General features: G+C 63.0%; 107 protein-coding genes and 1 riboswitch (2 of these 108 cut by a window edge). Of the genes, 55 read left to right on the top strand and 52 right to left on the bottom strand.

From position 1 onward, the window contains the following. The 3 genes from M0D65_RS29800 to M0D65_RS29790 form a co-directional block, all read right to left on the bottom strand. On the bottom strand, positions 1-651 hold the 5' portion of the coding sequence (locus M0D65_RS29800) for an SDR family NAD(P)-dependent oxidoreductase (protein ID WP_266255723.1). It extends 180 nt beyond the left edge of the window; the window shows 651 of its 831 coding nt (coding positions 1-651); it begins with the start codon at positions 649-651; its stop codon lies beyond the left edge, outside the window. Positions 652-664: 13 nt separating this feature from the next. Further along, positions 665-1,432: an SDR family oxidoreductase gene (locus M0D65_RS29795; protein ID WP_266255722.1), complete on the bottom strand. Its 768-nt coding sequence runs from the start codon at positions 1,430-1,432 to the stop codon at positions 665-667. Between the two features lie 67 nt (positions 1,433-1,499). Next, the gene (locus M0D65_RS29790; protein WP_266255721.1) at positions 1,500-2,186 is read right to left on the bottom strand and encodes a histidine phosphatase family protein; all 687 of its coding nucleotides are present in this window, start codon (positions 2,184-2,186) and stop codon (positions 1,500-1,502) included. Between the two features lie 79 nt (positions 2,187-2,265). On the opposite strand from M0D65_RS29790, the gene M0D65_RS29785 reads away from it, so the two are divergent. Then, positions 2,266-3,165, top strand: coding sequence for a LysR family transcriptional regulator (locus M0D65_RS29785; RefSeq protein ID WP_091011095.1), 900 nt, complete (start codon positions 2,266-2,268; stop codon positions 3,163-3,165). 18 nt (positions 3,166-3,183) lie between these two features. On the opposite strand, the gene M0D65_RS29780 is transcribed toward M0D65_RS29785, so the two are convergent. Together M0D65_RS29780 and M0D65_RS29775 are read right to left on the bottom strand one after the other, a co-directional pair. Next, positions 3,184-3,897, bottom strand: a complete 714-nt coding sequence (locus tag M0D65_RS29780; protein WP_266255719.1) for a DUF899 family protein — start codon at positions 3,895-3,897, stop codon at positions 3,184-3,186. A 48-nt stretch (positions 3,898-3,945) separates the two neighbouring features. Beyond that, positions 3,946-4,605 carry a glutathione S-transferase family protein gene (locus M0D65_RS29775; protein ID WP_266255717.1) on the bottom strand — a complete coding sequence of 220 codons (660 nt, stop codon included), beginning with the start codon at positions 4,603-4,605 and terminating at the stop codon, positions 3,946-3,948. A gap of 293 nt (positions 4,606-4,898) precedes the next feature. On the opposite strand from M0D65_RS29775, the gene M0D65_RS29770 reads away from it, so the two are divergent. The 8 genes from M0D65_RS29770 (at position 4,899) to xylB (ending at position 13,243) form a co-directional block, all read left to right on the top strand. Beyond that, complete coding sequence (locus M0D65_RS29770; protein ID WP_266255716.1) at positions 4,899-5,351, top strand: zinc-finger-containing protein; 453 nt, start codon at positions 4,899-4,901, stop codon at positions 5,349-5,351. Between the two features lie 198 nt (positions 5,352-5,549). Further along, positions 5,550-6,824: a sugar ABC transporter substrate-binding protein gene (locus tag M0D65_RS29765; protein WP_091011091.1), complete on the top strand. Its 1,275-nt coding sequence runs from the start codon at positions 5,550-5,552 to the stop codon at positions 6,822-6,824. Positions 6,825-6,881: 57 nt separating this feature from the next. Further along, the gene (locus M0D65_RS29760) at positions 6,882-7,760 is read left to right on the top strand and encodes a carbohydrate ABC transporter permease (protein WP_266255715.1); all 879 of its coding nucleotides are present in this window, start codon (positions 6,882-6,884) and stop codon (positions 7,758-7,760) included. After that, positions 7,748-8,560 (top strand): carbohydrate ABC transporter permease, encoded by an 813-nt coding sequence (locus M0D65_RS29755; RefSeq protein ID WP_266255714.1) that lies wholly within the window; start codon positions 7,748-7,750, stop codon positions 8,558-8,560. The genes M0D65_RS29760 and M0D65_RS29755 overlap by 13 nt, the downstream gene beginning before the upstream one ends. A 10-nt stretch (positions 8,561-8,570) precedes the next feature. Next, positions 8,571-9,605 carry an NAD(P)-dependent alcohol dehydrogenase gene (locus M0D65_RS29750; protein WP_266255713.1) on the top strand — a complete coding sequence of 345 codons (1,035 nt, stop codon included), beginning with the start codon at positions 8,571-8,573 and terminating at the stop codon, positions 9,603-9,605. Between the two features lie 2 nt (positions 9,606-9,607). Then, entirely contained in the window at positions 9,608-10,786 is a 1,179-nt protein-coding gene (locus tag M0D65_RS29745; RefSeq protein ID WP_266255711.1) for an ABC transporter ATP-binding protein, read from the top strand. 62 nt (positions 10,787-10,848) lie between these two features. Continuing rightward, positions 10,849-11,727 (top strand): AraC family transcriptional regulator, encoded by an 879-nt coding sequence (locus tag M0D65_RS29740; protein WP_091011086.1) that lies wholly within the window; start codon positions 10,849-10,851, stop codon positions 11,725-11,727. 49 nt (positions 11,728-11,776) lie between these two features. Then, positions 11,777-13,243, top strand: coding sequence for a xylulokinase (gene xylB / locus M0D65_RS29735; RefSeq protein WP_266255710.1), 1,467 nt, complete (start codon positions 11,777-11,779; stop codon positions 13,241-13,243). A 69-nt stretch (positions 13,244-13,312) separates the two neighbouring features. Here xylB and serC read toward each other — a convergent pair whose 3' ends face one another. Next, positions 13,313-14,434, bottom strand: coding sequence for a 3-phosphoserine/phosphohydroxythreonine transaminase (gene serC, locus M0D65_RS29730; RefSeq protein WP_266255708.1), 1,122 nt, complete (start codon positions 14,432-14,434; stop codon positions 13,313-13,315). Between the two features lie 236 nt (positions 14,435-14,670). Here serC and M0D65_RS29725 point away from each other — a divergent pair, with 236 nt between their 5' ends. Next, the gene (locus M0D65_RS29725) at positions 14,671-16,056 is read left to right on the top strand and encodes a tetratricopeptide repeat protein (RefSeq protein ID WP_266255706.1); all 1,386 of its coding nucleotides are present in this window, start codon (positions 14,671-14,673) and stop codon (positions 16,054-16,056) included. A 21-nt stretch (positions 16,057-16,077) separates the two neighbouring features. On the opposite strand, the gene M0D65_RS29720 is transcribed toward M0D65_RS29725, so the two are convergent. Continuing rightward, positions 16,078-16,755, bottom strand: coding sequence for a FadR/GntR family transcriptional regulator (locus M0D65_RS29720; protein WP_091011082.1), 678 nt, complete (start codon positions 16,753-16,755; stop codon positions 16,078-16,080). A 204-nt stretch (positions 16,756-16,959) separates the two neighbouring features. Between M0D65_RS29720 and dgoD the strand changes: the two genes are divergently transcribed. The 5 genes from dgoD to M0D65_RS29695 all read left to right on the top strand — a co-directional run bounded on the left by dgoD (position 16,960) and on the right by M0D65_RS29695 (position 21,878). Next, positions 16,960-18,108 carry a galactonate dehydratase gene (gene dgoD, locus M0D65_RS29715; RefSeq protein WP_091011081.1) on the top strand — a complete coding sequence of 383 codons (1,149 nt, stop codon included), beginning with the start codon at positions 16,960-16,962 and terminating at the stop codon, positions 18,106-18,108. Further along, positions 18,102-19,418 (top strand): MFS transporter, encoded by a 1,317-nt coding sequence (locus tag M0D65_RS29710; protein WP_266255704.1) that lies wholly within the window; start codon positions 18,102-18,104, stop codon positions 19,416-19,418. Before dgoD ends, M0D65_RS29710 begins: the two co-directional genes overlap by 7 nt. 222 nt (positions 19,419-19,640) lie before the next feature. Next, entirely contained in the window at positions 19,641-19,943 is a 303-nt protein-coding gene (locus M0D65_RS29705) for a hypothetical protein (protein ID WP_091011079.1), read from the top strand. Between the two features lie 49 nt (positions 19,944-19,992). Further along, positions 19,993-20,208 carry a YodC family protein gene (locus M0D65_RS29700; protein WP_266255703.1) on the top strand — a complete coding sequence of 72 codons (216 nt, stop codon included), beginning with the start codon at positions 19,993-19,995 and terminating at the stop codon, positions 20,206-20,208. A 401-nt stretch (positions 20,209-20,609) separates the two neighbouring features. Then, on the top strand, positions 20,610-21,878 hold the full coding sequence (locus M0D65_RS29695) for a CAP domain-containing protein (protein ID WP_266255701.1): 1,269 nt from the start codon (positions 20,610-20,612) through the stop codon (positions 21,876-21,878). A 145-nt stretch (positions 21,879-22,023) separates the two neighbouring features. On the opposite strand, the gene M0D65_RS29690 is transcribed toward M0D65_RS29695, so the two are convergent. Together M0D65_RS29690 and copC are read right to left on the bottom strand one after the other, a co-directional pair. Continuing rightward, positions 22,024-22,953, bottom strand: coding sequence for a CopD family protein (locus tag M0D65_RS29690; RefSeq protein WP_266255700.1), 930 nt, complete (start codon positions 22,951-22,953; stop codon positions 22,024-22,026). Then, the gene (copC, locus tag M0D65_RS29685; protein WP_266255699.1) at positions 22,950-23,330 is read right to left on the bottom strand and encodes a copper homeostasis periplasmic binding protein CopC; all 381 of its coding nucleotides are present in this window, start codon (positions 23,328-23,330) and stop codon (positions 22,950-22,952) included. The genes M0D65_RS29690 and copC overlap by 4 nt, the downstream gene beginning before the upstream one ends. 428 nt (positions 23,331-23,758) lie before the next feature. On the opposite strand from copC, the gene M0D65_RS29680 reads away from it, so the two are divergent. The 4 genes from M0D65_RS29680 (at position 23,759) to M0D65_RS29665 (ending at position 28,329) form a co-directional block, all read left to right on the top strand. Then, positions 23,759-24,490, top strand: a complete 732-nt coding sequence (locus M0D65_RS29680; RefSeq protein ID WP_266255739.1) for a cytochrome c — start codon at positions 23,759-23,761, stop codon at positions 24,488-24,490. A gap of 21 nt (positions 24,491-24,511) precedes the next feature. Next, positions 24,512-25,810, top strand: a complete 1,299-nt coding sequence (locus tag M0D65_RS29675; protein WP_091011073.1) for a cytochrome c — start codon at positions 24,512-24,514, stop codon at positions 25,808-25,810. Positions 25,811-25,942: 132 nt separating this feature from the next. After that, entirely contained in the window at positions 25,943-26,563 is a 621-nt protein-coding gene (locus M0D65_RS29670) for a hemolysin III family protein (RefSeq protein WP_266255698.1), read from the top strand. 197 nt (positions 26,564-26,760) lie between these two features. Continuing rightward, entirely contained in the window at positions 26,761-28,329 is a 1,569-nt protein-coding gene (locus M0D65_RS29665) for a DEAD/DEAH box helicase (RefSeq protein ID WP_266255697.1), read from the top strand. Positions 28,330-28,401: 72 nt separating this feature from the next. Here M0D65_RS29665 and M0D65_RS29660 read toward each other — a convergent pair whose 3' ends face one another. The 4 genes from M0D65_RS29660 to M0D65_RS29645 form a co-directional block, all read right to left on the bottom strand. Then, positions 28,402-28,941 carry a hypothetical protein gene (locus M0D65_RS29660; protein WP_266255696.1) on the bottom strand — a complete coding sequence of 180 codons (540 nt, stop codon included), beginning with the start codon at positions 28,939-28,941 and terminating at the stop codon, positions 28,402-28,404. Positions 28,942-29,055: 114 nt separating this feature from the next. Then, the gene (locus M0D65_RS29655) at positions 29,056-29,859 is read right to left on the bottom strand and encodes a ferritin-like domain-containing protein (protein ID WP_091011069.1); all 804 of its coding nucleotides are present in this window, start codon (positions 29,857-29,859) and stop codon (positions 29,056-29,058) included. Positions 29,860-30,203: 344 nt separating this feature from the next. Next, positions 30,204-31,571, bottom strand: a complete 1,368-nt coding sequence (locus tag M0D65_RS29650) for an MFS transporter (protein ID WP_266255695.1) — start codon at positions 31,569-31,571, stop codon at positions 30,204-30,206. Positions 31,572-31,746: 175 nt separating this feature from the next. After that, positions 31,747-33,384: a gamma-glutamyltransferase family protein gene (locus tag M0D65_RS29645; protein ID WP_266255694.1), complete on the bottom strand. Its 1,638-nt coding sequence runs from the start codon at positions 33,382-33,384 to the stop codon at positions 31,747-31,749. A 297-nt stretch (positions 33,385-33,681) separates the two neighbouring features. Here M0D65_RS29645 and M0D65_RS29640 point away from each other — a divergent pair, with 297 nt between their 5' ends. Continuing rightward, entirely contained in the window at positions 33,682-34,461 is a 780-nt protein-coding gene (locus tag M0D65_RS29640; RefSeq protein ID WP_266255693.1) for a DeoR/GlpR family DNA-binding transcription regulator, read from the top strand. 284 nt (positions 34,462-34,745) lie between these two features. Continuing rightward, positions 34,746-34,943 (top strand): hypothetical protein, encoded by a 198-nt coding sequence (locus M0D65_RS29635; protein ID WP_091011065.1) that lies wholly within the window; start codon positions 34,746-34,748, stop codon positions 34,941-34,943. Positions 34,944-35,138: 195 nt separating this feature from the next. On the opposite strand, the gene M0D65_RS29630 is transcribed toward M0D65_RS29635, so the two are convergent. Next, positions 35,139-35,513 (bottom strand): hypothetical protein, encoded by a 375-nt coding sequence (locus tag M0D65_RS29630; protein ID WP_266255692.1) that lies wholly within the window; start codon positions 35,511-35,513, stop codon positions 35,139-35,141. 187 nt (positions 35,514-35,700) lie between these two features. On the opposite strand from M0D65_RS29630, the gene glpD reads away from it, so the two are divergent. The 4 genes from glpD to M0D65_RS29610 all read left to right on the top strand — a co-directional run bounded on the left by glpD (position 35,701) and on the right by M0D65_RS29610 (position 40,623). Next, the gene (gene glpD / locus M0D65_RS29625) at positions 35,701-37,233 is read left to right on the top strand and encodes a glycerol-3-phosphate dehydrogenase (protein WP_266255691.1); all 1,533 of its coding nucleotides are present in this window, start codon (positions 35,701-35,703) and stop codon (positions 37,231-37,233) included. A gap of 155 nt (positions 37,234-37,388) precedes the next feature. Continuing rightward, complete coding sequence (glpK, locus tag M0D65_RS29620; RefSeq protein ID WP_091011061.1) at positions 37,389-38,888, top strand: glycerol kinase GlpK; 1,500 nt, start codon at positions 37,389-37,391, stop codon at positions 38,886-38,888. A 71-nt stretch (positions 38,889-38,959) separates the two neighbouring features. After that, complete coding sequence (locus tag M0D65_RS29615) at positions 38,960-39,814, top strand: MIP/aquaporin family protein (protein WP_091011060.1); 855 nt, start codon at positions 38,960-38,962, stop codon at positions 39,812-39,814. Positions 39,815-39,936: 122 nt separating this feature from the next. After that, positions 39,937-40,623, top strand: coding sequence for an HAD family hydrolase (locus M0D65_RS29610; protein WP_266255689.1), 687 nt, complete (start codon positions 39,937-39,939; stop codon positions 40,621-40,623). An 87-nt stretch (positions 40,624-40,710) separates the two neighbouring features. Here M0D65_RS29610 and ribB read toward each other — a convergent pair whose 3' ends face one another. The 4 genes from ribB to M0D65_RS29590 form a co-directional block, all read right to left on the bottom strand. Next, positions 40,711-41,460: a 3,4-dihydroxy-2-butanone-4-phosphate synthase gene (ribB, locus tag M0D65_RS29605; protein WP_266255688.1), complete on the bottom strand. Its 750-nt coding sequence runs from the start codon at positions 41,458-41,460 to the stop codon at positions 40,711-40,713. Between the two features lie 156 nt (positions 41,461-41,616). Continuing rightward, positions 41,617-41,815, bottom strand: a riboswitch (FMN riboswitch). Positions 41,816-41,939: 124 nt separating this feature from the next. Beyond that, on the bottom strand, positions 41,940-42,677 hold the full coding sequence (locus M0D65_RS29600) for a helix-turn-helix domain-containing protein (RefSeq protein WP_096718144.1): 738 nt from the start codon (positions 42,675-42,677) through the stop codon (positions 41,940-41,942). Positions 42,678-42,876: 199 nt separating this feature from the next. Then, a complete protein-coding gene (locus M0D65_RS29595) occupies positions 42,877-44,040 on the bottom strand; it encodes an MFS transporter (protein WP_266255687.1) in 1,164 nt (387 codons plus the stop codon). Between the two features lie 16 nt (positions 44,041-44,056). Next, positions 44,057-44,443 carry a VOC family protein gene (locus M0D65_RS29590; RefSeq protein WP_266255686.1) on the bottom strand — a complete coding sequence of 129 codons (387 nt, stop codon included), beginning with the start codon at positions 44,441-44,443 and terminating at the stop codon, positions 44,057-44,059. A gap of 114 nt (positions 44,444-44,557) precedes the next feature. Here M0D65_RS29590 and M0D65_RS29585 point away from each other — a divergent pair, with 114 nt between their 5' ends. The 12 genes from M0D65_RS29585 (at position 44,558) to M0D65_RS29530 (ending at position 57,725) form a co-directional block, all read left to right on the top strand. After that, a complete protein-coding gene (locus tag M0D65_RS29585) occupies positions 44,558-45,505 on the top strand; it encodes a LysR family transcriptional regulator (RefSeq protein ID WP_091011054.1) in 948 nt (315 codons plus the stop codon). A gap of 151 nt (positions 45,506-45,656) precedes the next feature. Next, positions 45,657-47,030, top strand: coding sequence for a tRNA (N6-isopentenyl adenosine(37)-C2)-methylthiotransferase MiaB (gene miaB / locus M0D65_RS29580; protein ID WP_266255685.1), 1,374 nt, complete (start codon positions 45,657-45,659; stop codon positions 47,028-47,030). Positions 47,031-47,066: 36 nt separating this feature from the next. Then, on the top strand, positions 47,067-48,149 hold the full coding sequence (locus M0D65_RS29575; protein ID WP_266255684.1) for a PhoH family protein: 1,083 nt from the start codon (positions 47,067-47,069) through the stop codon (positions 48,147-48,149). Positions 48,150-48,163: 14 nt separating this feature from the next. Next, complete coding sequence (gene ybeY, locus M0D65_RS29570) at positions 48,164-48,628, top strand: rRNA maturation RNase YbeY (RefSeq protein WP_266255683.1); 465 nt, start codon at positions 48,164-48,166, stop codon at positions 48,626-48,628. 89 nt (positions 48,629-48,717) lie between these two features. Beyond that, a complete protein-coding gene (locus tag M0D65_RS29565) occupies positions 48,718-49,311 on the top strand; it encodes a gamma-glutamylcyclotransferase (RefSeq protein WP_091011618.1) in 594 nt (197 codons plus the stop codon). 180 nt (positions 49,312-49,491) lie between these two features. Further along, entirely contained in the window at positions 49,492-50,385 is an 894-nt protein-coding gene (locus M0D65_RS29560; protein ID WP_091011617.1) for an HlyC/CorC family transporter, read from the top strand. Positions 50,386-50,427: 42 nt separating this feature from the next. Continuing rightward, on the top strand, positions 50,428-52,191 hold the full coding sequence (gene lnt / locus M0D65_RS29555) for an apolipoprotein N-acyltransferase (RefSeq protein ID WP_266255682.1): 1,764 nt from the start codon (positions 50,428-50,430) through the stop codon (positions 52,189-52,191). A 140-nt stretch (positions 52,192-52,331) separates the two neighbouring features. Beyond that, positions 52,332-53,339 carry a glycine--tRNA ligase subunit alpha gene (glyQ, locus tag M0D65_RS29550; RefSeq protein ID WP_091011049.1) on the top strand — a complete coding sequence of 336 codons (1,008 nt, stop codon included), beginning with the start codon at positions 52,332-52,334 and terminating at the stop codon, positions 53,337-53,339. Positions 53,340-53,354: 15 nt separating this feature from the next. Continuing rightward, positions 53,355-55,460, top strand: coding sequence for a glycine--tRNA ligase subunit beta (gene glyS / locus M0D65_RS29545; protein WP_266255681.1), 2,106 nt, complete (start codon positions 53,355-53,357; stop codon positions 55,458-55,460). A 9-nt stretch (positions 55,461-55,469) separates the two neighbouring features. After that, positions 55,470-56,030: a D-glycero-beta-D-manno-heptose 1,7-bisphosphate 7-phosphatase gene (gmhB, locus tag M0D65_RS29540; protein WP_091011047.1), complete on the top strand. Its 561-nt coding sequence runs from the start codon at positions 55,470-55,472 to the stop codon at positions 56,028-56,030. A 40-nt stretch (positions 56,031-56,070) separates the two neighbouring features. After that, positions 56,071-56,829 (top strand): 1-acyl-sn-glycerol-3-phosphate acyltransferase, encoded by a 759-nt coding sequence (locus tag M0D65_RS29535; RefSeq protein WP_091011046.1) that lies wholly within the window; start codon positions 56,071-56,073, stop codon positions 56,827-56,829. 44 nt (positions 56,830-56,873) lie between these two features. After that, the gene (locus M0D65_RS29530; protein ID WP_266255680.1) at positions 56,874-57,725 is read left to right on the top strand and encodes a M48 family metallopeptidase; all 852 of its coding nucleotides are present in this window, start codon (positions 56,874-56,876) and stop codon (positions 57,723-57,725) included. Between the two features lie 72 nt (positions 57,726-57,797). Here the strand turns inward: M0D65_RS29530 and M0D65_RS29525 are convergent, their stop codons facing one another. After that, positions 57,798-58,214: a hypothetical protein gene (locus M0D65_RS29525; protein WP_266255679.1), complete on the bottom strand. Its 417-nt coding sequence runs from the start codon at positions 58,212-58,214 to the stop codon at positions 57,798-57,800. Continuing rightward, positions 58,211-58,600 (bottom strand): lactoylglutathione lyase, encoded by a 390-nt coding sequence (gloA, locus tag M0D65_RS29520; protein ID WP_091011043.1) that lies wholly within the window; start codon positions 58,598-58,600, stop codon positions 58,211-58,213. Before gloA ends, M0D65_RS29525 begins: the two co-directional genes overlap by 4 nt. Before the next feature lie 337 nt (positions 58,601-58,937). Here gloA and M0D65_RS29515 point away from each other — a divergent pair, with 337 nt between their 5' ends. Continuing rightward, the gene (locus tag M0D65_RS29515) at positions 58,938-59,885 is read left to right on the top strand and encodes a DMT family transporter (RefSeq protein WP_266255678.1); all 948 of its coding nucleotides are present in this window, start codon (positions 58,938-58,940) and stop codon (positions 59,883-59,885) included. 3 nt (positions 59,886-59,888) lie between these two features. On the opposite strand, the gene rsmA is transcribed toward M0D65_RS29515, so the two are convergent. From rsmA to M0D65_RS29495, 4 genes are all read right to left on the bottom strand, one after another. Beyond that, positions 59,889-60,713 carry a 16S rRNA (adenine(1518)-N(6)/adenine(1519)-N(6))-dimethyltransferase RsmA gene (gene rsmA, locus M0D65_RS29510; RefSeq protein WP_266255677.1) on the bottom strand — a complete coding sequence of 275 codons (825 nt, stop codon included), beginning with the start codon at positions 60,711-60,713 and terminating at the stop codon, positions 59,889-59,891. Between the two features lie 29 nt (positions 60,714-60,742). Next, a complete protein-coding gene (pdxA, locus tag M0D65_RS29505; RefSeq protein WP_266255676.1) occupies positions 60,743-61,744 on the bottom strand; it encodes a 4-hydroxythreonine-4-phosphate dehydrogenase PdxA in 1,002 nt (333 codons plus the stop codon). 13 nt (positions 61,745-61,757) lie between these two features. Continuing rightward, positions 61,758-63,137 carry a peptidylprolyl isomerase gene (locus M0D65_RS29500; protein ID WP_266255675.1) on the bottom strand — a complete coding sequence of 460 codons (1,380 nt, stop codon included), beginning with the start codon at positions 63,135-63,137 and terminating at the stop codon, positions 61,758-61,760. A 67-nt stretch (positions 63,138-63,204) separates the two neighbouring features. Then, on the bottom strand, positions 63,205-65,586 hold the full coding sequence (locus M0D65_RS29495) for an LPS-assembly protein LptD (RefSeq protein WP_266255674.1): 2,382 nt from the start codon (positions 65,584-65,586) through the stop codon (positions 63,205-63,207). A gap of 220 nt (positions 65,587-65,806) precedes the next feature. Between M0D65_RS29495 and M0D65_RS29490 the strand changes: the two genes are divergently transcribed. Both M0D65_RS29490 and murU read left to right on the top strand, forming a co-directional pair. Further along, complete coding sequence (locus M0D65_RS29490) at positions 65,807-66,862, top strand: aminoglycoside phosphotransferase family protein (RefSeq protein ID WP_266255673.1); 1,056 nt, start codon at positions 65,807-65,809, stop codon at positions 66,860-66,862. A 15-nt stretch (positions 66,863-66,877) separates the two neighbouring features. Next, positions 66,878-67,597 carry an N-acetylmuramate alpha-1-phosphate uridylyltransferase MurU gene (murU, locus tag M0D65_RS29485; RefSeq protein WP_266255672.1) on the top strand — a complete coding sequence of 240 codons (720 nt, stop codon included), beginning with the start codon at positions 66,878-66,880 and terminating at the stop codon, positions 67,595-67,597. A 49-nt stretch (positions 67,598-67,646) separates the two neighbouring features. Here the strand turns inward: murU and M0D65_RS29480 are convergent, their stop codons facing one another. Next, positions 67,647-69,539: an ABC transporter ATP-binding protein/permease gene (locus M0D65_RS29480; RefSeq protein WP_266255671.1), complete on the bottom strand. Its 1,893-nt coding sequence runs from the start codon at positions 69,537-69,539 to the stop codon at positions 67,647-67,649. Positions 69,540-69,817: 278 nt separating this feature from the next. Between M0D65_RS29480 and M0D65_RS29475 the strand changes: the two genes are divergently transcribed. Continuing rightward, positions 69,818-70,222: an acyl-CoA thioesterase gene (locus M0D65_RS29475; RefSeq protein ID WP_091011034.1), complete on the top strand. Its 405-nt coding sequence runs from the start codon at positions 69,818-69,820 to the stop codon at positions 70,220-70,222. 25 nt (positions 70,223-70,247) lie between these two features. Here M0D65_RS29475 and M0D65_RS29470 read toward each other — a convergent pair whose 3' ends face one another. Continuing rightward, positions 70,248-70,727 carry a nitrate reductase associated protein gene (locus M0D65_RS29470; RefSeq protein ID WP_266255670.1) on the bottom strand — a complete coding sequence of 160 codons (480 nt, stop codon included), beginning with the start codon at positions 70,725-70,727 and terminating at the stop codon, positions 70,248-70,250. 160 nt (positions 70,728-70,887) lie between these two features. Here M0D65_RS29470 and fdhD point away from each other — a divergent pair, with 160 nt between their 5' ends. Beyond that, a complete protein-coding gene (gene fdhD / locus M0D65_RS29465; RefSeq protein ID WP_266255669.1) occupies positions 70,888-71,709 on the top strand; it encodes a formate dehydrogenase accessory sulfurtransferase FdhD in 822 nt (273 codons plus the stop codon). 48 nt (positions 71,710-71,757) lie between these two features. Here fdhD and M0D65_RS29460 read toward each other — a convergent pair whose 3' ends face one another. The 18 genes from M0D65_RS29460 to M0D65_RS29375 all read right to left on the bottom strand — a co-directional run bounded on the left by M0D65_RS29460 (position 71,758) and on the right by M0D65_RS29375 (position 94,960). Next, positions 71,758-72,549, bottom strand: a complete 792-nt coding sequence (locus M0D65_RS29460; protein WP_266255667.1) for an enoyl-CoA hydratase — start codon at positions 72,547-72,549, stop codon at positions 71,758-71,760. A gap of 774 nt (positions 72,550-73,323) precedes the next feature. After that, the gene (locus M0D65_RS29455; protein ID WP_266255666.1) at positions 73,324-74,526 is read right to left on the bottom strand and encodes an acetyl-CoA C-acyltransferase; all 1,203 of its coding nucleotides are present in this window, start codon (positions 74,524-74,526) and stop codon (positions 73,324-73,326) included. An 89-nt stretch (positions 74,527-74,615) separates the two neighbouring features. Further along, positions 74,616-77,051, bottom strand: a complete 2,436-nt coding sequence (locus M0D65_RS29450) for a 3-hydroxyacyl-CoA dehydrogenase/enoyl-CoA hydratase family protein (RefSeq protein ID WP_266255665.1) — start codon at positions 77,049-77,051, stop codon at positions 74,616-74,618. Between the two features lie 207 nt (positions 77,052-77,258). Next, positions 77,259-79,046 carry an acyl-CoA dehydrogenase C-terminal domain-containing protein gene (locus M0D65_RS29445; protein ID WP_266255664.1) on the bottom strand — a complete coding sequence of 596 codons (1,788 nt, stop codon included), beginning with the start codon at positions 79,044-79,046 and terminating at the stop codon, positions 77,259-77,261. Positions 79,047-79,149: 103 nt separating this feature from the next. Further along, entirely contained in the window at positions 79,150-79,749 is a 600-nt protein-coding gene (locus M0D65_RS29440) for a TetR/AcrR family transcriptional regulator (protein ID WP_091011027.1), read from the bottom strand. A gap of 207 nt (positions 79,750-79,956) precedes the next feature. Further along, complete coding sequence (gene clsB / locus M0D65_RS29435; RefSeq protein WP_266255663.1) at positions 79,957-81,228, bottom strand: cardiolipin synthase ClsB; 1,272 nt, start codon at positions 81,226-81,228, stop codon at positions 79,957-79,959. Further along, a complete protein-coding gene (gene nudB / locus M0D65_RS29430; RefSeq protein WP_266255737.1) occupies positions 81,225-81,713 on the bottom strand; it encodes a dihydroneopterin triphosphate diphosphatase in 489 nt (162 codons plus the stop codon). The genes clsB and nudB overlap by 4 nt, the downstream gene beginning before the upstream one ends. Positions 81,714-81,873: 160 nt before the next feature. Further along, positions 81,874-83,676 (bottom strand): aspartate--tRNA ligase, encoded by a 1,803-nt coding sequence (aspS, locus tag M0D65_RS29425; protein WP_091011024.1) that lies wholly within the window; start codon positions 83,674-83,676, stop codon positions 81,874-81,876. A gap of 63 nt (positions 83,677-83,739) precedes the next feature. Further along, complete coding sequence (locus M0D65_RS29420) at positions 83,740-84,399, bottom strand: DUF502 domain-containing protein (protein ID WP_091011023.1); 660 nt, start codon at positions 84,397-84,399, stop codon at positions 83,740-83,742. A gap of 69 nt (positions 84,400-84,468) precedes the next feature. Next, a complete protein-coding gene (locus tag M0D65_RS29415; RefSeq protein WP_266255662.1) occupies positions 84,469-84,870 on the bottom strand; it encodes an FmdB family zinc ribbon protein in 402 nt (133 codons plus the stop codon). 154 nt (positions 84,871-85,024) lie between these two features. After that, positions 85,025-85,666 (bottom strand): methyltransferase domain-containing protein, encoded by a 642-nt coding sequence (locus M0D65_RS29410; protein WP_266255661.1) that lies wholly within the window; start codon positions 85,664-85,666, stop codon positions 85,025-85,027. A 30-nt stretch (positions 85,667-85,696) separates the two neighbouring features. Continuing rightward, positions 85,697-87,274 carry a ubiquinone biosynthesis regulatory protein kinase UbiB gene (ubiB, locus tag M0D65_RS29405; RefSeq protein ID WP_266255660.1) on the bottom strand — a complete coding sequence of 526 codons (1,578 nt, stop codon included), beginning with the start codon at positions 87,272-87,274 and terminating at the stop codon, positions 85,697-85,699. A gap of 14 nt (positions 87,275-87,288) precedes the next feature. Beyond that, the gene (locus tag M0D65_RS29400; RefSeq protein ID WP_266255659.1) at positions 87,289-87,933 is read right to left on the bottom strand and encodes an SCP2 domain-containing protein; all 645 of its coding nucleotides are present in this window, start codon (positions 87,931-87,933) and stop codon (positions 87,289-87,291) included. Between the two features lie 122 nt (positions 87,934-88,055). After that, entirely contained in the window at positions 88,056-89,045 is a 990-nt protein-coding gene (locus M0D65_RS29395; protein WP_266255658.1) for a Tim44 domain-containing protein, read from the bottom strand. A gap of 35 nt (positions 89,046-89,080) precedes the next feature. Beyond that, positions 89,081-89,812, bottom strand: coding sequence for a bifunctional demethylmenaquinone methyltransferase/2-methoxy-6-polyprenyl-1,4-benzoquinol methylase UbiE (gene ubiE / locus M0D65_RS29390; protein ID WP_091011017.1), 732 nt, complete (start codon positions 89,810-89,812; stop codon positions 89,081-89,083). A gap of 68 nt (positions 89,813-89,880) precedes the next feature. Continuing rightward, positions 89,881-90,294 (bottom strand): gamma-butyrobetaine hydroxylase-like domain-containing protein, encoded by a 414-nt coding sequence (locus M0D65_RS29385; protein WP_091011016.1) that lies wholly within the window; start codon positions 90,292-90,294, stop codon positions 89,881-89,883. Between the two features lie 97 nt (positions 90,295-90,391). Beyond that, the gene (locus tag M0D65_RS29380) at positions 90,392-90,820 is read right to left on the bottom strand and encodes an HIT family protein (protein WP_091011015.1); all 429 of its coding nucleotides are present in this window, start codon (positions 90,818-90,820) and stop codon (positions 90,392-90,394) included. 33 nt (positions 90,821-90,853) lie between these two features. Further along, complete coding sequence (locus M0D65_RS29375; RefSeq protein WP_266255657.1) at positions 90,854-94,960, bottom strand: DUF3683 domain-containing protein; 4,107 nt, start codon at positions 94,958-94,960, stop codon at positions 90,854-90,856. Positions 94,961-95,435: 475 nt separating this feature from the next. Between M0D65_RS29375 and ilvA the strand changes: the two genes are divergently transcribed. From ilvA to queF, 3 genes are read left to right on the top strand one after another with little or no spacing between them, the layout of a single operon-like run. Next, positions 95,436-97,037: a threonine ammonia-lyase, biosynthetic gene (ilvA, locus tag M0D65_RS29370; protein WP_266255735.1), complete on the top strand. Its 1,602-nt coding sequence runs from the start codon at positions 95,436-95,438 to the stop codon at positions 97,035-97,037. A gap of 18 nt (positions 97,038-97,055) precedes the next feature. Continuing rightward, a complete protein-coding gene (locus tag M0D65_RS29365) occupies positions 97,056-97,964 on the top strand; it encodes a 5'-nucleotidase (RefSeq protein WP_266255656.1) in 909 nt (302 codons plus the stop codon). Then, the gene (gene queF / locus M0D65_RS29360) at positions 97,961-98,791 is read left to right on the top strand and encodes an NADPH-dependent 7-cyano-7-deazaguanine reductase QueF (RefSeq protein ID WP_266255655.1); all 831 of its coding nucleotides are present in this window, start codon (positions 97,961-97,963) and stop codon (positions 98,789-98,791) included. Before M0D65_RS29365 ends, queF begins: the two co-directional genes overlap by 4 nt. Before the next feature lie 21 nt (positions 98,792-98,812). On the opposite strand, the gene mtgA is transcribed toward queF, so the two are convergent. From mtgA to mpl, 5 genes are all read right to left on the bottom strand, one after another. After that, positions 98,813-99,538, bottom strand: coding sequence for a monofunctional biosynthetic peptidoglycan transglycosylase (mtgA, locus tag M0D65_RS29355; protein WP_091011010.1), 726 nt, complete (start codon positions 99,536-99,538; stop codon positions 98,813-98,815). A gap of 49 nt (positions 99,539-99,587) precedes the next feature. After that, positions 99,588-100,469, bottom strand: a complete 882-nt coding sequence (aroE, locus tag M0D65_RS29350; RefSeq protein ID WP_266255654.1) for a shikimate dehydrogenase — start codon at positions 100,467-100,469, stop codon at positions 99,588-99,590. Continuing rightward, a complete protein-coding gene (locus tag M0D65_RS29345; RefSeq protein WP_266255653.1) occupies positions 100,466-102,589 on the bottom strand; it encodes a ribonuclease catalytic domain-containing protein in 2,124 nt (707 codons plus the stop codon). Before M0D65_RS29345 ends, aroE begins: the two co-directional genes overlap by 4 nt. A gap of 131 nt (positions 102,590-102,720) precedes the next feature. Next, positions 102,721-103,323: a YqiA/YcfP family alpha/beta fold hydrolase gene (locus M0D65_RS29340; RefSeq protein WP_266255652.1), complete on the bottom strand. Its 603-nt coding sequence runs from the start codon at positions 103,321-103,323 to the stop codon at positions 102,721-102,723. Then, the gene (gene mpl, locus M0D65_RS29335; protein ID WP_266255651.1) at positions 103,320-104,729 is read right to left on the bottom strand and encodes a UDP-N-acetylmuramate:L-alanyl-gamma-D-glutamyl-meso-diaminopimelate ligase; all 1,410 of its coding nucleotides are present in this window, start codon (positions 104,727-104,729) and stop codon (positions 103,320-103,322) included. The genes M0D65_RS29340 and mpl overlap by 4 nt, the downstream gene beginning before the upstream one ends. Before the next feature lie 215 nt (positions 104,730-104,944). On the opposite strand from mpl, the gene M0D65_RS29330 reads away from it, so the two are divergent. The 10 genes from M0D65_RS29330 to M0D65_RS29285 all read left to right on the top strand — a co-directional run bounded on the left by M0D65_RS29330 (position 104,945) and on the right by M0D65_RS29285 (position 113,171). Continuing rightward, positions 104,945-105,598 (top strand): UDP-N-acetylmuramate--alanine ligase, encoded by a 654-nt coding sequence (locus M0D65_RS29330; protein WP_266255649.1) that lies wholly within the window; start codon positions 104,945-104,947, stop codon positions 105,596-105,598. 10 nt (positions 105,599-105,608) lie between these two features. Then, the gene (locus M0D65_RS29325) at positions 105,609-106,160 is read left to right on the top strand and encodes a TlpA disulfide reductase family protein (RefSeq protein ID WP_266255648.1); all 552 of its coding nucleotides are present in this window, start codon (positions 105,609-105,611) and stop codon (positions 106,158-106,160) included. A gap of 194 nt (positions 106,161-106,354) precedes the next feature. Continuing rightward, entirely contained in the window at positions 106,355-106,810 is a 456-nt protein-coding gene (aroQ, locus tag M0D65_RS29320) for a type II 3-dehydroquinate dehydratase (protein ID WP_091011003.1), read from the top strand. Positions 106,811-106,881: 71 nt separating this feature from the next. Continuing rightward, a complete protein-coding gene (gene accB / locus M0D65_RS29315; RefSeq protein WP_091011002.1) occupies positions 106,882-107,355 on the top strand; it encodes an acetyl-CoA carboxylase biotin carboxyl carrier protein in 474 nt (157 codons plus the stop codon). A 131-nt stretch (positions 107,356-107,486) separates the two neighbouring features. After that, the gene (gene accC, locus M0D65_RS29310) at positions 107,487-108,854 is read left to right on the top strand and encodes an acetyl-CoA carboxylase biotin carboxylase subunit (protein WP_091011001.1); all 1,368 of its coding nucleotides are present in this window, start codon (positions 107,487-107,489) and stop codon (positions 108,852-108,854) included. Positions 108,855-108,856: 2 nt separating this feature from the next. Further along, on the top strand, positions 108,857-109,759 hold the full coding sequence (gene prmA / locus M0D65_RS29305) for a 50S ribosomal protein L11 methyltransferase (protein WP_266255646.1): 903 nt from the start codon (positions 108,857-108,859) through the stop codon (positions 109,757-109,759). A gap of 50 nt (positions 109,760-109,809) precedes the next feature. Beyond that, positions 109,810-111,024 (top strand): zinc-ribbon and DUF3426 domain-containing protein, encoded by a 1,215-nt coding sequence (locus tag M0D65_RS29300; RefSeq protein ID WP_266255644.1) that lies wholly within the window; start codon positions 109,810-109,812, stop codon positions 111,022-111,024. A gap of 90 nt (positions 111,025-111,114) precedes the next feature. Beyond that, on the top strand, positions 111,115-111,615 hold the full coding sequence (gene tpx, locus M0D65_RS29295; protein ID WP_091010998.1) for a thiol peroxidase: 501 nt from the start codon (positions 111,115-111,117) through the stop codon (positions 111,613-111,615). 91 nt (positions 111,616-111,706) lie between these two features. Further along, positions 111,707-112,645, top strand: a complete 939-nt coding sequence (locus tag M0D65_RS29290; protein WP_091010997.1) for a carbohydrate kinase family protein — start codon at positions 111,707-111,709, stop codon at positions 112,643-112,645. Between the two features lie 49 nt (positions 112,646-112,694). After that, positions 112,695-113,171: a glycine zipper 2TM domain-containing protein gene (locus M0D65_RS29285; protein WP_091010996.1), complete on the top strand. Its 477-nt coding sequence runs from the start codon at positions 112,695-112,697 to the stop codon at positions 113,169-113,171. A 224-nt stretch (positions 113,172-113,395) separates the two neighbouring features. Here the strand turns inward: M0D65_RS29285 and M0D65_RS29280 are convergent, their stop codons facing one another. The 3 genes from M0D65_RS29280 to M0D65_RS29270 all read right to left on the bottom strand — a co-directional run. After that, a complete protein-coding gene (locus M0D65_RS29280) occupies positions 113,396-113,941 on the bottom strand; it encodes a histone H1-like DNA-binding protein (RefSeq protein ID WP_091010995.1) in 546 nt (181 codons plus the stop codon). A gap of 30 nt (positions 113,942-113,971) precedes the next feature. Further along, entirely contained in the window at positions 113,972-114,286 is a 315-nt protein-coding gene (locus tag M0D65_RS29275) for a hypothetical protein (RefSeq protein WP_091010994.1), read from the bottom strand. Positions 114,287-114,383: 97 nt separating this feature from the next. Next, positions 114,384-115,343 carry the 3' portion of a ribonucleotide-diphosphate reductase subunit beta gene (locus M0D65_RS29270; protein ID WP_266255642.1) on the bottom strand. The gene runs 276 nt beyond the window's last position, so the window shows 960 of its 1,236 coding nt (coding positions 277-1,236); its start codon lies off the right edge, out of view; the stop codon is at positions 114,384-114,386.

Raw genomic sequence — 115,343 nt, 5'->3', positions numbered from 1 at the left:
TTCCGCGTACGGTGCGGCACCCGGGTTGCGTTCGCCGAATTCGGCGGGCCGGCGCTCTTCCGCATCGGCGATACCGGTGTTCACGAATGCCGGGCAAAGCACCGACATGCCGACGTGCGGAGCATGCGTTTGCAACTCGTGATACAGACATTCGGAGATCGCGACGACACCGTACTTGCTCGCGCAGTAGACGCCCGACCCTTCATACGCACCGAGCCCCGCCGCCGAAGCCGTATTGACCACGTGACACGGTTCGCCCGCCGCCAGCATGCCCGGCACGAAGCTGCGGATGCCGTGCGCAACACCCATCAGATTGATACCGAGCACCCATTGCCAGTCGTCGAGCGTGGTGCTCCACAACGGGCCGGTCGTACCGACGCCCGCGTTGTTGAACAGCAGATGCACGGCGCCGAAACGCGCGATAGACGCTTGCGCGAGTGCATCGACGGATTCCTGTTTCGACACATCGCAACGCACTTCGAGTGCCTGTGCGCCATCGGGCAACAGCGAGTGCGTGTGCTTCAAGCCGGCTTCGTCGATATCGGCGAGTACGACCCGCATGCCTTCGGCCGCACAGAGAATCGCCAGTTCGCGGCCAAAACCGCTCGCCGCACCTGTGACAACCGCCACCTTGTTCTTGAGATCTTCCATGGATCGCTGAGCCTCAGGTTGCGAGAAAACCGCCGTCGACGTTGATGCACGAGCCGGTCGTAAAGGCGGAGGCATCCGACGCGAGGTACAGCACGGTGCCGGCCATTTCATCGGGTGCGGCGATCCGGCCAAGCGGGATGCGCTTGAGCGCTTCATCGCGCGCCTGCGGATCGTCGACCAGCGCGGCCGCAAAGCGCGTTGCAGTCGGACCAGGCAGCAGCGCGTTGACGCGCACGCCTTGCGCACCGCATTCGGCAGCGAACGTTTTCGTCATCGAGATCACCGCAGCCTTGGTGATCGAATAAATACCGATCATCGGAACCGGCACGACGCCCGCGATCGACGCAACGTTGATGATGCTGCCGCGCCCCTGTTTTGCCATCCGTTTGGCCGCACGCGCACACATGATGAAATAGCCGCGGATGTTCACGTCGACGGTCTTGTTGAATGCGTCGATGGTGGTGTCGACCGTGGGACCGAAGTACGGATTGGCCGCTGCGTTATTGACGAGGATATCGAGTGCGAGGCCACGGCTGTCGAGAAACTCGAACAGCCCTTCAATCTGCTCGAGATCGCCGATATGACAGGCGTACACATCGGCCTTGCCGCCGGCAGCGCGAATGCGCTCGGCGACTGCTTCGCATGCTTGCGCCTTGCGGCTGCTCAAAATCACGTGAGCGCCATGCGCCGCGAGCGTGATGGCGATCTGCTCGCCGATGCCGCGGCTTGCACCGGTGACCAGCGCGACGCGGCCGGTCAGATCGAACAACGTGTTGTCCATTGTCGTGTTCCTGGAATGGTTCGAATGTTTTGGTCGAGCGCCCGCACATTGCCGTGCGTGGAAGCGCCTAGCGGTAAGTGAGCAACGCCAGATCGCGCGCCCAGTCAACATGGGCTGTGCAGTTCAGCGAATCGAGGCTGCGGCGGCCGCGCGTGAATCGCACACGCGTCACACTGGTGTTCGCGAGCGACCAGTTCAGCCGGCCCATCGCTTCGTCGGTCAGATTCATCAGGTGCTGGCAGATCGTCGCGATCACGCCACCCGAGGTGAACAGCACGATCGATTTCGCGGGCTGCGTGTCGTCGGTGATCGAGGCGAAGCCATCGAGGCAACGTTCGCGAAAGTGCCGCCACGACTCGATGTAATCGGCGTCGTGCTCACCGCTCGTCCAGCGCGTCACTGCGCTGAGGAATGTGCGTTGCAATGCGGCGGGCGTGGTGTCGATATCGGACGCACCGATGGCGCGCTGGTACACCGTCAACACATCCTCGTGATCGAACTCGTCGAAGCGCTCATCCACCGTACTCGCGACAACGACATCGCTAGCGGGCTCGAGCAACTCCCGCGCCCAGCCTTCGACGGTCTCGCGATGACGGCGCATCGAGCCGCTCACCACGCGGTCCACCGGTAGCGCGCAGGCACTGAACCAGCGGCCGAGCGTGCCGGCCTGCGCGAAGCCGAGCGTCGACAACCGGTCGTAATCGTCGCTGCCAAACGACGCCTGCCCATGCCTGATGAGTAAAAGCTGTGCCATGTACCGCCTCCTATCGACAGACTAAGGAGGCAGGTAGAATGCGTCAAATGAATAGATTGAATCCACTTCAAACCATTTCATGCATATATCCAAAACCGACCTGAATCTCTTCGTGGTCCTCGAAAGCATCTATGCGCAGGGCGGCATCACGCGCGCGGCGGATCAGTTGAATTTGAGCCAGTCGGCGGTCAGTCACGCGCTGAACCGGTTGCGCGAGCTGCTCGGCGACCCGCTGTTCGAACGGCACGGTCACGCGATGGTGCCGACGCCATTCACCCGCTCGATCATCGGGCGCGTGCGCGACGCACTGCACACGCTCGAACTCACGCTGCACGAAACCGATCGCTTCGATGTCGAGTCGACGGTGCGGCGTTTTTCTCTTGGGGTGCGCGATGTGCTCGAAGCGGTCGTGTTGCCGCCGGTGATGAAACAGATCGTCGCTGCGAGCCCGTCGCTCGACGTCGCCACCGCGCAGCACGATCGTCGGACGCTGGAGGCCGATCTGCTGGCCGGCACCTTCGATGCCGCGATCGATGCGCTGTTGCCGGTGCCGCAGACGGTGCGCACCGCCCACCTCGCCTCCGACGGTCTCGTCGTACTAAGCCGGCGCGGTCATCCGCAGGTAGGCCGGCGTCTGACGCTCGACACCTATGTCGGCGCCCAGCATGTGCTTGTCACGAGCCGACGCCGCGGGCTCGGCATGGAGGACATGGAACTGGTAAAGCTCGGCTTGCAGCGGCAGGTGCGGCTGCGCTGCATGCATTACTTCGCGGCCTGCCGCGTGGTGAGCGAGACCGACCTGCTGCTGACGATGCCGGGACGCTACGCGCAGCTGCTCAACGAACTGTTCGACAACGTGATGCATCCGTGCCCGCTCGATGGCGCATCCGCCGATGCCTATCTCTACTGGCACGCGAACGCGGATGCGGACCCGGCTAATGCCTGGTTCCGGCAGAAGATTGTCGATGCGTTTGTGTAGTACGCGAGCGTATACGCTTCAATCCGGATACTCGAGCCGCGGATACCAGTCAGTCCCGCGACCCTCCGGCGTCATATCGAAGATGGTCCAGATCGGCATCGGATCGGGCGCACCGCGCGGATCCTGACCGGGGTCTGCCGTGTCGGAACCCATCTCTCCACTCCAGAAGTGGCGCACCGTACCATCGCGGCGCGTGAACACGTTGAGCGCCGGATCGTCGCCGCCCTCGCTGTTAAGCCCGTAATAATCGCGGCTGTACTGGCCGTCGATATCGCAATACAGCTTGAGGTCGCGCCAGCCGCGCTCTTTCTTGAACGCCACAAGACGCTCGATCGGTGAACGCGCCACCACCGCAAGCGCCACCCGTTGCCCGATGTCGCGGGCTTCGCCGTTCCATGCGCCGAGCAACGACGTACACATCGGACACGGGCGCTCGCGTTGCGGACCGAACATATAGCTGTAGACGACCAGCGTCTCTTTGTCGCCGAACAGGCCAGCGAGATCGAGCAAGCCGCCTGTCTCGCCCTGGAACCGATAGTTGCCGGTCACCTGCCCGCCTGGCGGAAGCGCGCGACGCTGCGCCGCAACCCGTTCGATGTGCCGGCGCAATTCGATCTCTTCAGCGAGCAGCGCATTGCGCGCGCGACGATAGTCCGCGCTTTCGTTCGGGAACGTTACACCGTTGCGCTTCACCAGTTCGACAGCGGGGACGAGGGGCGAGTCGTGCGTCATGTCAGTCTCCTGTGAGTGAACGAATTCGTTGCGAAGCTGAATGCCGGATCAATCGCGATCGGGTGCGCCGAGCGGAAACAGCGGGCGGTACGGACGCGCTTCATCGACCGCACGCACCACCGAAGGCCGCGCCAGCAACCGCTGCCGGTAAGCAATCACGTTGCGCAACGACGGGTCGATGCGATGCGTCCAGTCGGCATAGAACAGGAACGGCGCGGCGCCACAATCGGCGAGGCTGAAGCGCTCACCGGCTGCCCATTCGCGTTCGGCCATCTGCTTGTCGAGCCATGCATACGCCGTTTCGAGCATCGCGCGCGCGTCGGTGACGCCACGAGGATCACGCTCGGTCTCCGGTCTCAGGGAGTCGAACACGACTTTCTGCTGCGGCGTCGAGATGTAGTTGTCGAAGAAGCGGTCCATGCTGCGCACTTCGAGTGCGGCACGGGGATCGGCGGGCAACAGCGGCGCCGGTCCCGGATGGTAAAGGCCCAGGTACTCGATGATGGTCGTCGCCTCGGTCACGACGCGGCCATCGTCCACGAGGAGCGGAAAACGCCTCATGGGCCACAACTTTGCAAATTCTTCGAACAGTTGCGGGTTCTCGTGCGAGAGCTGCCGCCATTCGAACGGCGTGCCGTTTTCGTAAAGCGCGATCAAAACCTTCTGGCAGTACGAGGAAAACGGGTGTGCGTAGAGTTTCAAGGCCATCGTCGTCACCTTCGGTGGAAAAGTCGCGTTTACCTGACGACGAACGGGACGGACACGAATCGACAGTGCCACGGGAATTTTTTTAGCTCTTTTAGCGATCGTCGCGTGGCAACGTCAGCCTGCCTTGCAGAGTCGCAGGCACAGCATGGCGAACGGAAAGCTAATCGAAAGATTTTTTCTCAGCGCCAGGCTACGCCGCGTCGAACGACATAAGCGATATGAAGTGCGCCAGCCCCCACCCCCGGTTTTGCTATATTGCCCCCTTACCTCACCACCTTTCTACCCCAGCCACCATGCGCGTCGGCCGCCCCGTCCCCTCGCTGCCGCAACCCATCTGCGACTACTGCGGCGCGAAAGCCCGCTTCGTCAGTTCAGGTGAAGACGGCTATCCCTACCGCGACGATCACGGTCCGCTATGGACCTGCACGCCGTGCGAGGCGTGGATCGGCATCTTCCCGCGCAGCACGCGGCGCGTGCCGCTCGGCCGCCTCGCCAACGCCGAGCTGCGCGACTGGAAGGCGCGGCTGCATGCCGCGCTCGAACCGATGGTGCAAGCCAAGGTCCGCCGCGACGGCAGCAACGTCTTCGAAGCGCGCGCCAAGGGCTATCGGTGGCTCGCGGGCGAAATGAAAATCGACGAAGACCAGTGCACCATCCATCATCTCGACGCCGATCAATGCAAGGCCGCGATCGACATCATCGAGCGCTTCGAGCAGAGTCGCCGCGGCGATAACAACGCGTCATAGACCGACCGGCCCCGCCTGCGGCCGCCTTCAAAACCCACCGACACAATTTGTGCAACGCAGCGGCAAGCTGCGCAAAAAGTACCACTGCGAAGATTCTTTTGAAGTGGTGAACAGTGTTTCCTGAGCACTACAGTGCAGTCGACCGATGCCATCCAACACGCATCGGCCGGACAGCGAAAAACAAATCAGGAGACAACTGTGAACACGATTCGATCTTTGGCGGCCTGTGCTGTGATCGGCGCGACCGTACCCGCCGCGGCGCTCGCGCAAACCTGCAACGTGCCGGTGCTCAGAGTGCTGGCGCAGAAAAGTCTGGGCCTGTCGGTGATGGAGAAGTCGCTGCCCGATTACGAGAAACGTAGCGGTACGAAGGTCGAAATCAATTACTTCGGCGAAAACGACCGGCGTGCGAAGTCGCGGCTCGATGCATCGACGGGTGCCGGTTCGTATCAGATCTACTACGTCGACGAAGCGAATCTCGCCGAATTTGCATCGGCGGGCTGGGTCGTGCCGCTGCTCAAGTACTACCCGAAGGACTACGACTACAACGACTTCCTGCCGGGCCGCCGCGCGGTCGCGAACTACAAGGGCGTGGCCTATTTCGCGCCGCTGATCGGCGGCGGCGACTTCCTGTTCTATCGGCGCGATCTGCTCGAAAAGGCACATCTGCCGGTGCCGAAGACACTCGACGAACTCGTCGCCGACATCAAGAAACTGAACGCGCCGCCCAACATGTACGGCTGGGTCGCGCGCGGCCAGCGCGGCTCGGGCATGAATGTCTGGCGCTGGGCGCCGTTCATGCTCGCCGAAGGCGGCACGTGGACCGACAAGAACCAGCAACCGGCGTTCGATTCGCCGGCCGCGGTCAAGGCCACGCAGCTCTATAGCGAGCTGTTCAAGTACGCGCCGCCGGGCGCCGCGACTTACGACTGGAGCAACGCGCTCGAAGCGTTCCGCTCAGGCAAGGTCGCCTTCATGATCGAGTCGACGCCGTTCGCTGACTGGATGGAAGACCCGACCAAATCGAGCGTCGCCGACAAGGTCGGTTACGTGCGGCCGCCGGCGCCGTTGCCGTCCGCCGCATACGGCCATGGCCTTGCGATTTCATCGGTCGGGGCGAAGGACGAATGCACGCGCCAGGCCGCGGGTAAGTTCATCGCATGGGCAACCAGCAAGGACCAGGAGCAGGCCCGTCTGCGCGACAACGTGTTCAGCGACTACAACCGCACGAGCACGATTCAGAGCGATTACTTCCAGAAACATGTGAAACCGCAAATTCTGAGCGGCCTGAACGACACGAACCCCGTCACCAAAGTGACGATCTGGGCAAGCCCGCAGTGGCCCGATATCGGCGACAACCTCGGTATCGCGCTCGAAGAGATCTTCACGGGCACACAACCCGACGTGCAAAGCACGCTGACCGACGCGGTTCAGTACGCGAAGGATGCGATGGAACACGGCGCGAAGAAGTAGCACGCGTGATCTTGCAAGCAATCGCAGGCCGCTCGCGCGGCGCTGTTGGAGACATCGATGTTCAATCGCGGTAAAACGAGTCTGCCCTGGGTGTTTCTCGGGCCGCCGCTCGCCATCATGGCGCTGCTCGGCCTGATCCCGACTATCGCAGCCATCAACCTCGCGCTGAAAAACCGCGTACTGCGCTATCCCGACAGCGAATACGTCTGGCTGCGCAACTTCGCGCGGTTGATGTCGGATCGCCGCTTTCTGAATGCGATCCAGGTATCGGCGGTCTGGGAAATCGTCACCGTGCTCGGCGCGGTCGCGGTCGGTGTGCTGCTCGCCATCTATCTGTTCGAACGGATTCACGGGCGCATGCGCAACGTCATCGCGCTGCTGCTGATCATGCCGGTGCTGCTGCCGCGCGTATCCGCGGCGTTCATCTGGAAGTTCATGTACTCGCCGCTGACCGGCATCCTGAGCTGGGCGCTCGGCGCGGTCGGTATCGAGAACACCGCGTTCCTGTCGAACCCGCATGCCGCACTGTATGCGATCGCGCTGGTCGACATCTGGCAGTGGGGCCTCTTCTTCGCAGTGGTCGTCCTGAAGCTGCTCGAAACGCTGCCGCCCGAACCGCTCGAAGCCGCGCGCCTCGACTACGCATCGACGTGGCAGGTGTACGCGTACATCGCGCTGCCGATGCTCAAGGTGCCGATCATGAGCCTCGTCTTCATCAAGATGGTCGAGTCGCTGCGCTCGTTCGACCTGATCTACGTGATGACCAAAGGCGGCCCCGGCATCGCCACCGAGACGCTCGACATGTATGCGTATTCGCAGGGCATCGGCCTGTCCGGCAAGGTCTCGTACGCGTCGAGCATGGCCGTGCTGATGATGATCGCCACCACAGCCATCTTTACGCTGATCTGGAAGCGGGTGAACAAATGGGAAGACTGATCTCGCGCAGCGTGACGGTGGCGGTCGGCGGCACGATTGCAATCGTCGCGGTGTTTCCGATTTTCTGGGCGCTGCTCAACTCGCTGAAGAATCTGCTCGATATCGTCACGCCGACGCCGCGCTTCTTTTTCACCCCGACACTCGACAACTACCGCCAGGTTCTGTCGAGTCCCGAGGTACTGATCGGCCTCGGCAACAGCATTGCGATCGTCGGTAGCTCGGTGCTGATCGGTGCGCTGCTCGGTGTACCGGCCGCCTACGTGATCGCCCGCTTTCACATACCGGGCAAGCGCGACATCCAGTTCTTCCTGCTGTCGCTGCGTTTCCTGCCGCCCGTGGCAGTCGCGATTCCGTTGATCGCGATCTGGGTCGACCTCGGTCTGTACGACACGAAGCTGTCGATGATCGTCACGTATCTGCTCGTCACGCTATCGACTATCACGTGGCTGTCGATCCCGGTGTTCCAGCGTCTGCCGCGCGAAGTCGAAGAAGCGGCGACGCTCGACGGTTACGGTCCGTACGCGGTGTTCTGGCGCATTGCACTGCCGATCTGCTCGAACACGCTGATGGGTGGCATCGTCTTCAGCTTCGTGCTGGTCTGGAACGAACTGATGATTGCGCTCGCCCTCACTTCATCCCGCAGCGCGACGCTGCCCGTCGTCGCCTCCGCATTCACGTCGCTCGGACAGGAAGTACCGTGGGGTGTGATCAATGCGTCGACGGTGCTGCTCGCGCTGCCCCCACTGATTTTCGTCGGCATTCTGAGCCGGCTGTTGAACTCGATGCTCAAAGGCAAGTAAGGAGACGGTAGTGAAAGCTCTGGTACTCGAAGAGGCACGCAAACTGGCGCTGCGCGACATCGACATTCCGCTCGAAGTCGGTCCGCGCGACGTGAAGATCAAGATTCATACGGTCGGCGTGTGCGGTAGCGACGTGCATTACTACACGCATGGACGCATCGGCCCATTCAAGGTGGACAGCCCGATGGTGCTCGGGCATGAAGCTTCGGGCACGGTGGTCGAGATCGGCGACGAAGTTACGCACCTGCATGTCGGCGACCGTGTGTGCATGGAGCCCGGTGTTCCGCAGTTCGATTCGCCGGCTACGATGCGCGGCCTCTACAACCTCGATCCCGCCGTGCGCTTCTGGGCGACGCCGCCCGTTCACGGTTGCCTCACGCCGTACGTCGTGCATCCGGCAGCGTTCACGTTCAGGCTGCCGGACAACGTGTCGTTCGCGGAAGGCGCGATCGTCGAACCGCTGTCGATCGGCTTGCAGGCCGCGAAAAAAGCCGCGATGAAGCCAGGCGATGTGGCAGTGGTGATCGGCGCGGGCACGATCGGCGCGATGACTGCGCTAGCCGCGCTCGCGGGCGGCGCATCGCGCGTGATTCTCGCCGACGTGATCAAGGAGAAGCTTGCGCTGTTTGCGAACCACGCTGCAGTCACGACGGTCGACGTGCGCGCACACTCGCTGCTCGACGCAGTGCGCGCAGCGACCGGCGACTGGGGCGCGGACGTCGTCTTCGAAGCGAGTGGCAACGCAAAGGTCTACGACACCCTGATCGATCTGCTATGTCCCGGTGGCTGCGCAGTACTGGTCGGCATGCCGGTCGACCCGGTCCCGCTCGACGTGGTTGCACTGCAAGCGAAGGAAGCACGCATCGAATCGGTGTTCCGCTACGCGAACATCTTTCCGCGCGCGCTCGCCCTGATCAGCTCGGGGATGATCGACGTGAAGCCGTTCATCTCGCGCAAGTTCGCGTTCGCCGACGGCTTGCGCGCATTCGAAGAGGCGGCGGCGGGACATCCGCACGACGTCAAGATTCAGATCGAGATGGACTGACCATGGCACAGATCGTTTGCAAGGGACTCACGAAGCGCTATGACGGCGGACCGCCGGTGCTGCATCCGCTCGACCTGCAGATTCGCGACGGCGAGTTCGTCGTACTGCTCGGCCCGTCGGGCTGCGGCAAGTCGACGATGCTGCGGATGATCGCCGGCCTCGAGGACATCACCGGTGGCGAGCTGTCGATCGGCAACGCGGTCGTCAACGCGCTGCCCGCACGCGAGCGCAACGTCGCGATGGTGTTCCAGAACTACGCGCTCTATCCGCACATGACGGTGTACGACAACATTGCGTTCGGCCTGCGCCGGTTGAAAGTGCCCGCGCCCGAAATCGACCGGCGCGTGCGCGAGGTCGCGGCGGTGCTGAGCCTCGATGCGATGCTCGAACGCAAACCGCGCGCGATGTCGGGCGGACAGCAGCAGCGCGCGGCGATCGCACGCGCAATGATCAAGACGCCCGCGGTGTTCCTGTTCGACGAACCGCTGTCGAATCTCGATGCCAAGCTGCGCGCGCAACTGCGCGGCGACATCAAGCGGCTGCATCAGCGGCTCAAGACGACGACGGTCTACGTCACGCACGATCAGCTCGAAGCGATGACACTCGCCGACCGCGTGATCCTGATGCGCGGCGGCCATATCGAACAGGCCGGTACGCCGTCCGATCTGTATCACTACCCGCATACGGTCTTCGCGGCGGGATTCATCGGCACGCCGGCGATGAATTTCATCGACGCCACCGTGAGCATCGAAAATAGCGTGCCGTATGCGCGCTGTCATGACCGCAGTTGGCCGCTCGCGGCACCGCGATTCGCCGGTTTGCAGGCGGGGCAGGCGGTCAAGCTGGCGATCCGGCCGAACTATCTGAAGATCGCCGAGGGCCATGCGCCGTGGCCGCTGCGGATCGACGGCCGGATCGAACTGGTCGAACTGCTCGGCGCCGAAGCGCTCGTCAGCTTCGATTTCGCGGGTGAAAAGCTGGCCGCGCTGGTCCCTGCGAATGCGGTGCCGACGCTCGGCGACATGGTAACGTTCCACTTCGAAGACAGAGAACTGCATGTTTTCGACGGGCAAACCGGGCGCAACGTCACGCTGCCGGCTATATCGCCGGGCACGCAGCAAGCGCCGGTGCATACACCGGACACGCCCGCAACACCGCAGCGGGCGCAGCCCGCGGCCTGAGTTGCAAGCGAGGTGCAAGCAAGGCGCAGGCGGTCGTAGCAGCGCAGTGGAGGAACGACGCAATGAATCCCGATCTAGAAGTCGTACATACGCGGCGCGACGAAACCTTTCGCGCCTGGGTGCACGGCTATCCCCACGACGTCGCCAAGTGGCACTTCCACCCCGAGTACGAAATTCACTTAATCAGTGCTTCGACCGGCAAATTTTTCGTCGGCGACCATATCGGGCAGTTTGCGCCCGGCAACCTCGTCGTCACCGGACCGAACCTGCCGCATAACTGGATCAGCGAGATCGGGCCGGGCGAATGCGTGCCGTCGCGCGATATCGTGCTGCAGTTTTCGCGCGAAGCCGTGCAGCAGATGGTGGCGGCCTTCACGGAACTACAGCCGGTGGTCGGCATGATCGACGATGCTTCGCGCGGCCTGCAGTTTCCCGATCACGTTGGCCTCGCACTCGTTCCGCTGATGATGGAACTCGCCGACGCGCACGGTTGCCACCGCGTCGAGTTGCTGATGTCGCTGTTCGACCGGCTGTCGTCCTGCTCCGATCGGCGTGTGCTCGCCGGGCCTGCGTATCACATCGATGCACAACGTTACATGTCGTCGACGATCAATCAGGTACTCTCCTACATCCAGCAGAACTTGCCGGGCACGCTGCGCGAAACCGATGTTGCGGATCTGGTCGGTATGAGCGTCAGTACGTTTACGCGTTTTTTCCGCCGCCAGACCGGTTCGACCTTTGTGCAGTACCTGAACCGGCTGCGTCTGAACGAAGCATGCGAACTGCTGATGTGTTCGACGCTGAGCGTGACCGATATCTGCTACCGGGTCGGCTTCAACAACCTGTCGAATTTCAACCGGCAGTTTCGCGCGATGAAAGGCATGCCGCCGTCGCAGTTTCGCGCGCTGCATCAACTGAACGAACACATGATCGCTGCCTGATGCGCAATTGCGCCGGGCCCCTCTCTTACTATTATTTCGGCGCCTCTCCATGACCTTTCTTGGAATCGACCTCGGCACTTCTGAGGTTAAAGCGGTCCTGACCGACGACGGCTCCGCGCCGCTGGCAACCGCCAATGCTCCGCTCATCGTCGACCATCCGCATCCGCACTGGTCCGAACAAAGCCCGCAAGCGTGGTGGCACGCAACGCTCGATGCCATCGCCGCGATCCGCGCGGCGCACCCCACCGGCTTCGCGGCGCTGCGCGGCATCGGGCTGTCGGGACAGATGCACGGTGCGACGCTGCTGGACCGCAGTGGCCAGGTGCTGCGCCCCGCGATCCTCTGGAACGACACGCGCGCATTCGCCGAGTGCGTCGAACTCGAGGCGCTGGTGCCCGAATCGCGGACCATCACCGGCAATCTCGCGATGCCCGGCTTCACCGCGCCGAAACTGTTATGGCTCGCGAAATACGAAGCATCGGTGTTTCGCGCCATACATAAAGTGCTGCTGCCGAAGGATTACGTCGCGTGGCGGTTGACGGGCGAGTTCACGTCGGACATGTCGGATGCATCGGGCACGCTGTGGGTCGATGTCGCGAAGCGCGACTGGTCGGACCGGATGCTGAGCGCCACCGGTCTGTCGCGCGAGCAGATGCCGAATCTCGTCGAAGGCAGTGCGCCGGCTGCGCAGTTGCGCGATGGGTTGCGTCGGGAATGGGGTATCGAAGGTCCGGTCACGCTGTGCGGTGGCGCGGGCGATAACGCAGCCAGTGCGATCGGCATGGGTGTCGTGGGCGCGGGCGGCGCGTTTTTGTCGTTGGGCACGTCGGGCGTGCTGTTCTCTGGTACCGACCGCTTCGCGCCGAATCCGGAACAGGGCGTGCATGCGTTCTGCCATGCGCTGCCTGAACGCTGGCATCAGATGAGCGTGATTCTCTCAGCGGCCGCGAGTCTCGGCTGGCTCTCGCAGGTCGCGCATACCGCTGTCTCCACATTGCCGGAACTGGCCGCACAGGTCGATCCGGCCAGCGCCCCGATCTTCCTGCCGTATCTGAACGGCGAGCGCACACCGCACAACGACGCTAACGCACGCGGCATGTTCTGGGGACTCTCGGCCAGCCATACCACCGCCGATCTTGCGTACAGCGTGATGGAAGGCGTCGCGTTCGCGATGGCCGATGGCTATGCCGCGCTGCAGGGTGCGGGCACGACGCTCGAACAGGCCTCGTTTATCGGCGGCGGCTCGCGTAGCCGCTTCTGGGCACAACTGTGCGCGACCGCGATGGGTGTGACGATGCGCCGGCATGCGAGCAGCGATATCGGTGCGGCGCTCGGCGCGGCGCGGCTTGCGCGGCTTGCGGTCACGCAGGATACGGTGGCCGAGGTTTGCACCGCGCCGCCGGTCATCGAGTCGTGCGAACCGGACCGCGCGTCGGAGCCGTTGCTCGCGCAACGTCTTGCTCGTTATCGCAGGTTGTATGTGGCGCTGAAGCCGGAGTTTGCTGCGGCTGGGTAGCGGGTGGGGTGCCCGGCGCCGCATGGGCAGGGCAGCGCGATGCTCGACTGATTCAGCTCGCGATGCTCGTTATGCGTCGGCCAGAGAAAACTCGCGCGTTTCGGCGTAACGCTTGCTGAAGATCTTCATGAACGACGCGAGCACGCTAGCCTCGTGCTCGGTCAACGCGTTGTATAACGACGCACGCACGCCGCCAATCGACCGATGTCCTTCCAGTCCATGCAGCCCCGCCTCACGCGCCTCCTGCAGAAACTGCGCGGTCAGTTCGGGCGTCTGGCATTTGAACGCAACGTTCATCAGCGAGCGCGATTCGCGCTCGGCATGCGCGCTATAAAACCCGGGTTCGGCATCGAGCACGTCATAGAGCAGACTCGCTTTGCGCCGGTTCACTGCATCGAGACCTTCGAGGTCACCGAACGTTTCGCGCATCCAGCGCGTCACCAGCAAGACGATGTAAATGGAGAAGACGGGCGGCGTGTTATAGATCGACCGCGCAGCGATGTGGGTCCGGTAATCGAGAATATTCGCGAGACCCGTTTGCGCCCGTTCGATCAGATCGTCGCGCAGAATCGCGATCGTGACGCCGGCCGGGCCGAGGTTTTTCTGTGCATGTGCATAGATCATCACGTAGCGAGAGATGTCGACGGGTCGCGACATGAAGTCGGAGGACATATCGCAGAACACGGGAATGTCGCCGGCGAACAGCCCGTCGGTTGCCTGTAGTCCTTCCACCGTTTCGTTCGAAACGTAATGCAGGTAGCTCGTACGCGGATCGATATCGAGTTCCGCCGCTTTCGGCATCCGGCGAAAGCCGCTCGATTCGCCATCCCACACGACGCGCATGCCCGACCCAACGCCGGAATCCGACATGCTCTTGCGGCTCCAGTATCCCGACGAGACATACGAAGGCGGACACTCGCCCATGCCGCCGAAGTTCATCGCCAGCATCGCGAACTGCAACGTGCTGCCGCCTTGCAGAAAGAGCACGTGATAGTTCTGCGGAACCTTGAGCAGGTGGCGAATGTTCGCTTCGGCTTCGTCCATGACCTCGCGAAACCAGTCGGAGCGGTGACTGATTCCAAGCACCGAAAGACCGACCTCGGGTACCTCCAGGATGGCCTGCTGCGCTTGCATCAGGACTGGTAGAGGGAGCGCGCCCGGTCCGCCGGAGAAGTTGTACTGAAGGTTCATGTGTTCCTCGCCTGAGAGATTCGCGGTATCGCGCACCACCACACCACCGATAACGAAGCATGAATCAAACGGCGTTTGGCACAGCGCCCGATGCGAAGAAGGGTTATCACACGCGAAGGCACACGAATGATGCGGGCGAGCGGGATTCGGGACGCTCTTTCGCATTCTCGCCAGTGTTCAAGACGTGCCATCGATACCCTGTGGTGATTCCCTTCGACTTCCGGATCGGCCCACTCATGTCCATCGACGCTCTCGTCTTACAGGCGGCCAGGCACTCCCACGCGGGGCAGCTCGATCTCGTAGAACCGCTGTTGCTGCAGATACTCGCCGTCGAGCCGCAGCATCAGATAGCGTGCCTCGAACTCGCGCGAGTGATGATACTGAGCGCTCGCTACGATGAAGCCGTCGCTGTGCTCGATCCGCTGGCGGACCACGCGCATAGCGGTGCCGAAGTGCATCGACGGCTCGCACTGGCGCATTCGTTTGCGGATAGAAAAAGTGCTGCGCTCATCCACTACCGGCGTGCCCTTGAACTTGAACCCGACAACGGACAGGTCCTGCACAGCATCGCCAATCTCGAGCAGGCGCTGGGACTCGCCGACGAAGCCGCGATGACCTATCGCCGCGCAGTCGAAGTGAAACCATTGTGGGCAATGCCCGCTGCCGTGTCGCCGCCGGAATTCCGCGTCTTGTGGATGTTTTCGCCGGGCGCTGGCAACACGCCGCCGGATTATTTCGTGAGTCAGGCGCGCTTCGAAAGCAGCATCCTTACCGTGCTCGACGACTTCGAGTACGACATCGATCTGCTGCGCAGCCATGCGGACGTGGTCGTCAATCTGGTTTCCGATGTCGATCAGAGTCGCGCGATTCTGGGCACGGTGGAAGCGCTCGCGGAACGTATCGGCAGGCCGGTACTCAATCATCCGCGACTCATCGCCGGGACGGATCGGGCGTCGATTTCGACGCGTCTTGCGGGAACGCCCGGCTGTGTCGTTCCGCGTACACGCACGTTTTCGAACGTCGATCTGCTGCAGATGCCGAACAAAAACGAAACGTCGGAACTACAGTTCCCGCTGCTGGTGCGACGCGCCGGCACGCACGGCGGCGAAGACTTCGAGAAAGTCGGCGATAGCACTGAGCTCAATGAGTTCGTGAATCGCATTGGCGAGTCGGATTACTACATCACGCCATTCGTCGATTACCGTTCTGAAGACGGGTATTTTCGCAAGTACCGGTTCATCTTCGTGGGCGACGAAATTCTCCCGTATCACCTCGCGATCGATGACAAGTGGAAGATCCATCATGTGACGACATCGATGGCGGACATTCAATGGATGCAGGACGAGGAACGGGCGTTCCTCGACGACCCGTGGCGTGTCTTCGCAACTCCCCAGCAAGCCGCATTGCGCGAGATCCGGAATACCATCGGCCTCGATTACTTCGGCATCGACTGCGCGTTGACGCCTGCAGGCGAGGTCGTCGTGTTCGAGGTCAACGCGACGATGCTGGTGCACGGCAAGAACGACGGCTTTCCCTACAAGAGCGAAGCGGTTAACCGGATCAGGCAGCAATTCCATTCATTGCTTGAGCGCACTGCGCACGAGGCGCTAAGTACCCTGTAGCGCCTCGTAGCACCACGCACCTCATCCTTCGATCCGCTCGCGCGTCACACCGAGCAGCGCCGCCATCGCCTGACGCGCAAGCGCTGCATCGCGGTCGCGAATCGCATCGAACACCGCCGTGTGTTCGGCCAGCGACGCATTGAACACCCCCGCGCGTTTCGCATTCAAACGCAGTTGCGCTTCGAGCGTACGCTCGATCAGCGTACCGAGCGGCACCAGCAGCTCGTTGCTACACGCGGCCAGCACGCTCAGGTGAAACTGCAGATCGGCGCGCACCCATTCATCGACGTTGCGCGCTTCGACCATCTCCGTATGAGCCGCTTCGAGTTCGGCAAACGTTTCGTCGTCATGCGACGCCGCCGCCAGCGATGCCGCATACGGCTCGATCATTTCACGCATCTCCTGCAGCTTGAGCGCGAACGCCACCGGCGGCGCCACCCGCGAGTACCAGTCGAGCAGATCCGCATCGAGCAGATTCCACGCGGTGCGCGGCCGCACACGCGTACCGATGCGCGGGCGCGATTCGATCAGCCCTTTCGACGTCAACGTCCGCAGCGCCTCGCGCAGCACCGTGCGGCTCACGCCGAACGCATCCATCAGCTCCGCTTCGCGCGGCAGGATCGATTCGGGCGCGTAGTCGCCACGCAGGATGGCGGTTGCGAGTTCATGCGCGACGCGGCCGTGCAGATCGTGCTGAATGGCTGTTCTCCTGTTGAATGAAGTGGGTTGCTTTGCGCTTGTATCGAGCCACGTCCCAAATAATACCGAATAGTACTATTAATAGTATTAAACGTCGATTTTGTGTAGTATTTCACTCCTCAGGGGTTCGCGAGCCCGCCCGAACGGCACCCGCATTCGCGCCCCACGCCCAACATTGCAGCTGCGCGACAAGGAGACGCCGCCATGAAAATCACCCGAATCGAGACCTTTATCGTTCCCCCGCGCTGGTGCTTCGTGAAGGTCGAAACCGACGCAGGCATCGTCGGCTGGGGCGAGCCGGTCGTGGAAGGCCGCGCGCATACGGTCGCAGCCGCGGTCGATGAACTCTCCGACTATCTGATCGGCAAAGACCCGCTGCTGATCGAAGATCACTGGCAAGTGATGTACCGCGCGGGCTTCTATCGCGGCGGCCCGATCTCGATGAGCGCGATTGCCGGGGTCGACCAGGCACTGTGGGATATCAAGGGCAAGCATCACGGCGTGCCGGTGCATGCACTGCTTGGCGGCCAGGTGCGCGATCGCATCAAGGTGTATTCGTGGATTGGCGGCGACCGTCCCAGCGATGTCGCGAATAACGCGCGCGCCGTAGTCGAGCGCGGCTTCAAGGCGATCAAGATGAACGGCTCGGAAGAGCTGCAGATCATCGATACCTTCGACAAGGTGCAAGGCGTCATCAACAACGTCGCCGCGGTGCGCGAAGCGGTCGGACCGAACGTCGGCATCGGCGTGGACTTCCATGGCCGCGTGCATAAGCCGATGGCCAAGGTGCTCGCGAAGGAACTCGATCCGTACAAGCTCATGTTCATCGAAGAACCGGTGCTGTCGGAGAACGTCGAGGCGCTGCGCGACATCGTCAACCAGACCAGCACACCGATCGCCCTCGGCGAGCGTCTGTATTCGCGCTGGGATTTCAAGCACATTCTCGCGGGCGGCTACGTCGACATCATCCAGCCGGATGCGTCGCATGCGGGCGGTATCACGGAGTGCCGCAAGATCGCATCGATGGCCGAAGCGTACGACGTCGCGCTCGCGCTGCACTGCCCGCTCGGTCCGATCGCACTCGCCACCTGTCTGCAGATCGACGCGGTCAGCTACAACGCGTTCATCCAGGAGCAGAGCCTCGGCATCCACTACAACCAGGGCAACGATCTGCTCGACTACATCCGCAACCCGGAAGTCTTCAAGTATGAAGACGGCTTCGTGTCGATTCCGCAAGGCCCAGGCCTCGGCATCGATGTGAACGAAGAGAAGGTGCGCGAGATGGCGAAGGTGGGCCATCGCTGGCGTAATCCGGTGTGGCGCCACGCGGACGGTAGCGTCGCGGAATGGTAAGCCAGCAGGTTGGTGAGGCGGAAAACGCGACGCCGCGCGCGACCGGTAAACGGCATCGCCTGCTCGCGATGCTGTTCGTCACCGTCGTCATCACCTATCTGGACCGCAGCAACCTGTCGATTGCGGCGACGGCGATCGGTCGTCAGCTCGCGCTGACTCCTGCGCAACTCGGGCTCGTGTTCTCCGCGTTCGGCTGGTCGTATGCGCTGCTGCAGATTCCCGGCGGCATGCTCGTCGATCGCACGCGTCCGCGGCTGATGATGGCGGCGATCGTCGGGCTGTGGTCGCTGGCGACGATCCTGCAGGGTTTCGCGGGCGCGTTCATCGCGCTGCTGTCGCTACGTGTGCTGCTCGGTGTGCTCGAGGCCCCCGCCTACCCGACGCTGAATCGCGTCGTCACCACCTGGTTTCCCGACAGCGAGCGTGCCCGCGCCATCGCGATCTACACGTCGGGGCAATATGTCGGCCTCGCGTTTCTCACACCGCTTCTGGTGCTGACGCAGGAACGCTTCGGCTGGCACGGCGTATTCGTGCTGACCGGCTTGGTGGGTGTGGTGTGGGCCTTCGTCTGGTATGCGCTATATCGCGATCCGTCCGACGCGCAGGGTATCAACCAGCAGGAACTCGATACGATCCGCGCGGGCGGCGGGCTCGTCGAACTCGGCGATGCGCATAACGCAAACGCCGCGCGCCGCCGCTATACGGCAAGCGACTGGCGCGCCGTGCTCGGCAACCGCAAGCTGTGGGGTGTGTACATCGGCCAGATCGCGGTGACGTCGACGCTGTGGTTCTTCCTAACGTGGTTCCCGACCTACCTCGTCAAATACCGCCACATGGACTTCCTGAAAGCCGGGTTCATGGCGGCCGTGCCGTTTCTCGCCGCGTTCGTCGGCATTCTCGTGTCGGGGTTGCTGTCTGACTGGATGATCCGGCGCGGCGCGTCGGCGACTGTCGCGCGCAAGGTGCCGATTGTCGGCGGGTTGTTGCTGTCGACGGCGATTGTCGGGGCCAACTATGTCGAGACGCCGTCGATGGTCATCGTCTTCATGGCGATCGCGTTCTTCGGCAGCGGCTTCGCATCGATCACGTGGGTGCTCGTTTCATCGATGGCGAAGAAGGAACTGCTCGGCCTCACCGGCGGCATGTTCAACCTGATGGGCAACCTGTCGTCGATCTGCGTGCCGATCGTGATCGGGCTGCTCGTGAAGGGCGACGACTTCGCGCCCGCTCTGGTGTTCATGAGCGCGGTCGGCGTGATCGGTGCGCTGTCGTATCTGTTTGTCGTCGGACGGATCGAGCGGATCGAATAGACCGCTGCTGACGTTACGGCACATCGCGCGGGCGGCCCGGCAGTTACGTAACATCGAGGGCCGGAACCGCTTCCGCTGCCGCTTCTTACTCCCTCCCTCATCCCACCTCTGTTCCGCAAAGCCTTGTCAAACAAGGCTTTGCTGCGTTCCGCCCAGCCACCCGCGCCAACCTGGCCCGCTCTTTGCTCGATAGGAATAAAACAGCAATTCGAGAGGCAGGCAATGGGCGAGTTTCTTCCCGACTATCTGATCCGCGAACAGGCGGCGGTCGGCACGCTAGTGGTATTCGCGATCCTGCGCGTGATCGCCGCCATGGTCGCGTACGAACGCGGCTGGCGCATCGCGACCGTCGATAAGTGTTTCATTGCGGCTGTCGCGCTCTACTGCGTGCCGCAACTGTTCGATCTGCTCACGCATCTGTACACCGCGCGCGTTGCCTCGGCTGAACTGGAAGGCAAGATTGCGGGCGGCGCGATTGCGTTGTTCTGTGCGCCGATCGTGGGTCACAAGCTTGGTTATGAATAGATTGCCCACGGTTTTCTCCGGGACTTCCGATAACGAACGTTCACGTGCCATGACATACGCCACAACGACCATCGCATACCGGCCCGGCGATGTGCTGACGCTGAAATCAGGCGGGCGTCCGATGACCGCCACCTGGGTAGGACCGGTCCTGTTCGCGTCGGGCACCTGGCTCATTTGCCAGTGGTTCGGTGACGACGGCGAACTGCATCAGGAGATGTTTCCGGGAGAAACGCTGGAACGGGTGCACGACGCGCTCGTAGCATGACGAGCAGTATGGGACAGCCGGCTCCCCGCCGGGTGACCGTGTGTTTGCGCCGTACAGTCACGCTGTGCGGCGCATTTTTGTCGGCGCTGCAACATCGACTGCTGCCCGCACCATCTTCGCCTTGAACGCCGATCTCAAGCGTTAAGGCCGCCACCAGACTCAGCGCCTCGCGGCGAAGCGTGTGACAAAAATTCAGATTCTCATGCTTTTCACACGGCATACTGCGGCGCCCAGTTGACAGGCTCTGCCTCGATCTGCCGGGCTACGGATGCTTCCTGATCAGGATCACGGCGTCCCGCATCGAAATTCACACATACATTGCCCGTCGTGCTGGCCATCCATGCTGTGGGCGGTTAGCACGAACAGGTCATGCGCCGGGGCAACTCATTGAATGGTGGTTTATGAAAGAAGCTAAATGGGCAGTGACCGGGCTGTGCCTGGTACTCGCTTTGTCTGCATGTGGCGGAAACGGCAGCGACTCATCCCAAACAACAGTAGGCGGTCCGCCCGACAAGAGCGCGGTTTCACCGACGCCGCCCGGTGGGCCGGCTTCCTCCGCGGCGAACAACGCACCTTCGGTAGCGGCAGACGCCACCCCGGTGGCTTCATCGGACGCCGATCCGTCGGCCGCTTCGAATGTGCCGCCCGGCACATCGGGACCCGCGCCAGGTATCGCATCTGAAACCGGCCTCGACACGGCGCCCCAGCAAACCGCAGCAGACGGAACGCAGTGCTACACGCTAAAAGACGCTACCCCTCCCGCCAGCAGCACAACCGCCAACGTCACACTGTTCCCTGCGCGCGGTGCCGCGCAAGTCGTCGATTACCGGGTGTTGGGTGATCCGAAGTCGGCGGGGTTTTGCTACGCGAATTACCGGCGCGCGCTGGTCGGGCTTCCCGCTCTACAGCCTCAAGCCAGACTGGCCGAGGCCGCGCAAAACCACACGGATTACATGCTGCTGCGTCGCACGACCGGACACGACGAGACGCCAGGCCCGGGCTTCACGGGCGCCACGCCGGATGACCGTATCCAGAAGCTCTACCCGACCAACTTCACGGGCGAAGTACTGACGTATTTGAATCAATGGACGTCACGTCTCAACGCATCGCTCAGACTGCCGTCGAACGACACGCTGGTCGCCGAACTGATCGACGCACCGTTTCATCGGATAGGGCTATTTGGGAGCTTCAGGTCGGGAGGAACGGGATACGCTCAAGACATCACGCAGCCGGTCCAGGGCGGTACGAGCGGGGATTTCTACCAGACGATCAATCTGGCGGATGCCCTCGAAATCGGCAGCGATTCGCAACTCCTGGCGTATCCGTACGACGGTCAGGCCGATGTGCCGACGAGCTGGATCAATAACGAGCACCCGAATCCTGCTCCCGGGCATGCGGGTGAGACGTTGGGCTATCCAGTTTCGGTCCAGTCATTCAGCCATGTTCTCCGGCTTGCCGTGACCTCCTTCACGCTGACCGATGCGTCGGGTAAGGACGTGCCGTGCCTGAAGGTCGACAGTAGCAGCGCGGGCTTCGGTAATGATTTGCAGGGCAGCGCGATCTGCACGCCATTCAAACCGCTAGTTGCCAGAACGACGTACGTGGTGAGCCTGAAGGGCACACTGGGTACGAGGCCGGTGAACCTCACGTGGCGCTTTACGACACGGTGACCGGTATGCCGTCCGGCCCGCAGCGCCGGGGCCGGCGGTAGAGATTTGCGGGGCGGGTTTCTGGCCTGGAGCATTCTTCCAGATTCACGTCCTGCCCCGCGGCGCTGTCACGTGTTGCGTGTCGCGTGACCGGTCGGTCAGCCAGTCAACCGGCCAGCGCCGCAAACCCCGGCACGCTATGCGACAGCGCCGCAGCCGCGACAAACACACCGATCATCGCCAGCGCCTCGAAGTACAGCAGATTGACCACTGTGTGCGCATCGACGGTCGATGCGGTACGGCGCAACCGCGGCAGCGCCGAGAAGCGGCTGAACGCGGCGAACAGCAGTGCCAGCGCGACGAGTGCAAGCTTGAGCAGCAACACGTGACCCCAGGTGCTGGTCCAGATCACATCAAGCGAGCCGCCTGAGCCGCGCGCAGTATTGAACGCGCCGGTTGCGAGCACGAACACGAACGCCACCAGCGAGACACCCGATAACTGCACCCCGGTGCGAATCAGCACGCCGCGCGCCGTCGACGCACCAAGCGCCGGCAACACCGAGAGACCGGCCGCGATCACGAGGCCGCCCCATACGCCGGTCGCGAGAATGTGCAGCGTATGCACGCCGATCGCTGCGGAGACAACGCCCGCATCGGCCGCGTGTCCAAGCGATGCCTTGCCCGCCGCCACCACAATCACCACGAGCCACAGCAACGCGTTGCGCAGCGTACCGTGGTCCGCCAATGCCGTGAGTAGCAACAGCACAGCACCCGCGAACGCGACACCCCACGCATGCCCGACATGCGTCTGCACGAGCACCGTGGGTATCACACCGAACGCGGCCGGCAACGCACTACCGCTCATCGACGCAGCCTCGTACCACAGCCAGCCGAGGTCGGCGAGCAGCAACACGATCGTCGCGGCCCGCATCGAGCGTTGCGCGCGCAACCATGCGGGTCGCCCCGGTGCGACCGCAGTACGCGCGTCTTTCTCGAGCCACGCACCGAGCAGCGCGGAGCCGAGCGCAAAAGCAAACGCGACATTCATGAGCGCGGCCATGGCGACCTGCCCGATCCACAGTCCGTCCGGCCTCATTTGACGATGAACCCATAGTCGCCCTGGGTGCGGTGACCGTCGGTCGCGACCGCATTCCAGTGCACGCTGTAGCGCCCCGGCGCGAGCGACGGCGTCAACGCGACGTGCATGGCCTTGCGGTCATCGGCATCGACCGCGGATGCACCCGCACTGACCGGCTTGCCCGCCGCATCGCTCACGACGATCTTGCTGAAAGCCGGTTCGAGCGGCTCGCTAAAGTGCATCGTCACCTGGGTGGGCGCGGCGACTTCCGCGTCGGGCGCGGGGTCGCGCGCAGTCGGCAACGCGTGAGCGAAAGCAGTGGACGCTACGGCAAACGCCGCAACGCCGGTTGCCAGCGCTCGCAGGAACGGGCGGAACGAATCGGAGGTAGTCATTGGGAACAAACGAAGAAACGCATTGAAAGAGAAAACGAAGAATCGCGTAAGCGATCTGGAAACACCAGACCCGCGGAAATATGGCGAGCAACGCGGTTACCGGAACGCACCCGAGGAGCGCCCGCGCCGCGGAACCGGCAGTGTACGCTTCGATGGCGCCGCTGCGCGCCGGTTCAATCGATCTGCCAGCGGGTCTCGGCGTATCCAGGCCATGCCTGCACGAAAACGCTCGACGGCCGGCCCCACAAGCGCAATCGACCGCTCCAGCCACGCTGCGTCAAACCGCCGCATAGACGTTTGCGGCCCGATCCATGTCGGATCGCGCAAATAGTCACCATCACCCATCGATGATAGAATGCTGCGTCGCCGCAGCGCCGGCTACTTTTTCTCACCGAGCCGTTCGAAGTTCGGTCAGGTCCCCGCTCATGATGGAGTTACGCGTGTCTTCAAGACGCATTTTCCGCCCATTGCTCGCCCTTCTGCTGATCGGCTGCGCAGGCGTCTATAGCGCTGCGAATGCGCAGACCCAACCCAAGGCTCCGGACACGATGGAAGCGCGCGTGCAAGCCTGCGCCGCGTGTCACGGCGTGCATGGGCAAGGGACTGACAACGATTACTTCCCGCGGCTTGCGGGCAAACCGGCCGACTATCTGTACAACCAGCTCGTGAACTTCCGCGAAGCTCGCCGCCGGTATCCGCCCATGAATTACCTCGTCACGTATCTCTCGGACGACTACCTGCACGAAATCGCGACGTACTTCTCGCAGCAACGCCCGCCGTATCCGGCACCGGCCACGCCGAGCGTATCGACCTCGACGCTCGCGCGAGGCCGGGAAATCGTGCTGAACGGCGATGCGTCGAAGCAGATTCCCGCTTGCGCGGCCTGCCACGGCAAGGTGCTGACTGGTATGCAGCCGGCCATCCCCGGTCTCGTGGGCCTGCATGCCGACTACATCAGCGCGCAGCTCGGCTCGTGGCGCTCGGGTACGCGTCATGCCGTCGAACCCGATTGCATGCACACCATTGCCACGCGTCTGACCGACGATGACGTGAATGCCGTCGCCGCCTGGCTGTCCTCGCAGCATGCTCCGCAAAACCCCGTGCCGGCTCCGGCTGGCTCGATGAAGACTCCGCTTGCCTGCGGCAGCGAACCGCAATAAGGCACCGGGAGAGATAACCAAATGAAACGCAAGTCCCTGTTCGCTCTTTCGGCTGTCGTCGTTGTTGCAGCCGCCGCGCTCGTCCCGGTCCTGTGGTCGGGCGGCGATCACCTGCATAACGGCACGGCCGTTGCAGCCACGCCCGCCGACCAGGCCGCGCTGATCAAGCAGGGCGAGTACCTCGCCCGCGCCGGCGACTGTATCGCGTGCCACACGGTACGCGGCGGCAAGGAATTCGCCGGCGGCCTGCCGATGGCAACGCCGTTCGGCACGATGTACACGCCGAACATCACGCCCGACGATCAATTCGGTATCGGCAAGTGGAGCCAGGACGACTTCTACCGCGCGCTGCATACGGGCCGGTCGAAGGACGGCAGCCTGCTGTATCCGGGCTTCCCGTTCACGAGCTACACGAAGGTCACGCGCGCCGATTCGGACGCGATCTACGCGTACCTGCGCTCGGTTTCGCCGGTGTCGCTGCCGAGCCGTCCGCATGAACTGCGCTTCCCGTTCAACAACCGCAACCTGCTGATCGGCTGGCGCACGCTGTTCTTCCGCGAAGGCGAGTACAAGGCGGATCCGACCAAGTCGGTCGAGTGGAATCGCGGTGCGTATCTGATCGAAGGTCTCGGCCACTGCAGCATGTGCCACACGTCGATCAACATGATGGGCGGTCCGGTCAGCTCGGCGGCGTTTGCCGGCGGTCTGATTCCGCTGCAGAACTGGTACGCGCCGTCGCTGACGTCGAACAAGGAAGCCGGCCTCGGCGACTGGGACATCAAGGACATCTCCGACCTGCTGAAGACCGGTGTGTCGCAGCGTGGCGCGGTGTTCGGCCCGATGGCGGAAGTCGTGCACAACAGCTTGCAGTATCTGTCGGACGACGATATCAAGGCGATGTCGACGTACCTGAAGACGATTCCGCAGAAGGACGAAGCGCCGGAATCGCTGCAGCTGCAAACGTCGCCGCAGCTCGCCAGCCAGCTCGCGGAACAGGGCAAGAAGATCTACCTCGACAACTGCGCGAAGTGTCACGCAGCGAACGGTCTTGGTATGCCCCCGCACTTCCCGCCGCTCGCGAATAATCCGTCCATTCAGATGCCGTCGGCGGTCAACCCGATCCGCATGGTGCTCAACGGCGGTTATCCGCCCAGCACGTTCGGCAATCCGAAGCCGTACGGCATGCCGCCGTTCGCGCAGTCGCTGTCGAACCAGGAAGTCGCCGCTGTCGTGACGTACATTCGCCAGACGTGGGGCAACCACGGCACGGCCGTGTCGCCGCAACAGGTCAGCGATCTGCGTTCGGCGCCGCTCGACTGATAGCGCCCGATCGCATCGGGGCGCGGCCTGCGAGCATCGCGGCCGCGCCCTTCGTTTTTTGCAGGACCATAGGATGAAACGTGCGCAAGACGGCATGACGATGCGCACAGCAAACCAGTAGAGGAGCTACGCGTGCACGTTGGTGAGCGGTTCAACAGTATTACCCACCTCGTCGGCGCGGTGCTGTCGGTGGCGGGACTGGCGACGCTCGTCACGATGGGCGCGCTGCAGGGCGACGCATATAAGGTCGTCAGCTTCAGTGTGTACGGTGCGATGCTGCTCACGCTGTACGCGATCTCGACGCTCTATCACAGCGTTCGCAGTCCGCGGGTCAAAGCGGTATTGCAGAAGTGCGATCATTCGGCGATCTACCTGCTGATCGCCGGCAGCTACACGCCGTTCACGCTCGTCACCTTGCGCGGACCGTGGGGCTGGTCGCTTTTCGGCGTAAGCTGGGGGCTCGCCGTTCTCGGCATCGTGCAGGAACTCACGCTCGGGCGCCGCACCCGTAGCGTCTCGATGGTGCTGTATGTATTGATGGGATGGCTCGCGCTCGTAGCCGTCCGCCCGCTGGTCGAAGCATTACCGGCCGCAGGCACCGCATGGCTCGTCGCCGGCGGTCTTATCTATAGCGCCGGCATTTACTTCTTCATCAACGACGAGCGCATCCGGCATGGGCATGGCATCTGGCACCTGTTCGTGCTGGCCGGCAGCCTGTGTCAATTCGTCACCGTCGCGCGCTATGTCGCGTGATGCCTATCGCGGCGAATGCAACTTAACGCCAGTCGACGTGTCTGCATAGCGCGTCGATGCATCCGGCACGCACACCGCGCGCCGCCCGTTTTCCCTGCGACCGGCCAGCAAGCCGAAGCCCGCGCGCATCTCGAGTCGAGACGCGCCAACCGGCAACATTTGCGCCTGTCGCTCCAATTGCATTGCAAAGAGTATTTATGTCATTTGATTCCCTCGGTTTGTCCGAACCCCTCGTCCGTGCCGTGCACGAACTGGGCTACACGTCCCCTACTCCGATTCAGTTGCAGGCGATCCCCGCAGTCCTGAACGGCGGCGATCTGCTGGCCGGCGCGCAGACCGGCACCGGCAAGACCGCCGGCTTCACGCTGCCCATCCTGCAACGCCTGACCGGCATGCCGCCGCACGCCTCGGGCAAGCGCGTCGTGCGCGCCCTGATCCTCACGCCGACGCGTGAACTCGCCGCCCAGGTCGAGGAAAGTGTGCGCGCGTACGGCAAATATCTGAAGCTGAAGTCGACCGTGATGTTCGGCGGCGTCGGCATCAATCCGCAGATCGATGCGCTGCGCCGCGGCGTCGACATCGTCGTCGCGACGCCCGGGCGTCTGCTCGATCACATGCAGCAGAAGACCATCGATCTGTCGCATATCGAGATCCTCGTGCTCGACGAAGCCGACCGGATGCTCGATATGGGCTTCATCCACGACATCAAGCGCGTGCTCGCGAAGCTGCCGCCGAAGCGGCAGAACCTGCTGTTCTCCGCAACGTTCTCCGATGAAATCAAGACGCTCGCCGACAACCTGCTCGATTCGCCGGCGCTGATCGAAGTCGCGCGTCGCAATACGACAGCCGAACTCGTCGCGCAGAAGATTCACCCGGTCGATCGCGATCGTAAGCGCGAGATGCTCACGCATCTGATCCGTCAGTACAACTGGTTCCAGGTGCTCGTGTTCACGCGTACCAAGCACGGTGCGAACCGTCTTGCCGAACAGCTCGGTAAGGACGGCATCAGCGCGCTCGCAATTCACGGCAACAAGAGTCAGTCCGCACGCACACGGGCGCTCGCCGAGTTCAAGGACGGCACGCTGCAGGTGCTGGTCGCCACCGACATCGCGGCACGCGGTATCGATATCGACCAGTTGCCGCACGTGGTCAACTTCGACCTGCCGAACGTGCCCGAAGACTACGTGCACCGTATCGGTCGTACCGGCCGTGCGGGTGCGACGGGCGAAGCGGTCTCGCTCGTGTGCGTCGACGAGTTGCAACTGCTGAAGGACATCGAGAAGCTGATCAAGCGTGCGGTGCCGCAGGAAGTGATTCCGGGCTTCGAACCGGATCCGACCGCGAAGCCCGAACCGATCCTGCGTCGCAGCCAGGGTGCTGGCGGCGGAGGCGGACGTCAGCCGCGTCAGAGCCAGGGTGCGCCGAAGCGTGAAGGTGGATCGGGATCGGCCAAGCCAGCGCCGCGTTCGGGTCAACGGCCGGCTGCCGGTGGCGCACAGCAAGCCAAGCCAAAGGCGCAAGGCGGTGGTGCGAAGCCCGCTCATGCCGCGAAGGCAGGGACGACGCAAGGCCAGCCTCGCAAGGATGCACCGCGTAGTCAGGACAAGCCGCGCGCGGCCTCGCACGACACAGGCGGTGCTGCACAGCATGCGCCGCGCAAACCGTCGAACAATGCGGGGGCTCTGCTCAGTGGTAATCGTCCGCGTGGTACTGGCAACACTAACCCCGGCGGTGTGCCGCGCAACGGCGGGCAACGCGGCCGGTAATAGCACGTTGAAGGCGTTCTGAAGCAGGTTGTGTCGCTTGCTGTTGTGTGACCGCGGTGCTGCTAGCAGCAGCTAGCCACCGCGCGTTGCGGCATCGGCGGCACGCTTCAGATCATCGATCTGTTGCTCCCAACGCGCGAGCACCGCAGCGCTATCCGCGCCCAGTTCAAACGAAATCCCACCTGTGAGCCTCGCGTAACCCACGCGCTGCGCTTCGCCCGTCTCGATCGATCCGATGAAGTATGCGAGCTTCGCATCGGTCGCCGCGAGCGGCGCCATGCGAAGCTGCACCTGACAAAACGCCTCGTCGAATACAAACGTTAACGCCGCGCGACCACGCTGCGCGATTACGCGCGCGGCCCGCGATTGTGGCCAGAGCGCGATGCTGAGTCGTTGCGCATCGGGTGCATATAGCTCGCCCGGTCCGAGCAACGAAGTGCGAATCGAACCGCTTGCATCGACAGTCACGAGCGACGCAGTGAAACCCATCTTCGCGGCCAGCGACGTGCCATCGAACAACTCGCGCAATGGTTGCGGCCATGCATCGAAGGTCTGCTGTTCGAGCATGCGTTCGCGGTTAGAGGACGCGGAGGAAGCGGAAGAATCGGACATCGACAGTTCCTTGGCGACGGTCTGCAACGAGAATGGCCCGCTAACGCGGGCCATGTAAGCAGCAGGTATCGATTGCGCACGGCACCTTAAGCGCCGCACGAAATACCCCGTAAATCAGCGGAAAAACACGTGCTGCGTGATCTTAGCCAGCGGATAGTGAACACCAGGCTGAATCTTCGCGGGCAGATCGAGCGGCTTGAGCAGCATCTTCACGCACATGTCGGCCGACAGATTACGCCGCACCAGCGCATTGACGCGCGCCGCCTTCTCGCGGTTATAAGCCGAATCGTGCACGCGCTCCGGATAGCGAATCGCGAACACGTGACGCAGCGCAATCTCCGAGTCCTCGTTCTTGATTTCCATCACGCGACGCATCAATGCACCGAGCACGGCAAGCCGCCCATTGCCTTCGATCTTGTTGTACTTCTTGAAATATTTGAAAAAGTGTTTGTAGTGACGGACTTCGTCGGTGCGGATGTTGTCGGTGATCTCTTTGAGCACTGGCTCATCCGAGCACTCGCCGATCGCACGATACAACGTCGCCGTGCCGGTCTCCACCACACAGCGTGCGACCAGTTCGAGCGCACGCGTCTTTTCGAAATCTTCCACGGAACAGGTCTTCGAATACTCTTCGAAGAAACTGCGGAACGCCGTATCCCAGTCGAATTCCGGCCACACGTAGGCAATGTAAGTTTTCAGCGCCCGGCCGTGTTGCAGCTCTTCGGGTTCCCACTCGTTGTTGAGCCACGCCGAAACTTCCGGGTCGCCGTTAAAAAATGTACTGAGGTTGGCCGTGTAGAGGTCGGAGCCGCTTTCGATGAAGGACGATGCGCACAGCAGCAGCAGCAGGTCTTCGTTGGCGACCGCGCGCTGACGGTCGATGCGGGTCAGGTCGATATCCTCAATACGCCATGGCATTACATGGTTGGGTGTTTGCATTCTCTGGTGCTCCCAAAACTGTATTGACTCGCGGAGCTTGCTCAAACGCCTCGTTTCGCCCGGCGGCCCACCGTGTCAAATACAGCGCTTTGAAATTGGTAACCCGTTTCTATCTTGCATCTTAGCTGGTGTTACGCAAATGTGCAGATATGCCAGCACAGACCGTGCCGGCTTTCGGCAGTTCCTTCCATAGACGATCGAATTCTTTCGAATCAAAACGACAGGAGTCCGGCGCATAAAAAAACAGGCGGCCCGATGTCGGGCCGCCCGTGGATTCTACCGGCAATCGCGCTGCGAATGTCCGGTACGTAAGGTCTGGCGAGTTACCGATAGCGCCGCATGCGCCACCCGACAATCACGAGCGACACCCCCGACAGCACCGCAGCGGCAAGCACGTAGTAGCTCGGCGCGAGCTTGTCGCCGGTCAAATGGATGAAAGTCTCTACTATTGTCGGTGCGAAGCCGCCGAAGATCGTGACACCGATGCTGTAGCCGATCGACAGCCCGGTCGAGCGCACGCGGGTCGGAAAAATCTCAGCGAGCAGCGCTGGCATCGGTCCTGAGTAAGCGGCCTTGAAGATGCCGGCCATCGCTTGCAGCAACAATAGCCAGCCAATGGTCGGGTGACGTTGCAGCAGCGCGAACATCGGATAGATCAGCGTGCCCATCAGGACCGATGTCGTCAGCATGATCCTGATCCGGCCAATGCGGTCCGACAGCGCGCCCATTACCGGCGAGAGCAGAAACTGCAAGCCGCCGTTCAACACCACGACGCCGAACGAAGCCGCGGCCGCCATATGCAGCTGCTTGACCGCGTACATCGGCATGTAGAGCTGCAGCACGTACACGCCGACCGTCGACTGGGCAACGATGCCGATCGCAAGAATCAGGTTCGCCCACTGGTTGCCGAACGAAACCGGATTTTTTTCGGTGGCGTTCGGCGGGTTCAGCGCGAGCGACGCTGCGGCCCGCTCGCGCTGTGCCGCGACGAACTCGGGCGTCTCGTCCAGATGCGCGCGAATGTAATACCCCACCGGCCCGATCAGCAGACCGAAGATGAACGGGATGCGCCAGCCCCAGCTGGTCAGCGATTCAGGCGACATCCATACCGTCAGCAGCGAGCCGAATGCGGCCGCCGTAATCGCCGCGAGACCCTGGCTCGCGAATTGCCAGCTCGCGTAATAGCCTCGACGGGCCGGGCTATGCTCGACCATGAACGCCGTCGCACTGCCGAATTCGCCGCCCACCGCAAAGCCTTGCACGAGTCGCGCGAACAGCACGAGAAGCGGTGCCGCGATGCCGATCGATGCATACGACGGCATGACCGCCATCGCGAACGTGCCGACCATCATCAATGCAATCGCGAGCGTGAGCGCCGCCTTACGACCCTTTCGATCGCCGTAGATACCGAGTACCACCGCGCCGAGCGGACGCATCAGGAACGAGATGCCGAAGGTGGCGATGGCGAGCAGAGTGGAGAGCCACTCGTCGTGCAACGGGAAAAACTGCTTCGCAATGATCGCGGCGAAATAGCCGTAAACGAGGAAATCGAACCATTCGAGCGCATTACCGACCGACGACGAAAACACAATGCGCCGCACCGTGGCACGCGATAACGGCGCAGATAGATGCGGCGAGGGAGGAGCGGAAGATACGGCGGGCGTCGCGGATTGCGGCGTCGAAGGGATCATCGGGAGGTCTCCTGCCCGCTCCTGGGTGAGCGGGTCTGCTTATCCGGTGTGGCTATTCCGGCGAACGATGCAAATCGTATATCTGGTTTTCGGGCGGGATCGAACCGTCGCGCGGCGCGCCCCGGGGGAACGGGGACGCACCGTGGCGAAAACCGGCCTAATGGTTCATACCGTTTCAGAAGCCGGCAGCCAGTCCGTCGCGGCGGCTATCGCTGGCGGCCACATAGCCGCGTTCCGGCTCGTTGCGGTCGAGCTTCCAGATGTACTGGCCGGAGCCGAAGTCCATATAGGGATCGTCGACCGACTTGATCGTGTGGCCGAGGCCTTCGAGCGCCTTCGCCGTATCCGCATCGAGCGTAGACTCGACGTCGATCGTGAAGTCGCGGTTGACCTTCCAGCGCGGCGCATCGCAGGCCGCCTGCGGTTGCTGGCCGTAATCGAGCATCCGCACGATCGACTGCAGATGGCCCTGCGGCTGCATGTCGCCGCCCATCACGCCGAAACTCATCACCGCCTCCTGGCGGCCGTCGACCTGCTGCGTCAGGAACGCCGGAATGATCGTGTGGAACGGCCGCTTGCCGCCTTCGACGACATTCGGCGACTTCGGATCCATCGAGAAACCGCAGCCGCGGTTCTGCAGCGCAATGCCCGTGTCGGGCACGACGACGCCCGAGCCGAAGCCCATGTAGTTCGACTGGATGAAGCTCACCATCATGCCGTTCTCGTCGGCGGCGGACATGTAGATCGTCCCGCCGGCCTGCGGCATGCCGAAGTCGAAATGCGTCGCGCGTTTCGGATCGATGAGCTTCGCGCGCGACTTCAGGTAGGCGTCATCGAGCATCTGTTCGGGCGTCACATCCATCGAGCGCGGGTCGGCCACATACTGGTAGACATCGGCAAACGCGAGCTTCATCGCTTCGATCTGCAGATGCTGCGACTCGATCCCGTCGAGAGCCAGTGAGTTCACATCGAACTGCTCGAGGATGCCGAGCGCAATCAGCGCCGCGATGCCCTGCCCGTTCGGCGGAATTTCATGAACGGTATAACCACGATAATCCTTGCCGATCGGTTCAACCCAGTCGGCGCGATAGCCGCGCAAGTCGCCGGCCGTCATCGCACCGCCGCCTTCGCGCGAAAACGCGGCGATACGCTCGGCGATCTCGCCTTCGTAGTACGCACGCGGACCCTGTTCGGCGAGCAGACGCAGCGTCTTCGCATGGCCGGGCAAGCGCACCAGTTCGCTGACTTCCGGTGCGCGACCGCGCGGCATGAAGGTCTGCGCGAAACCGGGTTGATCCTTCAGATCGGGGATCGCCGCTGCCCATTTGTAAGCAACGATGCTCGCCACCGCATGACCGCGCTCGGCGATTTCGATGGCCGGCTCCATCAGATCGGCAAACGGCAGCGAGCCGAATTTCTCGTGCAGCGCTTCCCAGCCCGCGATCACGCCCGGCACCGTGACGGTGTCCCAGCCGCGCTTCGGCTGCTTCGCGAGGCCGTTTTCCTCGCCGTATTTACGCTTGAAGTAATCGACGTTCCACGCCGCCGGCGACACACCCGATGCATTCAGCCCATGCAGCTTCTTGCCGTCCCACACGAGCGCAAACGCATCGCCGCCCAGGCCGCACGACACCGGCTCAACAACCGTGATCGCCGCCGCAGCGGCAATCGCTGCGTCGACCGCGTTGCCGCCCTTCCAGAGCATCCGTAACCCGGCCTGGGCCGCGAGCGGGTGCGAAGTCGAAACGATATTGCGCGCGAATACGGGCAGACGCGGCGTCGGATACGGGTTTTGCCAGTTGAAGCGGGTCATGTCGAAGGCTCTCGGAAAACGCGGACCGGCGATATCGCACGCCGGGACCGCCAAAGGAATGCAGAAGCGGAGAACGGAAGATTGCAGCGCGAACCGCCGCTAAAAACAAATTCATTTATCAAATGAATAAATGCGCTGGGCATCTGAGTAAGTCGCGCGCGAGGCGACGGATGTCGCGCAGCCGGGCAGACAACCCACGGGAAGGTTTTACAATACGCTCACTTTGCGCTCAAACTTCGCGCTCACTTCGCCCAACCCTCGCTCGCGTGCGTGGCACGCGCGGCACACCAGAACGCCATGACCCGAGACCCTCGCCTGACCCTCAACGCGCGCCAACAGGAACTGCTCGAGTGGGTGCAACGCGACGGCTTCGTCACCGTGGAGGATCTCGCGGCCCATTTCGACGTGACGCCGCAGACGATCCGGCGCGACGTGAACTGGCTCGCGGATATGAACCTGCTGCGCCGCTATCACGGCGGCGCCAGTCTGCCGACCAGTTCGGAGAACGTCTCGTACACCGCGCGCCAGCGGATGTTCCACGAAGAGAAGCGGCGCATCGCCGCGTTAGTGGCGACTCACATTCCCGATCAGGCGTCGCTGTTCATCAATCTCGGCACCACGACCGAAGAGGTCGCGCGCGCGTTGAACCGTCATCGCGGGCTGAGAGTGATCACTAACAACCTGAACGTCGCGAGCATGATGAGCGGCTATCCGGATTGCGAAGTGCTGGTGACGGGCGGGATCGTGCGGCCGTGGGACAAGGGGATCGTCGGCGAGCTGGCGATCGACTTTATCCGCCAGTTCAAGGTCGATTTCGCGATCATCGGCACGTCGAGCATCGAACCCGACGGCACGCTGCGTGACTTCGACACGCGCGAAGTGCGCGTCGCCGAGGCGATCATCGAGCACGCACGCACCGCGTTTCTCGCCGCCGATCACTCGAAGTTCGGCCGCCCGGCACTCGTCCGGCAGGGCCATCTGAACCAGATCGACGCGCTGTTCACCGACGCCCCACCGCCCGCCGAGATGGACGAAACGCTCGCAAGCGCCGGCATCCAGGTCTACGTCGCCGCGTAAGCTTCGCTGTGCAGCCATGTTGCAGCGCACGCAAAACTTCGAGTGAAATCAAGGATTTGGCTGCTCAGCCCGACCGCCGCTCCATATGACAGTTGTCAAATGGAAAATTTTACGGGGCGGGTTTGGCGTTCTCTATTGGGTTGACTAAACTCCAGTTCCCCGACGCATGTCCGCCCGCTGCGTCGGCGGCATACGCTGCCCTCGCGCATGCATCGCCCCGCGGTTCGCGCCAGCCCCAGGCTGGCTGTTCTGGTGATACGGGTGCAGTTCACACGGAGAAAACGATGCTGAGTCCGCATGAATTCGCCACACTGTTGCTAGTGAAAGACGCTCCGAATCAGGTCGAGATGGAGCGGGATGAACTGGATGCCCTGCTCGAACGACAACTCGTTCAGCTCGAAAAGCTCGCATCCGGTCTGCGCCAATGGAGTCTCACCGAAACCGGCGATACCGCGCTCCGGGCGATCAAACGGCTGTCCTGATTCCCCTCCGGCGCGTGTCCATTCAGCGCCGGCACCCGGCTCCTCCGGCCGTGTCGGGATGACGTGGCGCGCCCAGTTCGCTGCAGGACGACCGAACCGGCCCGCTCTGCAAGATCAAACACGCAGTCAAAGGGACAACGAATTCGTTGTCCCTTTGTTCATTCTGCTTGTGCGGGTAACCTCCGCGATACGCGTTCAGCCCGCGCGCAAGGTCGGATCGACGGCCGCCCGCCAGCTCAACGCCTTCACCCGCTGATCGAGCAGGAACGCGACCCACTGGTTGCGCGCCTGCGGGTCGCTGCTTGCGCCAAGCGTGGCGTAGTGCTGCGCCAGCGTAGTCTGAAAGCCGCAGAAGCCATCCTTCGATAACCCGCCATGACGGCTCGCCACATAAGCGTCGAACACCGTCGAATACACGCCCTGCGCGTCGCTACCGTAGTCCACGCTCTGGGTGCCGCACATCTGCTGAAGCGCCGCGAACGAAGGCGCGCCCCATGTCCCGCCGAGCTGCGGCGTCCCCACACATCCCGCGACCAGCGCCGCGGCGCCGATCATCCAGATTCCACGCATGATTCACCTCAAGAAAGCTGCTGCCGAGAGTATCGTCCGCGGCAACCGGTTGCGCCAGTCACCAGGCTTCCCCGATTCTCCAGATGAACTTTACTTTTTCGAATTTGTTCATTAAAGTTCGAAAACGAACACTATCGGTTCGATAGTTTTTCCTTCATGTTTCCTTCATGGACTGGGAGCACAGCCGGTGACGCAAGGTTCTAGATACGACCTGCTCGTCGTGGGCGGCGGAATCAACGGTGCGGGCATTGCCCGCGACGCCGCCGGACGCGGTTTGTCGGTGCTGCTCTGCGAGCAGCACGACCTCGCGGCACACACCTCGTCGTGCAGCACCAAGCTGATTCACGGCGGCCTGCGCTACCTGGAGTATCGCGAGTTCGGGCTCGTGCGCAAGGCGCTGCAGGAGCGCGAAACGCTGCTGCGCGCCGCGCCGCACATCATGTGGCCGCTGCGCTTCGTCATGCCCCACATGCCCGATCTGCGCCCCGCCTGGCTGATCCGCGCGGGTCTCTTTCTCTACGATCACCTTGCCCGCCGCGAACTGCTGCCCGGCTCCCGCGGCATCGACATGCGGCGCCACCCGGCAGGCGCCCCGCTTGTCGAATCGATCAAGCGCGGCTTTGTCTATTCCGACGGCTGGGTCGATGACGCCCGCCTCGTCGTGCTGAATGCGCTCGATGCGCAGGAGCACGGCGCAACCATCCTCACCCGCACGAAGCTGATCGGCGCGGTGCGCGCCGGCGGCGAATGGCACGCGCAACTCCAGCAGGAAGACGGCAGCGTGCTCGACGTGCGCGCCGGTGCGATCGCCAACGCTGCGGGCCCGTGGGTCGGCGAGCTGCTGCATGGCCCGCTGGGACGCGGCGCACATCACAGTGTACGGCTCGTGAAAGGCAGCCATATCGTCGTACCCAAACTGTTCGACCACGATCACGCGTATATCTTCCAGAACCCGGACAAGCGCATCATCTTCGCGATTCCGTACGAACACGACTTCACGCTGATCGGCACCACCGACATCGAATACCACGGCGACCCCGCCGAAGTCTCGATCACACCGGACGAAATCCAGTACCTGTGCGATTCGATCAACCGTTACTTCCGTCGGCAGATCGCGCCGCGCGACGTGAGCTGGACTTATTCCGGCGTGCGCCCGCTGCTCGAAGACGAGAACGCGGACAACCCGTCGGCGGTGACGCGCGACTACCGGCTCGAACTCGACGCACCGTCCGGCGAAGCACCGCTGCTGTCGGTGTTCGGCGGCAAGATCACAACCTTCCGCAAGCTCGCCGAAGAAGCCGTCGACGAACTCGCCCGCGCGTTGCAGAAGAACGCCCCCGCGTGGACCGCCGCCCGCGCGCCGCTGCCTGGCGGCGATATCGCCGGAGCCAATTTCAAGCGCTTTCTCGCCCAGTTTCAGCAGCAGTACTCGTGGCTGCCGGCCGCGCTCGCGCACCGCTATGCGCGCGCCTACGGCACACGCGCATCGAAGGTGATCGGCAACGCACGTTCGCTCGACGATCTTGGCCGGGCATTCACACCGGGCCTGTACGAATCCGAGCTGCGTTATCTACGCGACATCGAATGGGCACGCAGCTCAAAAGACGTGCTGTGGCGCCGTTCGAAGCTCGGTCTGCACGTCGAAGCGGGCACGCTCGAGCGTGTGGCCGGTGAAATCGACGCGTGGTTCGCACGCGAACCGGCCGGCCAGCACGCATAACGACATCCGCGACGCGCTGCGCGGCTAACGCCGCGTGATCGCCGCGTCTGCGCAATCCGTAACAAGCATCACGGCAGTTGCATCACTAGAACAACAAGCCGTTCCGAGCGCCGGACACCCTCCGGCTCATCATGAAAACGCATGGAGAAGAGACAATGCAGGATCAATACATCCTCGCGCTAGACCAGGGCACTACGAGTTCACGCGCAATGCTGTTCGACCGGCAAGGCAACATCGTGTCGGTCGCCCAGAAGGAATTCCAGCAGATCTATCCGCGTCCGGGCTGGGTCGAGCACGACCCGCAGGAAATCTGGTCGACCCAGGCAGGCGTCGCCGCTGAAGCAGTCACGCGCGCCGGGTTGAACGGCACCTCGATCGCCGCAATCGGCATCACGAACCAGCGCGAAACGACCATCGTCTGGGATCGCGAAACCGGACAACCGATCTACAACGCGATCGTCTGGCAGGACCGCCGTACCGCAGACTTTTGCGACCAGTTGAAAGCGAAAGGACTCGAAGAGAAGGTACGCGCCAAAACCGGCCTGCCGATCGACTCGTATTTCTCCGGGACCAAGATTCGCTGGATTCTCGACAACGTCGAAGGCGCTCGCGAAAAAGCGAAGCAAGGCAAGCTCGCGTTCGGCACGGTGGATACCTGGCTTGTGTGGAACTTCACGAAGCAGGGGCTCCACGTCACCGACGTCACCAACGCGTCGCGCACGATGCTGTTCAACATTCACACGCTGAAGTGGGACGAAGAACTGCTCGAAGCGCTCGACATCCCGCGCAGCATGCTGCCCGAAGTGCGTCCGTCGTCGGAGGTTTACGGGCAGACGGTGACCACGGTGTTTGCATCGAAGATTCCGCTGGCGGGTATCGCCGGCGATCAGCATGCGGCGCTGTTCGGCCAGATGTGCACGCAGTCGGGCATGGTGAAGAACACCTACGGCACCGGCTGCTTCCTCGTCATGAACACCGGCGACAAACCGATCGAATCGAAGAACAACCTGGTCACGACCATCGCGTGGCAGATCGGCGACCAGATCAACTACGCGCTCGAAGGCAGCATTTTTATCGCCGGTGCGGTGGTGCAGTGGCTGCGCGACGGGCTCGGGATCATCAAGAGCGCAGCGGATATCGAAAAGCTGGCAGGCAGCGTCGCGCATTCGGACGGCGTCTACCTGGTGCCGGCGTTCGCGGGCCTCGGTGCACCGCACTGGAACGCCCGTGCACGCGGCACGCTATTCGGCGTGACACGCGGAACGGACTCGGCGCATATCGCGCGCGCGGCGCTCGATTCGATCGCCTATCAGTCGCTCGATGTGCTGAAAGCCATGGAAGCCGATTCGGGCATCCGCATCGCGGAACTGCGCGTAGACGGCGGCGCGTGTGCCAATAACCTGCTGATGCAGTTCCAGGCCGACGTGCTCGGCGTCGATGTCGTGCGTCCGCAGATCAGCGAAACCACCGCGCTCGGCGCCGCCTATCTGGCCGGTCTCGCCGTGGGTTACTGGAAAGATGTGAACGAACTGAAGGATCAGTGGAAGCTCGATCATCGCTTCAAGGCATCGCTCGCTGCGGACGATGTGAAGCGCCACGTGCACGGCTGGCAGCGCGCGGTGAACGCTGCAAAAGCGTGGGCCGACGCTGATTGACGCTGACGCGCAGGGCGTTCGCGCCCTCGTCTGCCGATCAGATTCGTTCATCCAATTCAGGAGCATTTTCGATGTCAACCATCACTCAACAATTAGCGAGGCGTCAGTTCATAGGAGAACTGATCTCCGAGGCCATTGCGGTCCTGATCATCATCGCTTTCGGCGATTCGGTCGCGTGCATGTACGTGCTTTACGATCCGAGTCCCTATGTGAACGCCTATTGGGGCGTCTGTATGGCATGGGGGCTGGCGGTGACGATTGCGATCTACGTCACAGGCTCGATTTCAGGTACGCATGCGAATCCCGCGGTCACACTGGCACTGGCGCTGTTCCGCGGCTTCTCATGGCGCAAGGTGTTGCCGTACTGGGTCGCGCAGGTGATCGGCGGTGTGCTGGGCGCAGTCCTCGTCTACACGCTGTATGCGCCGGTAATCGACCACTTCAACACGCTGCATCATCTGACGCGCGCGGACGGCGGCGCAGCCGGCGTGTTCTTCACGCACCCGGGCCTCGCCATCACACCGATGCACGCGTTCTCCGACGAAGTGATCCTGACTGCGCTACTGCTGTTCGGCATCTTTGCGATCACCGAGCAGTTCAACGAAATGGCGCCCAAGGCGAATGTAGGCGCGTTGATGATCGGTTTTCTCGTGGCAACACTCGGTGCGTCGATGGGATATCTCGAAGCGTGGGCGATGAACCCCGCTCGCGATTTCGGACCGCGTCTGTTCGCTTACTTTGCCGGTTGGGGTTCGTCCGCGCTGCCGTCGCCCGATAACTTCTGGTGGATTCCGATCGTTGCGCCGTTGATCGGCGGTGTGATTGGCGGCGGGGCGTATCAGTTGCTGATTCACCCGTTCCTGCCGGCGCGTGTGCGGGCGCTTCAGGGTGAGAAGACGATCGAGGCGCGTGCGGAGCAGATTTAGCTCGGGTTAGCCGAGGCAGATAGAGCGACACGTCAGGCGGCACGGAACGACGGCACGCGTAAAGCACGTATCATGACGCTTTTACGCGTGGCGGATGTTCCGCCCGCCTCTTCTTTTGCCGCATGATCGACCATCTCATCTGTGACTGCGACGGCGTGCTCGTCGACAGCGAAATCATTGCCGACCGCGTGATGTTCGACACGCTGACCGCGCTCTTTCCCACGCTCGATTTCAAGCCGGTCGTCAAGACGGCCTTCGGCCAGCAGACCTCGCGCTTTCTCGCGGGCGTCGAAGCATCGTTGAATATCAAACTGCCTGCCGATTTCCTCGAAACCGTCGAGCGCAACACCGAAGTCGAACTCGCCAGGTCGCTCAGTCCGATCAACGGTGTGCGCGAGGCACTGCACCGGATAACGCTGCCGGCTGCCGTCGTATCGAACAGTCACCTCGCACGCGTAACCGCATCCGTGCGACGGGCGGGGCTCAGCGATGTGTTTGCGGAACGCATCTTCAGCGCCGAACAGGTCGCGCGACCGAAGCCCTACCCCGACGTCTATCTGTTCGCTGCGCAACAGCTCGGCGTTGCTCCCGATCGCTGCGTGGTCGTCGAGGACAGCATCGCCGGCTTGAATGCGGCGAGCGCGGCGGGAATGAAAACGATTGCGTTCGTCGGTGCGAGTCATATTCCGTCGGGATACGCCGACGTGCTGCGCAAGATCGGCATCACGCGCATCATCGAGCGTATGGACGAGTTGCCCCCGCTCGTCGAAGCGGGCGTGCGCGGCGAGTTCGGCAACGCGCAGTCTTAAGCGCGTTCCGTTCGATAAGCGCGAGAAAGCCCGATGGCACGATAGTGCTACCGGGCTTTCGTTTTGCTACCTGAGCGCAGTTTCCGCTCAGGCGCAGTCTTCGCAATACTCGCGTGCGGCCGCCAGCGCCGTGCGGAATTCAACCAGCTCGGCGATCGTCAGGATCGGCAGATTGTGTTTTGCCGCGAAGCGTTCGACCTCGGCGCCGCGCGTCATCGTGCCGTCCTCGTTCATCAGTTCGCATAGCACGCCGGCCGGTTGCAGACCCGCGAGGATCGCGAGATCGACGGTGCCTTCGGTATGGCCGCGCCGCGCCAGCACGCCGCCCGGCATTGCACGCAACGGAAACACGTGCCCCGGTCGAACGATGTCGGCGGGTTGCGCGTGCTCGGCGATCGCCACGCGTATCGTCGTCACGCGATCGACAGCCGATACGCCGGTCGTCACACCATCGCGTGCTTCGATCGATACCGTGAATGCCGTGCCGTGACGACTCTCGTTGTTGATCGACATCGGCGGCAATTCGAGCGCGCGGATTTTCTCGTCGGGCAGACACAGGCATACGATGCCGCTGCATTCGCGGATCAGCAGTGCCATGGTTTCGACGCTCAGACGCTCGGCAGACACGATCAGATCGGCTTCGTTCTCGCGATCGTGATCGTCCTGCAGCACGACCGCGCGACCGTCGCGCATCGCCTGCAATGCGGCGGCGATACGTGGGGGTACGGGTTCTAAAGCGAGTTGAGGAAGATCGGCGAACGCATCGGGGGCGAACGTCGTGGGTGCTGGAAAAGCAGCAATGGAAGAAACACCGGAAACAGCAGTAGTAAGAGACATGTGAAACGCTCCTCGCGAGAGTTGGGCGAAAAACGTTTCAGGGCATTGCAAACAGACAGAACGCATTCCGCAGGCCGCACCGCGAACGGCACGACCGCAAACCGCCACTCGCCGCCAAACCAGGCCGACGGCGCAACGGAACGCACATGACTATCTGCACATCTTCTTCCATCCGGACTATGACCGTCGGCTCTGGCATCGCACCAGATCTGCTGACCCCGTTTTGTCTAACGATGCCGTGAGGCTACGCAAGACAGAACAACACGGGCGCTCGCGGGCTCGTCGGCTCGCGCAGTGATGACTGCGCTGCCGGCATACCGCCGGTGGGGAATTTCACCCCGCCCTGAAGACGCACTGATTGCCGGACCGAATGTCCGGCCGGCAAAGGATACAACAGCCGCGCACGCCATGCTGCGCGGCAGGGACAAATTAGAGGGTTGAATCTGCGTGCATTTACTGATCACGCCGATTCGCAAATATCACCGGCCCGCTTCGGCCACACGTTCCGCCGCATGCCGCAGCGTTTCGGGCGGCACGTCCCAGCGCGGCGGCGTTTCCGCATTAAGCGTCACGCGAAACGCGCGTGCTTCGGTGTCGCCGGGATTGCGCAGGCTGTACGGCTGGTCCGCATCGAAGACGATTGCGTCGCCAGTGGCGAGCAACTGTCGCTGCTCGTGCACGCTCACTTCGAGCGTGCCTTCGCTGACTACGAGGTTGACCGTCGTACCTGGCGCGCGGCGCGTGCCGGGTTCCGTGTGCAGCGGTGCAATACGCAATTCGTGAAACTCGGCGGCAGCGGGCTCTGCATCGGGATAGAGCGAACGTGCCGAATAGCGGCCATCCGCACTGACGACACGAGCCGCGCGATCGGCGGGAAGATGTTCGAAACCGTTCAGCGCGTGACGGCGCAGGAACGCGGACACCGACACCTTCAATGCAGCTGCGACCTTGCACAGCACCTTGATCGACGGCACGCTGCGCGCCGATTCGATCTGCGCGAGCATCGCGCGTGAGACGCCGGATGCACGCGCCAGCGCATCGAGCGACAGTTGCCGCTCTGCGCGCAAGCGCGCGAGATTCACACCGACCAGATGCTCGAGCGTATCGAACGATTCGTTGCTGCGCGAACCGTCATGAACGAAATGCGTACCCTGATGAGCGGACAGGGCTGCGGCCTCAGCCGCGGGATCGCGAACCAGCGCAAGCGGGGAATGCATGATTGCCTCCAGGAGCGCCGCCGGAAGGCGGACGAGCGTTAGTGGAGGCTAGACTAGCATCGCGTTTCGCCGCGCCCAACGAAGTTATCTTCACACTGTTATCAGCATCGCGGAGGACGATTCTGCGAATGCTTGTGCGGATTTCTTATAAGGCGGGCGCTGGATGGAAACATCATGCCGGCGGCATAAAGCGTCACAGTTACGCCTGCTGCACCACCGCCGAAGGCGCATCCATCCGCGTCGCAATCCACGTCAGCAGCAATGCGGCAACAGTCACCGCAGCCGCGACCCACGGCAGCATGTCGAGCCCGTAGCCATGACCGATCGCGAGACCGCCGAGCCACGCACCGCCCGCATTGCCGACATTGAACGCGCCGATATTCAACGTCGACGCAAGATTCGGTGCCGCCGTCGCCTTCTCGACGACGCGCATCTGTAACGGCGGCACGGTCGCAAACGCCGCAATACCCCAGATAAACACGGTCACCGCAGCCGCAACCTGCGAATGGCTGGTGTGTGCAAAGACCACCATCACGACAGCGAGCACGACCAGGATGCCCATCAGCGAAGGCATCAATGCGCGGTCCGCGAGCTTGCCGCCAAGCGTATTGCCGATCGTCAGGCCGATACCGAACAGCACGAGAATCAGCGTCACGCCGTGCGGCGAGAAACCGCTCACCTGTTCGAGGATCGGCGCGATGTAGGTGAACACGACGAACACACCACCGAACCCGAGCACCGTCATCAGCAGCGCGATCCAGACCTGCGGATCCTTCAGCACGCGCACTTCGTGACCGAGACCGGCCGGCCCCGTGTCATGCCGGTTCGGCACGAGCGCCGCCACGCCGGCGAGCGAAATCACGCCGAGCAGCGACACGATCCAGAACGCCATGCGCCAGCCGAACAGTTGACCGATAAACGTACCAAACGGCACACCAAGCACGTTCGCGAGCGTGAGCCCGGTAAACATCAGCGCTATCGCACTGGCGCGTTTTTCCTGCGGTACGAGCGACGCGGCAACCACCGCGCCGATGCCGAAGAACGAGCCGTGCGCAAACGACGTAACGACGCGCGCGATCATCAGCACCGTATAACCGGACGCCACTGCGCACAGCACGTTGCCGACGATAAACACGCCCATCAACAGCTGTAACGCGAGCTTGCGCGGCATCTTGCTAGTGATCGCGGCGAGCAGCGGCGCACCGACTGCGACGCCGAGCGCATAGCCGCTCACGAGCAAACCGGCCGACGGCAGCGAAACAGCAAGATCGTGCGCAACCTCGGGCAACAGACCCATGATCACGAACTCGGTGGTACCGATAGCGAACGCACTGATGGCGAGCGCAAGGAGCGGGATAGGCATCGAAACTCTCCAGATTTCAGAAGCGCGCGTGCTGTAGCGCCGTCACGAATTCGACAACGACGCCCGGCGCCAGCGCAACGAACAATTGCAATTCACCGGCGAGCGGGACCTCGGCGAGCTGGTAATCGACCGCCGCATCGGTAAGCCGCGCAAGCAGCGCGTCCCACTCGGCGGCGGTATCGAGTCGAAACGCGACATGGTCGATACGCGGCGTCGCACGAGCGGTCGAACCGGGCACCGTCGCCGCGACCAGATGGATCGCTGGACGGCCATCCGCATACAACCAGTCGCCGTCGATACCGAACGGCGGCCGCGCGCCGCGCACGAGCCCGGCCACGTCGACGAAAAACCGCCGCGCGCCTTCGAGATCGGGAGTAACGATCGTTGCGTGATCGAGATGCATGAGACGACACCGCTCCGGCAAAAAGCCATTCAGAAGTGCGGATTGTCCGCGTTGCGCGTCAATTTGATAATTGGCGTAGCATTTGAATCATTTTCAAATTATTTGGAATAATTGATGGACAATCTCGGCGATATCCGCCTGTTCGTCGAGGCCGCGCAGCTGGGCGGCCTGTCCGCGGCGGGCCGCAAGCTCGGTCTCACGCCGGCGGCCGCCAGCGCGCGGCTCGCCAAGCTGGAAGCGCAACTGAAAGCGCGGCTCTTCGAGCGCACGACGCGCCAGTTGCGCCTCACCGACGAAGGTCGTCTGTATCTGAGCTGCTGCCAGCAGGCACTGCAGGCGCTAGACGATGCCGAGGCCGCGTTGCAGGCCGGCCAGAACGTCGTGCGCGGCAAGGTGCGGATCTCGGCAACTTCCGATTTCGGCCGCAACCTGCTGATGCACTGGCTCGACGAGTTCAACGAGCTTTACCCCGAGGTGACGTTCGCGCTCACGCTGTCGGATTCGCTTTCGAACCTCGTGCAGGAAGACATCGATCTCGCGATCCGCTTCGGCGTGCCGCGCGACAGCTCGCTGGTGGCGCGCCCGCTCGCGCCGAACCCGCGGGTGCTGTGCGCATCGCCGGAATACGTCGCGCGGCATGGCGAACCGAAGGACCCGCTCGATCTCGCGCGTTTTGACTGCATCGTGCTCGTCACCGCCTCGGGGCCCGTCAACGAATGGCGCTTCACACGCGGCGACGAAGTCCAGCACTACACCGTGCCGCTCGACACCTCGCGCGAAACCAACGACGGCGCCATCGCCCGCGAATGGGCGCTGCGCGGCTACGGCATCGTGATCAAGTCGATGTGGGATGTCGAAGCCGACCTGCGCGCCGACGGGCTGCGCGTGCTGCTGCCCGAATGGCACTACCCGGACGCGCCGCTGCATGCGCTTTATCACCGCAACCGCTTCATGGCGCCGCGGGTGCGGGTGCTGCTCGACTTCCTGAGCGAGCGTTTCGCGCAGGTCACGACCGAACTGGAAGCACTGCTAGGGGTGCCCGCATCGAAGCCGGCACGATGAAAGCGCCGTTTTGAGCGGCTATAATGCGGGATTCCGTTGCGAACACCACTGCGTCGTCCCGCTGGCCGGGGCCGCGCACGTTTTTCGCCCTCTTTTCACCTGTTTTACTTGAAGACGCCCCCAGGTTAACCACTGCGAACGGCGAATCTCAATGACCAAGAAAGTTTATGTAAAGACCTTTGGCTGCCAGATGAACGAGTACGACTCCGACAAGATGGTCGACGTACTCGGCGCAGCCGAAGGGCTCATCAAGACAGACTCCCCGGAAGACGCGGACGTCATTCTCTTCAATACCTGCTCGGTGCGCGAAAAGGCCCAGGAGAAAGTTTTCTCCGATCTCGGCCGCGTGCGTGAGTTGAAGGAAGCGAATCCGAACCTGATCATCGGTGTGGGCGGTTGTGTCGCGAGCCAGGAAGGCGCGGCGATCGTTGCGCGTGCACCGTACGTAGACCTCGTGTTCGGCCCGCAAACGCTGCACCGTCTGCCGCAGATGATCGACCAGCGCCGCGCAAGCGGCCGTCCGCAAGTCGACATCTCGTTCCCGGAAATCGAAAAGTTCGACCATCTGCCGCCGGCGCGCGTCGATGGTCCGAGCGCGTTCGTCTCGATCATGGAAGGCTGCAGCAAGTACTGCAGCTACTGCGTCGTGCCGTACACGCGCGGCGAAGAAGTCTCGCGTCCGCTCGACGACGTGCTCACCGAAATTGCCGGGCTTGCCGATCAGGGCGTGCGCGAAGTTACGTTGCTCGGCCAGAACGTGAATGCTTATCGCGGCGCGTTGACGCAAAACTCACCCGACATCGCCGACTTCGCGACGCTGGTCGAATACGTCGCCGATATCCCCGGTATCGAGCGCATCCGCTATACGACGTCGCATCCGAAGGAATTCACGCAGCGGCTGATCGATACCTACGCGAAAGTGCCGAAGCTCGTGAATCACCTGCATCTGCCGGTGCAGCACGGCTCCGACCGTATCCTGATGGCGATGAAGCGCGGCTACACGGTGCTCGAATACAAATCGGTGATTCGCCGGCTGCGTGCGATCCGCCCGGACCTTTCGCTGTCTACCGACATGATCGTCGGCTTCCCCGGCGAGACCGAAGAAGATTTCGACAAGATGATGGCGCTGATTCACGAGATGAGCTACGACACGAGCTTCTCGTTTATCTACAGCCCGCGGCCCGGTACGCCGGCCGCCAATCTGCACGACGACACACCGCGCGAAGTGAAGCTCAAACGGCTGCAACATTTGCAGGCGACAATCGAAGAGAACGTCGTGCGCATCAGCCAGGCGATGGTCGGCAGGGTCGAGCGGATTCTGGTCGAAGGACCGTCGCGCAAAGATCCGACCGAACTCGCCGGCCGCACCGAGAACAATCGCGTCGTGAACTTCCCCGCGCCGCTCGCCTCGCATGCGCGGCTGATCGGCCAGATGGTCGATGTGAAGATCAACCTCGCGTATCCGCACTCGCTGCGCGGCGAACTCGTGCTGTTGCACGACGCCGTACCGGCTAGCACTCACTAGGCACCCCTTAAGCGCGCACAGGAGCGACTCACCGCCTTGAAGACCTCTCAGCAGCATCTGGAATTCACCGCACCGCGCGACGACAACGCGCGGCTCGCCAATCTCTGCGGACCACTCGACGAGAACCTGCGGCAGATCGAGCAGGCGCTCGATGTGACGATCCAGCGTCGCGGCCACCGCATGACTATCCGCGGTCGCGGTGCGAAAGTCGCGCTGACGGCGCTCGAAGATTTCTACAGCAATGCGCACAAGCCGCTGTCCATCGACGACATCCAGCTCGCGCTGGTTGAAGCACGTCATCCCGCGAGCCGTGCGCCGGCGCATCGCCAGGGGCCCGCGCACAACGGTACCGATGCCGACGCACGCTTTCCCGGCGACCCCGATCATCCGTTCGACGAAGCACCGCGCAGCGGCGACGACGAGGATGGCGAGGATCTCGGTCCGAAGCTCTATACGCGGCGCGCCGACCTGCGCGGCCGCACACCGGTGCAGCGCGAATATCTGAAGCAGATCGTGTCGCACGATGTGACCTTCGGCATCGGGCCGGCGGGCACGGGCAAGACCTATCTCGCAGTGGCGTGCGCAGTCGATGCGCTCGAACGCGACCAGGTCAAGCGCATCGTGCTGACGCGCCCGGCCGTCGAAGCCGGCGAGCGGCTCGGCTTCCTGCCTGGCGACCTTGCACAGAAGGTCGATCCGTATCTGCGGCCGCTTTACGACGCGCTGTACGACCTGCTCGGTTTCGACAAGACCGCGAAGATGTTCGAGCGCCAGATGATCGAGATCGCGCCACTCGCGTACATGCGCGGCCGCACGCTGAACCATGCGTTCATCATCCTCGACGAAGCGCAGAACACGACGCCGGAACAAATGAAGATGTTCCTCACGCGGATCGGCTTCGGCTCGAAGGCGGTCGTGACCGGCGACACGACCCAGGTCGATCTGCCGCGCGGCCACAAGAGCGGGTTGATCGAAGCGCAGCAGGTGCTGTCGGAAGTGCGCGGCATTGCGATCACGCGCTTCACGAGTGCGGACGTGGTCCGGCATCCGCTCGTCGCGCGCATCGTCGAAGCGTACGACGCGCATTCGAAGAAAGACGACACCGGCAACGCGCGCTGAGGACGCCGAGGACCATGAGCCGCGTTCCGAAACTGACGCTGAACCTGCAGTTCCCCGCCGCGAAAGCGTGGCCGGAGCACAAGCAGTTGCTGCCGCGCGCGACCGTCGCGGGATGGCTGAAGCCTGCGCTGTTCGCGGACGCGGAACTGACGGTGCGCTTCGTCGATGCCGAAGAGGGCCGCACGCTGAACCGCACTTACCGCGGCAAGGATTACGCGACCAATGTGCTGACGTTTGCGTATGCGGAATCCGAGGACGATCCGGTTACCGGCGATCTGATCCTGTGCTGCCCGGTGGTCGAAAAAGAAGCCGCCGAGCAGAACAAGCCGCTCGCCGCGCACTACGCGCATCTGCTGGTGCATGGCGCGCTGCATGCGCAGGGCTACGATCACGAGATCGCGGAAGAAGCCGAAGAAATGGAAGCAATCGAAACCGAAATCCTCGCGGAACTGGGCTTTCCAGATCCTTACCGGCCGTGAACGCCCGCAACCCCGCTCCTGCCGCTTCCTCCAACGGTAGCGTCAACAACGAAAGCAGCACCGCGCTGCCGAGCCCCGGCTATCCGCCGATGCTCGGTGAATCGCGGCTGCTGACGGAAAGCGAACTGCGCGCGTCGCTGGACGCCACGCTGGCCAGCTGGGATCGCACGAGCGACCTGTGGCTGTTCGGCTATGGCTCGCTGATCTGGAATCCTGGCCTGCCCACCGTTGAATCGATGCGCTCGCGCGTGCACGGCTACCATCGCGGGCTGTACCTGTGGTCGCGGGTGAATCGCGGCACGCCGGAGCAACCTGGGCTCGTACTCGCACTCGATCGCGGCGGCTCGTGCAGCGGCATCGCGTTCCGGCTCGCCGCGGAAGGCGCGATGCCGCATCTCGAAGCGCTGTGGCGCCGCGAAATGGCGATGGGCTCGTACCGGCCCGCGTGGCTGCCGTGCGTACTCGCCGACGGCCGACGCATCGCCGCGCTCGCGTTCGTGATGCGCCGCGATGTAGTGACCTACACCGGCAAGCTGCCCGACGAGGTTGTGAAAACGGTGTTCGGTTGCGCAAACGGCCGCTATGGCACGACGCTCGACTACGTGAGCCGGACCGTCGCCGCGCTGCGCGAAAGCGGTATGCCGGATCGCGCACTCGAAGCGCTGCTCGCGCGCTGCCGTTAATGTGTCGCGCAGTGGCCGCGATTTTTCCCGAACACGCGTTTTTCGTTTCGATCGGTTAGGATGGCCCTAGCCCGCCTCGCACAGTGGTCCGCCAGTGTCCCCGAGACACGGTCGCGCCATGTGCGTGGTGTATCCTAAGTGCTCTGCAACAGCGCGCCCAGTCTGGCCGGGCGCATCACCATGAACGACACCTATCCCAGTCGACGCTCTACAGGCAAACCCCAGGAAAAGCGCTCGCTACTCGAGCGACTGACCGACTTCATCTCGCCCGAACCCGATTCTCGCGGCGAACTCCTCGAAATCCTCCAGGATGCGCATGAGCGCAATCTTATCGACGCGGACTCGCTGTCGATGATCGAGGGTGTCTTCCAGGTCTCCGAACTCTGCGCACGCGACATCATGATTCCGCGCGCGCAAATGGATGCGATCAATATCGCCGAGACCCCCGACGAATTCATGCCGTACGTGCTCGACAAGGCGCACTCGCGCTACCCGGTCTACGAAGGCAATCGCGACAACGTGATCGGCGTGCTGCTCGCCAAAGACCTGCTGCGTTACTACGCCGAAGAAGAATTCGACGTGCGCGGCATGTTGCGCCCGGCGGTGTTCATCCCCGAGTCGAAGCGCCTGAACGTGCTGCTGCACGACTTCCGCGTGAACCGCAATCACATCGCGATCGTCGTCGACGAGTACGGCGGCGTTGCCGGGCTCATTACGATCGAGGACGTGCTCGAGCAGATCGTCGGCGACATCGAGGACGAATACGACTTCGACGAGGAAAGCGGCAACATCATCGCGTCGCCGGACGGCCGGTTCCGCGTGCGTGCGCTCACCGAGATCGAACAGTTCAACGAGGCATTCGGTACGCACTATTCCGACGATGAAGTCGACACGATCGGCGGACTCGTCACGCATCATTTCGGCCGCGTGCCGCATCGGGGCGAGAAGGTTCGCCTCGACGACCTGATCTTCGAGATCCTGCGCGGCGATGCGCGTCAGATACACATGCTGCTCGTGCGTCGCGATCCGATGGCCGGTCAGCGCGAGCGCGACGCGCAGCACGTCCAGACCTGAGCCCGCCGTTCTCCCTTCACCTTTCCCGCCGACCGCGTAACGATGGCCGACCCGATCTCCTCCCGACTGCAGCCCGGCGTAACGCCTGCCGCAGCCACTGTTCCGGTCGGCAACGGCCGCACGCTGCCCCGCTCGCACTATCTGCTGGCCTTCTTCGCCGGCGCGGCGAACACGCTGTCGTTCGCGCCGACGCCGCACGGCGGCTGGCTCGAAATCGTGCTGTTCGTGTTCTTCTTCGCGTGGCTCACGCGGACGACCGGCTGGAAGAGCGCTGCGCTCACGGGCGGTGCATTCGGCTTCGGCAATTTCGTCACGGGCGTGTGGTGGCTGTACGTGAGCATGCACGTGTACGGCGGCATGTCGGCGGTGCTCGCGGGCGCCGCGGTTGCGCTGTTCTCGCTGTACCTCGCGTTGTATCCGGCGCTGGCTGCCGGTATCTGGTCGTTCTGCGCGGGGCACGCGCGCAACGGCGCACTCGCCTCACCCGACGACCGGCCGTTCGCGCCGACGTGGCATGGCGCATTTGCGTTCGCGAGCGCGTGGGCGATCGGGGAATGGCTGCGTGGCACGATCTTCACGGGTTTTCCGTGGCTCGCGAGCGGTTATCCGCAGGTCGATGGACCGCTTGCTGGATTTGCGCCGGTGGTGGGGGTGTATGGCGTCGGCTGGGTACTTGCGCTGATTGCCGCTTTGATCGTGCAAGCGTGGGTGCGAGCGCGTGAGCCGCGCGGTAGCGGCAGTAGCGGTAACAACAGCAACACCGGCAGCTCACGCACCGCGCGTATCGCCACGCCGGCAATCGTTGCGCTCGCACTGATCGCAGCGGGACCGCTGCTGCATCTCGTCGCGTGGACCACGCCGACGAATGCGCCGCTGAACGTGCGGCTCCTGCAAGGCAATGTGCCGCAGGACATGAAATTCGACGAAGCCGGTGTAGTCGGTGCGATCCGCGAGTTTCAGCGGATGATCACCGCGAAGCCCGCCGACCTCGTCGTCACGCCGGAAACCGCGATCCCCGTGCTCGTCCAGGATGTGCCCGAGGACTTCGGCGTCGCGGTGCGCAATTTCGCGGATTCGACTGACACGTCGATCGTGTTCGGCGCGATCGGCGGCAAGGTGACGCCGGACCGCCGGATCGTCGACTACACGAACAGCCTGTTCGGTATGACGCCGGGAACGCGTGACCTCTATCGCTACGACAAGCATCACCTGGTACCATTCGGCGAGTTCGTGCCCTGGGGCTTCCGCTGGTTCGTCCAGATGATGAACATCCCGCTCGGCGATTTCGATCGCGGGGCGCCGGTGCAAAAGCCGTTCATAGTCCACAACGAGGCCATCGCCGTCGATATCTGCTACGAGGATCTGTTCGGCGAGGAAATCGCGCGCACGGTGCGCGAGAACGCCACGCCGGTAAGCGTACTGATCAATTCGACGAATCTCGGCTGGTTCGGCAACACGATCGCACTCGACCAGCATCTGCAGATTGCGCGGATGCGTTCGCTGGAAACCGGCCGGCCGATGCTGCGCGCCACCAACACCGGCACCACCGCTGCCATCGATGCACACGGCAACGTGACCGGACGGTTGCGGCCGTTCACGATCGGCGCGCTCGACACGACCGTACAAGGCATGACCGGCAATACGCCCTACGTGACGAGCGGCAACAACACGGTGCTCGCCGTTTCGCTGATCCTGCTCGCATTCGGCTTCGCCTTTGGACCAGGGCGGCCGGGGCGCCGCGGCAACGCTCCCAAGAGCGAAAAAACCGCGACATCCACCGCCCCCGACGACAGCCGCAACACCTGAGCTCCGCAGAAAGTCTCAACGCACCGTCAATCCGGTAAAATTCAACGTTTTAGCACCTGGGCCGCGCCACCGGCCGGTTGCCGCCGGCTCGCGCCGCGCAGCAATCGCGCCGTGGGCGCGGTCTGCCTGAAAGGCACTTCATGCTCACGTTTCAGCAAATCATCCTGACGCTGCAATCCTACTGGGACAAGCAGGGCTGCGCGCTGCTCCAGCCAATCGACATGGAAGTCGGCGCGGGCACGTCCCACGTTCATACGTTCCTGCGAGCAATCGGCCCGGAACCGTGGCGAGCCGCCTATGTGCAGCCCTCGCGTCGTCCGAAGGACGGCCGCTATGGCGAGAACCCGAATCGTCTGCAGCACTACTACCAGTACCAGGCCGTGCTCAAGCCGGCGCCGGAAAACATTCTCGACCTGTATCTCGGCTCGCTGGAAGCACTCGGCCTCGACCTGCAGCAGAACGACGTGCGCTTCGTCGAGGACGACTGGGAAAATCCGACGCTCGGCGCATGGGGTCTCGGCTGGGAAGTGTGGCTGAACGGCATGGAAGTGACGCAGTTCACGTACTTCCAGCAAGTGGGCGGGCTCGACTGCAAACCGGTGCTCGGCGAAATCACGTACGGGCTCGAGCGTCTCGCGATGTATCTGCAGAAGGTCGACAACATCTATGACCTGACGTGGACCGAGTGGGAAGAGCAAGGCCCGAACGGCCCCGAGCTGCGCCGCCTCACTTACCGCGATGTGTATCACCAGAACGAAGTCGAGCAGTCCACGTACAACTTCGAGCACGCGAACGTCGATCTGCTGTTCACGTTCTTCAACAGCTACGAAGCGGAAGCGAAGCGCATGATCGAGGCGCAGATCGCGCTGCCGGCGTATGAACTCGTGCTGAAGGCCGGCCATACGTTCAACCTGCTCGATGCGCGCGGTGCGATTTCCGTGACCGAGCGCGCCGCGTATATCGGCCGCATCCGCGCGCTGTCGCGGCTCGTCGCGCAAGCGTATTACGACTCGCGCGAAAAGCTCGGCTTCCCGATGCTCGGCAATCCGGTGCACGCCGTACCCGGCCTCACCACCGACGAACAGGACGCCGCGATGCCCGCCTGGGCGCCGCCGCTCAAAGTCGAACGCAAGATCGATCCGGACTGACGAGACCTCGAAGAAATGACTCAAGCCCACCAAGCCACCCTGCTCGTCGAACTGCTCACGGAAGAACTGCCGCCGAAGGCGCTCGCGCGCCTCGGCGATGCATTCGCCGAAGGCATTGCGCAGCGCCTCGCGGCGCGCGACCTGATCGAAGGCGAGCCGTCGTTCGAACGCTATGCGACGCCGCGCCGGCTCGCCGTGATGATCCGCAACGTGCGCGCCGTCGCGCCTGAAAAGCACGTGCGCGAAAAAGTGCTGCCGGTATCGGTTGCGCTCGACGCCGAAGGCAAGCCCACCGCGCCGCTCGCGAAGAAGCTCGCCGCACTCGGTTTTCCAGATTTCTCGGTGAGCGATCTCGAACGTGCCTCGGACGGTAAGGCCGATGCGTTCTTCCTGCGCTACGCCGCACCCGGCGCGACGCTAGCCGAAGGTCTGCAGGCCGCGCTCGACGATCTGCTGGCGCCGTCGAAGCTGCCGATCCCGAAGGTCATGACGTATCAGCGCCCGGACGGCACCAACATCCAGTTCGTGCGCCCCGTGCAACGGCTCACCGTCCTGCACGGCGAGCGCATCGTGCCGGTCAGCGCATTCGGCATCGATGCCGACGACACGACGCTCGGCCATCGCTTCCTGTCCGAAGGCTTCATCGCCATCCAGCATGCCGATAGCTACGCACAGACGCTGCGCGAAAAAGGCCATGTGGTCGCGAGCTTCGTCGAGCGCAAGGAAACGATCCGCACGCAGTTGCTCGCGCAGGCCGACGGCGATCAGGTCGTGATGCCCGAGGCGCTGCTCGATGAAGTGACGTCGCTGGTCGAATGGCCGGCCGTGTATGCGTGCACGTTCGAAGAAGAATATCTGCAGGTACCGCAGGAATGTCTGATTCTCACGATGCAGACGAACCAGAAGTACTTCGCGCTCACCGATGCAGCAAGCAAGCTGCGTCCGCGCTTCCTGATCGTGTCGAACATCGAGACGAAGACGCCTGGCGAGATCATCGAAGGCAATGAGCGGGTCGTGCGTCCGCGTCTTGCCGATGCGAAATTCTTCTTCGAACAGGACAAGAAGAAGCCGCTCGCCGAGCGCGTGCCGCAACTCGCCAACGTCGTCTATCACAACAAGCTTGGCTCGACGCTGCAGCGGGTTGAGCGCGTCGAGGCGCTGGCCGGTGAGATCGCTGCGCTGGCAGGCGCCGACGTGACACTGGCAAAGCGCGCCGCATACCTCGCAAAGGCGGACCTGATCACCGACATGGTCGGCGAGTTCCCCGAGCTGCAAGGCACGATGGGTACGTACTACGCACGCCACGACGGCGAGCCCGAAGAAGTCGCACTGGCCTGCTCGGAACACTATCAGCCGCGTTTTTCCGGCGATGCGCTGCCGGCCACGGCGACGGGCACGGTCGTCGCGCTCGCGGACAAACTCGAAACGCTGGTCGGCATCTGGGGTATCGGCCTGCAACCAACCGGTGAAAAAGATCCGTTCGCGCTGCGCCGTCACGCGCTTGGTGTGCTGCGTATCCTCGTCGAGAAACAGTTGCCGGTCGACCTCGTCGAACTGCTGCGTGCCGCACATGCGCAGTTCGCCGCGGTGCCGAACGTCGCCGATGCGACGACCGCGATCTATGAGTTCTGTCTCGATCGTCTGCGTGGCCTGCTGCGCGAACGCGGCTTCGCAGCCGCCGAAATCGATGCGGTGCTAGCGCTGAATCCGACCCGTTTCGACGACCTCGTCGCGCGCCTCGAGGCCGTACGCGAGTTTGCGTTGCTTGCGGAATCTGGCTCGCTGGCCGCCGCGAACAAGCGCATCTCGAACATCTTGAAGAAGTCCGACGCGTCGACCTCGGGTGGCGTGCAAACCGCATTGCTCACCGAAACCGCCGAAAAAGCGCTGTACGCCCAGCTCGAACAGGTTGCACCGCGCGTGCAGTCGCAGCTTGCACAACGCGACTACACCGGCGCGCTATCCGCGCTGGCCGCGTTGCGCGAACCGGTCGATACGTTCTTCAACGACGTGATGGTTAACGCAGAAGACCCGGCGTTGCGCGCAAATCGTCTGGCCCTGCTCGGCGCGCTGCATCAGCAGATGAACTGCGTCGCCGACATTTCGCGGCTTGCCGCCTGAGCGGGCACCATGGGGACTTCCACCAGAAAACTCGTGGTACTCGACCGGGACGGTGTGATCAACGTCGACTCGGATGCGTTCATCAAGTCGCCCGATGAATGGATCGCGCTGCCCGGTGCATTCGAAGCGATCGCCCGGCTCAATCAGGCCGGCTATCGCGTCGCCGTGGCGACGAACCAGTCGGGTATCGGCCGGGGTCTGTTCGACATGAACGCGCTCAACGCGATGCACGTGAAGATGCACCGGGCGGCCGCAGCCGTCGGCGGACGCATCGACGCCGTGTTCTTCTGCCCGCATACGGCGCAGGACCACTGCGAGTGCCGCAAGCCGAAGCCCGGCATGCTGAAGATGGCTGTCGAACGTTTCGATGTCGACGCAACGCAAACGCCGGTGGTCGGCGATGCGCTGCGCGACCTGCAAGCCGGCGCCGCACTCGGCATGAAGCTGCATCTGGTGCTGACGGGCAAGGGTCGCAAGACACTCGCCGCGGGCGGCCTGCCCGACGGCACGACCGTACACGAAGACCTGCGCGCATTCGCGCTCGACTTTCTCTCCGAAGAACACGAGTGAGCGGCACGCCGCACGTCACTCCTACTGACCGATCACGCCGATGCGCTTTCTCCGTTCACTGCTGCTGCTGGTCTACCTGATCGTCTACACGCCGCCGTACGCGATCTCCTGCTTCATCGCGTTTCCGTTCCTGCGCGCCGACAGGCGCTACTGGATGGTGACGGGCTGGTGCAGATCGACGGTGTTCGTCGCGCGCTGGCTGGTCGGCATCCGTTACCGCATTGAGGGCTTCGAGAATTTGCCCGCCGGGCCCGCCGTGCTGCTGTCGAAGCACCAGTCCGCCTGGGAGACGCTTGCGTTCCCCGCCCTGATGCCGCGTCCGCTCTGCTACGTGTTCAAGCGCGAACTGCTGTATGTGCCGTTCTTCGGCTGGACGCTCGGCATGCTGAAGATGGTCCACATCGATCGCAAGGAAGGCAAGAATGCTTTCGATTCGGTGACGCGACAAGGCAAGGCGCGCATGGAAGAAGGCGCATGGGTCATCATGTTTCCCGAAGGCACGCGCACGCCGACCGGCAAGCAGGGCAAGTACAAGACCGGCGGCGCGCGCTTCGCGATCGCGACCGGCGCACCGGTTGTGCCGATCGCCCACAACGCGGGACGTGTGTGGCCCCGCAACTCGTTTTTAAAATATCCGGGTATAGTCACGGTGTCGATCGGCAAGCCGATGGACACAACGGGGCTCACGCCCGACGAAGTGAACACGCGCGTCGAAACGTGGATCGAAGCTGAAATGCGCCGCATCGATCCCGAAGCGTACCGCGCTGCGGACAGCACGCCCGCCGCCGCCCAAATCTGACGCGCCCACGCCTGACGGGCGTTTTTTGCGCGAAACCGGATCCGATGCAGAAGTCCTCACCACCGCAGCCCGCTGCGGCGCTCGATAGCCGGCAACTCGATCTGCCGCTCTTCAACGAGCCCGGCATCGCGCCGCCGTCCGCGCCACAGAAGCCCACGGTGCTACGCGCACCGGACGGCACGAAACTGCGCAGCCTGACACTCGGTGCGCAGACGCTCCACTACCTGCTCAAACGTTCGGCACGTCGCTCGATCGGTTTTGCTATCGACGGTACGGGTCTCACGATCACCGCGCCGCGCTGGGTGACGATCGCCGATATCGAAACGGCAATTGCCGAAAAGCAGCGGTGGATTTTCGCGAAGCTCACTGAATGGCAGACGCGTGTCGAACAGCGCGCGTTGCCGCGCATCGACTGGAAAGAGGGTGCTGAATTGCCCTACCTTGGGCAGCCGGTGCGCGTCGCACTCGGTGCGCCGAATCTCGCGTTCGATGCGCCGTCCGCGACGCTGGGTTTGCCGTTGTCGCCGCATGCCGAGCAGCAGCAGATCAAGGACCGTGTGCAGGGCTGGTTGCAGGGCGAAGCGAAGCGCATCTTCGGTGAACGACTCGACGTGTACGCGCAGAAACTCGGCGTCGACTATCGCGCGTATGCGTTGTCGTCGGCGGCGACGCGCTGGGGTAGCTGTTCGAGCGACGGCAAGATTCGCCTGAACTGGCGGCTCATTCACTTTCCGCTATCGATCATCGACTACGTCGTCGCGCACGAACTCGCGCATCTGCGCGAGATGAATCACAGTCCGCGTTTCTGGCAGACCGTCGAATCGATTTTTCCGGAGTTCCGCGAAGCGCGGCAGACGTTGAAGCATCATCCGCCGGAGTTGCTGCCGACGCTCTAGCATCGCGTTGCGTTGCGGTTGCGGCGCATGTGCCTCGCAGCGGTGCCTTTACATCGCTATGCCGTTACGTCGTTATGCCGCCGTCGTGAATGTTTCGTGCAGACGGCGCCAGCGCACGTGGCGCTGTGCATCTACCTCGAATACCGCTGTGGAGCGGCGCACATTGCTGCCGACGCTGCTCGTCTGATGTTCGGTGTAACCGAGCACCGCGCCAGTCGGCCAGGATGCGATGACGGCGATATCGTCGATGGCGATCGTGCAACCGGGCCGCGCACCGTGCGCGCCGCCGAACAACTGCGCGAGACCAGCACGATCAAGCGCCGCGCCTGCGGTTGTTACCAGCGTGAAATCGGCGGCGAAGTGCGCCATGATTTCGTCGAGCGCATCGGCGCTGATCGTGCCGTCGAACCACGCGGCGATCTGCACATGGATCGATTGAAGCTCTTCGATGCAGGGTGCCGCGTCGGCATACGTTTCAGCCGCTGTCATTGCGTCTTCTTCTGGATGAACTCGATCTTGTAGCCGTCCGGATCCGTAACGAACGCGATCACGGTCGTGCCGAGCTTCATCGGTCCCGCTTCGCGTACCACCGTGCCGCCCTGCGCCTTGATGCGGTCGCACGCCGCGTACGCGTCTTCGACCTCGACCGCGAGATGCCCGAAGCCGCTACCCAGATCGTAGGACTCCGTGTCCCAGTTGTGCGTGAGTTCGAGCACCGTACCGTCGCGCTCGTCCGTATAGCCGACAAAAGCGAGCGTGAACTTGCCTTCCGGGTAATCCTGACGGCGCAGCAGCTTCATGCCGAGCAACTCGGTGTAGAACTTGATCGAACGGTCGAGGTTGCCGACCCGGAGCATGGTGTGTAGCAGGCGCATGATGTACTCCCTGTTGCTGGATATCGAGGACGTAAATGTACCCGGAAACGCGGGTCGTTGCTCACGGGCGAGCTGTTCCGCCGAGGCAGCTTTCGTGCTTCGCGACGCAGCTGGCGGCAGTTCGTAAAGCAGTGGATGCACACGTACGCGACGAGGTCATCGCAGCGCCCAGCGGTCCGGTTTGATATCGTACGAGGAAGCTGGGGCACAACGGAGACAAACGCGTACAGGACCCGGCTCGACGTACCCGGCACCCGGCTCGTGCTACCGGCCGTCACTCCCTGCGCGCGGCTTCCCATCCGATGACCTGTCCTTCCCTTCCCCCGGCGATAACACGATGAGCACCGCAACGATATCCACACGCCGCGCGCCCGACAGCTTCGCCGTGATCCTGATGGTCGTGCTGTGCGCGATCTGGGGTCTGCAGCAAGTGGCGATCAAGAGTACGAATACCGCGCTCGCGCCGTTATTCCAGGCTGGTCTGCGCTCGGCGATCGCAACGCTGCTCGTGTGGGGCTGGGCACGCGCCCGTGGCACGCCGCTTTTTCGCGCGGACGGCACGCTCGGCGCAGGGCTGCTCGCGGGCCTGCTGTTCGCCGCCGAGTTCGTTTGCATCTTCCTCGGTCTCACGCTGACAAGCGCGTCACGCATGGCCGTATTTCTCTACACCGCGCCCTGCTTCACGGCGCTCGGCCTGCACGCGTTCGTTGCGGGCGAGCGGATGCGACGGATCCAGTGGATCGGCATCGCCGTGGCGTTCGCGGGGATGGCGCTTGCGTTCGCCGACGGTTTCACACGCGCGGTTCCCGGGCACAGCGGGTCGGCAGTGACAGGCGTGATCGGCGATGCGCTTGGCGTGCTCGCGGGCATCGCGTGGGCCGCGACGACGGTGGTCGTGCGTGCGACGCGCCTCGCGCAATCGAGTGCGAGCAAGACGCTGTTCTATCAGCTGGCGGTATCGGCGGTTGTGCTGCTCGCCCTAGCGTTCGCATTGGGCGAAGCCCACATCGACACGATCACGCCGCTGGCCACGATCAGCCTCGCGTATCAGGCGGTGATCGTCGCGTTCGTCAGCTACCTGGTGTGGTTCTGGCTGCTGACGCGCTACACGGCGTCGAGGTTGTCGGTGTTTTCGTTTCTCACGCCGCTATTCGGCGTGACCTTCGGCGTGCTGCTGCTCGGCGAGTCGTTCAGCGCGCGCTTTCTGGTAGCGGCTTTGCTGGTGCTGGGCGGTATCGTGCTGGTCAACGCGCCGACGCCATCGGGCGAGCGGCGCGGCGCTTGAGTCTTACTTCCTGGCCGAGGCGGCCACGGCCTGCGCGAGGCGCACGTACTCGTCGACGGGTACGTCTTCCGCCCGGCGTTGCAGATCGAACGCGAGCGCGTCGAAATCCACCGTGTTGCGAAATGCCGCGAGCGTGTTGCGCAGCATCTTGCGGCGCTGCGAGAACGCCACGGTGACCACTTCGCCGAGCACGTGCGTGTCGACGGCGGCCAGTTCGTGCGGTGCGTACGGAATCATCCGGACGATCGCCGAGTCGACCTTCGGCGGCGGCTGGAACGATTCGGGCGGCACATCCAGCAGCTTGTCGATCACATAGCGGTACTGCAGCATCACGGACAGCCGGCTGAATGCCTTGCTACCCGGTTCCGCGACCATCCGCTCGACGACCTCGTTCTGCAGCATGAAGTGTTGATCGATGACGCGCGGCGCGAATGCGGTGAGATGGAACAGCAGCGGGCTCGAAATGTTGTACGGCAGATTGCCGACAATCCGCAGCACCGGTTCTTCACCGGCACCGGCAAGCGCACCGAAGTCGAACGCGAGCGCATCGCCCGCATGCAGCTCGAGCAGCTCGCCGAATTTCTTTTGCAGCCGCCCGATCAGATCGCGATCGAGTTCGACCGCATGCAACGGCGCTTCGGGTGTGGCGAGGCGTTCGATCAACGGCCCGGTCAGCGCACCGAGCCCCGGTCCGATTTCGACCATGCGTTCGCCGCGCTTTGGGCGGATCAGGTCGACGATCGAATCGATCACGCCCATGTCGACCAGAAAATTCTGCCCGAAGCGTTTGCGCGCGAAATGGCCTTGATGCTGTCGGCTGGTGGACATCGAAGATCGAAGAAAAGATTAAAAAGAGATCAGATGGCGCGGCGATGGCGCGCCATCGAAACGGCGGTGTCGATCGCAGCGATCAGGCTACCGCCATCGGCGCGGCCGGTGCCGGCCAGATCGAGTGCGGTGCCGTGGTCGACCGACGTGCGGATGATGGGCAGACCCAGCGTTACGTTGATGCCTTCGCCGAAGGTCGCGTACTTGAGTACCGGTAACCCCTGGTCGTGGAACATCGCGAGCACGCAATCGGCGTCGCTCAGATAGCGCGGCTGGAACAGCGTGTCGGCGGGATACGGGCCGCGTGCGTCGATGCCTTCGTCGTTCGCGCGCTTTAACGCCGGCGCGATCACGTCGATTTCTTCGCGGCCCAGATAACCGTTCTCGCCTGCATGTGGATTGAGCCCGGTCACGAGGATGCGCGGCGCGGGCAGCCCGAGATGCCGGCGCAGATCGCGATGGACGATGCGCAGTGTGCCGAGCAGGCCATCGATCGTCAATGCCGCGGGCACGTCCTTGAGCGCGAGATGCGTGGTGGCAAGCGCGACACGCAGCGGCCGCTGGCCGGTACCGGCCAGCATCATCACGACCTGCGGCGTATGGGTGCGCTCCGCCAGATATTCGGTGTGGCCGGTGAACGGCACACCGGCATCGTTGATCGTGCTTTTCTGCAGCGGCGCGGTGACGATCGCGTCGTACGTGCCGGCAAGTGCGCCGTCGATCGCTGCATCGAGCAAGCCAAGCACGTAGCGGCCGTTCGCCACGTCGAGCTTGCCGGCCTGCGAAGGCACGCCGAGCGGACGATGTTCGGCAGTCACGCGATCGGCCGGCAATGCCGCCCAATCGACCCCTACGGCCTTCGCGCGCTCTTCGAGCAGCCCCACATCGCCGAGTACGGTGAAGCGCGCATCGGGCCAATGCGCGGCTGCAGCCGCCATCGCCAGCACGGTCAGCTCCGGACCGACGCCGGCAGGCTCGCCGGTCGTGATCGCGATGTGCAGCGGTGCGGGTGACGACGGAGCAGCGTTCATGACGGTTATTGGGTTATTGCGGCGGCGTACCGGGCGCCGTACCAACCTTGTAGTCGACGTACGCGGTGTCGCGCAGCTGACGCAGCCAGTCCGCATACGCCTGTTCGGCCTTGCGCTGACCGATCGCCTGACGGGCGAGGTCCATCTGCTGCGAGACCGAGCCTTCCGCGTCGCGGCGGCCGAGCACCTGGATCAGGTGGTAGCCGTATTCGCTGCGCACCGGGTCGCTGACCTGGTTGTCCTGCAGGCTGTTCATCGCGCGCTCGAACTCAGGTACGGTTTCGCCCGGGCTGATCCAGCCGAGATCGCCGCCTTGCGACGCCGAGCCGTCCTGCGAGTAGGTCCGCGCGAACTTCGCGAAGTCGCCGCCCTGGGCAATCTGCTGCTTGATGTCGAGCAGCCGCTGGCGCGCCGCCGGCTCCGACATGCCGTCGCCGACGCGCAGCAGGATGTGCCGCACGTGCGTCTGCACGAGCTTCGGTGCATCGGCCGAGGACGTACCCTGCCCCGTCCGACGATCGACGAGACGGACGATTTCAAAGCCGTCGCCGGTGCGGATCACGTCCGGATTGACCTGCCCCGGACGCAGCGACGAAGCCGCCTTGACGAAATCGGCGGGCAGCTTGGACGGCGGCTGGTAGCCCGTGTCGCCACCCTTCGACGCATCGGCAGCCTGCGAATTGGCCTTGGCGAGCTTCCCGAAGTTGCTGCCGGGGGCAGTCGCTTCTTTCAGCAGCGCCTGGGCTTTCTGCTGGGCCGCTTCGATGTCGGTTTGCGACGCGTTGAGCGGCGCCTTCAGCAGGATGTGCTCGAAGCGCAGGTCGCTCGTCAGCCCGGCGTTCGGTCCGCGCTGGCTCGCGATGTAGTTCGCGACTTCCGCATCCGACACGACGACCTTGCTGTCCACTTCCTTCTCGCGCAGGCGCGAGAGGATCAGTTCGGTGCGGGCGTCGCTCGTGAAGGTCGACCAGGGCACGCCCTGAGCCTCGATCTTCGAGCGGTAGACATCGAGCGTCAGGTTGTTCGCCTGCGCGAGCCGTTCCAGCGTGCGCTGCACGGCCGTGTCGTCGACGGCGATGCCGTCTTCGCGGGCCTTCTGCAGCTGGATGCGCTCGAGCACCATCTGGTTCAGCACCTGCTGACGCAACTGGTCGATCGGCGGAACCGGCGCGCCCTGCTGGTTCAGGCGGCGTGTGATCAGGCCCATGCGCTGATCGAGCTCGCGCTGGGTGATGACACCGTCGTTGACGACGGCGGCGATCATGTCGACGGTCTGACCGTTGTCTACCGGGCGCAAGGCTTGCGCCTGCGCCGGCACGGCCGACAGGAAAGACGCGGCGGCAACCAGTCCGGCCGCGAGCGATGCCAAGCGAAGCTTTTTCATGATTCCCACAGATACTCCAATGATGCCGGGCGCGCCCTCGCCCGTCTTTGCTCGTTTGTCGATGATCGGGCGACCGTCAATCGTAATTCGTGAAACGTGCTTCGGGCGGCGGCGGCGGTGGCAGCGGTGTGTACCCCGGTACGCCTGCGCGGAACGAGGTGATCAGTCCGTTGTCGATGCTGCTCAGGCCTTTGAACGTAATCTGCGCAAGAAACCGCGTACCCTGGGTCGGCTGCCCCGCCGAGTTCACCGCATCCGCATAGCGCTGGATGCCGAGGCCAAGCGTCCAGCAGTCCGCGTCGTATTGCATGCCGAGCAGGCTGTCCACCAGCGCGTGTCCGGCCAGATCGTAATTGATCCGCGCCACCCCATACACATGGTGCGTCAGCGGCCACTGCGCGGACACGGTGATCTGCCGGATCGGCACGTTGTTCAGCGTGGTTTCGGCACGCGTGTAACGATACGAAAGGTTGATTACCTTGCCCGCGTCCGGACTGAAACCAAACCCGGCGCTGGCCTGCACGAGCTGATTGTTGTCCGCATTATATTGGACGGCGGTTTCCGACTGAAAACCGGCGCCGAGTTTCAACGCCGCCCCGGCGATCAGGTCCGAGTGCGTGGCCTGCGCAGGCGTCTGCGTCGGCAACAGCGTGACGCGCTGGTCCTGGAAATAATATTGCTGGGCCAGCACGAAACGCGCGCGTTCGTCGCCGGTTGCCGCATCGATAAAGCGCGTCGTGATCGCAGCCGTCAGACGATTCGCGTCGGCAATGCGGTCGTTGCCGACGAACGTGTTCGGCGTGAAGATTTCCGCGAGTCCGAAATCGGCATCCGCGGTATCGAACAACGGCGCAAAGTTCTGGTTGCGGTACGGCGTGTAGACGTAATACAGACGCGGCTCGAGCGTCTGGATGTAGTCGTGGCCGAACAGGCGCACCGAGCGGTCGAAAATCAGGCCCGTGTCGAACGAAAGCGTCGGGATCGACTCGGTGAAGTTCTTCGGCTGCCCCGGTATCGGCGCCTGGCCGGCAATCGAGTTGCCGATGTTGCTCAGGTCGTACGACGCGAAGTGATACTGGATCTTCGGCGTAACGAAGTAGCCCGGCCCGACGATCGAATACGACAGGTACGGGTTGAACATCAACCGGTCGCCCTGGGTCGTATCCGCCGTGGTGATGCGGAAGCGCGAGTAATCGGCTTCGGCGCCGAAGTCGAAACCGCCGGCGTTGTACTTCGTGTACTTCACGTTCAACTGCGGCTCGCGCCCGTACGGCGCCACCGACGGCGTCAGCGTCTGCCAGTGCTGCTCGCGCGCGAGCACCGACCACGGGCCATTGGTATAGGTCAGCCCGGCTTCCTGCTGATACAGCAGCTGCGTACCGTTGAGAATCTGCGACGTAACCGAGCCGAGATCTTCCGGGAAGCTGTTGTCCGAGACCTTGTCGTAGTGGATGTAGCCACCGAACCCGTTCCCGAAGTTCTGGTTGTGCTGGATGGACAGCGAGTAGCGATCGGTCTTGGTAATCGCATCGTGCGGCAGGAACTGCCCCGTGATCGAGCCGGAATAGGTCGGCGACAGATAGCGGAACGATGCGTCCGTCATCAGCCCGCGCCGCGAGATGATGTCCGGCGTCAGCGTCAGGTCGCGGTTCGGTGCGATGTTGAAGTAATACGGCACCGACAGCTCGAACCCGTTGGTCCCGCCAAACGAGTACGTGGGCGGCAGAAAACCGCTGCGGCGTGCGCCCGAAAGCGGGAACGACAGCCACGGGCTGCCGAACACCGGCACGCCCTGGAAAAACAGCACGCCGTTGTGCGCGACGCCTTCATCGGCGCCGGTGTCGAAGTCGAACTCGGTGCCCTTGATGTACCACGCGGGGTTCGTTTCGCACTGGCACGCGGTGTACGTGCCGCTCTTGAATACCGAGCGTTCGCTGTCGAGCATGTCGACCCGTTGCGCACTGCCCGAGCCGCCCGTCGCATTGAAGTGGTACTTCGGCACGGGCATGTAGCCCTCGTTCGACTCGACCCTCATGTGCGCTTCCGGCCCGACGAACGATACGCCGTTGCTCACGACATGCACCTTGCCGTAGGCATCGGCCATGTCGGTGTCTTCGTCGTAATGCAACGCGTCGGCCTTGATCACCGCGGTGTTGCGGCGGATCTCCGCTGCGCCCTTGGCGGCCATGTCCTGGTCGGAGGTACCGGTCGTGGTGTCGCCGAGCACGAAGGTGGCGGGCTTCTGCCCGCTTTCCAGCTGATGCTCTTCGAGTTGCGGGGCGAGCCGCAGACCCCACGGTGCATCGAGCGGCTGCGCCTGGGCAGCTTCGCCCGCCAGCTGGGCGTGCGCAAGCGCGGGCATGAGGCCCGGCACGGCGATCAACGCCGCGACGAGTCGCCGTCTGCGCGGCAGGGCGTCAGCTCTGGGAGTGCTTGGGAAAAGCTGTCTAGGCGGCATGTATGGTTTGGCGAATCGGTCCAGCCGTCAGCTTCCGCGTCACGATTGGCCGCCGGCGCAATCGAACCGTAACAGTCGGAAAGCACACAGATTATTACCACCAGTCGGATGATGGGCGGGCAGTCGAACGTCCAGGCAAAGCCGACGCGAGCCGCGTCAAAAAAGTCGTGGGGTATTATATGGCAAGACGGTTGCCACCCCGATTTCTCCCCCGGTTTTCATGACGCAGAACGCTGCTCCCTCCTCTTCCGACGCCCCCGACACCCGCCTCGAGCAACTACGCACGTGGTTGCGCAGCCACGGCGAGCGCTACGGCCTCGATCTTGCCACGCTGGTTCCCGCCTCCGCCGATGCGAGTTTTCGCCGCTATTTCCGGCTGACCGGCACGACTGGCGAAGGCACAGCGGCCACGACGCTGATCGCCGTCGATGCCCCGCCGCCGGAAAAATGTCGCGAGTTCGTGCAGGTGGCGGGTCTGCTGGAGGCCGCCGGCGTCCATGTACCGCGCGTACTCGAAAGCGACTTCGAGGCGGGTTTCATGCTCGTCACCGACCTCGGTACCGAGCCCTACCTGCGCGCGTTCAACGACGGCAATGCCCGTCCGTTGATGCGCGATGCGCTCGACACTCTGATCCGCTGGCAGCTTGCGTCGCGTGAAGACGTGCTGCCGCCGTTCGATGAAGCATTCCTGCGCCGCGAGATGGAGTTGATGCCGGAGTGGTTCGTCGGCCGGCATCTGGGCCGCGAAGTCGACGACGCGATGCGCGGTGTGCTCGACCGTACGTTCGCGCTGCTGGTTGCAAGCGCGCGGGCGCAGCCGCAGGTGTTCATGCTGCGCGATTTCATGCCGCGCAACCTGATGGTCGCGAGTCCGAACCCGGGCGTGCTCGACTTCCAGGACGCGGTGTACGGCCCGATCACCTACGACGTCGCGTCGTTGCTGCGCGATGCGTTTCTGAGCTGGGACGAAGCCTTCGAACTCGACTGCTTCGCGTACTACTGGGAACGCGCGAAGAAAGCGGGCCTGCCCGTCGATGCCGATTTCGGCGAGTTCTACCGGCAGCTCGAGTGGATGGGTTTGCAGCGGCACATCAAGGTGCTGGGGCTGTTCTGCCGGATTTACTACCGCGACGGCAAGTCTCACTACCTGCCGGACCTGCCGCGCTTCATCGGCTATGCGCGCAAGGTCGCCGAACGCTATCGGCCGCTCGGGCCGTTCGCGAAGCTGCTCGATGAACTCGAAGGCCGTGCCGACGAAGTCGGCTATACGTTCTGACCGGCTGCCCCGTCGATGACCTCTGCTCTGACTACCGCGATGATCTTCGCCGCCGGGCGCGGCGACCGGATGCGCCCGCTTACCGATAGCCGCCCGAAGCCGCTGCTCGAAGCCGGCGGCAAGCCGTTGATCGTGTGGCAGATCGAGCGACTTGCGGGCGCCGGCTTTAAGACCGTCGTGATCAATCATGCGTGGCTCGGTGAGCAGATCGAAGCGGCACTCGGTGACGGTTCGCGTTGGGGGATCGAGTTGCGCTATTCCGCTGAGTCGACTGCGCTCGAAACTGCCGGGGGTATCGCTCAGGCGCTGCCGCTGCTCGTGGAGGATGGGGAAGAGCGCGTGTTTGTTGCGATCGCCGGCGACGTCTATGCGGATTTCGATTACGCGTCGCTACGTGTACATGCGCCGCGGCTCGCGGCATTGCCGGAGCCGGGCATGCATCTCGTGATGGTGCCGAACCCGCCGTTTCATCCTGCCGGAGACTTTGGGCTTGCCGACGACGGTGTGCTGTCGCTCGACGGGATACCGCGTTATACGTTCGGCAGCATCGGTTTGTACGACACGCGTATGTTTCGCGATCTAGCGCCTGGTACCCGGCGCGCGCTCACGCCGTACTACCACGAGACGATCTCGCAGCAGCGTGCGAGCGGCGAACTGTATGAAGGATTGTGGGAGAACGTCGGCACGCCGGCGCAGCTGGATGTGCTTGATCGGCATTTGCGCGGGCGGCGTTAGCGGTTGCCCGGCTCATTCACAACGCTCGTCCCCACCCACCTCACTCACGTCACGCTTCCCCACCATTCACAGCCGCTGCCTCGGCCGCCTCATCCGGCAGCGCCGCGCGTTGCTGCTGCAACGCCCACATCTGCGCGAAGAGCCCATCCGCCCGCAACAATTCCGCGTGCGTGCCGCGCTCGACGATCCGCCCGCGATCCATCACGATGATCTGCTCGGCGTGCACCACCGTCGATAGCCGGTGCGCGATGATCAGCGTCGTGCGCTCACGCGCGATCTGATCGAGTTCATGCTGGATCGCGCGTTCCGAACGCGAATCGAGCGCCGAAGTCGCTTCGTCGAACAACAGGATGGGCGGATTCTTCAATATCGTGCGCGCAATCGCCACACGCTGTTTCTCGCCACCGGAGAGTTTCAAGCCACGCTCGCCGACCGGCGTGTCGTAACCGGCCGGCAGCGTCTCGATGAAGTCGTGAATATGCGCCGCGCGCGCCGCCGCGATCACTTCATCGCGCGTCGCCTCGGGTCGGCCGTAGGCGATGTTGTAGTAGATCGTGTCGTTGAACAGCACTGTGTCCTGCGGCACGATACCGATCGACGCGCGCAGCGAATCCTGCGTGACGTCGCGGATATCCTGACCGTCGATCGTAATCGCACCGCCCGTCGCGCGGTCCAGATCGTAGAAGCGGAACATCAGCCGCGCGAGCGTCGACTTGCCGGAGCCGCTATGACCGACGACCGCCGTCGTCGTGCCCGCTGGAATCGTGAAGCTCACGTCGTGCAGGATCTGCCGGGCCGGCTCGTAAGCGAAATTGACATGCTCGAATCGCACCTGCGCGCCGCGCACGGCGAGCGCCGGCGCATCGGGTGCGTCGGGGACTTCGCGTGCCGCACCGAGCAGCGAGAACATGCGGTCCATGTCGGTCAGACTCTGCTTCAGTTCGCGATAGATCACGCCGAGAAAATTCAGCGGGATGTACAGCTGCAGCATGAAGGTATTGATCAGCACGAGATCGCCGAGCGTGAGGCGCCCTGCCATCACGCCCTCGGTCGCGCGCCACAGGATGAACACGAGCCCGGTGCCGATGATCGCCTGTTGACCGAAGTTCAAGGCAGAGAGCGAGTTCTGCGAGCGGATCGCCGCCGTGCGATAGCGCTTGAGGTTCTCGTCGTAGCGCTGCGCTTCCCACTCTTCGTTGCCGAAGTACTTGACCGTTTCGTAGTTGAGCAGCGAGTCGATCGCCCGCGAGTTAGCGCGCGAATCGAGTTCGTTCATCGTGCGACGGAAATGCGTGCGCCACTCGGTCACCTTGACCGTGAACACGATGTACACGGCGAGCGCGATGAACGTGACGATTGCGTAGTACGCCTCGTACTTGACGACGAAAAAACCGAGTACGAGGCTGACTTCGACGAGCGTCGGAAGGATGCTGTATAGCGAATAGGAAATGAGTTGCGTGATGCCGCGCGTACCGCGTTCGATATCGCGCGACATGCCGCCCGTTTGCCGGTCCAGATGGAACCGCAGCGACAGCGCATGCAGATGCCTGAACACTTTTAGCGCGAGCTGCCGCACGGCGCTTTCGGTGACTTTCGAAAAGAGAATTTCGCGCAGCTCGGTGAAGAGCGACGTGGACAGCCGCACGATCGCATAGGCGACCACCAGCAGCCCGACCCCGCTCAACAGCACGATGCCCGGCGCGTGCTGTGCGCGACCGAGCGCCGTGAGATGCTGCACCGATGCAAGACCGTCGACGATCCGCTTCATCACGATCGGCACACCGAGATTCGCCACCTTCGCGCCGATCAGACAGCTGAGCGCGACGATTACGCGCCACTTGTAGGTCGCGAGATACGGCATCAGCGAGAGGATCGTCTGCCAGTCGTTGCGTGACGAGGACGAGATCGGCACAGGATCGGAAGGAGCGGCGGAACGGCGCATGAGATGGGCTTGGGGCGGACGGGTGTATGTGGATTTGGGCGGATTCTGGTCGGAAAATGCGGTGCCGGCGTGCAGCCGGGGGTTTTTGGCCGGTCTGCCCGGCCCGCCGCTTTCCCGTACAATTCCTGATCGCTGTTATTGTCGCAGAAGCCGGCTGGCGCCGCTTTTCACGAGCCGGCCGGACGCCGGGGCTTAGCGTTATCTGCCGTTGTCGTGGAATCGCCGCCTGTCGGCCGCGCCTGACCGGCCCTGCTTAAACCATCTGACAAGGGTGCCCGATGACCACTCCCGCCAATCCGATGCAACTCCCGCAAAAATCCTGCGCGCTGCGCGTCGTTCCTCAACCGTCGGATGCGAACGTCCATGGCGACGTGTTCGGCGGCTGGATCATGGCGCAGGTCGACATCGCCGGATCGATTCCCTCTAGCCGCCGCGCGAACGGCCGCGTCGCGACGATCGCGGTGAATTCGTTTGTGTTCAAGCAACCGGTGTTCGTCGGCGATCTGCTGAGTTTTTACGCCGACATCGTGAAGACCGGCAAGACCTCGATCACCGTCGAAGTCGAAGTGTACGCACAGCGTTTGAGCCTCGCGCAGGAAGTCGTCAAGGTGACCGAAGCGACGCTGACGTATGTCGCCACCGGCAGCGACCGGCGCCCGCGTCTTTTGCCTGCGCTTGAGTGACCCAGACAAACGCTAGAAACCAGCGCTATCGACCCGCAAGACCGAACTCCCTCATCGCGGGCACGAAATCGTGATTGCTCTCCGGCTTGCGCGACAGCTTGGCAAGCACATAACGTCTGAACGGATCGAGTTGTGCCCACTGCTCAGGCGTCGGCGCGGGTAGCCCGGCGAGACCTGCCTGCCTTGCGACGCCGTCCGGCACGGCGTCCGTGCGGGTCCAGCCGGGCGCATCTTCAGGTGTGAACCACTCGGGCTCGACATTCGCGTGCGTGCGCAGCATTTCGAACAGCGCATGATCGAAATTCGGCTCGATCGAGGTGTCGTCGTTGACTGGGAAACGCGCCAGCAGCTTACGGTCCTCGTGCGGCAGCAACTGCCATTGAGCGAGCGAGATACGCAGCCCGAAGCGGTCGAGATTGAAGCGCACGACCATTGGAATGAAGGTGAGATTCTCCGACGATTGCGTTTCGAAGTCGAACAGAAGAGGTGCTTCGTTGAGTCCCATGGCAGTACCCTCGTTGGCAGCGGACGACGCGCGATGCCCGCTTGAGGTATTTTAGAACCTTATTTTGATCCTTTTTTGATCCTGATTCATGCAACACGACCGCGCCGCAACACGGTGGCGCGCGTCAGGGCGTCGAATCAAGGACGTAAGGAGAACACGCTTGAACCCACTGGAAGGCGCCGAACAACCGGGCGCCGTCGCGCAGCAGGTGCGCCGGCAGCGAGGCAGCACGAGCGAGGCGCTGACCGACCAGGTCGGTCAGGAATGGCCGGTCGCGCTGGTGTTCAACGGCATTTCGCATGCGGTGATGATGTGCACGCCGCGCGACCTCGAAGCGTTCGCGGTCGGCTTTTCGATTTCGGAAGGGATCGTCGCGCGCAGCAGCGACATTCAGGACATCGAGGTGGAATTGCATGATGGCGATCTGCCGCATGCCGAGATCCAGCTGACTGTCGTGCAGCAAGCGTTCGCCGCACTGAAGGAACGACGGCGCGCTCTCGCGGGACGCACGGGCTGCGGCGTGTGCGGAGTCGAAAGCATCGACCTGCTCGATCTGCAACCCGACCGCGTGCCCGACACAGGCTTCCTGCAACGACTTGCACCGGACGCGATCGCCCGTGCCGCACGCGATCTGCCTGCGCACCAGGCGCTCACGCGTTTGACGGGCGGCCTGCACGCAGCCGCGTGGTGCGACGCATCAGGTGCGATCCGCTATGCCTTCGAAGATGTCGGCCGCCACAATGCGCTCGATAAGCTGATCGGTCAGCTCGTCCTGGACCGCGCCGACACACAGGACGGTTTCGTTTTTCTGTCGAGCCGGGCGAGTTACGAACTGGTGCGCAAGGCGGCGCGTGTCGGCATACCGATGGTGGCAACGATTTCGGCGCCGTCTTCGCTGGCGATCACGATTGCGCAGCGGGCCGGGGTGCGGCTTGTGAGTTTTTGTCGCGAGACGAGTTACGTCGACTACGGGACGGTTTGATGAATTTCGTCGGGTGGGCACATCAATCGTGCCCATCCGCTGCATCCGTCAATCGAACTGACGAAAATCCGGTTTGCGCTTTTCGAAAAACGCCTTGAATGCTTCGCGCGCTTCGGGAGCGAGCAACATCTTGCTGAAGTGCATGCCTTCTTCCGACATCTGCGCGCGCAGTTCGTGCTGACTCGCGCGCTTCATCAGCGACTTCGTCACACGTAGCGATGACGCCGGTAGTGCTGCCAGCTTTTCCGCTTGAGCGAAAGCAAACGCATCGACTTCGGCGGCGGGCAACAGCCGGTTGACAAAGCCCATACGTTGCGCTTCGTGCGCATCGAAGGGCTCACCGAGCAGCAGCTTTTCGGCTGCACCCTGATAACCGGCGACACGCTGCAAGAGCAACGTAGATGCCGCTTCCGGACACAGACCGAGCTGCGCGAACGGCAGCGAGAAGTTTGCCGACTCGGCCGCATAGACGAGATCGCAATGGAGCAGCAGCGTCGTACCGATCCCGACTGCGGTGCCAGCAACAGACGCGACGATTGGTTTTTCCGCCGAGCTGATTGCGCGCAGGAACTGGAACACAGGCGCTTCTTCACCGACTGGCGGCGCCTTCATGAAGTCTTCGAGATCGTTGCCGGCGCTGAAGATGCCGGGGCTACCGCGAAACAGGATGGCTCGCACAGAAGTATCGGCTTGCGCGTCGACGAGAGCGTCGGCCATGGTCTGGTACATCGCCGCCGTGATTGCGTTTTTCTTTTCCGGGCGGTTGAGCGTGATAGTCATCACACCGTTCGTGCGTTCAGTCTTGATTTCCACGTCGTATCTCCTGTTCGCTTCGCTCATGCTGGTTGCTGGCTGCTGTTTGCCTGTGCAGGCGGCATTGATTTAGCGCCTCGCGGCGCAGGCGTTGCCCCTGTGCGGGGCGGCACTTACTTTCTTTGCCGCGGCAAAGAAAGTAAGCAAAGAAAGCCGCTCGACACGATAGCGGGTCATTTCCATGTGTGACCTTCGTGGTCCGCACCTAAGTGTCGCCCTCGCGCTGAAACGGTAGTGGTCCGAGACGAGATCACGGCTCGCACCTTTGGCGGTAGTGACAAGGCATTCATCCGTTCCGGCGACCTTCGCCGCCGATGGGCATAACCCTCTTCGCTCAACGCGCTGTGCCTGTTCGACCTCAGCCTTTCTCTTTGCCCTTCAACTTGCCTCTTTGACTTGCCGCCAACTACCTGTTCAGGCTTCCGTCTCAAACTGTCTCTCAACGTTTGCCTTCGGCCTGACGTCCCGCTGTCCTCGTCGGGTTTCCGCTGTGGTCACCCAACCGCGAGCACGCAGTGCGAGCGGGATGAATGACGGCTTTGTCACTACCGCTAAAGGTGCGAGGGATGATCTCGTCTCGAACCACTACCGCGTCAGTGCGAGGGCGACACTTAGGTGCGGACCACGAAGGCTACACACGGAAAGGACCAGGTAACGTTTCGAGCGGCTTTCTTTGCTTACTTTCTTTGCCGCGGCAAAGAAAGTAAGTGCCGCCCCGCACAGGGGCAACGCCAGCGCCGCGAGGCGCTAACAAAGAGCCGCCGGCCGAGGCAAAGGAAGGCCGCCGCCCAAGGCAAAAACCTACATCCTCTCGATAATCCCCGCAGCCCCCATCCCAGTCCCCACACACATCGTCACCATCCCATACTTCAGATTGCGCCGCCGCAACCCATGCACAACAGTAGAAGCCCGAATCGCCCCGGTAGCCCCCAGCGGATGCCCCAAAGCAATCGCACCACCAAGCGGATTAACCTTGGAAACATCAAGCCCAAGATCCTGAATCACGGCCAAAGCCTGCGCAGCAAACGCCTCATTAAGCTCGAACCAGTCGATATCATCCTGCTTCAACCCAGCCGCCTTCAGCGCCGCAGGAATAGCCTCTTTAGGCCCAATCCCCATAATTTCAGGAGGCACCCCACGCACAGCAAAACTCACAAACCGGGCAAGCGGCGTCAAATTGAATTGCTTGAGAATCTTCTCTGACACGACGATCAACGCACCGGCACCGTCCGACGTCTGCGAGCTGTTACCCGCCGTCACCGAACCCTTGTTCGCGAACACCGGCCGCAGCTTCGCCAGACCTTCGAGCGACGTATCCTGACGCGGACCTTCATCGAGTGCGATCTCACGCGTCTTCACCTTCACCTCGCCACTGGCGAGATCCGGGAAACGTTCGGTCAGCGTGAACGCAGCGATCTCGTCGTTGAATTCACCGGACTGCTGCGCAGCCAGCGCCTTGCGATGTGATTCGACGGCGAACTGGTCCTGCGCCTCGCGGCTCACTTTCCAGCGCTCGGCCACGCGCTCGGCGGTCAAACCCATGCCGTAGGCGATACCGACGTTCTCATCGCGCTCGAAGATATGCGGCGACAGCGACGGCTTGTTGCCCATCATCGGCACCATGCTCATCGATTCGCAACCGCCCGCGATCATCACGTCCGATTCGCCGACGCGGATACGGTCCGCCGCCATCGCAAGCGCAGTTACACCCGACGCGCAGAAGCGGTTCACCGTCACGCCACCCACCGAGTTCGGCAGGCCGGCCAGCAATGCGCCGATCCGCGCGACGTTCAGCCCCTGCTCGCCTTCGGGAATCGCGCAACCGATGATCGCGTCTTCGATCAGCTTCGTATCGAGACCCGGCACCTGCGCGACCGCCGAGCGGATCGCGTGCACCAGCAGCTCGTCCGGGCGCGTGTTCTTGAAGATGCCGCGCGGCGCCTTGCCGATCGGCGTGCGACTGGCGGCGACGATGTACGCGTCCTGCACTTGTTTGTTACTCATGTCATCAGCTCCTTGTCAGCAGGAGTTAGCGCCTTGGCACTTACTCCTACCTCATGCGTAGGGTTGCTTTGTTCGCTCGCTCAGTCAGGTCAGTTGCGAACCGGCTTACCGGTCTGCAGCATGCCCATGATCCGTTCCTGTGTCTTCTGCGTACCGAGCAGATCCACGAAGGCGCGGCGCTCAAGAGTCAGCAACCACTCTTCGTCGACGAGGCTGCCCGCTTCGACATCGCCGCCGCACACCGCTTCCGCGATGCGGCTCGCGATCAGGAAATCGTGATCGCTGATGAAGCGGCCGTCGCGCATGTTGACGAGCGATGCCTTGATCGTCGAGATCGCCGAGCGCCCTGCCACCGGTACCTGCGTGACGCGCAGCGGTGCACGGTAACCCGCGGCGGACAACGCACGCGCTTCCTTCTTCGCGATGTCGAGCAGTTCGAACACGTTGAAGACGATCGTATCGGTGGGCTTCAGATAACCCATCGCACGCGCATCGAGTGCCGACGACGAAACCTTCGCCATCGCCGCGTTTTCAAACGACTTCTGCACGAACTTCAGCAGATCGGTTGTCGCACCGGCCGCACTAGCCGCCTCGGCTGCGCGCAACGCTGCTTCCTTCAGACCGCCACCGGCCGGCACCAGGCCGACACCGACTTCGACGAGGCCGAAATAACTCTCGATATGCGCAACACGCTTCGCGCTATGCAGCGCCAGTTCGCAACCGCCGCCGAGCGCAATGCCTGACACCGCGGCAATAACCGGCACATTCGCGTATTTCACGCGCAGCATGCCGTGCTGGAATTTCTTCACGAACGGGTCGATGCCTTTCGCGCCGCCCATCATGAACGCGGGCATCGCTTCTTCGAGGTTCGCACCGGCCGAGAACGGACCGCCCGGCGTGCCGAGCTTCAGCGAAGTCGGTTGCCACACAACAAGACCCTTGAATTCCTTCTCCGCGAGTTCGATAGCCTGCGTGAGGCCATCGATCACACCCGGGCCAATCGTGTTCATCTTGCTCTTGAACGAGACGATCAGCACATCGTCTTCGCCAGCACGATCATCGACCCATGCACGCACATGATCGGTCTCGAACTGCGTCTTGCCATAGGTCTTCGGATCGGCACCCGTCTCGCCGACGAGCGGCGCGCGGAACACCTGGCGGTCGTAGATCGACAGCGACGAACGCGGCACGAACGACTTCGCAGCCGGCGACCACGAACCTTCGGCGGTATGCACGCCGCCCTTCTCCGCAACCACGCCTTCAAGCACCCACGCAGGCAGCGGCACATTTGCGAGCGCCTTACCCGCCGAGATGTCTTCCTGCACCCACTCGGCAACCTGCTTCCAGCCGGCGGTCTGCCAGCCTTCGAACGGACCTTCGTTCCAGCCGAAGCCCCAGCGGATCGCGAGGTCGACGTCGCGTGCGTTGTCGGCGATCGACTCGAGATGCACGGCGATGTAGTGATACACGTCGCGGAAGATCGACCACAGGAACTGTGCCTGCAGATGCTCCGACTCGCGCAGCAGCTTCAGCCGCTCGGCCGCCGGACGCTTGAGGATCCGGCCGACCAGTTCATCCGCCTTCGCGCCGCCGTCGACATAGGTGCCGGTCTTCGGATCGAGCACCTTGATGGCTTTGCCTTCTTTCTTGTAGAAGCCGCCCCCGGTCTTCTGGCCGAGCGCGCCCTTCTTCACGAGTTCGGCGAGCACGGCAGGCGTCTCGTAGACCGGGAAGAACGGGTCGTCGGTGAGGTTGTCCTGCATCGTCTTGATGACGTGGGCCATCGTGTCGAGGCCGACCACATCGGCGGTGCGGAACGTCGCCGATTTCGCGCGACCCAGACGGCTGCCCGTCAGATCGTCGACTTCGTCGAAGCGCAGACCGAACTTCGCGGCCTCGGTGATCACTGCGAGGATCGAGAAGATACCGACGCGGTTAGCGATGAAGTTTGGCGTATCTTTCGCCCGCACCACACCCTTGCCGACGACGCTCGTCAGGAAGGTTTCGAGTTGATCGAGAATTTCGGGCCGCGTGTGCGTGGTCGGGATCAGTTCGACCAGATGCATGTAGCGCGGCGGATTGAAGAAATGCACGCCGCAGAAACGCGCTTTCAGTTCGTCCGAAAAGCCTTGCGACAGTTCGGTGATCGACAGACCCGACGTGTTGCTCGCGAAGATCGCGTTCGGCGCGAGATGCGGCGACACTTTCTTGTACAGGTCGTGCTTCCAGTCCATCCGTTCGGCGATCGCTTCGATCACGACGTCGCATTCGGCGAGCTTCTCGATGTCGTCGTCATAGTTCGCGGGCTGGATGTACTGCGCGTCGTCCTTGACGCCAAACGGCGCCGGCGACAGTTTCTTCAGATTCTCGATCGCCTTCAGCGCGATCGCGTTCTTCGGGCCTTCTTTGGCCGGCAGATCGAAAAGGAGCACCGGCACCTTGGCGTTGATCAGGTGCGCAGCGATCTGCGCGCCCATCACGCCGGCGCCGAGCACGGCTACCTTGCGAATGATCAGATTGCTCACGTCGTTCCTCCAGCGGAATTTGCAAATGGAGCGGATTGGGTGGTCGGGTCGGCTGCTGCTACGGATGAGCGTCGAAGCGGACTACCTGTGGTTCGTTACGATGTGTCGTTGTTTCGCGATGCCGTCGCGGCGTTGCGCTGCGAGCGAGTACCGTTAGCAGTTGTAGCGAGCGCCGCGCGGTCTACGCACGGCACCCGCACTGCTCGCTTAAAACAGCGCTTCGTCGACTTCCATCAGCGTCTTCGAACCCGCGCGCGCCGCACGGATCGTCGATGCCGTTTCAGGCAACAACCGGGCGAAATAGAAGCGCGCCGTAGCAAGCTTCGCCTTGTAGAACGGATCGCCGGACGCCTGCTTGTCGAGCGCGATGCGTGCCATGCGTGCCCAGAAGTACGAGAACACCAGGTGGCCAACGGTGCGCAGATACGGCACAGCGGCTGCGCCGACTTCATCCTGGTTCTGCATCGCCTTCATGCCGATTTCCATCGTCAGCTTCTGCACCTTGTCGCCGATATCCGCGAGCGGATTGATGAATTCCTGCATCGCCGGGTTCACGCCTTCGGCTTCGACGAAATCGGTGACGAGCTTGCCGAAGCGCTTCAGCTTCGCGCCCATGTCGCCGAGCACCTTACGACCCAGCAGGTCGAGCGATTGAATCGAGTTCGTGCCTTCGTAGATCATGTTGATCCGCGCGTCGCGCACGTATTGCTCCATGCCCCATTCGGTGATGAAGCCGTGGCCGCCGTAGATCTGCATCGCGTGATTCGTGCCTTCGAACGCGTTGTCCGACAGAAACGCTTTCAGGATCGGCGTGAGCAGCGCGACGAGATCGGCAGCTTCCTTGCGGACCGCTTCGTCGCTATGCGAGAACTCTTTGTCGATGTGCAGCGCGGACCAGTACGAGAATGCGCGTGCGCCTTCGGCATAGGCCTTTTGCGTGAGCAGCATACGACGCACGTCGGGGTGCACGATGATCGGATCCGCTGCTTTTTCGGGTGCTTTCGGGCCGGTCAGCGAACGCATCTGCAGCCGTTCCTTCGCGTACACGAGCGAGTTCTGATACGCGATCTCGGTGAGGCCGAGACTTTGCATGCCGACGCCCAGACGCGCCGCATTCATCATCACGAACATCGCGTTCAGGCCTTTGTTCGGCTCACCGACGAGCCAGCCCTTCGCATTGTCGAGATTGATCACGCAGGTTGCGTTGGCGTGAATGCCCATCTTGTGTTCGATCGAACCGCACTTCACACCGTTACGCTCGCCCGGTTCGCCGCTTGCATCCGGAACGAACTTCGGCACGATGAAGAGCGAGATGCCCTTCGTGCCTTGCGGTGCATCCGGCAGTCGCGCGAGCACGAGGTGAACGATGTTCTCCGCGAGATCGTGTTCGCCGCTCGAGATAAAGATTTTCGTGCCGCTGATCGCGTACGAGCCGTCGCCGTTCGGTTCGGCCTTGGTACGCAGGATGCCGAGATCGGTGCCGCAATGCGGTTCGGTCAGGCACATCGTGCCGGTCCAGACACCCGATACGAGCTTCGGCAGATAGACCTTCTGCTGGTCGGGCGTGCCGTGTTCGTGCAGACATTCGTACGCGCCGTGCGAGAGGCCGGGGTACATCGTCCACGCCTGATTCGCCGAGTTCAGCATTTCATACAGCGCGTTGTTGACGAATGCGGGCAGCCCCTGGCCGCCGTATTCCGGATCGCAACCGAGCGCAGGCCAGCCTGCCTCGACGTACTGCTGGTACGCTTCCTTGAAGCCCTTCGGCGTGGTGACGACGCCGTCACCCACGTAGGTGCAGCCTTCGCGATCGCCGCTCTGGTTGAGCGGGAACAGCACCTCGGAGCAGAACTTGCCGGCCTCTTCGAGTACCTGGTTGATCGTGTCCGCGTCGAGATCCGCGTGCTTCGGCATCTGCTTGATCTCGGCTTCGACGTTGAGCAGTTCGTGCAACACGAATTGCATGTCGCGCAGCGGCGCGGCGTACTGTCCCATGACTCTCTCCAATCCAAAGGTGTTGACTTAAGCCCGGCTGTCAGCGCAGCCCCAGGTGTGGGGTTGCCGGTGTCGTCGAACCCGATGGACCGGGCCGGCTACGCTAACGGCTTTCGCTTTGATACGAAACAATCAGTTTTTCCAGCGCGGCCCACGTGAGACGCACCGCATCCGGCAGATGCAGGAAACGCGCGTCGTGGTGTAGACCGAGCGAGAAGCTGTACAGTTCGAAGAGCATCAGTTGCGGATCGGTATCCGCGCGCAAATGCCCTTCTTCCATCGACTGCGAAATGGCCCGCATCATCGCGGCACGCCACATCGTGACGCTCAACACCAGTTGCTCGCGCACCTGGCTGTCCGCGCGGTCGTCGTACTCGACTGCACCGCTGATATAGATGCAGCCAGTCGTCACTTCCTGAATGCGTTTTTCGATCCAGCGCGACAGCATCGCGCGTAGACGCGGCAGTCCGCGCGGCTCGCGCAGACTCGGGAAAAACACCTCGTCTTCGAAACGACGGTGATATTCGCGCACGACCTCAACCTGCAGATCCTCGCGCGACCCGAAATGCGCGAACACGCCGCTCTTGCTCATCTGCATGCGCTCGGCCAGCAAGCCAATCGTCAGACCTTCCAGTCCGTCGCGGCTTGCCAGATCGAGTGCTGCATCGAGAATCGCTACTCGCGTTTGTTCGCCTTTTCGCATAGCTCTTTTACCGTTCCGGTATGACCAAAATAAAATCGAACGGCCGTACTATTATTGGGTGCGACCGCCCGCGAAACAAGGACTTTATTAGAAACCGGTTTCTAACCGGACTCCAATTCTGCGGCATACGCCCACTGGGGACTGAGCGATTTTTTAGAGCCGTTTGCCTTCTTTGCCGGCCCTGTGCCGATGTAGCAGCGCGCAGCGCTAATCGTAACCACCTACGGTAAGCAGTTTCATGACTGCCCGATACGCTGTGTAAGCGAGCCAGTTGATGAGCCGCTCGCCCGCCGGACGGGCCTCGTAGCGCGCAAGGTCGATACGGCGCGCGTCGCGGAAGGCTAAAAGAATTGCATTGCGCAATTCGTCGATTTCCCTATGTTGCACCAGCATCACATTCGCTTCGTTGTTGAGCACGAGACTCAACGCGTCGAGATTCGACGACCCGACTGTCGCCCAGTTCGAGTCGACCACCGCGACCTTGCCGTGCAGCATGGTCTTTTCATATTCGGCGATCTTCACGCCGGCTTTCAGCAGCGAGCGATACAGGAAGGGCACCGCGTAATCGAGTGCAGCGAATTCCTTGCGACCGATTACGAGCCGCACATCGATACCGCGCCGCGCCGCAAACACTAACGCACGACGCAGCTTGCGACCGGGCATGAAGTACGGATTGGCGAGCAGCACTTCGGTGCGTGCCTGGCCGATTGCGGTGAGGTAGGCCTTCTCGATCGCCCGACGATTGATCAGGTTATCGCGTGCGATAAATGCCACGTAGGGTTCAGCCGCGCTGCGCAGATCCGGACGCCGCGCATGACTACTGGTGCGCAGGCGCGCGCGGCGCAGGCTGCGGTGATCGTCGGGTGAAGGCGTGAGGTCGGGACGCAGCGACTCCGCGCTGCGGTGTCCGCTGCGAATCCGCTGCCACTGCTGTTCGAATGCGTCGCGCACATCGGCGACCACCGACCCGTGCAGTTCAACCGCGAAGTCCCAGCGCGAATACGGCAGACGCGTGCCGTTCTGGTCGAAGTCGTCGACGATGTTGATGCCGCCGCAGAACGCGTAGGTATCGTCGACGGCTGCCAGCTTGCGATGCGTGCGCGAAAAACCGAAGCGGCCGAACAGATGCGGGTTGTAGATCCGGTGTTCGATGCCGGCTTGCGGCCAGTCGTTGAACATCGGCAGGCGCGCGGTACCGATGCCGTCGGTGATGACACGTACCCGCACGCCGCGCGAAGCAGCGCGCTTTAATGCATCCGCGACGGCAAGACCGGCTTCGTCGTCGCTGAAGATGTAGGTTTCGAGCGCGACGTCGCGAGTTGCCGCGTCGATACGGGCGATCAACGCAGCGAAGAAGTCGTCCCCGGAGCAGAACAGCCGCACATCGTTGCCGGCCGTGAAACGGTACTTCGACCAGTAGCGCCGCTTGAACAGGCTCTGCCGAAGCCGCGCGAAACGTCGTACGCCGCCTGCGCTCATCGCTGACGCTCGTCGCGGCGCGCGTAGAGCCGCCAGGGCAGTTGCAGGATCGCTTCACGGTTCGATGGCGAGAAGCAACGAGCAGCCGCTTCCTGATACGGCAGCCACTCGTAGGCCGTGTGTTCGCGAGGTGCGAGCTTGACGTCCATGCAATACGGCACCCGCAGGCTGAACCAGTGCTCGGTGTTGCGCGTGACACCCTCCGCATAGCGATGACGCCACACCGGATAGATGTCGTATTCGATCCGATGCTGCCAGTCGAGCAGCGCGCCGCGCGGCACCTCGTCGCTACCGATCACGATGCCGGTCTCTTCTGCGACTTCGCGCACGGCCGTCTGCGCGAGCAGTTCATCGTGGCTGTCTTTCGAACCGGTCACGGATTGCCAGAAGGCCCCATGGTCCGCCCGTTCGATGATCAGCACATCGAGCTCGGGCGTGTAGATGACGACAAGAACGGATTCTGGAATCTTCGGCGGTTTCGGCATGGTGATCGGACGGGACACGTGGGACGCACGATGCATGTCGGGCAGCGGACGCTACGGCGACTGTAACGCAAAAAGCAGAAAAGGCGCGTGACGCGCCTTTTCATTCCATCGAGCAAGCAGTGCTGGCCGCGTTCGCTCGCGGCCGCCAAGCCTATCGCACCTATTGCGCCTTTTGCTCCGGCTGACGCAGACGGATGTGCAACTCGCGCAGCTGGCGCTCGTCGACTTCGCTCGGCGCCTGCGTGAGCAGGTCCTGCGCACGTTGCGTCTTCGGGAAAGCGATCACGTCGCGGATCGAATCGGCACCGGCCATCATCGTGACGATGCGGTCGAGACCGAACGCGATCCCACCGTGCGGCGGTGCGCCGTACTGCAGCGCGTCGAGCAGGAAGCCGAACTTCGCGCGCGCTTCATCCGGACCGATCTTCAGCGCACGGAACACCTTGCTCTGCACTTCCTCGCGGTGAATCCGCACCGAGCCGCCGCCGATTTCCCAGCCGTTCAGCACGATGTCGTAAGCCTTCGCAAGGCAACGCGCCGGGTCGGTCTCGAGATACTCGAGATGCTCGTCCTTCGGCGACGTGAACGGATGGTGCGCAGCGACGTAGCGGTTGTCCTCTTCGTCGTATTCGAACATCGGGAAGTCGATCACCCACAGCGGCTGCCAGCCGCTTTCGACGAGGCCGTTCGCCTTGCCGAATTCCGAATGACCGATCTTCAGGCGCAGCGCGCCGAGGCTGTCGTTGACGACTTTCGCGCGGTCAGCGGCGAAGAACACGATGTCGCCGTCTTCTGCACCGGTGCGCTCGAGAATCGCAGCGATCGATGCGTCGTGCAGGTTCTTCACGATCGGGCTTTGCAGGCCGTCACGGCCCTTCGCGACTTCGTTGACCTTGATCCACGCGAGACCCTTCGCGCCATAGATGCGCACGAATTCCGTGTAGCTGTCGATGTCGCCGCGCGAAAGCTCGCTGCCCTTCGGCACGCGCAGCGCCGCGACGCGACCGTCCTTCGTGTTAGCCGGCGTGCTGAACACCTTGAAGTCGACGTCTTTCATGACGTCGGTCAGTTCGGTGAATTCGAGCTTCACGCGCAGGTCCGGCTTGTCCGAACCGAAGCGTTGCATCGCTTCCGAGTACTTCATCACCGGGAACGTCGACGCGAGTTCGACGCCGATCGTTTCCTTGAACACGTGGCGTGTCATGTCCTCGAACAGGTCGCGAATCTCCTGCTCGCCGAGGAACGACGTTTCGCAATCGATCTGCGTGAATTCCGGCTGACGGTCGGCGCGCAGGTCTTCGTCGCGGAAGCACTTGACGATCTGGTAGTAACGATCGAAGTTCGCGACCATCAGCAACTGCTTGAAGAGCTGCGGCGACTGCGGCAACGCGAAGAACTGGCCCGGGTTGGTACGCGAGGGCACGAGGTAATCGCGTGCGCCTTCCGGCGTGCTCTTCGTGAGCATCGGCGTTTCGATATCGATGAAACCGCGTGCGTCGAGATACTTGCGCACTTCCATCGCGACGCGATAGCGCAGACGCAGGTTGTGCTGCATCTGCGGACGGCGCAGATCGAGCACGCGGTGCGTTAGACGCGTGGTTTCCGACAGGTTGTCGTCGTCGAGCTGGAACGGCGGCGTAACCGACGCGTTCAGCACGGTCAGCTCGTGACACAGCACTTCGATCTTGCCGCTCGTGAGACCCGCGTTAGCGGTGCCTTCCGGGCGGTTGCGCACCAGACCTTTGACCTGCACACAGAATTCGTTGCGCACGCCTTCGGCGGTCTTGAACATGTCGGCACGATCCGGATCGCACACGACCTGGACGAGACCTTCGCGATCGCGCAGATCGATGAAGATGACGCCGCCATGATCGCGCCGGCGTTGCACCCAGCCGCACAGCGACACGGTTTGGCCCAGCAGGTGTTCGGTCACCAGACCGCAGTATTCAGATCTCATCGACATGATGTTCGTCTTTCGTTTTGCATTAGTTGAACGGCGCGCATCCGCGAACGGCGCGCGCCCGCATTACAGCGGAGGCTCGATGACGCTGCTGCGACGCGGCTGCGCCGGCTGCGGCGCGGACGGCGCGACCACGCCCATCGAGACGATGTACTTCAATGCCGCGTCGACCGTCATATCGAGTTCGACGACTTCGCTCTTCGGCAACATCAGGAAGAAACCGGACGTCGGATTCGGCGTAGTCGGCACATACACGCTGACGTGATCTTCCTTCAGGTGATTGACGACGTCGCCGCCCGGGATACCGGTCAGAAACGCGATCGTGTACGAGCCTTTGCGCGGGTATTCGATCAGCAGCGCCTTGCGGAATGCATTGCCGTTGCTCGACAGCAGCGTGTCCGATACCTGCTTGACGCTCGTGTAGATCGGCCCGACCACCGGAATGTGGCGCACCAGCAGTTCCCACCACTTCACGAGCTTCTGGCCGATGAAGTTCTGCGTGAACAGCCCGACGATGAAGATGAACGCCAGCGTCAGCAACGCGCCGAGACCGGGCAGACGGAAACCGAGCGCGCGCTCCGGCTGCCACGCTTCGGGCAGCAGCAACAGCGTCTGGTCCATCGTACCGATGATGAGGCCGAGCACCCACAGCGTGATGGCGAGAGGTACCAGCACCAGCAGGCCGGTCAGGAACACCGATTTGAGCGTCGTTTTCTTCGTCGTCATGTGTACCGCCAGAGAGCCTGCCCGGCGAGGCCGGGTTCGGCATGTATGCCGCCGCGCAGGCGGCAAGCCTTATGTACTGCCACTGCCCTTGCTGCCCGCACTGCTTGCTGCAGCGGCGGCCGGTGCTGCAGCAGGCACCGCTGCCGTAATCGCGGATGCGCCCGATGTCTCGGAAGCACCCGATGAAGTGCCCGTATCGGCCTTGTCGCTGGTGCCTTTCGCGGCGGCTGCATCGCCGTCCGATGCGGCATTCGCACCGGTGGCCGTTCCATTTGTCTTCGCCGTGTTACCGCCACGGAAATCCGTGACGTACCAGCCCGAGCCTTTCAGCTGGAAGCCGGCGGCAGTCACCTGCTTGCGGAAGGTGGATTTCCCGCACTCGGGACAGTCAGTCAGCGGCGCGTCGCTCATCTTCTGAAGGACATCCTTCGCGAAGCCGCATGACTCGCAACGATAAGCGTAGATCGGCATGTTTCTTTCCCTGCGGAATTCTTGAAAACGCTTGCAAAGCCTTGAATTATAGCCGCAAAAGGTTTCCCGCCTCCGGTTTTCGGGAGCGGTCGGTCAATACGCGGCCAGCGCGGCGCTTGCCGCCTCAAGTGCGGGCGACGACGGGGAAATTCAATCAAACCTGGCGAGAATCGCGGCGACGCCACGTCAGCCAGCGCTCACGGCCCGCGAAGAAGGGGATCGAATCGGCAACCGGTTCGTCTTCGATCAGCTCGAAGTGCTGGGCGAGCAATGCGTCCAGTTCGGCCCGGTCAATGCCGAACGGCGGCCCTTTAGGCTCCATACCGAAGAAAAAGAACCCTGCCAGAAAGCCGCCCGGTGGGAGCAGACGGGCCATCTGTTGCGCATAGTCGGCGCGGCGCGCGACCGGCAAGGCGCATAGAAATGCGCGCTCGTAAATCCAGCCCGGCGTGAACGGCGGCTGGTAAGCGAAGAAATCGGCCTGTTCGACGACATTGCCGTGTATGCCAAGCTGCGCGCGCGCCGTATCGACGGCGGCCGGCGCGAAATCGATGGCGCGTACCTGCTGGCCACGGTTCGCAAGCCATAGCGCTTCCCACGCGCTGCCGCAGCCGGGAATCAGCACCGCCGTGTCGGTGTGCCGGGTGGCAAACGACTGGAATGCGGCCGGCACCCCCGCCTGGTCCCAGGGCGTGAAGCCGTGCTCGAAGCGTTCGTCCCAGAAATCGGGCGAATTGGGATCGCGGGTCGCGAAGGTGGGCACGGCTGGCACGTCCGGGCGAGATGGTTCGGTCATGAAGAAACTCCGTCGAATCCGGCGATCACATCAACCGCCGTAGGCCAACGCAATCCAGGTGCGCGCCAGCACCGCGCCGACACCCACCGCAATACCGAAGATCAGCAGGCCTTGCAGCAACCGGTTCGTGCGCTTCTGCTCGAGCAGAATCTGCCGGACCATGTCGTCGTTCGGGCCGCGCTGGGCTTCGTGGCGTTCGGCCAGCATGTGGTGGATCAGGCGCGGCAACTGCGGCAGCGTCTTGCTCCATTGCGGCGCTTCGATCTTCAGACGTTCATACCAGCCGCGTAGACCGATCTGTTCGTTCATCCAGCGCTCGAGATACGGCTTCGCGGTCTTCCACAAGTCGAGCTCGGGGTCGAGCGAGCGGCCGAGTCCTTCGACGTTGAGCATGGTCTTCTGCAGCAACACCAGTTGCGGCTGGATCTCGACGTTGAAGCGGCGCGACGTGGAGAAGAGCCGCATCAGCACCTGCCCCAGCGAGATGTCCTTCAACGCTCGGTCGAAGTAAGGCTCGCAGACTGCGCGGATCGCGCTTTCCAGTTCTTCGACGCGCGTAGTGGGCGGCACCCAGCCGGACTCCAGATGCAGCGTGGCAACCCGGTGATAGTCGCGCTTGAAGAACGCGAGGAAGTTCTGCGCGAGGTAGTTCTTGTCGAAGTCCGACAGCGCACCGATGATGCCGAAATCGAGCGCGATATAGCGCCCGAAATGCGCCGGGTCGAGACTGACCTGGATGTTGCCGGGGTGCATATCCGCGTGGAAGAAACCGTCGCGGAACACCTGCGTGAAGAAAATCTCGACGCCTTCGCGCGCGAGCTTCGGAATGTCGACACCCGCCGCACGCAGCGTCTCGACCTGGCTGATCGGCACACCGACCATGCGCTCCATCACGAGCACGGTGGGCGTGCAGAACTCCCAGTACATCTCGGGCACGAGCAGCAGATCGAGCCCCGCGAAGTTGCGCCGCAACTGGCTGCCGTTGGCCGCCTCGCGCATCAGGTCGAGTTCGTCGTGCAGGTACTTGTCGAACTCCGCGACGACTTCGCGCGGCTTGAGCCGCTTGCCGTCGGCCCACAGACGCTCGGCCCAGATCGCGATGTCACGCAGCAGCGCGAGGTCGGAATCGATCACGGGAAGCATGTTCGGACGCAGCACTTTCACCGCGACCGGCTTGCCCGCGTGCTGGCCCGCTTTCACCTTCGCGAAATGGACCTGCGCGATCGACGCGCTCGCCACCGGCGTCCGCTCGAATTCGTCGAACAGCACGTTGACCGGCGCGCCGAGCGATTTCTCAACCAGACCGATCGCCACATCGGAATCGAATGGCGGGACCTGGTCCTGCAGCTTGGCGAGTTCGTTGGCGACATCGACGGGCAGCAGGTCGCGCCGTGTCGACAGCACCTGCCCGAACTTCACGAAAATCGGCCCAAGACTTTCGAGCGCCAGACGCAGCCGCACACCGCGTGGCTCATCGAAATGCCGGCCGATTGTCGTGACCCGCAGCAGCAACCGCACGCGGCGGTCGTTGACGCGGCTCAGCATCATCTCGTCGAGACCGAAGCGGATGACCGTAAAAAATATCTTGAGGAAACGCAGAAAACGCATGGTGAGCCCGATGACTAGCGCGTGCCGCGCGACTTGGCGGCGCCGCCCGGCGCAGACGCGCCGTGAGCTTCGACCTTCTGTTCCAGACGCTCGACACGCTTCTCGGCTCTTGCCAGCGTATCGCGGGTGCGCGCGAGTTCGGCGTTGAAATCGTCGAGCGCCGCGCGCCGGACCAGTTGCGGCTGCTCATCGAGCAGATACTCCGCCACCGAATCGACGAGGTTGCGTCCCGTACGCAGCGCATGATCGCCAACCGAGCGCGCAAGCGTCGCCACGCGCCACGCCGGGCCATCGCCGATCAACCGGGCCAGATCTTCTTCCGGCTCCCAGCGCAGATGCTCGGCCAGCTTCGCGATCGCCGTAGCAAACTCCGCGTCGCCCTCGATCTTCACGTGCTTCATCACCGCGGCCTGACCGCCCTGGACGAAAGCAGGCAATGCATCGCTGGCTACCGTCACCGAGACGTCGAACTGTTGCGCTTCGCTCTCGTCGACGGCGACGAGATAGCCGTCCGGCTGCACCAGCAGGATCATCGAGACGGGCGGACAGGACAGCCGGGCAGTCTTGCCGGCGTAAGGAGCGAGGCGCTCGCGAGCCCACGATTCACGGGCGAGCAGATGGTTGACGGCAGCAGCGAAGGGCTTGGCGGCGAGGGTCATCGGCAGTGGAAAGAAAAACCCGCGCCGGCGATGTGCCAGCGCGGGTTCCTATTGTAACGTCCGTTCGCTTTCAGCCTTGCTATGCCGAACGGCCGGACGGGGCCCGCTTCAGCGGGCCTGCATCAATGCTCGGCGACTTGCTGGATACCCGCGAGCAGCCAGCCTTCGCCGGAACGCGTCGACTTCGACAGGTTCCACACTTCGACGAACGGTTCGGCGGCAGCACCCGGCGTCTCGCGAATCAGCCCCGAGAAACGCACGCTGGCGAAATATTCGTCGCTGCGCTCTTCGACGCCGAGCAGATCGGCGTTCAACTGGACCACATCGGTCTGGTTTGCCTGCGAGCCGCGCGAATCCAGGTCCACCTTCACTTCGGCGAACATTTCGGGCGTGGTGAATTCGCGGATGTCGGCCATGTTGCCGCTATCCCATGCGGCCTGCAGCCGCACGAAGTAGACCTTGGCATTGCGCAGGAACGTCTCGGAATCGAAATCCACCGGCACGGCCGCGGTCGTTGCAATGCTGGGGGCGGACTGCGTCCCGAACGAGCCGATCTGTTGCACCGGCGCGTTATAGCGCGGTTCCTGCGTATAGCCGGTACCGCCCGCATTCAACGACGGCGCGCCGCCTGCGTAGGCCGGCGTTGCGGTGTCGCGCTTGCGGTTCATGAAGCGGCGGATCAGCCAGATAGCGAGCATCGCGATGGCGGCGATTACGAGGAAATTCGCCATGGCGCCGGCGAATGCTTCGCCCAGACCGAAATGGGACAGCAACGCGGCAATCCCGAGACCTGCGGCGAGACCGGCGATCGGTCCGAGCCAGCGCGAACGGTTAGGCGCTGCGGCCGGTGTGGGTTGGGCACCGCGCTGTGCCTGGGCGGCTTGCCCCGACTGCTGCATCGGCTGGCCGGGCTGCGCGGGCGGTGTCGCCTGACGCTGCGTAACCGTCGACGACTGGCGGCCGATGCTACGGCTGCCGCCCATGCGACGTGCCTCGGCATCGAGCGAAGCAAACGTTCCAGCGACGATCAGACCGACCATCGCGAACGTGCCAATTCGCTTCGCCCAAGATGATGAAAGCTTTTTGGAAGGTAACGAACGCGCGTCAGACATGATAAAAATCCTTTTAAGACAATGGGATATGGGTGCTAATACTTTGTCCCCACGTGTAAGGCTACCACGCCAGCTGACAAATTGTAATATTTGACGCCATCGAGGCCAGCTTGTTCCATCATCGTCTTCAAAGTTTCCTGGTCCGGGTGCATCCGGATCGATTCCGCCAGATAGCGGTAGCTCTCGGCGTCCTTCGCGAAGCGCTCGCCGAGCCACGGCAGCACCTTGAACGAATAGACGTCGTAAGCCTTCTTGAGCGGGTCCCACACTTTCGAGAATTCCAGCACCAGCAGGCGGCCAGCCGGCTTCAGCACGCGCTGCATTTCCGCGAGCGCGCCGTCTTTATGCGTCATGTTGCGCAACCCGAACGCCACGGTGACCACGTCGAAGTAGTTGTCCGGGAACGGAATTTTTTCCGCGTCGCACAACAGCGCCGGTGTGATCACGCCCTTGTCGAGCAACCGGTCGCGGCCAACGCGCAGCATCGACTCATTGATATCGGTGAGCCAGACCTCGCCGGTCGGGCCGGCCTGTTTTGCGAACGCCTTCGACAGATCGCCCGTACCGCCGGCAATGTCGAGTACCCGGAAACCCGGCCGTACCGCCGCCTGCGAGATCGTGAAAGCCTTCCACGCCCGGTGCAGTCCGCCCGACATCAGGTCGTTCATCAGGTCGTAGTTGGAGGCAACGGAGTGGAACACGCCCGCCACCTTCTTCGCCTTGTCCTGTTCGTCGACTGTCTGGAAGCCGAAGTGGGTTTTGCTCATCGCGCTCGTTCCTTTCGCGTATTCTCGATTGTTGCGCCGCATCGTTGCGGCAGTCAGGCTGGATCGTATCAGTGACGGTGGCCGTGCGCTGCGGCCGGCGCGGCCATCGGTGCGTCGCGGTCGACACCGGCCGCTGCCAGTTTGGCGATGTATTCGGCCCAGAGTTCATCCTGACGAACTGCAAGGTCGTACAGCAGATCCCACGAATAAAGCCCCGTCGAATGCCCGTCGGAGAAAGTCGGTTGCAAAGCGTAGTTGCCGACGCCCTCGAGCGAGGTGATCGTGACGTCGCGCTTGCCCGTCTGCAGTGTTTCCTGGCCGGGACCGTGGCCGCGTACCTCGGCGGACGGAGAATACACGCGCAACAGTTCGAACGGGACCCGGTAGCTCGCGCCGTCCGCGTACTGCAATTCGAGCACGCGCGATACCGCATGCACGACGACGCCGGTTGGCACCGGCGTGTCGGGAGTCAATCCACTCATATTGGCCTCGTAAGAAAAACGCCGGGCCGCCCCGGGGTTTTCTCACTCCCTCGGGGGGCTGGCGCGAAGCGACAGGTTTGGGGAGCGCTCAATCCGCTCACGCTAGAGCAAGTTCGATTTCGCTGCGTACCGCGTCGCGCAGCAGTGTGGCCTGCGCGCGGCGCGACGCCAGCAGCGCCTCCGACACCGTGCGCTGGCGCGGCGCCCAGATCGGCAGCGGGAAGTGGGCGTCGTTGGAAAAGCGCGGAATGACATGCCAGTGCACGTGCGGTACCTGGTTGCCGAGGCTCGCGAGATTCACCTTGACCGGTTGCAGCACACGCCGCATCGCCCGTTCGACCGCATAGACCGCGCGCATCACACGGTCGCGCTCGGCGGCGGAAAGATCGGAAAACTCGGCGACGTGCGCACCCCAGATCACCCGGCAAAAGCCCGGATAGTCCTGCTCGTCGGCCAGGACGACACGCAGCGTGTCGTCCTTCCACAGCACATCGCCGCCATCTTCGCGGCAGAATATACAGTCCATGGTCGTCCTCGGACGGATACGTAATGCGTGCAATTAGACCAGCACGCGCTCGATTCCGCCATTGTTCGCCCGTTGCACGTAGTCCGCCATCCAGTTTTCGCCCAGCACGTGACGCGCAATTTCGACGACGATGTAATCGGCTTCGATGTTCGCGTCCTCGTTGTAGCGCGATAACCCTTGCAGGCAGGACGGGCAGCTCGTGAGGATTTTTACGTCGGGCTGGCCCTTGGCGCCGCTCGCACCGTTCGTACCATTCGCGCCGTTCTGCTGAACCGCATCCACCGTCTGCGGCACGGCACCCGCGCTGCCCACACCATTCGCGCCGTTTCCGCCAGCCGCCGACAGCACCGGAATATCCCGCAGTTTCGCCGCGCCCTTGCGGATTTCCTCTTCCTTGCGGAACCGCACCTGCGTCGAAACGTCCGGCCGCGTGACCGCGAGCGTGCCCGACTCACCACAGCAGCGATCGTTCTTCTCGATCGTGTAGCCGTCGTTGGCGGAGCCCATCAGCTCGTTCACAAGCTTGATCGGGTCCATCGTCTTGATCGGCGTGTGGCACGGGTCGTGATACATGTAGCGCGTACCCGACACGCCATCGAGCTTGATGCCCTTCTCGAGCAGGAACTCGTGAATATCGATGATCCGGCAGCCCGGGAAGATCTTCTCGAATTCGTAACCGGCGAGCTGGTCGTAGCACGTACCGCACGACACCACCACCGTCTTGATGTCGAGATAGTTCAGCGTATTCGCGACGCGATGAAACAGCACGCGGTTATCGGTGACGATCTTCTCGGCCTTGTCGAACTGGCCCGAACCACGCTGCGGATAACCGCAACACAGATAGCCTGGCGGCAGCACGGTCTGCACGCCCGCTTCCCAGAGCATCGCCTGGGTCGCGAGACCAACCTGCGAGAAGAGCCGCTCCGATCCGCAACCAGGGAAGTAGAACACCGCTTCGGAGTCAACGGTAGTCGTTCCTGGATTGCGGATGATCGGCACAACCTTGTTGTCTTCGATGTCGAGCAGCGCCCGCGCCGTCTTCTTCGGCAGGTTGCCCGGCATCTTCTTGTTCATGAAGTGGATCACCTGCTGCGTGACCGCCGGTTTGCCGACCGTCGCGGGCGGATGCGCGGTCTGCTTCTTCGCGAACTTCTTCAGCACGTCGTTGCCCAGGCGCTGCGCCTTGTAACCGATGCCCATCATCGCAGTGCGCGCGAGATTGATGGTCTGCGGATTCGTCGCGTTCAGGAAGAACATGCCGGCCGCATTGCCCGCGTTGAACTTCTTCTTGCCCATCTTGCGCAGCAGGTTGCGCATGTTCATCGTCACGTCGCCGAAGTCGATCTTCACCGGGCACGGCGTCACGCACTTGTGGCAGACGGTGCAGTGATCGGCGACATCGTTGAACTCGTCCCAGTGCTTGATCGACACGCCGCGGCGCGTCTGCTCTTCGTACAGGAACGCCTCGATCAGCAGCGAGGTCGCGAGAATCTTGTTGCGCGGGCTATACAGCAGGTTCGCGCGCGGCACGTGGGTCGCGCACACCGGCTTGCACTTGCCGCAGCGCAGGCAGTTCTTCACCGAATCGGCGATCGCGCCGATGTCGGACTGCTGCATGATCAGCGATTCATAGCCCATCAGCCCGAAGCTCGGCGTGTAGGCGTTGCGCAGATCCGCGCCGGCGAGCAGCTTGCCCGCGTTGAAGCGTCCGTGCGGATCGACGCGCTGCTTGTACGCGCGGAATTCGCTGATCTCTTCTTCGGTCAGGAACTCCAGCTTCGTAATACCGATGCCGTGCTCGCCGGAAATCACCCCATCCAGCGAACGCGCTAGCTTCATGATGCGTGCGACCGCCGTGTGGGCGTCCTGCAGCATCTCGTAGTTGTCGGAGTTGACCGGCAGGTTGGTGTGCACGTTGCCGTCGCCGGCATGCATGTGCAGCGCGACGAACACACGGCCGCGCAGCACCTGCTTGTGGATCGCCTGAGCTTCTTCGAGGATCGGCTTGAACTCGCCGCCGTTGAAGATCTGCCGCAGTTCCGCGCGGATCTCCTGCTTCCACGACACGCGCACCGTGCGGTCCTGGGTGATGTCAAACACCGTCACGCCCGGTTGCTCGTCGACGCGATCGGCGAATTTCTCCGCGAGCCCCGCATAGCCGAGTTGCACCATGTAGTGCTGCGCCTCGCGCAACGACATATCGAGCCGGTCGCGCAGAAACTCCCAACGCGCCCGCACGGCTTTGAGCAGATCGAGCGCCTGCTGCACACGGTCTTCAAGCAACTCTGCGCTCGGAATCTCGTTCGCGTCGTCGCTCTTGCCGAGCGGCAGCTTGCCCGACTTAAAGAACACCTCGAGCGCGTCGAGCAGTTGTAGCTTGTTCTTGATCGACAGTTCGATGTTGATCCGCTCGATACCGTCGGTGTATTCGCCCATCCGGTTCAGCGGGATCACGACGTCTTCGTTGATCTTGAACGCGTTGGTATGCTTCGCGATCGCGGCCGTGCGGCTGCGGTCGAGCCAGAAGCGCTTGCGCGCTTCCGCGTTCACCGCGACGAACCCTTCGCCGCTCTTGCCGTTGGCCATGCGCACGACTTCCGAGGTCGCTGCCGCCACCGCATCCGCATCGTCACCGACGATATCGCCGATCAGCACCATCTTCGGAAACGCATTGCGCTTCGACTTGGTCGCATAGCCGACCGCGCGCAGATAGCGCTCGTCGAGATGCTCGAGACCCGCGAGTATCGCGCCGCCCTGCTTCGAGGTTTCGAACAGGTAGTCCTTGATCTCGACGATGCTTGGAATCGCCTCGCGCGCCTGACCGAAGAATTCGAGGCAGACCGTGCGTATATTCGCGGGCATCTTGTGCAGCACCCAGCGCGCGGATGTGATGAGTCCGTCGCAGCCTTCTTTCTGCACGCCAGGCAAACCGGCGAGGAATTTATCGGTAACGTCCTTGCCAAGCCCTTCCTTGCGGAACCGGCGCCCTTCGATATCGAGCGCTTCGGTACGCAACAGCTTCTCGCCCGGCGCATATTCGCCGTCGAACCACTTCAGTTCGAAGCGCGCCACCGCGATGTCGTGAATCTTGCCGAGGTTGTGATCGAGCCGGGTGATTTCGAGCCAGTTGCCTTCGGGATCGACCATCCGCCACCACGCGAGATTGTCGAGCGCGGTGCCCCACAGCACGGCCTTCTTGCCGCCCGCATTCATCGCGACATTGCCGCCGATACACGATGCATCGAGCGATGTCGGATCGACCGCGAACACATAGCCCGCCTGTTCGGCGGCTTCGGTCACGCGACGCGTGACGACGCCCGCGCCGGAATAAATGGTCGGCACCTTGCGCGCAACGCCAGGCAGATCCGTCAGTTCGACGGCGCCGAGCTGTTCGAGCTTTTCGGTGTTGATCACGGCGGAGAACGGTGTGAGTGGCAGCGCGCCGCCCGTATAGCCGGTACCGCCGCCACGCGGAATCACGGTGAGTCCGAGTTCGAAGCAGGCCTTGATGAGACCGGCGATCTCTTCCTCTGTGTCCGGTGTCAGCACGACGAACGGGTACTCGACGCGCCAGTCGGTGGCATCGGTGACGTGCGAGACGCGCGACAGGCCATCGAACTTGATGTTGTCCTTCTGCGTCCGGCGGCCCAGCACTTTGGTCGCGCGACGGCGCAGTTCTGCCATCTTGTCGAATTCGCCGGCGAACGCATCGATCGCGCGGCGCGCGGCCACGACCAGCGTTTCCACTCGAGCGGCACGACCCACGCCGGCCTCGTCGCCATGCGCGGTCAGATCGGCACGCCGACGTTTTTCGATTTCGTTGAGACGGTGATTGAGTGCTTCGATCAGCAGCGCGCGGCGCTTCGGGTTGTCGAGCAGATCGTCCTGCAGATACGGATTGCGACGCACGACCCAGATGTCGCCGAGCACTTCGTACAGCATCCGTGCCGAGCGACCGGTGCGGCGTTCGGCGCGCAGTTCGGCGAGGGCATTCCACGCTTCATCGCCCAACAAACGGATGACGATTTCGCGATCGGAGAACGACGTGTAGTTGTAGGGGATTTCGCGCAAGCGCGGTTCCGGATCGGCGGCCACCGCGGCAGCGGCCCCGTTAGGATCGAAAACTTGAGGTGCGTTCATGTTCGGACGACTCGGTAGGTCAGCGGCGTACCTCTCGACGAGAGGCCCGCTGACGATGCGCGTGGGGCGCAATGCTTGAAAATCTTCTTCTCTGGAGTGCGAAGCCCTGCCAGCGGATGACGCACGCCGGCCGCTTCGCGGCGCTCAGATACCGCTACACGATCGTGCGTGCCGCACATGCCGCTGCGCCGCGGGACGGGACTCACGCGGTGCGGGCATTAAATGGGCGATCTGAGGCTGCCAGTGCATCTTCCGATCCTTGTTCTAAAACCGGATTCTACCGCATGATCGGCGCCCACGTCGGAGCCTGTATCGCGCTGCAGCAGGCATTCGCGGGCACCGCCGGAGCCCGCTGACCGGGCGATTCGGCGACCGGTCGGTCGGCTATGCGGTCGACGTATCGGCGAACCTGTGAATGGCCAGCACAGGGCAAACGCATTCGCCTAACCCAAGCGGCAAGCGCCGAGGTAAGGTCCTGAGCGCGAGCGGTTGGCGCTATCATTGGCCTTTTACGTCATTTACCGCCTTTTCAAGCGCATCGCGCGCCACTCGCATGGCTTCTCACGACTATTTAAAGAAAATCCTCACCGCGCGCGTCTACGACGTGGCCCGCGAAACCGAACTGGAACCTGCACGGAATCTGTCCGCACGGCTGCGCAATCCGATTTACCTGAAGCGCGAAGACAATCAGCCGGTGTTCTCGTTCAAGGTGCGCGGCGCGTACAACAAGATGGCGCATATTCCTGCCGATGCACTCGCGCGCGGCGTGATTACGGCGTCGGCGGGGAATCATGCTCAGGGCGTGGCGCTGTCGGCGGCGCGGATGGGCGTGAAGGCGATCATCGTCGTGCCGGTCACGACGCCGCAGGTGAAAGTCGATGCGGTGCGTGCGCACGGCGGCCCGACAGTCGAAGTCGTACAGGTGGGCGAGTCCTACAGCGACGCGTATGCGCATGCCGCGCAGTTGCAGGAGGAGCGCGGCCTCACGTTCGTCCATCCGTTCGACGACCCGTATGTGATCGCCGGCCAGGGCACCGTCGCGATGGAGATCCTGAGCCAGCATCAAGGCCCGATCCACGCGATCTTCGTGCCGATCGGCGGCGGCGGGCTCGCGTCCGGCGTGGCGGCGTACGTCAAGTCGATCCGGCCGGAGATCAAGGTGATCGGCGTCCAGACCGACGACTCCTGCGCGATGGCGCAATCGATCAAGGCCGGCGAACGCGTCACGCTCAACGAAGTCGGCCTGTTCTCCGACGGCACCGCCGTCAAGCTGGTCGGCGAAGAAACCTTCCGCCTGTGTCGCGAGTATCTCGACGACATCCTGATCGTCGATACCGACGCGCTTTGCGCAGCCATCAAGGATGTCTTCCAGGACACGCGCAGCCTGCTCGAACCGGCCGGCGCGCTGGCGGTCGCGGGCGCGAAGCAGTATGTCGAACGCGAAGGCATCGAGAACCAGACGCTGATCTCGATCACCTCCGGTGCGAACATGAACTTCGACCGGATGCGTTTCGTCGCCGAACGCGCCGAAGTCGGCGAGGCGCGCGAAGCGGTGTTCGCGGTGACGATCCCCGAAGAGCGCGGCAGCTTCAAACGCTTCTGCGAACTGGTCGGCACGCGCAGCGTCACCGAGTTCAATTACCGGATCGCGGATGCGAGTTCCGCGCAGATCTTCTGCGGCGTGCAGATCAGGAACCGCGAAGAATCGGCGGAAATTGCGAGGAATTTCGAAGCCCACGGCTTCGCTACCGTCGATCTAACCGGCGACGAACTGTCGAAGCAGCACATCCGCTATATGGTCGGCGGCCATTCGCCGCTCGCGCATGACGAACGCCTGTTCCGCTTCGAGTTTCCCGAGCGGCCGGGTGCGCTGATGCGTTTCCTGTCGTCGATGGCGCCGAACTGGAATATCAGCCTGTTCCATTACCGGAACCAGGGTGCGGACACCAGTTCGATCCTCGTCGGCATCCAGGTGCCGGCCACGGAAGACGCCGCGTTCAACCGCTTTCTCGCCACGCTCGGTTATCAGTATTGGGACGAAAGCGCGAATCCGGTGTACCGGTTGTTCCTCGCGTAACCCGGAGCCGCCGCGCAGATGCCGATTTCGCTCGAAGACAAACTGGTCGTCGCGATCTCGTCGCGTGCACTCTTCGATTTCGAGGAAGAGAACCACGTCTACGAGGAAGGCGACCTGCGCGCGTACGAAGCGTTACAGCGCGCGCGTCTGAACGTACCGGCCAAACCGGGCGTCGCGTTTCCGCTGATCCGCAAACTACTCGCGCTGAATACCGGCGAGCATCGCGTCGAAGTGGTGATCCTGTCGCGCAGCGATCCGATCAGCGGATTGCGCGCGTTCAGTTCGTGCCGCGCGCACGGCCTCACTGTCGAGCGCGGCGTTTTCACACGCGGGCGGCCGCCGTTCGCATATCTGAAGCCGCTCAACGCATCGCTGTTTCTGTCCGCGAATCAGGACGATGTGCGCGATGCGCTGGCCGCCGGTTTTCCGGCCGCGCGAGTGTTGCCGCAATCGGCGAAAGTGGCGGGCAAGTATCCCGACGAAATCCGCATTGCCTTCGACGGTGACGCCGTGCTCTTCTCCGACGAAGCCGAACGCGTGTTTCAGAAAGACGGCTTGCGCGCGTTCGTTGGTCACGAGATCGACAACAAGGATCTGCCGTTAGCGGACGGTCCTTTGAAACCACTGCTAGGCGCATTGCACCGCCTGCAAAAACTCGCCGACGAAGCCTCACCGATGCGCATCCGCACCGCGCTCGTCACCGCACGTTCGGCACCCGCACACGAACGTGCGATCCGTACCTTGATGGCCTGGAACATTGAAATCGACGAAGCGATGTTCCTGGGCGGCCTCGACAAAGGCGCATTCCTGCGCGAGTTCGAGCCGGATTTTTTCTTCGACGATCAGATCAGCCACTGCGAATCGGCCCGCGGCGTGACAGCGACCGGGCACGTCATGAGTGGCATCGTCAACGCACCAACACCATGAACACGACTCCCGAACACTCGCCGCTAGGCAAAGCCACCGCTTACTCCGAACAGTACGACGCCAGCCTGCTGTTCCCGATCGCGCGCAACCTCGCGCGCGAACAGATCGGCATTGGTGCGCAGTTGCCGTTCTTCGGCACCGACATCTGGAACGCGTACGAGCTATCGTGGCTCAATACGCGCGGCAAACCGCAGATCGCGATCGCGACTGTCTACGTCCCCGCCGATTCGGCGAACATCGTCGAGTCGAAGTCGTTCAAGCTGTATCTCGGCTCGTTTGCGCAAACCGTGTTCGATTCTGCCGACGCCGTGCGCGACACGATTCGACGCGATGTATCGGCGGCGTGCGGTGCGACCGTTTCGGTGCATTTCGCGTCGCCGTTCGAATTCGGCAAGCTGCAACTGGAGGAATTTGATGGACTGTCGCTCGATCGGCTCGATCTCGACACGGACGTTTATCATCCGGACCCATCGCTGCTGAAGTCCGCTTTGACAGAAGCACCGGTAGAAGAAACGCTGATATCCGACCTGTTGAAATCGAATTGCCCGGTGACCGGGCAACCGGATTGGGGCAGCGTGCAGATTCACTACGTCGGCCCGCAGATCGATCATGCCGGACTATTGCGCTACCTGATCTCGTATCGCAATCACACCGGTTTTCATGAGCAGTGCGTCGAGCGCATCTTTATCGACATCATGCGTGAGTGCCAGCCGCTGAAGCTCGCGGTCTACGCGCGTTACACGCGTCGCGGCGGTCTCGACATCAACCCGTTCCGCACGAACTTCAATCAGCCGATGCCCGACAATCTGCGCACCGCGCGGCAGTGAACTACTGCGCGGCGTGAACGTTCAATCGTCCGGCAGTTCGGCCGTGCCCATCCGGTGTGCGATCACACCGGCGCGCTGCCTGAGGTACGCCGAACCACGATGCTCGTCGAAGTATTTGGGTCGCGGCAGCATGACCGCAAGCCGCGCCGACTGCCAGCCATTCAGCTTCGCCGCCGACGTTCGGTAGTAGTAATGCGCGGCTGCTTCCGCGCCGTACACGCCGTTGCCCCACTCCACCGAATTCAGATAGATCTCGAAGATCCGCTCCTTGTCCATCAGCGTTTCGAGCATCCACGTGATGATCAACTCCTGCCCCTTGCGGATGTAGCTCTTTTCCCGCGACAGGAACAGGTTGCGCGCCAGTTGCTGCGTAATCGTCGAACCGCCACGGACAATCTTGCCGCGCGCCTTGTTCTTCTCCCACGCCTGCAGGATCGCGTCGGTCTCGTAGCCGTTGTTGTTGACGAAGTTCGCATCTTCGGACGCGATGATTGCGCGCTTCAGGTTGTGCGAAATCTGGTCGTACGGAACCCATGTGTGCTGGATCGACAGATCGGGGCGATCGTCGGACAGGCGCCACGCGTCGGAACGCATGAACGCGGTCGAGCCTGGATTCGCGTAGTTCCACACGGCGATCTGCGCGAAGTAGAACGCCTGCGTCGCGAACCACGCCACGGCGAATACCGCGATCACATAAGCGATCCACCGGAACGGACCGGGCCGGCGTACGGGCATGTCTGCGGTCATGGCGATCGGTTTCCTTCGTTCGATGGATGCGGCTGCGAAGCAGGTAGGGTTAGCTGCGATCCGGGGCCGCGAGCATCTCGCGTAACGCCCGCAGAACCGGCGCGCCATCCGGACGCACGCCGCGCCACACGTAGAACGATTCGGCGGCCTGCTCGACGAGCATGCCGAGCCCATCCGCTGCCCGCGCGCCGAGCGTCCGGGCGTGCTGCATGAACACGGTGGGTTGCGCGCCGTACATCATGTCGTACGCAAGTGTGTCGTTGCCGAACGCGCGTTCGTCGCACTCGGGCAAGGCCGCGTCGAGGCTGCCGGCTGTCGCGTTGACGATCACGTCGTAAGCGGCATGCTCTACCGCCGATGCACCGCCGCCTGTCAGATGGCAACCGCTGTCGTGGGCCGCCTGCGTGAACTGGGCGACCAGCGTTTGCGCTTTCTCGGCCGTTCGGTTGACGATGGTCAGCGTATGCGGACGTTGCTCGAGCATCGGCAGCACCACGCCGCGTGCGGCACCGCCTGCGCCGAGCAGCAGAATGCGCGCGCCCTTCAGCGCAGTGCCGAGATTCACTTCGATGTCGCGTACGAGGCCGAAGCCGTCGGTGTTGTCGCCATAAATACCGGCGGCGTCGAAGCGCAGTGTGTTGACCGCGCCGGCTGCAGCCGCGCGCGGCGACAGCGTATCGGCGAGCGCATGTGCGTCGAGTTTGAACGGCACAGTCACGTTGAGGCCGCGACCGCCCGCCTCGATGAACTCGCGTACTTGCTTCGCGAACGCATCGAGCGGGGCAAGCAGATGGCCGTACTCGATGGGCTCGCCCGTCTGCTCGGCAAACCGCGCGTGAATGAACGGCGACTTGCTGTGCGCCACCGGGTTACCGATCACCGCATAGCGCTCGCGTGCGGATGCGTGCGGCGCGGCCGTCGATGCGTTCATCGCCCGGGCTCCGCGGCGGAATGATCGGCGGAGGCGTTCTCGTCGGTTTCCTGCGGTGCGGCGTTGTCTTCGGCTTCTTCTGCACCATCTGCTTCAGCCTGGGCCTCAGCTTCGCTTTCCGCCGATTCATCGGCTGCATCGACAATATCCTTGCCGCTTTCTTCGTCTTCCTCGTCGGCCTCTTCCACTTCTTCCGCTTCCGTACCGCTTGCGACAGTCGGAGCATCGAGCACCTGCAACAGCCGCACCGATGCCTCAACCGTCAACTCGTCAAGCGACATCACGTCGAGCAGCAGACGCGTACCGCGCGCATGCACGCCGAGCCCAGGCACATGCAGCAGCAACGGGATTTCGTCGAGCCGCACGAGGTCGCCCTTCACGACCGATGCCTCCACGTGCTTGCGATTTTCCTGGTGCAGCCAGCGCAGGCACCAGAAGTACTCCATGCGGCGCTGGTAGTCGGCATACGCGGAATACGTGTCATCGAAGCCCTGGACGACGGCGTACAGATCGGCGTCCTTGGGCTTGAACGGAGCAGCAAGCTTCGCCATCACGCCGTGTTGCACGCACGCGATCAATTGCCACTGATTAACCAGGTCCACGTAACGGCGCAGCGGCGACGTACTCCATGCGTACTGCGACACGCCGAGCCCTTCGTGCGGTGCGGCGCTCGTCTGCATCCGCGTACGTTTCGGACCGGTTGGCGCGCCGAATGCGCGCTGCGTGCGATAGATACCCGGCACACCGTGATCGTGCAGGAGCGCACCCCACGTCGAATTCGCGTGGATCGCGAGTTCGGCGACGATCGTATCGAGCGGCGAACCGCGGCGGCGCGGCGTGATGGTGATGTGCTCGCCATCGACGTAGAAATTGAAGTCGGTATTACGCTGCACTTCGCGCCTGAGACCATAGCCCGCGCGCGCGACCTGGCGCTTTTCGAACAGCGCCTGCGCGAACGGCCAGAGCACCGCGATGTCGTCCTTGTGCGCGTATTCGCCCGTACCGGCTGCGAGCGCTTCTTCGGTCACGAGTTCGTCGAGCGTGTTGTGCCGCAGGTTGCTCTTCACGAACACGAGTTCGGCGCGCGTCTCGCTGGCGACGATCTCTTGCGTTTCGCGATTGACGATCACGTACAGCGACAGCGCCGGGCGCAGCCCGCCTTCGGCAAGCGTGAACACGTTGACGACGTCGTCGGGGAGCATCGTGATCTTGTCGCCGGGCATGTACACGGTGGAGAGCCGCGTACGCGCGATCGCATCGACAGCATCGCCGCGCTCGATGCCAAGTGCCGGTGCCGCGATGTGCACGCCGATCCGCACGCGACCGTCGCCGAGATGCTCGACGGAGAACGCATCGTCGATTTCGGTCGTCGTCACGTCATCGATCGAAAACGCCTGGACATTCGCTTCCGGCAGATCGTCGGGCAGCGCGCGCACTGTCACGGGCGCAAAGCCGGTGCCGTGCGGGAAGAACTCGGAGAGAAAACGCGCCTCGTGCAGCGCGCGCGGCGACGAGATGCCGCCGCATTCGAGCATCAGACGCGGCATCGAAATGCCGCGTGCAGCAGCGGCTGCTTCGAGCGCCTTGTATTCGATCGTATTCTTGTCGGGCTTTGTCAGGAGACCAAGCGCCTTGCCAGCGAATGCCTCGGGAAGACGTCCGGCCTTCAGCTCGTCTTCGTAGCCGGCCTGCACGAGCGCCTGTTGACGCTTGCGCTCGAGCGAGGCGAGCGCCATCTTCAGTTGCTCTTCGGGCGCCCGCTGATACTGGCCGCGGCCTTTGCGCCGGAAGTAAACCGGCGAACCGTGCATGCGCAGCACGAGCGCGGCGCGCTCCACCGGCCCAAACGACGTGCCGAAATATTCGGCGCCCAGCGTGGCAAACGGGAACTCATCTTCCGGCGCGCATTCCCACAGGAACTCGAGATCGATCCCCTGCGCGGTAGCGTCGGCACGCTCCATCAATTCGGCGGCAGCCGGCTTCTCGAATTCGATCAGCACGTCTTTCGAGCGCACCTTGGTACGCCGTCCGCCGGGCAACTCGACCTGAAACGCATCGCCCTGACGCGACAGCACACTGCCTGCCTTGAAACTACCCGATTCCTCGAAGAAAACGTTCACTCAGTACTCTCGTTCTGTCTTGCATCGGCCGCGACGCCCGTCATCGAGGGCGAGCGGCGGTTCATGTTGGTCGGTCGATCTGGCGTGGTTACAAAAACCACACGCTGTCGGCGTGCTTCATTCAGTCTGCTTCAGGCCGCCTGCTTTGGTGCGGGCGGCTGTGCGTTCATCTGGTCGCAAAAGGCGAGCACGTCATCGACGTACTGCGGAAACTCGCTGATCGCGTGGTCGCTGCCTTCGATCACCCGGGTCCGCGCGCCTGGATAATGCGCGAGCATTTCGCGGTAGTCGAGCACCTCGTCGCCGGTGGCGGCGATCAGATAATAGCGTTCGGGCCGCGTGATCGACGCGACACCGAGCGCACGCAATTCGTCGAGATGGCGCGCCTCGACGACGATGCTACCGCCGCCGTGCCACAACGGCTGCTCGCCGAGATACTGGCTCAGATCGCGCTGCGGCACGACCGCCGGATTCAGTAGTACCGCAGGCCAGCCGTGCTTTTCGGCCAGGTGCGTAGCGAAATAGCCGCCCAGCGAACTGCCGATCACCGTGACCGGTTGCGGCGGCGCGGCGACCACCAGCGATTCGGCCAGCGCGATCGTTTCGAACGGCGACACCGGCAGCATCGGGCAGCACCATTCGTCGCTGCGCCCGAGTTCGGCGAGCCGTTCGGCAAGCACGCGGGCCTTGAACGATCGCGGCGACGAACGGAAGCCGTGTAGATAGAGGATCACGCCGTGCCCCGCTCAGGTGTCGATGGGCGGGCGGACAGCGCGTCGAGCAGTTTCTGATGTACGCCGCCGAAGCCGCCGTTGCTCATCACGAGGACCTGGTCGCCGGGTTGGGCCGCGGCGGCGACGGACTTCACGAGCGAATCGAGATTGTCGAACGCCTGCGCCTTGCCGCCAAGCGGCGCGAGCGCTTCGGCAAGATTCCAGCCGAGTGCGTCGCGGCCGCTCGGTGCGCCGTAACCGAAGACGAGGTCGGCATCCGCCAGGCTGGCCGGCAATTGCGCCTTCATCACGCCGAGCTTCATCGTGTTCGAGCGCGGCTCCAGCACGGCAAGGATGCGCGTCCGGTCACGGCCGACGCGGGCGCGCAAGCCCGCGATCGTCGTCTCGATCGCCGTGGGGTGATGCGCGAAGTCGTCGTAGACAGTCACGCCGTCGATACTGCCGCGCACTTCCATCCGACGTTTCACATTTCGAAATGTTGCGAGCGATTGTGCCGTTTGCGCGGGCGGCACACCGACATGGCGCGCAGCAGCGATAGCAGCGAGCGCGTTCATGCGGTTGTGTTCGCCCTGTACCTGCCACTCGACGACACCTGCGCGCAACCCACCGTGATAGACGGCGAAACGTTCATCGACGGGCACGCCGTCGTCGGCGGGCAGTGCCTGCCAGCCGCCTTCTACGCCGAACCGCTCGACTTCGCTCCAGCAACCGCGCGTAAGTACGCGTTCAAGCGCGTCGGCGCGGCCGTTCGTGACGATCCGTCCAATACCAGGAATGGTCCGCACCAGGTGATGGAATTGCGTTTCGATCGATGCGAGATCCGGGAAGATGTCAGCATGATCGAATTCGAGGTTGTTCAGCACAGCAGTCCGCGGCCGGTAGTGCACGAACTTCGAGCGCTTGTCGAAGAACGCGGTGTCGTACTCATCGGCCTCGATCACGAAGAAGCTCGAATCGGTGAGCCGCGCCGAAACGCCGAAATTCAGCGGCACACCACCGATCAGGAACCCCGGATTCAGACCCGCATCTTCGAGCAGCCACGCCAGCATCGACGTCGTCGTGGTCTTGCCGTGCGTACCGGCCACCGCCAGCACCCACTTGCCATTCAGCACGTGTTCGCCGAGCCATTGCGGGCCGGACACATAAGGCAGGCCGCGATCGAGAATCGCCTCCATCAGCGGATTGCCGCGCGTGACGACATTGCCGATCACGAACAGGTCGGGCTTCAGATCGATCTGTTCGGCGCCGTAACCCTCTATCAGGCGAATGCCTTGGGCCTCGAGCTGGGTACTCATCGGCGGATAGACGCCGGCATCGCAGCCGGTCACGGTATGGCCCGCGCCGCGCGCCAGCACCGCGAGACCGCCCATGAACGTGCCGCAGATGCCGAGGATGTGGATGTGCATAAGCCTGTCGTGCCGCGCGGGCGTGTTTTTGCGTGGGAAGGAGGGGCGCAGGAAGGGCCTAACGTTCGCGTCAAGCTCGTGTAAAGCTCGCGCGCAGCCCGTCTGCAAAGGACGCTATTGTAACCGACGGCCTCGCGCGGCCCTATGCCCCGGACACGCCCGGCAGCCGGGCGTGCCCCAAAAGGAGCGACAACATTCTCTAGTATGATTGCCGGATGGTTCGCAAATCACATTTCGATCCGCAGCGGGTCCGCGAAGAGATCGCGATCGCCGCTGCCAGGATGATCGCCGAAGACGGTCTGGACTACTCGACTGCGAAGCGCAAGGCTGCGCGGCAGATCATCGGGGAAACGCGCGTTGCCGGCGAATGGCTGCCGGATAACGACCAGATCGAAGAGGAAATCCGCGAGTATCAATCGCTGTTTCAGGGCGAGAGCCAGCCGGCCGTGCTGCGGCGGTTGCGCGAAATCGCCCTCGACTGGATGCAGCGACTCGCGCCGTTCAATCCCTATCTGACCGGCGCGGTGCTGAGCGGCACGGCGGGCGAGCACTCGGACATTCATTTGCAGGCGTTTTGCGACAACCCGAAGGAAGTCGCGATCTATCTGCTCAACGCGAACATACAGTACGACGTGTCGGAAACACGGCATTTCGCCGGCCGCGGCGACGTCGAAACCTTGAGCTTTCTGTGGCGCCCGACGAACGAAGAGCGCGACGCCGAGCCGGTCGGCATCCATGTCGCGCTTTACGATGCCGACGACCTGCGCGGCGCGGTGCGCGCCGATGCGCGCGGCCGTCAGGCACGTGCGACTGCACAGACGGTACAGGCTCTGCTCGACGAAACCGGCGCTCCTCCCACCACTAACTAGACAGATACCGATGAACACCAGACGCATTTTCGCGTTCCTCGCCGTGGCGGCCATCGCCGTCGGCGGTGGCGTAACGGCCGGGCAGTGGCTGCGCGGCGGAGCGGGCATCGAATCGGCCGACGCCGCGTCGCCCTCCCAGGCAAACGCAGTCGCGCAGTTGTGGGCTGCGCCGGTCACCAGCGTCGACGGCAAGGCGCAATCGCTGAGCCTCTATAAAGGCCACCCGGTCGTCATCAATTTCTGGGCTTCCTGGTGCGGTCCGTGTGTCGAAGAAATGCCGACGCTCGCGCAACTTCACCACCAGTACGCGAAAAAAGGCATCCAGTTCGTCGGACTTGGCGTCGATTCCGATAAGAACGTGCAGGCTTTCCTGCAAAAGGTGCGAGTCGACTATCCGGTCTACGTGATCGGCTTCGGTGGCGCCGACCTGGCACGGGCGTTCGGCAACATGGCGGGCGGCCTGCCTTTCACCGTGGTGATCGACGCAAAAGGCAATATCCGCTCGACAAAATTGGGGCAAATTCAGCCTAAAGAGTTGGAACAAACGCTCGACGCGCTCTAGATCTCATAATTTTTTATCGTCCAGTTATAGTCGGAACGCACTCGATTGGCCGCAAATCGCCCGAAATTGCCGGGAGATGAGCCCCTCGATGCACAGCGCAAGCAGGGCCGGATCGTCATGTCACGCAGGGAAACTAGACAAATTTCTCTAATCAGCGCTAAAGTGCGCCCAATTCCACGGAAAACGAAGCGACCATGACGCGACTGCTGGTACTGCACGGCCCTAACCTCAATCTTCTCGGTACCCGGGAACCCGAGGTCTATGGCCGTGTGACGCTCCCGCAGATCGATCAGGCGCTGGCCGACCGTGCAGCCGATGCCGGCGTCGAATTCACGTCGTTCCAGAGCAACCACGAAGGTGCGCTGGTCGACCGGATCCAGTCTGCCAGGCTCGAAAAGACCGATTTCATTCTGATCAATCCCGCTGCCTACACGCATACCAGCGTGGCAATTCGGGACGCACTGGCGGGGGTCGGCATTCCGTTCGTCGAGATTCATCTGTCGAACGTGCATCGCCGCGAACCGTTCCGGCATCACTCGTATCTCTCGGATCAGGCTGAAGGCGTGATTTGTGGCCTCGGCTGGAAGGGATATCTGTACGCACTCGAATTCGCGCTCGACCGGCTTGCCGCCGGTACGCAGCACGGCTGATTCCAGACCACTCTATTCAGGATCGGCGGACGACGCCGCCGGTCCTCCACGCATTGAAAAGGGGATGCCCGATGGATTTACGTAAACTGAAGACTCTGATCGACCTCGTTTCCGAGTCCGGCATTTCGGAACTCGAAGTGACAGAAGGCGAAGGCAAGGTCCGCATCGTCAAGAATGCGGCACCGGTTTACCTCCAGCAGCCGTCCGCCTACGCACCGCAATACGCCGCCGCACCGCCCCCGGCACCGGGCGCAGTCGGCGACGCCGCTGCCGGCGCGGCACCGGCTACGCCGGCAGCCGCCGCACCGCAGGGTCATGTCGTGACCTCGCCGATGGTGGGCACGTTCTACCGCTCGCCGTCGCCGGGCTCCGATCCGTTCGTCCAGGTCGGCGACACGGTGAAGGAAGGCCAGACGCTGTGCATCATCGAAGCGATGAAGCTGCTGAACGAAATCGAATCCGACGCGTCGGGCGTCATCAAGGAAATTCTCGTCGAGAACGGGCAGGCGGTCGAATACGGCCAGCCGCTCTACGTGGTCGGCTGACGCGGCGCGCGTTACAGCCGCCGTCCGCGCGCCCGATGCTGTCCGGTGCGCGTCCGATCCTCTAAGGCTCTTGCGCGTGCCGCTCTTTCGCAAGATTCGCGCAGCGCCCATTGATGAGTCGAAAACCCGCTATGTTTGAAAAAATCCTCATTGCCAACCGCGGCGAAATCGCGCTCCGTATCCAGCGCGCGTGCCGTGAGCTCGGCGTCAAGACGGTCGTCGTCTATTCGGAAGCCGACAAGGAAGCCAAGTACGTGAAGCTCGCGGACGAGGCGGTCTGTATCGGCCCGGCTCCGTCGAACCTCAGCTATCTGAACATGCCGGCGCTGATCAGCGCGGCCGAAGTCACCGACGCCGAAGCGATCCACCCAGGCTACGGCTTCCTGTCGGAGAACGCCGATTTCGCGGAACGCGTCGAGCAATCGGGCTTCGTGTTCATCGGCCCGCGGCCCGAGACGATCCGCCTGATGGGCGACAAGGTCTCCGCCAAGCAGACCATGATCAAGACCGGCGTGCCGTGCGTGCCGGGTTCTGAAGGCGCGTTGCCGGAAGATCCGAAGGAGATCGTGAAGATTGCGCGCACGGTCGGCTACCCGGTGATCATCAAGGCAGCGGGTGGCGGCGGCGGTCGTGGCATGCGCGTGGTGCACACGGAAGCGGCGCTCGTCAACGCGGTCATCATGACGCGCGAAGAAGCGGGCCGCGCGTTCGGCAATCCGCAGGTCTACATGGAGAAGTTCCTCGAGAACCCGCGGCACGTCGAAATCCAGATCCTCTCCGATTCGTTCAAGAACGCGGTATGGCTCGGCGAGCGCGACTGCTCGATGCAGCGTCGCCACCAGAAGGTGATCGAAGAAGCGCCGGCGCCGGGCATCGCGCGGCGTCTGATCGAGCGTATCGGCGATCGGTGTGCGGACGCGTGCAAGAAGATGGGCTATCTCGGCGCGGGCACGTTCGAGTTTCTGTACGAGAACGGCGAGTTCTACTTCATCGAAATGAACACGCGCGTGCAGGTCGAGCATCCGGTGACCGAACTGATCACCGGCGTCGACATCGTGCAGGAACAGATCCGCATCGCGGCCGGCGAGAAGCTCTCGTTCCGCCAGCGCGATATCCAGTTCCGCGGCCATGCGATCGAATGCCGGATCAACGCCGAAGATCCGTTCAAGTTCACGCCGTCGCCGGGACGTTTGACGTCGTGGCATATGCCGGGCGGCCCCGGCATCCGCGTCGATTCGCACGCGTACAACGGCTATTTCGTGCCGCCTAACTACGATTCGATGATCGGCAAGCTGATCGCCTACGGCGCGACACGCGACCAGGCAATCAGGCGGATGCGTATCGCGTTGTCGGAAATGGTCGTCGAAGGCATCCAGACGAACATCCCGCTACATCGCGAGCTGATGCTCGACGCGAAGTTCGTCGAAGGCGGCACGAGCATCCATTACCTCGAAAACCGTCTCGCCGCGAAGCAGCAGGCAGCACCGGAAGAAGCGTGAGCATGAGCTACCGGGAACTGATCGTCGAGATGGAGCGGGAACGCGCCGAGGCGCTGTCCGACGCGCTGCTCGAACTGGGCGCGCTGTCGGTATCGGTGGAAGACGCCGACGCCGATACACCCGACGAACAGCCGCTCTTCGGCGAACCCGGTCTCACACCCGAGCGCAGTGCGTGGCAGCACTCGCGCGTGATCGCGCTGATGGCGCCCGAAGCCGAGCCGGCTGTCCTGCTGGCCGCTGCCGTCAATACGCTTGAGCTCGCCACGACACCGCCGTTCACCGTGCGCGAGGTCGAAGAGCAGGACTGGGTACGCCTCACTCAGTCGCAGTTCGATCCGATCGCGATCGGCGAGCGCATCTGGGTCGTACCGTCGTGGCACGACGCGCCCGATCCGGACGCGCTCATTCTTGAGCTCGATCCGGGTCTCGCGTTCGGTACCGGCAGCCATCCCACTACGCGGCTCTGCATGGAATGGCTCGAGCAGGCCGTCAAGCCCGGGCAATCGGTGCTCGACTACGGCTGCGGCTCCGGCATCCTCGCGATACTCGCGAAAAAATGCGGCGCGAACCCGGTGTTCGGCATCGATATCGATCCACAGGCCGTCGAATCCGCCCAGCACAACAGCGCGCGCAATCATGCCGACGTGACCTATGGCTTGCCCGACAGCTGCCCGCCAGGCGAGTTCGACATCGTCGTTGCGAACATCCTGTCGAACCCGTTGAAGCTGATGGCGTCGATGTTGTCGTCGAAAGTCAGGCCCGCGGGGCGCATTGCATTGTCCGGCGTTCTCGCGCGACAGGCCGACGAAGTCGCCCGCGCCTATCAGCCGTGGATCGACATCGAAGTCTGGCGCGAACACGAGGGCTGGGTATGCCTTGCAGGAACGCGCCGCGAAAGCCATTAGAATAGGACGTATTGTTCACCTACCGGCCTTCTCAGGCTCCCCGGCTCGATATGCTCCTGGCAACGCGCTGTCCATTTTGCGAAACCGTCTTCCGGCTCCAGCCGGCACAGCTCGCGCTGCGTCGCGGTCTCGTTCGTTGCGGACACTGCCAGCAGGTATTCGACGCGACGAGCGGCCTGTATCAGCACGCTGAAGGCAGCGACTTTTCCACTGCTGTGCCGGTTGCTGCGGAAACTGCCGCGGCGCTGACGTCGGGCACCGGTATGCCGCAGGATGCGACGGCGCCCGCGCCGATCGTTCTGTCCGCACCTGAAACGGACGCAGCCGGCACCCCGAACTTCCGCGCCGAAGCATGGAACCCCTGGGCGCCGGCGCCCGATGCAGCAGTCGACGAAAACCTGCTGCACGACGCGTCCACGGTGCAGTTCAATCCGGCGGTCGTCGTGCCGGGTGCCATTCCGTATGTACCGCAACCGCCAGCCGTCGAAAGCAGCCGGCTGCCGGACGTAGTGCCCTCTACCGCTCCCTTCGAAGGCAACCCGCAACCCGCTGCGGAACACGCAACGCTCAACCCCGAGCCGGTCGTCGTCCACGACACCAACGCCTGGCACGGCGCAGAACCCGAGCTCACCGAAGCATCGTCGTCGGCTTTACTCGCGCAGCCTGCGCTCGACGGCGAACCGCATTTCGGTCCGGCCTCCAGCGAGCCCTTCGCCACGGCGTTGCCGCAAGACAGCGGCGACCACTTCGCGGTTGTCCGCGAAACCCGGGCGGCCGCGCCGCGCCGGCTCGGCTGGCGGATTCTCGGTAGCCTCCTGGCGCTCGCCCTGCTCGTGCTGCTGCTCGCCCAGCTCGCGTGGTGGCAACGCGAAACGGTGATGGTCTACTGGCCGGAGTCGCAGGCGCTGTACAGGCAGGCCTGTGCGCAACTCGGCTGCACGGTGGCGGCGCCGCGCGACATCGACGGTTTGCAGGTCGAACCTTCCGATCTGCGCCAGGTGGACGGTCCGCACCGCCTCGAACTGAAGATGCCGCTGCACAATCGCTTCAACGTCGCGCTCGCTTATCCGGCCATCGAACTCACGCTGCTCGACGCGCAAAACAACGTGGCCGTACGGCGTATCCTGTGGCCTCAAGATTATGTGAAGCCGGGCACGCCGATCGCCGCCGGTCTGCCGCCGCGCACGACGCAAACGATGATCGTGCATCTCGACACCGGCAATGCAGTTGCAACGAATTTCCGCGTCCAGATCTTTTACCCGTGACGCATCTTTCGCAGCCTCGCGCGCCTGGCGCTGCCAGGTGAATGCGGGGGCGTTTTCCGTTCAATCCCTGAGTTATTTTCGGAGCACAACATGAGTCAAGTCACGCTGGGTGGCAACCCGATCGAAGTAGCCGGCACGTTCCCGTCCACTGGCCAGAAGGCGCCCGCCTTCTCGCTCGTCGGCAAGGATCTGAAGCCGGTCTCGCTGGCCGACTTCGCCGGCAAGCGCAAGGTACTGAACATCGTCCCGAGCCTCGACACGCCGACCTGCGCCACGTCGACACGCAAGTTCAACGAAGCCGCGGCGAAGCTGTCGAACACCGCCGTGATCGTCGTGTCCGGCGACCTGCCGTTTGCGGCATCGCGTTTCTGCACGACCGAAGGCATCGAGAACGTCGTGACGGCTTCGACGTTCCGCGGTCACGAGTTCGCCCAGGCGTATGGCGTCGACGTCACGAGCGGCCCGCTGACGGGCCTGACGGCACGCGCGGTAGTCGTCATCGATGAAAACGACCAGGTCGTGCACGCGGAGCTCGTCGGCGAAATCAAGAACGAGCCCAACTACGACGCAGCGCTCAGCGCGCTGAAGTAAGCTCACTACCGGACACGATCACGCGCCGCGCCCTTTCGCGCGGCGCTTTCACATCGCCGTCCTCTCTTCGATTTCTACAGGAACGTTCGCCTTGGCTACGCTGATTTGCGGCTCGATTGCCTACGACATCATCATGAACTTCGAGGGCCGGTTTCGGGAGCACATCCTGCCCGACCAGGTCCACATCCTGAACGTCAGCTTCCTCGTGCCGACGATGCGCCGCGAGTTCGGCGGCTGTGCCGGCAATATCGGCTATTCGCTGCATCTGCTGGGCGGCGACGCGAAGATCATGGGCACGGTCGGTGCCGCCGACGCGCAGTCCTATATCGACCGGCTGGACCGCCTTGGGCTATCGAAGGAGTACGTACGGGTGCTGCCCGATACGTACACCGCCCAGGCGATGATCAGCACCGATCTCGACAACAACCAGATCACGGCGTTTCACCCGGGCGCGATGATGCAGTCGCACGTGAACCGCGTCGACGAAACACAAGGCATCACGCTCGGCATCGTCGCGCCGGACGGCTTCGACGGGATGGTCCAGCACGCCGAGCAGTTCGCGGCTACCGGCGTACCGTTCATTTTCGATCCGGGCCAGGGCTTGCCGCTCTTCGACGGCGCGTCGCTGCGCCGCATGATTGAACTTGCCTCGTATGTTGCTGTCAACGATTACGAAGCTAAACTGGTAAGTAGCCGGACAGGCTGGTCGATAGAAGAAATTGCTGGCCGCGTCGAGGCGCTGATCGTCACGCTGGGCGAGAACGGATCGCAGATCCATCATTCGGGGCGTATCGAAGACATTCCGGCGGTCACTGCACAGCGCGTGCTCGATCCGACCGGGTGCGGAGATGCCTTCCGTGGCGGCCTGCTGTACGGGATCGAGCGGAACCTCGGCTGGGCAACTACCGGCCGTCTGGCCAGCCTGATGGGCGCACTCAAGATCGAAACTCAGGGCCCGCAAACCTACGCGCCATCGCGCGCGGAGATCAATCAACGATTCAAGCAGGCGTTTGGTTACGACCTGCCGTAATTCGAGCGGGCACTTCAATGCCCGTTCGGCGTTTATCTGGAGTATGGGAATGAAAACAACGAATCGCCTCGTAGTGGCCGCAATCGTCGTCGGCACGCTCGCCATGTCGGGGTGCGCCTACAACAGCAGTTCGGCCGACGTGTACACCGCATCGCAGGCACAACGCGAAGAGACGGTCCGCATGGGCGTCGTCGACAGCGTGCGTGCAGTGCGCATCAGTTCCAACAACGGCCAGCCTAGCGGGCTCGGTGCACTCGGTGGCGGCGCGCTGGGCGCCGTGGCCGGCAGCGCGATCGGCGGCGGGCGTGGTTCGATCGTGACGGGCATCATCGGCGGTCTCGCCGGTGCGGTGGCCGGTAACGCCATCGAGAACGGTGTCGCCGTGCACAACGGCGTTGAAATCACCGTGCGTCTCGACAACGGCGATATCCGTGCGATCACCCAGAGCGCCAACGGCGAGATCTTCCAGGCTGGCGATCGCGTGCGTCTGCTGTCGAGCGGTGGCGTCACGCGCGTCACGCACTAAACTGGTTTTCCCCTAACCGCAGTACGCTGCGGCGACCTCAAAGCGCATGCGCTCCCCTGTGCATGCGCTTTTTTTCGCGCGTCGTTTCACCTCGGCGCGCTGCGCCGCGTGCAAAACCAGGGCGAAAAAAATCCCGCCACCGGTCGCCCGGTAACGGGATGGATGATCGAGTAGCGCTACTCAATCATCGACACATCGCGATGTGTCGAATCGCTACAGCGCTGTTACGGACGGCTGCCGGTCGGGAACGGCCATGCAGCGGCCGGGTTCAACGCGGTCTTCACCGTTGCAGCCGGCGCGCTCGATGCAGCAGCGGGCGCAGCGGGAGCAGGTGCAGCCTTCTTCGTCACAGCCTTCTTCGCAGGCGCGGCCTTCTTGGCGGGGGCGGCCTTCTTGGCAGGCGCTTTCGCGGCCTTCTTGGCAGGGGCCTTTTTCGCAGCCTTCTTCGCGACCTTCTTGGCTGCAGCCTTCTTCGCAGGCGCCTTCTTCGCCGCGGCCTTCTTCGCTACCTTCTTGGCTGCGGCCTTCTTGGCCGGCGCTTTCTTCGCAGCAACCTTCTTCACTGCGACTTTCTTGGCAGCAACCTTCTTCGCTGCAGCCTTCTTCGCCGGTGCCTTCTTCGCAGCAACCTTCTTCACTGCGACTTTCTTGGCAGCAACCTTCTTCACTGCGACTTTCTTGACAGCAGCCTTCTTGGCCGGTGCCTTCTTCGCTGCAACTTTCTTCACAGCGGCTTTCTTCGCAACAGGTTTCTTCTTGGCAAGTGCCATCATGTGCTCCTTCAGGTTTTCAGATGAGGTTCAAACTACACACCCTTCGTCAAAACCCGCTTCTCGCTGGCGCTTCTCAAGGCGCGCGCTGCGAAGCGGGCTATTCATCGGCGTACGCAGGTGCTGCGCGCTTACGCTAATGAATACGGTAAGGCGCACCGTGCCTGAAGGCACCGTGCGCCAAGTCCACTCAGCGTCCGTTCCGGACGCCGGCAATCGCTTGATCGTGCCGCCGGCTCGCAAGCCAGCGGCGTTTTCCGGGGGGAAGTTTGCCCATCCCATTGAAGGGCTCGCAAAGTGCCTGTCATGTTTGTGGGCCGATAAGGCACCGGGCATGCTTTGCATCAGGCGTTCCTGCTCCTAACGTCGTGTGCCGGCATGGCGCGCTCGCGCCACTGGGCCGGCATCCCCATCGATGATTCCTGCCGCGAAGGGCTGTGGGTCATTCCCAGGACAGCGCTCCGCCAGTTTGATATTCGATCACTCGCGTCTCGAAGAAGTTGCGTTCCTTCTTCAGGTCGATCATCTCGCTCATCCACGGGAACGGGTTTTCCTCGTTCGGGAACAGCGGATCGAGACCGATCTGCTGGCAACGACGGTTGCAGATGAAGCGCAGGTAGCTCTTGAACATCGAGGCATTGAGGCCGAGCACACCGCGCGGCATCGTATCTTCAGCGTAGCGATATTCGAGTTCGACTGCCTGCTTGAAGATCTCGCGGATTTCCGCACGGAACTCGGAGGTCCACAGATGCGGGTTTTCGAGTTTGATCTGGTTGATCAGGTCGATGCCGAAATTGCAGTGCATCGACTCGTCGCGCAGGATGTATTGATACTGTTCCGCGGCGCCGGTCATCTTGTTCTGGCGGCCGAGCGCGAGAATCTGCGTAAACCCGACGTAAAAGAACAGACCTTCCATCACGCAGGCGAACACGATCAGCGACTTGAGCAGCTTCTGGTCGGCTTCGAGCGTCCCGGTGGTGAAGGCCGGATCGGTCAGCGTGTGGATGAACGGAATCAGGAATTCGTCTTTCGCGCGGATCGACGAGACTTCGTGATACGCGTTGAAGATTTCGCCTTCGTCGAGGCCCAGCGATTCGACGATGTACTGGTAAGCGTGCGTGTGGATCGCTTCCTCGAACGCCTGGCGCAGCAGGAACTGGCGGCATTCGGGCGCCGTGATGTGGCGGTAGGTGCCCAGCACGATGTTGTTGGCGGCGAGCGAGTCGGCCGTCACGAAGAAGCCGAGGTTGCGCTTGATGAGGCGGCGCTCGTCTTCGGTCAGCCCGTTCGGGTCTTTCCACAGGGCGATGTCGCGGGACATGTTGATTTCCTGCGGCATCCAGTGATTCGCGCAACCCGACAGATACTTCTCCCACGCCCACTTGTACTTGAACGGCACGAG

The organism is Paraburkholderia sp. CHISQ3 (genome assembly GCF_030464945.1).
Lineage (GTDB): Bacteria > Pseudomonadota > Gammaproteobacteria > Burkholderiales > Burkholderiaceae > Paraburkholderia > Paraburkholderia megapolitana.
The sequence above is the reverse complement of the archived record's forward strand: the minus strand, read 5'-3'. Positions and strand labels throughout refer to the sequence as shown.

Bases quoted from the DNA above. Each gene is read 5' to 3' on its own strand.
- M0D65_RS29795 (WP_266255722.1), bottom strand. From the start codon at position 1,432: ATGGACAACACGTTGTTCGATCTGACCGGCCGCGTCGCGCTGGTCACC.
- M0D65_RS29790 (WP_266255721.1), bottom strand. From the start codon at position 2,186: ATGGCACAGCTTTTACTCATCAGGCATGGGCAGGCGTCGTTTGGCAGC.
- M0D65_RS29785 (WP_091011095.1), top strand. From the start codon at position 2,266: ATGCATATATCCAAAACCGACCTGAATCTCTTCGTGGTCCTCGAAAGC.
- M0D65_RS29780 (WP_266255719.1), bottom strand. From the start codon at position 3,897: ATGACGCACGACTCGCCCCTCGTCCCCGCTGTCGAACTGGTGAAGCGC.
- M0D65_RS29775 (WP_266255717.1), bottom strand. From the start codon at position 4,605: ATGGCCTTGAAACTCTACGCACACCCGTTTTCCTCGTACTGCCAGAAG.
- M0D65_RS29770 (WP_266255716.1), top strand. From the start codon at position 4,899: ATGCGCGTCGGCCGCCCCGTCCCCTCGCTGCCGCAACCCATCTGCGAC.
- M0D65_RS29760 (WP_266255715.1), top strand. From the start codon at position 6,882: ATGTTCAATCGCGGTAAAACGAGTCTGCCCTGGGTGTTTCTCGGGCCG.
- M0D65_RS29755 (WP_266255714.1), top strand. From the start codon at position 7,748: ATGGGAAGACTGATCTCGCGCAGCGTGACGGTGGCGGTCGGCGGCACG.
- M0D65_RS29745 (WP_266255711.1), top strand. From the start codon at position 9,608: ATGGCACAGATCGTTTGCAAGGGACTCACGAAGCGCTATGACGGCGGA.
- M0D65_RS29740 (WP_091011086.1), top strand. From the start codon at position 10,849: ATGAATCCCGATCTAGAAGTCGTACATACGCGGCGCGACGAAACCTTT.
- xylB (WP_266255710.1), top strand. From the start codon at position 11,777: ATGACCTTTCTTGGAATCGACCTCGGCACTTCTGAGGTTAAAGCGGTC.
- serC (WP_266255708.1), bottom strand. From the start codon at position 14,434: ATGAACCTTCAGTACAACTTCTCCGGCGGACCGGGCGCGCTCCCTCTA.
- M0D65_RS29725 (WP_266255706.1), top strand. From the start codon at position 14,671: ATGTCCATCGACGCTCTCGTCTTACAGGCGGCCAGGCACTCCCACGCG.
- dgoD (WP_091011081.1), top strand. From the start codon at position 16,960: ATGAAAATCACCCGAATCGAGACCTTTATCGTTCCCCCGCGCTGGTGC.
- M0D65_RS29710 (WP_266255704.1), top strand. From the start codon at position 18,102: ATGGTAAGCCAGCAGGTTGGTGAGGCGGAAAACGCGACGCCGCGCGCG.
- M0D65_RS29705 (WP_091011079.1), top strand. From the start codon at position 19,641: ATGGGCGAGTTTCTTCCCGACTATCTGATCCGCGAACAGGCGGCGGTC.
- M0D65_RS29700 (WP_266255703.1), top strand. From the start codon at position 19,993: ATGACATACGCCACAACGACCATCGCATACCGGCCCGGCGATGTGCTG.
- M0D65_RS29695 (WP_266255701.1), top strand. From the start codon at position 20,610: ATGAAAGAAGCTAAATGGGCAGTGACCGGGCTGTGCCTGGTACTCGCT.
- M0D65_RS29690 (WP_266255700.1), bottom strand. From the start codon at position 22,953: ATGAGGCCGGACGGACTGTGGATCGGGCAGGTCGCCATGGCCGCGCTC.
- copC (WP_266255699.1), bottom strand. From the start codon at position 23,330: ATGACTACCTCCGATTCGTTCCGCCCGTTCCTGCGAGCGCTGGCAACC.
- M0D65_RS29680 (WP_266255739.1), top strand. From the start codon at position 23,759: ATGGAGTTACGCGTGTCTTCAAGACGCATTTTCCGCCCATTGCTCGCC.
- M0D65_RS29675 (WP_091011073.1), top strand. From the start codon at position 24,512: ATGAAACGCAAGTCCCTGTTCGCTCTTTCGGCTGTCGTCGTTGTTGCA.
- M0D65_RS29665 (WP_266255697.1), top strand. From the start codon at position 26,761: ATGTCATTTGATTCCCTCGGTTTGTCCGAACCCCTCGTCCGTGCCGTG.
- M0D65_RS29660 (WP_266255696.1), bottom strand. From the start codon at position 28,941: ATGTCCGATTCTTCCGCTTCCTCCGCGTCCTCTAACCGCGAACGCATG.
- M0D65_RS29655 (WP_091011069.1), bottom strand. From the start codon at position 29,859: ATGCCATGGCGTATTGAGGATATCGACCTGACCCGCATCGACCGTCAG.
- M0D65_RS29650 (WP_266255695.1), bottom strand. From the start codon at position 31,571: ATGATCCCTTCGACGCCGCAATCCGCGACGCCCGCCGTATCTTCCGCT.
- M0D65_RS29645 (WP_266255694.1), bottom strand. From the start codon at position 33,384: ATGACCCGCTTCAACTGGCAAAACCCGTATCCGACGCCGCGTCTGCCC.
- M0D65_RS29640 (WP_266255693.1), top strand. From the start codon at position 33,682: ATGACCCGAGACCCTCGCCTGACCCTCAACGCGCGCCAACAGGAACTG.
- M0D65_RS29635 (WP_091011065.1), top strand. From the start codon at position 34,746: ATGCTGAGTCCGCATGAATTCGCCACACTGTTGCTAGTGAAAGACGCT.
- M0D65_RS29630 (WP_266255692.1), bottom strand. From the start codon at position 35,513: ATGCGTGGAATCTGGATGATCGGCGCCGCGGCGCTGGTCGCGGGATGT.
- glpK (WP_091011061.1), top strand. From the start codon at position 37,389: ATGCAGGATCAATACATCCTCGCGCTAGACCAGGGCACTACGAGTTCA.
- M0D65_RS29615 (WP_091011060.1), top strand. From the start codon at position 38,960: ATGTCAACCATCACTCAACAATTAGCGAGGCGTCAGTTCATAGGAGAA.
- M0D65_RS29610 (WP_266255689.1), top strand. From the start codon at position 39,937: ATGATCGACCATCTCATCTGTGACTGCGACGGCGTGCTCGTCGACAGC.
- ribB (WP_266255688.1), bottom strand. From the start codon at position 41,460: ATGTCTCTTACTACTGCTGTTTCCGGTGTTTCTTCCATTGCTGCTTTT.
- M0D65_RS29600 (WP_096718144.1), bottom strand. From the start codon at position 42,677: ATGCATTCCCCGCTTGCGCTGGTTCGCGATCCCGCGGCTGAGGCCGCA.
- M0D65_RS29595 (WP_266255687.1), bottom strand. From the start codon at position 44,040: ATGCCTATCCCGCTCCTTGCGCTCGCCATCAGTGCGTTCGCTATCGGT.
- M0D65_RS29590 (WP_266255686.1), bottom strand. From the start codon at position 44,443: ATGCATCTCGATCACGCAACGATCGTTACTCCCGATCTCGAAGGCGCG.
- M0D65_RS29585 (WP_091011054.1), top strand. From the start codon at position 44,558: ATGGACAATCTCGGCGATATCCGCCTGTTCGTCGAGGCCGCGCAGCTG.
- miaB (WP_266255685.1), top strand. From the start codon at position 45,657: ATGACCAAGAAAGTTTATGTAAAGACCTTTGGCTGCCAGATGAACGAG.
- ybeY (WP_266255683.1), top strand. From the start codon at position 48,164: ATGAGCCGCGTTCCGAAACTGACGCTGAACCTGCAGTTCCCCGCCGCG.
- M0D65_RS29565 (WP_091011618.1), top strand. From the start codon at position 48,718: ATGCTCGGTGAATCGCGGCTGCTGACGGAAAGCGAACTGCGCGCGTCG.
- M0D65_RS29560 (WP_091011617.1), top strand. From the start codon at position 49,492: ATGAACGACACCTATCCCAGTCGACGCTCTACAGGCAAACCCCAGGAA.
- lnt (WP_266255682.1), top strand. From the start codon at position 50,428: ATGGCCGACCCGATCTCCTCCCGACTGCAGCCCGGCGTAACGCCTGCC.
- glyQ (WP_091011049.1), top strand. From the start codon at position 52,332: ATGCTCACGTTTCAGCAAATCATCCTGACGCTGCAATCCTACTGGGAC.
- glyS (WP_266255681.1), top strand. From the start codon at position 53,355: ATGACTCAAGCCCACCAAGCCACCCTGCTCGTCGAACTGCTCACGGAA.
- gmhB (WP_091011047.1), top strand. From the start codon at position 55,470: ATGGGGACTTCCACCAGAAAACTCGTGGTACTCGACCGGGACGGTGTG.
- M0D65_RS29535 (WP_091011046.1), top strand. From the start codon at position 56,071: ATGCGCTTTCTCCGTTCACTGCTGCTGCTGGTCTACCTGATCGTCTAC.
- M0D65_RS29530 (WP_266255680.1), top strand. From the start codon at position 56,874: ATGCAGAAGTCCTCACCACCGCAGCCCGCTGCGGCGCTCGATAGCCGG.
- M0D65_RS29525 (WP_266255679.1), bottom strand. From the start codon at position 58,214: ATGACAGCGGCTGAAACGTATGCCGACGCGGCACCCTGCATCGAAGAG.
- gloA (WP_091011043.1), bottom strand. From the start codon at position 58,600: ATGCGCCTGCTACACACCATGCTCCGGGTCGGCAACCTCGACCGTTCG.
- M0D65_RS29515 (WP_266255678.1), top strand. From the start codon at position 58,938: ATGAGCACCGCAACGATATCCACACGCCGCGCGCCCGACAGCTTCGCC.
- rsmA (WP_266255677.1), bottom strand. From the start codon at position 60,713: ATGTCCACCAGCCGACAGCATCAAGGCCATTTCGCGCGCAAACGCTTC.
- pdxA (WP_266255676.1), bottom strand. From the start codon at position 61,744: ATGAACGCTGCTCCGTCGTCACCCGCACCGCTGCACATCGCGATCACG.
- M0D65_RS29495 (WP_266255674.1), bottom strand. From the start codon at position 65,586: ATGCCGCCTAGACAGCTTTTCCCAAGCACTCCCAGAGCTGACGCCCTG.
- M0D65_RS29490 (WP_266255673.1), top strand. From the start codon at position 65,807: ATGACGCAGAACGCTGCTCCCTCCTCTTCCGACGCCCCCGACACCCGC.
- murU (WP_266255672.1), top strand. From the start codon at position 66,878: ATGACCTCTGCTCTGACTACCGCGATGATCTTCGCCGCCGGGCGCGGC.
- M0D65_RS29480 (WP_266255671.1), bottom strand. From the start codon at position 69,539: ATGCGCCGTTCCGCCGCTCCTTCCGATCCTGTGCCGATCTCGTCCTCG.
- M0D65_RS29475 (WP_091011034.1), top strand. From the start codon at position 69,818: ATGACCACTCCCGCCAATCCGATGCAACTCCCGCAAAAATCCTGCGCG.
- M0D65_RS29470 (WP_266255670.1), bottom strand. From the start codon at position 70,727: ATGGGACTCAACGAAGCACCTCTTCTGTTCGACTTCGAAACGCAATCG.
- M0D65_RS29460 (WP_266255667.1), bottom strand. From the start codon at position 72,549: ATGAGCGAAGCGAACAGGAGATACGACGTGGAAATCAAGACTGAACGC.
- M0D65_RS29455 (WP_266255666.1), bottom strand. From the start codon at position 74,526: ATGAGTAACAAACAAGTGCAGGACGCGTACATCGTCGCCGCCAGTCGC.
- M0D65_RS29445 (WP_266255664.1), bottom strand. From the start codon at position 79,046: ATGGGACAGTACGCCGCGCCGCTGCGCGACATGCAATTCGTGTTGCAC.
- M0D65_RS29440 (WP_091011027.1), bottom strand. From the start codon at position 79,749: ATGCGAAAAGGCGAACAAACGCGAGTAGCGATTCTCGATGCAGCACTC.
- clsB (WP_266255663.1), bottom strand. From the start codon at position 81,228: ATGAGCGCAGGCGGCGTACGACGTTTCGCGCGGCTTCGGCAGAGCCTG.
- nudB (WP_266255737.1), bottom strand. From the start codon at position 81,713: ATGCCGAAACCGCCGAAGATTCCAGAATCCGTTCTTGTCGTCATCTAC.
- aspS (WP_091011024.1), bottom strand. From the start codon at position 83,676: ATGTCGATGAGATCTGAATACTGCGGTCTGGTGACCGAACACCTGCTG.
- M0D65_RS29420 (WP_091011023.1), bottom strand. From the start codon at position 84,399: ATGACGACGAAGAAAACGACGCTCAAATCGGTGTTCCTGACCGGCCTG.
- M0D65_RS29415 (WP_266255662.1), bottom strand. From the start codon at position 84,870: ATGCCGATCTACGCTTATCGTTGCGAGTCATGCGGCTTCGCGAAGGAT.
- M0D65_RS29410 (WP_266255661.1), bottom strand. From the start codon at position 85,666: ATGACCGAACCATCTCGCCCGGACGTGCCAGCCGTGCCCACCTTCGCG.
- ubiB (WP_266255660.1), bottom strand. From the start codon at position 87,274: ATGCGTTTTCTGCGTTTCCTCAAGATATTTTTTACGGTCATCCGCTTC.
- M0D65_RS29400 (WP_266255659.1), bottom strand. From the start codon at position 87,933: ATGACCCTCGCCGCCAAGCCCTTCGCTGCTGCCGTCAACCATCTGCTC.
- M0D65_RS29395 (WP_266255658.1), bottom strand. From the start codon at position 89,045: ATGTCTGACGCGCGTTCGTTACCTTCCAAAAAGCTTTCATCATCTTGG.
- ubiE (WP_091011017.1), bottom strand. From the start codon at position 89,812: ATGAGCAAAACCCACTTCGGCTTCCAGACAGTCGACGAACAGGACAAG.
- M0D65_RS29385 (WP_091011016.1), bottom strand. From the start codon at position 90,294: ATGAGTGGATTGACTCCCGACACGCCGGTGCCAACCGGCGTCGTCGTG.
- M0D65_RS29380 (WP_091011015.1), bottom strand. From the start codon at position 90,820: ATGGACTGTATATTCTGCCGCGAAGATGGCGGCGATGTGCTGTGGAAG.
- M0D65_RS29375 (WP_266255657.1), bottom strand. From the start codon at position 94,960: ATGAACGCACCTCAAGTTTTCGATCCTAACGGGGCCGCTGCCGCGGTG.
- M0D65_RS29365 (WP_266255656.1), top strand. From the start codon at position 97,056: ATGCCGATTTCGCTCGAAGACAAACTGGTCGTCGCGATCTCGTCGCGT.
- queF (WP_266255655.1), top strand. From the start codon at position 97,961: ATGAACACGACTCCCGAACACTCGCCGCTAGGCAAAGCCACCGCTTAC.
- mtgA (WP_091011010.1), bottom strand. From the start codon at position 99,538: ATGACCGCAGACATGCCCGTACGCCGGCCCGGTCCGTTCCGGTGGATC.
- aroE (WP_266255654.1), bottom strand. From the start codon at position 100,469: ATGAACGCATCGACGGCCGCGCCGCACGCATCCGCACGCGAGCGCTAT.
- mpl (WP_266255651.1), bottom strand. From the start codon at position 104,729: ATGCACATCCACATCCTCGGCATCTGCGGCACGTTCATGGGCGGTCTC.
- M0D65_RS29330 (WP_266255649.1), top strand. From the start codon at position 104,945: ATGGTTCGCAAATCACATTTCGATCCGCAGCGGGTCCGCGAAGAGATC.
- M0D65_RS29325 (WP_266255648.1), top strand. From the start codon at position 105,609: ATGAACACCAGACGCATTTTCGCGTTCCTCGCCGTGGCGGCCATCGCC.
- aroQ (WP_091011003.1), top strand. From the start codon at position 106,355: ATGACGCGACTGCTGGTACTGCACGGCCCTAACCTCAATCTTCTCGGT.
- accB (WP_091011002.1), top strand. From the start codon at position 106,882: ATGGATTTACGTAAACTGAAGACTCTGATCGACCTCGTTTCCGAGTCC.
- accC (WP_091011001.1), top strand. From the start codon at position 107,487: ATGTTTGAAAAAATCCTCATTGCCAACCGCGGCGAAATCGCGCTCCGT.
- prmA (WP_266255646.1), top strand. From the start codon at position 108,857: ATGAGCTACCGGGAACTGATCGTCGAGATGGAGCGGGAACGCGCCGAG.
- M0D65_RS29300 (WP_266255644.1), top strand. From the start codon at position 109,810: ATGCTCCTGGCAACGCGCTGTCCATTTTGCGAAACCGTCTTCCGGCTC.
- tpx (WP_091010998.1), top strand. From the start codon at position 111,115: ATGAGTCAAGTCACGCTGGGTGGCAACCCGATCGAAGTAGCCGGCACG.
- M0D65_RS29285 (WP_091010996.1), top strand. From the start codon at position 112,695: ATGAAAACAACGAATCGCCTCGTAGTGGCCGCAATCGTCGTCGGCACG.
- M0D65_RS29280 (WP_091010995.1), bottom strand. From the start codon at position 113,941: ATGGCACTTGCCAAGAAGAAACCTGTTGCGAAGAAAGCCGCTGTGAAG.
- M0D65_RS29275 (WP_091010994.1), bottom strand. From the start codon at position 114,286: ATGCAAAGCATGCCCGGTGCCTTATCGGCCCACAAACATGACAGGCAC.